Source organism: Lysobacter sp. Soil_N_51 (assembly GCF_057655755.1).
Map to the genome: position 1 here is coordinate 1 of NZ_JBDGLR010000014.1, position 115343 is coordinate 115343.

Sequence of the window (115343 nt, forward strand, 5' to 3'; positions counted from 1 at the left end):
GCTTCCGCCACTAAAGCGGCGGGTCACTTTCTTTTGTCTAAAGCAACAAAAGAAAGGTAACCAAAGAAAAATGCTTTTTTGTGAATCAAGTGCCCGCACGATCGGTGCTGACGCAGGCATGCGCCACACGGGACATCCTGTCCCGGTGGCGCACGGCGCACATCCATGTGCGCCGCCCTACGGGTGTGCTGTTGTTCTCGCGAGTTAGCGGCTTCGCAGCGCTGGATGGACTGCGCGGCTTCGAACTCGAGCAAAAGCCACATGGCCTACCTGTAGGAGCGGCGCGAGCCGCGACCGCGGACCACACGCGGCGACGAACCTTCGATGACAACGCGCGAATCAAGCGCACATCGCGAACGACATCCCCAAAAACACAAACGCCGGCTAAGCGCCGACGTTTGCGATCAACTGTTCGCGGCTCATCGCGCGATCGACCGTGCGACCGCCGGCCGAAGTCGAAACCTCAACCCCCGTCAACCCGCTTGACCTTGGCCTTCGGAATCTGCCCGTCCACCTCGAGATACCACGCCCCCATCATGCCGGGCTTGATGGTGACCTTCGGCGACGTCACCGGCTTGCCGATGAACAGCGAGCCGTCGATCACCCGCCAGCGCTGGCCATTGTCGAGCACGATCACGCTGCCGCCGGAGAAACCGCGGAACTCGCCCTGGATGGTGGAATGGATCGGATCGGCGGCGACCTTGGAGAACGGGTCGTTGCGCTCGGCCTGGATCTTGCGCTCGGCTTCGGCGACCGCCTTGGTCTGATCCTGGCTCAACAGTTCGTTCAACAACGTCAGCTGCGCGGGCGACAGCGTCGACAGGCCGGTGGCCTGCATCTGCTCGGCGCTGAAGCGCTGCTCGACGGGCACGTAATGACGTTCGGCCGCGCTCGCGCCGGCGGAAACGGCGAACAGCACGGCAAGGCTCAGTGGGGCGAACGCACGCATGAGAACACTCCGAAAATAAGACGCAAAAAGGGATCGCTCGTCGTCGCGCAGCTTACTTGGTCCGGGTGACCTTCGCGCGGGTGTTGTAGCCCTGCACCGCCATGTACCAGACGTTGCCGATCACGCTGGGGGTGATGCGCACCTGCGGCGCGTCCAGATGCACGCCGGGCAGATCGGCGTTGTCGTCCTGACGCCATTCCTGGCCGTTGTCGAGGATGTAGGTCTGGCCGCGCGCGAAGCCGTTGAACGGGCCGGTCATGCGCGCCACCACCGCTTCGCGCGAACCCGAGCCGAGAAAGCCGCGGTTTTCGTGTTTGACCTGGGCGCGGGTTTCTTCCTTGGCCTTGACCACGGCCTTGCTGGTTTCGCTGTCGAGGGTGCGGTTGAGCCAGGCGTTCAGGTTGCTCAGCTGTTCCGGGCTCAGTTGATCCAGGCCGGCGGCCTTGAACTGCTCGGCGCTCATCTGTTGTTCGATCTTCGACTGCGCCAGCGCGGCCGGCGCGACCAGGGTCAGGGCGATCGCGGCGGCGATCAGCAGACGCGACGGCGCGCGGCGCGGCGTGGAAAGGAGAATCGCGGACATCGTGCTGTTCCTCGGGGCGGATGCTCGCTAGTGTAGACGCTCGCTCTTCCCGCTTCGATCCGTCCCCACGCAGTGAACGTTCCCGCCGCTCCGTCCCGCCCCGATCTGACCCACGTCCTGGCCCAGCCCGCGGCGGCGGCCCTGGCCGCACCGCTGCGCAAGGCCCTGACCGAGGCGGCGCAGGCGCCGCAGGCTGGGGCGAATGCGCTGGACGCGCCGGCGGTGGTCGCCGCGACCCTGGACGCGCTGGCCCTGCTCGACGCCGACAGCGACACCGTCGCCGCGGCGATCCTGCACGCTTACCCGGGTTGGGCGAACGCGATGGGCGCTGGCTTCGAGCGCGATTATCCGGTGGTCGCGGCCCTGCTCGACGGCCAGCGCGCCGCCGGCCAGGTGTGGGCGCTGCACGCCGAGCAGGGCCGGCGTTCGGGCACCGAAGGGCTGCGCCGGCTGCTGCTGGCGATCGTGCGCGACCTGCGGGTGGTGCCGATCCTGCTAGCGCGCCAGCTCGCGCGCATGCGCCACGCCGATCATCTGCCGGCGGAGACGCGCCGCGAACTCGCCGCGCTGACCCGAGACATCCACGCGCCGCTGGCCAACCGGCTCGGCATCTGGCAGCTCAAGTGGGAGTTGGAGGACCTCGCGTTCCGTTATCTGGAACCGCAGACCTATCAGAAGATCGCCCGCCTGCTCGACGAAAAGCGCGGCGATCGCGAGCGCTACATCGAACAGGTCAAGCGCACCTTGCGCGAGGCGATGAGCGCGCAAGGGATCAAGGCCGAGGTCGCCGGCCGGCCCAAGCACATCTACAGCATCTGGAAGAAGATGCAGCGCAAGGACGCGCCGATCAGCGAGCTGTACGACCTGCGCGCGGTGCGGGTGATGGTCGACGACCTGGGCGCGTGCTACGCCGCGCTCGGCGTGGTGCATGCGACCTGGACGCCGGTCCCGAGCGAGTTCGACGATTACATCGCCAGGCCCAAGCGCAACGATTACCGCTCGCTGCACACCGCGGTGATCGGGCCGGAAGGCAAGACGCTTGAGGTGCAGATCCGCACCCACGAAATGCACCGCCAGGCCGAGCTCGGCGTGGCCGCGCACTGGAAATACAAAGAGGCCGGCAGCCACAGCGCCGACGCCGCGTTCGATCGCAAGATCGCCTGGATGCGCCGGCTGCTCGACGCCAAGGGCGACGGCGGCCAGGGCGGCGACGAGGCGCTGGCGAGCGAACTCGATACCGAACTGGTCGAGGACCGGGTCTATGTGCTCACGCCCAAGGGCGAGGTGATCGATCTGCCGACCGGCGCGACGCCGCTGGATTTCGCTTATCACGTGCATACGGAGGTCGGACATCGCTGTCGCGGCGCCAAGGTCGACGGACGCATCGTGCCGCTCGACCACAAGCTGCGCAGCGGCGACCGGGTCGAGATACTGACCGCGAAAACCGGCGAACCGCGGCGCGACTGGCTGGTGCTGGCGAACGGGTTTCTGGCCAGCAATCGTTCGCGCGAGAAAGTCCGCAACTGGTTCCACAAGCTCGACCGCTCGCGCAACGAAACCGCGGGCCGCGAATTGCTCGACAAGGAACTGCGCCGGCTCGGTCTGCTCGGCGCCGATCTGGCGCCGGCGCGTGAGCGCTTCACCCTGGCCAGCGACGGCGACCTGTACGTGCAGGTCGCGCTCGGCGACATCGGTCCGCATCAGATCGGCCGCGCCTTGCTCGAACACGAACGCGCGCAGGCCGCGCCGCCGCCGGCCGCGACTCATGCGAGCGGCACCACCGTGGTCACGCCGCCGGCGCCGCGCAAAGTGCCGGGCAAGTCGACCGATTTCACCGTCGAAGGCGTCGGCAATCTGCTGGTGCAGTTGGCGCGTTGCTGCCAGCCGCTGCCGGGCGAACCCATCGTCGGTTATCTGACCCGCGGCCGTGGCGTCAGCGTGCATCGCCCCGGTTGCGTCGCGTTCGAACGTTTGGCCGCGGCCACGCCGCAGCGGGTGCTGCCGGTGGAGTGGGGGCGCAAGGGCAGCGGTTACGAAGTGGATATTGAAGTGCTGGCGCTGGACCGCAAGTGGCTGCTCAAGGAAGTCACCAACGTCATCGCCCAGGCCAACGCGCACGTACTGAGCATCCGCAGCGATGTAGAGCGCAACGGCGCGCAGGTGCGGTTGCGCCTGCGCTTGCGGGTGGCCGATTACGGCCAGTTGTCGACCTTGCTCGGCAAGTTGTCGTCGCTGCCGGCGGTGGAGTATGCGCAGCGGCAGTGAGGTTTCGGGTTCGCGGTGGATGGGGTGGGTAGCGACACGGCCACAGCAACAGCGACAGCAACAGCAACAGCAAATCCCCCCTGCCCCCCTTTTTCAAAGGGGGAACAGCAAAGGCAGTGTTGATCGAGTTGTTGGCCGCGATGGTGGCGGCTGCAGCTTTGCTGTTGCTGTCGCCGCGGCCACTGCCGTCACCGTTACCACTGCCACCGCCACCGCTGGTGCTGTTGTTGTTGCCTTTGCTGTTGCTGTTCCCCCCTTTGAAAAAGTGGGGCAGGGGAGATTTGCTGTTGCTCCTGCTGGTCGCCGCGCCCCATTCGCCGCGCCAAAACCCCACCCGTCCCACCAATCAATACCCGCCCATAAAAAACCAGACTCGTAACAAGCAAAAAAAACGGATCAGCTAATTAGCGAAATTCCGCGAGCAATTTTCAGTTCTGCTCGACGCATCGCAAAACCGCATATTCCCAGGCAAAAACACCTAAACCCGCGCGCCTTCGGCGTGGATGCAGTCTTCGACAGACCCGACCAATCCGGGTCGTAACCACGCTCGAGGACAGGACGATGGCGGCAGTGATTTCGGGTGGCGGTCTTGGCTTGTTCAACAGTTCTTTCAGCCAGATCGGCAAGGGCCTGGGCGCGAGCGCGCGTTACGGCCAGGGGCAGGACAGCCAGTACGTCAACATCGCCACCGGCAATCTGCTGCTGCAAAGTTTCGACGATCAGGTCGTGATGCGCGGCATGACCGTTGGCTTCAGCCGCACCTACAACAGCCGCGGCAGTTTCGCCGGCGCCGGCCGCGACGCGTGGTTGACCGGGTTCGAACGCCGGATCGAATTGATCGGCACGCTAAATCAGACCGGCAGCGTGATGCGCCGACACAGCGGCGACGGTTCGTATCAGGATTTCGCTTACGCCGGCAACGGCTTGTACCGATCGACCGTCGGCGACGGCGCGCACGACAGCCTGCGCCGCGACGGCAAGACCCAGCAGTGGCTGTACGAGGAAGGCGATACCCGGTTGGAGGAAACCTATGCCGACCCCGGCACCGGCGGCCGCCTGACCCGCATCCGCGATCTCAAGAGCGATCCGCTGCAGCCGACCACCTGGAACCTGAGCTACGACCCGCAAGGACGGGTGAGCGAAGTCGCCGCCAACGACGGCAACGGCAACCTCAGCCGGATGGTGTTTAGCTACAGCGGCGCCAACCTCGCCAGCGTCACCAGCCATGCCGGCAGTCAGGCGGTCGGCCGGGTCTGGTACGGCTACGACGCGGCCGGGCGCTTGAGCACGGTGACCCACGACCTGACTCCGCAAACGTCCAACGACGACGACTGGATGGCGGCCGCCGGCGTCAACGACGGCCGTTTGTTCCGCACGACGTACAACTATGTCGACGCGAGCAGCCTGCAGATCGCATCGGTGCAGCACAGCGATGGCGTCGTGGTCAGTTACACCTACGATGCGCTCGGCCGGGTGCGCACGCTCACGCGCGGCGATCTCAACGACAACGACGCCGACGGCCAGGGCCAGACCCTGAGCTTCGCCTACGACAGCGAGACACGTTCCACCCGGGTCAGCGATTCGACCGGACGCACTTGGGTCTACTACTACGACGAAGCCCATCAACTGATCGCCGCGGAACAGCCATCCGCCGGGGGTTGGCAGGAAACCTACACCTACGAGTACGACGCCGACGGCAATCTGATCGCCGCGATGACCGACGGCGTGGCCGGCACGGTCTATCGCTACGACGACAACGGCAATGCGATCGAGCAGCGCGAATTCATTTCCTCCGGGCTGCGGGTGATCGCCCGCGTCACCGAACGGAGCTTCAACGCCGCCAATCAAGTCACCAGCGAAACCGTCTACGAAGTCGACGAGGGCGACATCCTCGGCTTTGCCGGTGGCGACGACGTCGGCAAGAATTCGGCGTCGACGCCACCGTCGAACGCGCTGATCACTCGCTATATCTACGACGCGGCCAATCGACTGCGCTTCGTGGTCAACGCCGCCGGCGAGGTCAGCGAAAGCGAATACGCCAGCACCGGTTTCGGTATCGGCCGGTTGCTGAAATCACGCCAGTACCTGGACGCGACCTACAGCGGGGATTACACCCTGGCCGCACTCGAAGCCTGGGCCGGCGCCGCGTCACGCAAGGCCAACAGCGGCCTGACCCAGTACAGCTACGATGCCTTCGGTAGTGTGGCCTGGCGTCGCTATGCCGCGGTCGACGCCGCCGGCAACGGCATCGCCAATGATGCGGATCTGATCGAAGGCTATCGCTACGACGAACGCGGCCGCGTGCTTGAGCGCAACGCGTCCAACGGCGCGGACTTGCGCCGCACTGTCTACGTTTACGACGGCATGGGCCGCCTGCTCGCGGAGAAAGTGTTCGACCGCAACGCCGTGGCGCTGCAGTCGCGCAGTTGGGCCTATACCGACTCGCAGCGGCTGGCGATCGCGATCGTCGAGGGCGGCGCGGTCGGCGATGGCGACCTGAGCAACGACCGGGTCCGGATCGAACAGCGCGACGCCGCCGGGCAGGTGGTGCTGGTCAGCGAACGCGCGCTCGGCGGCCCGGCCGCGACGCGCGAGACCCGCAACCTGTACGACCGCGCCGGGCTGTTGCGCGCGGTGCAGGACGCCAACGGCGGCCGCAGTTATCTGTTCTACGACATCGAGCGGCAACTGGTGGGCGAGGTCGACGCGACCGGTGCCTTGATCGAATACGTCCGCGACACCTTCGGCCGCATCGTCCAGACCCTGCGTTACGCGACCTTGCTGGACACCCGCGCGTGGATGCCGGCGCCGCCGGCCGAGCCGGGCCTGACCCAGGTGCCGATCAACATCGACCTGGTGCGGCCGACCGCCACGCCGCAGGATCGCACCGTCACCACGTTCTACGATCTGCTCGGCCGCAAGAACGTCGAAACCGATGGCGAAGGCCGGGTGACTTATTTCAGCTACGACCTCAACGACCGGCTGATCCGCACCCGGCAATTGCCGCGCGTGAACGCGCCGCAGAACGAAGAACGGATCACGCGTTATTTTTTTGATGCGATGGGACGCGAACTCGGTCGACTCGACGCCGAGGGCTATCTGGTCGAACACAACTACGACCTCGCCGGTAATCGCACCCGCAGCGTCGCCTACGCCACCGCCGTCGCGGCGAATCTGCGCGAAGCCACGCTGGGCCAGATGCGTCCGGCCGCCAGCGCGCAGGATCAGGTCACGCTGTGGTTCTACGATGGCCGCGGCAACACCTTGGCGATGCTCGACGCCGAGGGCTATCTGACCCAGTACCTGCGCAACGAACGTCTGGCCCAGGACACCACCCGCGCATTCGAAATCCAGTTGACCGGCCTGACCGGGAACGAAACCCTGGCGACCTTGCTCAGCCGCGCGCAGGCCGGGCGCGTGCGCGAAACCCGGCGCGGCTACGACGCGCTGGGCCGCCTGAGCGTGCAGACCGATCCGCAGGGCACGGTCACCCGCAATGCCTACGACGCGCAAGGCCGTCTGACCCGGGTCGAGATCGCCGCCGACACCAGCGAAGTGCGCGACGGCCGGCTGCGTTACAACGTGTTCGGCGAATTGACCGGCGAACTTGGGGGCGAGGGCACGACCCGTCTTCGCCCGGACATGACACAGGCGCAGATCGACGCGGTGTTCGCCCAGTACGGTACCCGCCACAGCTACGACGGCCTGGGACGGCGCATCGAAAGCATCGATGCCGGCGGTCACAAGACCTGGTACTTCCACGATGCCGACGGTCGCCCGACTTACACCGTGCGCGGACTGCCGGGCACGAGCGGCGTGCTCAACGCGCGCGGCGAAGTCAGCCAGACCCGCTACAACGCGTTCGGCGAAGCGATCGAGACCACCGCCTACACCGGCTATCTGCAGATCGCCGTCGCCGGCAGTCGCGACAGCGTGGCCGCCGCGCTGACGACCCTGGCTTACACCGCCGCGACCGACACGCGCCGCGGCTACGGCTACAACCGCCGCGGCCAGCTCGCCGAAGTGCGCGACGCCGAGAACGCGGTGCTGCGCTACGGCTACAACGGCCACGGCGATCGCACCGTCGAGCAGCGCGCATTCGGCACCGCGCTCGAACTGCGCATCGACAGCAGCTACGACAATCGCGGCCTGATCAAGACCCGCATCGAAGCGCCGAACACCGCCGTGCAGCGGCAGTTGTCGTGGAGCTACGACGCCTTCGGCCGGGTCGTCGCCGCCAGCGACGCGCGCGGCGCGCCGACCACGTTCGGCTACGACCGACTAGGGCGTCAGATCAGCCGCAGCCAGACCGTGCAGGGCCGCGCCGAAACCTGGATCAGCAGCTACGACGCCTATGCGCGTGTGCTGAGCCAGACCGATCCGAACGGACGCGTCACCCGCTATTTCTACGACACCGCCGCGCGCAGCATGCGCGTGACCACGCCCGAGGGTATCGAGGTCACCACGCTCTACACCCGGCACGGCCAGCAGTTGTCGGTGTCGCAGGCGATCCCCGGCGGCGCGGTCGCCACCACCCGCTACAGCTACGACCGCGACGGCCGCCTGTTGTCGGTGACCGATCCGCTCAACAAGCAAGCCAGCAACGAGTACGACAACCGCGGCCTGCTCAGCGCGAGCGTCGACGCCAGCGGACGCCGGGTCGAACTGCATTACGACGCGGTCGGCCGGGTGCTGCAGCGCATCGAGGACCCGCAGCAACTCGCATTGACCACGAGCTACGTCTACGACGGCCAGGGTCGCCGCCAGCGCGTGACCGACGCGAGCGGGCGGGTCGTCCAGCACGGTTACGACCGCGAAGGACGGCTGCTGGAAACCGCGCTCGATCCCGACGATCTGAACCTGCGCACCAAGTACTCCTACGATGCCCACGGCCGCCAACTCACCGTCACCGAGGGCGCCGAAACCGCGCGGGCGCGCACGGTTCGTTACGACTACGACCTGTTGGGCCGCCGCGTCGGCGAAGTGGTCGATCCCGCCGGTCTGCAGCTGACCACCGGCTATGTCTACGACGCCAACGACAATCTGCTGCGACGCTATGTCCTCGACGGCGGCAACGAGCGCCACACCCAGCGCAGCTATTACGACGAGGCCAACCGGCTGGTCTACAGCGTCGATCCGACCGGCGCGATTGTCCGCCACTGGTACGATCCGGCTGGCCGCGAGGTCGCCACGCGCGCCTACCGGCAGGCGACCGCGCCGGCCGGACTCAGCGATACCACCACGCTCGCGCAGTTGCATGGGCTCAGCATCGAGCAGGCCGGCGATCAAGGCACTTACGTCGTCTACGACGGCGACGGCCGGGTGCGTTACCGCATCGATCTGCAGGGCCGCATCAGCGAAAACCGCTATGACGTGGCCGGGCGCCTGGCCTCGGAATTGAGTTACTCCAACACCATCGCGATCAACGACGCATTGCGGCAGCGTCTGCGCGCGGGCACCGTCCCGCCGCAGGACATCGCCGCGTTGATCGTCTCCAACGACGCGCGCATGGTCAGGCATGTCTACGACGCCGCCGGCCGCGAGCGTTACACCCTGGTGCAGGACAGCGCGAGCACGGCGACGGTCAGCGAACGGCGCTTCGACGACAGCGGCCGCGTCATAGCCGAAAACCTGTACGGCGTGCGTATCCCGATCAGCACCGCGCTCACCGAAGCCGCGGTGACCACCGCGCTTGGCATCGCCGGCGGCACCGGCAATCTGCGCCAGACCCGTTATGTCTACGACCAGGCCGGCCGCGCGCGTTACACCGTCGACGATGCCGGCGCGGTGGTCGCGCGCGAGTACGACGAAGCCGGGCGGGTGACCGTGGTGCGGCAGTACGAGGGCCTGATCGCGGCGGCCACGCCGATGACCGAGGCCGCGCTCGCCGCGGCGGTCGCCGGCATGCGCCAGCGCATGACCGTCACCCGTTACGACAACGCCGGCCGGGTCGAGCGGGTGACCGACGCCGTCGATCAGGTCGAGCGCTACACCTACGACGCCTCCGGTCTGCTGATCGAACTGCTCGACAAGAATGGGCGGGTGTGGATCTACGGTTACGACGGCGCCGGCCGCCGCGTCACCGAGACCAGTCCGCGGGTGGACGTGTCGACGATCGACGCCGACGGCGTGGTGACCACGCACAACCGTTCGACCGTGACCCGCACGAATTACAACGCGCTGGGGCAGGTGATCTCGCGCAGCGAGGACGACGGCACCGCGCAGGCGCGGGTGACGCATTACGAGTACGACGCGGCCGGTCGGCAGAATCGCACGGTGTTTCCCCTGGCCGGCCGCATCGATCCGGTCACCGGCGCGCTGGATATCAGTGGCGCCCGGCCCAGCACCGAGGTCGGCTACGACAGCCTCGGGCGCGCGGTGGTCAACAAGGACGTGTCCGGCCGCTACAGCTACAAGGTCTACGACGATTTCGGCCAGTTGTATCTGGACATCGACGCGGCCGGTTACCTCACCCGCTACGAATACAACGTCTTCGGCGAACGCACCGGCCTGTACCGCCACGCGGCCGCGTTCGATTTCGGCGCGCTGTCGGGCTGGTCCGCGGGTCAGGCCATCGGCTACGCGCAGGCGCTCAACGGCGTCATCCACGACCCGGCCAAGGACCGCGGCATCGCCACCTTCTACGACACGCGCGGCCAGGTATCGCGGGTCGAACAGAACGCGCTGGAGTATTACCGCGACGACGGCACCATCGCGACCGGCCGGCCCACGACCGCGTACGAGTACGATGCCTACGGCCGCAAGGTCAAGGAATCGGTGCTGCTGCAGGGCACCCGCGGGCAAAGCGACGCGCGCTGGGCCGACAGCTATTTCTACTACGACGACCTCGGCCGGCTGGTGTTGAGCGTCGACGCCGAGGGCTATGTCACCGCCAACGAGTACTACCCCACCGGCGAACTCAAGCGCAGCATCGAATACGCGCGCGCGATCGCGACCTCGAACCTGAGCACCGCGACACCTCCGTCGCCGCCGGCCAGCGGCGACGAGATCGTCGGGTTCGACCGCATCATGCGTTGGGAGTACGACGCGCTGGGGCGCAAGCAGCGCGAGTACACGCAGCATCACTTCGCCGACCGCCAGGGCGGCTCCGGCGTGCGCGAGGTGATGAGCCAGTTCGAGTATGACGGCCGCGATCGCCTGATCCGGCTGAGCGACGGCAACGGCGTCACCAGCACCGAGTACGACGCGCTGGGCCGCGCGATCAACCTGACCGAACCCGCGCGCAACGTGCTCGCCGCCGATGCCGACGCCCAATTGCGCAACGGCGCCGACCTGGGCGTGGGCACGCTGTACGCGTGGGCCTCGCCCTACACCCAGATGCGCTACGACGCGTTCGGCAACGTCATCGAGACCCGCCGTTACGCCAACGGCCTGCGCGCGGGCGGCGCGGTCGCCGACGACCAGCGCGATCAGGTCGAACGCGTGCGCTACGACGGCCAGGGCAGGGCGGTCGCGGTGTTCGTCAAGCGCGAAACCGACACCGGCGCCGGCATCGCGAGCGGCAACCGGACCTATCTGATCTACGACGCCGCCGACCGCATCGTCGAGCGCTGGTCGGTGCTCGACACCGACCTGGCGGGCGGCGCGGTGCGCGTGCACGATCGTTTTCGTTACGACCCGGCCGGTCGCCAGCTGGAATCGCAACGCACCCGCGAATCCGCGGCCGGCGCGGTGCTGGCCACCGATCTGCTCGAGACCGTGGGCTACAACGCCTTCGGCGAAATCGTCAGCAAGCAGTACGGCGACGTGGCCGGCGTGCTGGATTACCACTACGACCTGGCCGGACGTCTGCTTAGCGACAACGAAACCGGCGCGCTGCGTTCCTATGGCTACAACCTGGCCGGCCATCGCGTGCGCGAGGCGCATTTCGTGCTCGGCGCGGCCGGGGTCGAATCGGCGGTCACCCGTTTCGGCCTGGACCGCCTGGGCCGGACCGTCGCCAGCGAATTGCCCGCCTACCAGGACGGCGCCGCGCCGAAGCCGACCACGGCCCGGCAACTGGACCGTTGGGGCAATGCGCTCAGCATCGTCGACACGCGCGGCTATCGCACCGATTACCGCTACAACGAACGCAACCAGGTCACCCGCGACGAACGCCCGCTGGTGGAAGTGGTGTCCGAGAGCGGGGTGCGCCAGTGGCTGCGTCCGGTCAACCACTGGTTCTACGACGCGCTGGGCCGGCTGGTCGCGACCCGCGACGCCAACGGCAACACCCGCAGCAACGAGTACGACGCGAGCGGGCGCATGATCGCGTCGGCCGACGCCTTGAATGAGAGAACCCTGTTCGCCTTCGACGCCCTGGGCAATCAGCGCCTGACCCAGAACGCGATGGGCTATCTGACCTACAAGGATTACGACAGCCACGGCCGCATCGTCGGCATCGGCGACTATCTGCCCAGCGGCGCCGGCATCGCCCGCGAGCGCAACAGCCTGCAGCGTTACGTGCTCAATCAGAACGGCGACCGCAACGGCCTGTACGACGCGCTCGACAACCTGGTCCGCTATCGCTACGACAGCGCCGGACGGGTGGTACGCAGCCAGAGCGCGTCGGGCGCGGTCAGCACCTACGGTTACGACGACCAGGGCCGCAAGATCGACGAGTTCAACGGCATCGACACGATGACCTGGAGCTACGACGTGCACGGCCGCCTGATCGCCCATCGCAACCTGGGCGGGCGCCAGCTGAGCAACGAGTACGACCCGGTTACCGGTCAGCTGGTGAACGAGCGCCAGACCGGCGGCGCCGGCCTGGATGTCGGCGACGGCGCGCGGCGCACGACCTACTACCCCGACGGCCGGGTCAAGGCCATCTACGAACAAGGCAGCGCGACGCCGAGCTATCGCTACGAATACGACGCGGCCGGCAATCGCGTGGTCGAGGAGGTCGACACCCGCGACGCGTCGGGCCGGCTGGTGCGCACCCGCACGCGCAGCCTGTACGACAGCAACAACCGCATCCAGCGCGTCTACACCGACGAACTGGGCAGCGGCGGCGCGCCGGTCAAGCGCATCTTCGATCTGAGCTACAGCTACGACGCCGCCGGCAATCGCCGCAGCGTCCGCGCCAGTTCCGGCTACGGCCCCAACGCCACCGGCGTGGGCGCCGAAAACACCCGGCCGCAGGTCGTGCAAACGCCGCCGGCGCGCTGGTTGCGCAGCGGCCAGAGCGCGGAATTCTCGATCGTGTTCGGCGATATCTTCCGCGACGCCGAGCAGGACGCATTGACCCTCGGCATCGGCCGCGCCGACGGCTTGCCGTGGCCGTCGTGGCTGCAACTGAGCGGGCCGGACGCCAACGGCCAGGTGCGTTTCATCGCCAACCCGCCCGCGGGCACGGTCCAGCAGATCGAAATACGCTTGAGCGCGACCGAGAACCGTCCCGGCGGACTCAGCGAAGCGACCTCGTTCGTGTTGTCGGTCAATGCGAATCGCGCGCCGACGGCGATCGACGCGGTCGAACCGGTGCTGCGCGCCAAGGTCGGCCAGCCATGGGGCCGCGACCTGCTCGCCAGCGACTACTTCGTCGACCCCGACCTGGGCGACGTGCTGCGGCTGGAACTGGAAAGCGCGGTGCCGTCGATTTCGAGCTGGCTCAGCGCGTCGCCGGACGGCGGTCTGCTGCGCCTGCGCAGCACCCTGCCGCCCGCCACACCCGGCGACTACAGCTTGCGCCTGCGCGCAACCGACCAGGGCGGTCGCAGCGCGATCAAGACCGTGGTGATCCGCGTCGTCGCCAGCACCGCGCCCACCGGCCCGAACACATTGCCGCCGCGCGCGGCGACCATGGGCCGTCAATTCGACTGGAGCATGCCGCTGTCGTCGGTGTTCACCGACGCCGACGGCGACCGCCTGAGCATCGCCACGATAGGTCTGCCGAACTGGCTGTCGTTCCAGCAGACCACCGAACAAGGCCAGCCGCAGTTGCGCCTGAGCGGCCGCGCGCCCGACGATGTCGCCGCCGGTCACGTCTACACGTTCCAGTTCAAGGCCAGCGACGAAAGCGGCAACAGCAAGCTCGCCAGCCTGTCGATCACCTTGCGCGCGTTCAACACCGACCCGTATCTGGGCGGCACGATCAACGACGCGGACATGGTGCTGATCCGCGACGGCAGCTATTACCCGCCGCCGTTGCCGGCCTTCCTCGACAGCGACGGCGACGTCGTGAGCGTGCGCCTGACCGGTTTGCCGCCCGGGCTGACCTTCGATCCGCTCACGCGCCAGATCGGCGGCAACGCGGCGTTGGGGACCTACTGGCTGACCTACAGCGCCGATGACGGCCGTGGCGGCAGCATCAGTCAATCGCTACGGGTGATCGTCCGCGACAACGCGCCGCCGACCGTGCCGGCGTTCACTCCGCCCAATCCGCGCCAGGGCGCCGCGTATCGCTATGTGATCCCGGAGTCGTTCGACCCGGACGCGCCGGTGAAATACTGGGTCAATGCGCAGCAGTTGCCGTTGGGGTTGAGCTTCAACGACCTCACCCGCGAAATCACCGGCGTGCCGACCGAGCAGGGCAGCTTCAACGTGACCATGTCGGTGTGGGACCGTTTCGGCGCGACCACGGTGACGAGTTTCGCGATGACGGTGACCGCGCCGGCGGCCAATCAGCCGCCGGTGGCGACGGTGCCGTCGGCGTTGCTGATCTTCGAGATGGCGTCCAGCAACTCCGAGCCACCGGAACTCACCCTGGATCCCGGATTGTTCGTCGATCCCGACGGTAACCCGATGGTCTACACGATCTCCGGACAACCCAATTGGCTGTCGTACCGGTTAGACGGTGACGTCCACACGTTCAGCGCCGACCGCAGCGCCTGGTTCTCCGATCCGTCGACCTTCACCCTGACCGCGCACGACAGCGAGGGCGGGTATGCCGCGCTGAACATCCGCGTTCGCGTCCAGCGGGGCGCGCCGCCCGAACAGCCCGGCATGGACCCGTCGCTGGATTCGTTCGAATTCGACATGGGCACCGGCGCGCCGCCGCACGAGCACAAGGCCGATTCGGGCATCGAGCCGGGCGCGATAGAACCTGGCGCAATAGAAGCCGCCGTCCCGGTCGAGACCAAGGAGTACTGGTACACCTACGACGCCGAGAACCGGCTCAAGATCAACAACGGCGTCCTGCAGGCCGGCCAGATCGTGCTCAGCCACCTCGAGCGCGAATCCTACGAACTCAAGTACGACGCCGCCGGCAACATCGTCGCGCGCTTCAGCCTGCGCACCGCGTCGGGCGCGACCGTGCCGACCTTGCGCGTGGAGCGCTCGGTGTACGACCTGCGCGGCAATCGCCGGATCGAGCTGCATGAGCAGGTCGTCGGCGGCGGCATGGACGCCTACCAGGGCGTGCGCAAGCGTTTCGAGTACGACGACAACAACCGCGTGACCGAGGTGCGCGAGTACTACGCCAACTCGATGAATTTCGATATCGGCGTGGATGGCGCGGAGTGGATCAGCCTGGGCGGCTGGCTGTCGGCGGCGGAGATTTACGTCTACGACATCGACGGCCGCCTGATGAGCCTGGACACCAAGGGCCGCGCCGCGCTCAACGTCAGCTGGATACGTCCGGCCCACAACAACCACCTCGCCGCGCAGTACAACGACCTGGGCGTGCTACAGGCCAAGACCTACGCCGACTACCGCATCAACACCGGGCGTCAGCCCAACGGCCCGCTCGCCGACAATCGCGCCACCGGTTACGACGCGGCCGGCCGGCTGATCCGCTACGACTACAGCCCCGACGCCAGCTACGCCAGCACCCAGCGTTACAGCTACGCCTACTACGGTTGGGACAGCTACCAGGAGAAGACCGTCACCGGCACGCGGCCGGCCCAGCCCGCCCAGCCGGCCACCACCAACACCCTGACCTACGACAGCTTCGGCCGTCTGCGCTCGCAACTCGAGCACACTCGCTTGAACAGCGGTTCGATCGAAGACCGCATGCGCTATTACAGCCACGACGGCGACGGCCGGGTGCAGACCCGGCGCGAAGGCGTGATGCGCAGCGGCGTGTTCACCCAGGACGGCGCGGGCGGGCCGGGCAATTACTTCCTCGTCCACGCCGGCGGGCAGCAACAGGCCGAACTGCGCGAGGGCGTGCAACCGAGCAGTGGCTTGCCCAGCCGTCAGATCCAGAGCCTGGGCGGACGCGGCTATTACCAGGCCGGTGGCGACACCGTCGTCGCCCAACCCGGCGACACCCTGCGTTCGCTGGCCCGGCGCGTGTATGGCGCCGAGCAGCTGTGGTATCTGCTCGCCGATGCCAACGGCCTGGGCGATCCCGATCAGGAACTGGCCGCCGGCACCCGGTTGACCGCGCCGGATACCACGGTCGCGCACAACGACGCATCCACCTTCAAGCCCTACGACCCGGCCGCGGCGATCGGTCCGACCGCGCCGGGTTTGCCGATGATCGCGCCGCCGCCGAAGAACCACTGCAACGCGGTGGCGATGGTGTTGATGGTGGTGGTCGCGGTGGTGGTGTCGGTGGTCACCTACGGCGCCCTGGCCGCGCCCGCCGCGGCGTGGGTGGGCAGCGCCACCGGCGGGGCGATCCTCGCAGGCGCCGCGGCCGGCGCGGCCGGCAGCGTGGCCAGCCAGGCGGTCGGCAGTGCGACCGGGGTCAGCAGTTTCAGCTGGCGCAACGTCGCCGCCAGCGCGGTCGCGGGCGGCATCACCGCCGGCATCGGCGCGACTTCGTTCGGCGAAGCGATGAAGACGACCGCGCAGGGCCGGGCCGCGCTGGCCGCGATCGGTTCGGCGGCGAACTACGTCGGCCAGAAAGTCGCCGGCCTGGACACCGCTTTCAGTTGGCGCAACGTCGCCGCCGCGGCGGTGAGCGCCGCGGTGTCCAGCAAGATCAACGGCGCGCTGGGCCTGCAGGGCGAAGGCTTCGCGGTCGGCTTCGGCGCGAATCTGACCGAAGGCGTGGTGAGCCAACATGTGCGCCAGGCGTTCGGCCTGGCCAGCGCGGCCGACGCGTCCGATTACGGACGGATCGCGCTGGATGCGTTCGGCAATGCCCTGGGCAACTGGCTTGCGAGCAACACCGGCGGCAGTGCGAAGACGCTCGAAGCGAATCTATCGAAATCGATGGCGGCGACACAGCAACGCCTGGATGCCGAGATCGAGCGCGATGCCGCGCTGGACGTCGGCGCCGATCTGGACCGTCGGTTCGCCGGTCTGGCCGCGTCCGCGGATATGCGCTTGTCGGCCGCGATCGATATGCAGGCCGATGCGCGCGTGAACATGTGGCAATGGTCGATGCAGAACTTCGCTTCGACCCAGGCCGACCTGTACGCCGCGGTGGCCGGCCGCGGGCGGCTGGCGGCGGCCTCGTTCGCGAGCATGGCCGTGTCGGCGTCCGGCAGCGGGGTGGTGGCGGTCGGCGATATCGATCTGAGGGTGGAATCGCTGCCGGCCGATCAGAACCCCGGCTTCTACAAGGACGACCGCATCGTCCGTCGCAATCTGGCTGAACAACTCGAGCACGCGCGCAACGCCGGGGTGCTGGAACGCGCGAGTTGGTATCTGAGCGAGCATCGCGGTCGCGTGGGCGAGCCGGTGGGCTTGACCGAGGCAAGGCGCGACCTGGAAGCGTTCGAGCAGGCGCCGGAGTTCATCCCGTTGGCCGCGGTCGAGGACTACTACATCCGGTTGATGGAGCACGACAGCGGTCAGGCGCTATTGCCGGCGCAGGAGGCCGCGCGACTGCGACGCACGCTCGACCAGTTCAATCGCTATTACCTTGGCGACCTGCCCTTGCCGTTGAACGCTCCCAGCGCCGCGGAAGTGGAGGCGCAACAGCGCTTCAAGAACGATATCGGCATGGGCTTTCTCGGCGTGTTCGCGGCTCCCGCCGGCCTGACCCGGCTGGCCGGCGGTTCCGAGAACGCCGTCGAGGGTATGTTGCGGGTCGGTTCGATCGCGTTGGATATGGCCTCGCTCAAGGTCGACGGCGCGTTCGCTCCGCGCGCCATGCCGATGCTGCGCGGTACCGCCACGCGGTTGTACCCGCAGCGCGACGGGCTGTTCTCGGTGGACCGCGACACGATCGCGCACGATCTCGCCGGACGTGCGTTGACACTCAGCGGGTACAGGAACAATCCCACCGCTCGTAAGCTCGAAGAGCTCATCACCCCGTCGGGTCGTATCGAGAGCAAGCAGAAGAGCGGCACCTACATGTACGTCATCGACCGCGATGGCACCATCCTGATCGGTACCCGCGACGGCAAACGCATGCCGCATCCCAGCTTGATCGGCGGTGAGAACCCCAGAGTGCTCGGCGCCGGAATCATCGATATCCGTGGCGGGAGAATCCATTCGATCGACAATGTCTCCGGTCACTTCAAGCCGGGTCAGGGCTCCATCGAGGCGGCGCAACGCGCCTTCGGCCAACTGCCGCGTTCTGTGTTCAGCAAGGATTTCCAGGGCTATCGTTCGTTCGATCCGGGGCCGCATTGAGAGCAGCGCACAAGCGGTCGTTCGCGGTTGGAATGCCGCAACGAGCGGAATTGAATGCGGTCGCAGGGTGATCGGGAATCGCTTCCCGGTCACTTGCGGGGCGTTATGCTTGCGCGGTGAAATCCCCGCCATCTTCCCCGACCGATTCCAAGCCAGCGCCTGTTTCGGGAAACGTCCGTATCGAGCCGACGGCGGGCGAGGGCTGGGGGCGACTGAACTTCGAGCGCAGGCCCGTACCTGCGGGCGAACGGGCCAAATCGCGATCGAGGCTGTGGTGGAAGTTGGGAGTGCCGATGGTGGCATTGGCTTTGATCGTGTCGGTCCCCCTGCGCCAGCCCCTGTCCGACCGGCTTTGGCCCGAGTCCCGGCTGCAGGCCCTGCATCAGCAAGCCGCGCAGGCCCTGTCCGAAGGCAAGCTGACCTCCCCAGACGGCCACGGCGCGCGCGAGCTGTATGAGGCGGCGCTGGCGCTGGACCCTGATCGCGGCGACGCGCGCCAGGGGCTGACGCGGGTCGGTGCGATGGCGCTGGTGCAGGCGCGCCAGGCGATCGACGGCGGCCATTTCGATTTCGCCCGCGAACGGCTGGAGCTGGCGCGCGAACTGGCGACGCCGCGCGACCGGGTCGAGGCGCTGGCGCGGCGGCTGCGCGAACGCGAGGCCGCGCATGCGGGACTGGACCGGCTGGTCGCGCAGGCGGCGAACGCGCGCGCGCAGGGCCGGCTCGACGGCGCGCCCGACGCGGCCTTGCCGCTGTACCTGCGGGTGCTGGAACTGCAGCCGCAACGCAACGACGCGCTGGAAGGCCGCGACGATACTCTGGCCGACCTGCTGCTACAGGCGCGGCAGGCGCTGGAGCACGGCGAACTCGCGCGCGGCGCGCAGGGCATCGCGCGGGTGCAGGCGGCCGATCCCGGCCACGCCGATCTGCCCGATGCCTTGAGCGTGCTCGAGCGCCATGTCGAACAACGCCGCCGCGACGCCGATCAGGCGCTGCGCCGGCAACGCCTGGACCGGGCGGCGGAGGCCTACCGCGACCTGCTCGCGATCCAGCCCGGCGACGAAGCCGCGCGGCGCGGCCTGGTTTCGGTCGCCAACGCGCATGCCGCGCTCAGCGAGCGCTACGCCGCCGACTTCCGTTTCGCCGATGCGCAAGCCGAACTGGAGCGTGCGCGCGAACTCGCGGTGGATGCGCCCGCGGTGACCCTGGCGCACCAGCACCTCGATCGCGCGCGCGAATCGCGCAAGCGTTTCGACCAGGAACCGCCGCTGGCGCGACGCCAGTCGCTGCGGCGCCTGCTCAACGAAGCCGCGGCGGCCGAGCAGCGCGGCGACCTGCTGACCCCGCCGGGCGACAGCGCCTACGACAAATTGCGCGCGGCGCAGGCGATTGCGCCGCAGGACCCGGCGGTGCGCGCCGCCGCGGCGCGCCTGCTGCCGGCGGCCAGGCGCTGTTTCGAAACCGAGCTCAGCGGCAATCGATTGGTGCGCGCGAGCGGCTGCCTGGATGCGCGGCGCGCGCTGGAAGGCGCGAGCGCGCCGGTGCGCGAAGCGGCGACGCGACTGGCGCAACGCTGGATCGCGGTCGGCGACGAGCGCCTGGGCGCCGGCGAACTGCACGCGGCGCGCAGCGCGCTGGACTCGGCGCGGCGGCTCGATCCGGGCGCGCCGGGGCTCAGCGAACTGGCCGCGCGCGTGCAGGCCGCGGCCGCGGCGAATTGAGCGCGCGCAGCCGCTAACGCGCTGCGCTTGCGCGTTGGCAGGGCAGGGGCGAGCGGCGACGCGGCGCTCGCCGGTTCGCGCGAAAACCGCTCTCAGCCCAACGCTCTTCGGCGTTGCGGGACAGCAGCGATCTGACGACAGCCGAGCCTGTTTCGCCGTGCATGAGGCGACGACCGGCCACGCGCGCGGTCCGGCCGCTCAATTCGATCCCGCGCGAATTTTTCGTCCGCACCGTTCTGTCGGCGCCTGCTCCGCACTGCCATATCCGCGCGCAGTGATCCCTTCCTCGCGTGTTTCGCGAGTCATGAATGCCCGCCGCCCGATGCCGCCGCTGACGCCGCAACCGGACGGTGGACCGGCGCGTCGGTCGCATCGGATCGGCGGATGTTTCGCGCGTGCGCCAATGGCCGCGCGCCGCCGCAGCGATTCCCGCACGCATTGTCGGCTCCCTTTCGTCATCAAAGGACTTTTCATGAAACGCACCGCATTAGTGTTGTCCCTGCTGCTGGCCGCCGCCGCGCCGCCGGCCGCGCGGGCCGAGGTCAAGTACTTCGGCTACTGGGCCAATAACGGCTATCAGCACGAGAACAAGGACCACACCAACATCACCCACGTCTGGACCGGCCGCGACAACGCCGCCGCGCGCGCGGCCATTCTCGGCGAGTTGCAGCAAGCCAGGGACAACGGCGTCAAGGCGGTGATTTCGGTCGACTCGTTCCTGTTCACCATTACCGGATCCGATTCCGATCCGATTTACAACCCGCGTCCCGACGCGGCCAGCGCGTTCGGCGCGCTGCTCGGCGACTTGGTCACCGCCGGTTACCTGGTGCCCGGCGATCCCGCGCGCAGCACGGTGGCCGCGTTCTATCCGATCGACGAACCGGAACTGCACCACTTGTCCGACCTCGGCGGCGTGGCCCATCCCGCGCTCGCCAACGCGATCGGCGTGATCCGCGCCGACAGCCGCACCGCCGGTATTCCGATCGCGATGATCCTGAGCAAGAAATTCCGCGACGCCGCGCAGGGCCTGCGCCTGGTCGACTGGGTCGGTGTCAACAACTACGGCGCCAACGACAGCGGCTACATCGACACGGTCGGCGACTTGCAGGACTACATGCGCCCGCAACAGCGCGAGATCATGGTCCCGCAAGCCGGCGTGGGCGGAATCCTCGACCACTCGCCGCACACGCCCGAGACCATGTACGCCGTCGGCAAGGCCGACCCGCGCGTGATCATGCTGCTGCCGTTCCTGTGGGGGCACGCGAATACCAGCGGCGTGCGCACCCATGCTTCGCTGAAGGCCTCGTACACCGCGATCGGCACCCAGGTGAAGTACGGCCTGATTGGCCAGTTCGTCGGCCAGAGCGTCAATCCGACCATGATCGGCGGCGTGCCGACCGCGGTGTCGGTGACGATGAAGAACCTCAGCAGCCAGACCTGGCCGCAAGGCGGCACCATCTCGCTGGGCTCGCAGAACCCGGGCGACAATTTCACCTGGGGCATGCACCGCGTCGCGCTGCCGCACTCGGTCGCGCCGCAGCAGAACGTCACCTTCAGCTTCAACGTGATTCCGCCGTCGACGCCTGGCAACTACAACTTCCAATGGCGGATGGTCGACGATGGCCGCGCCTGGTTCGGCGATCCCAGCGCCAATGTGGTGGTCAACGTCAAGCCGCGTCCCAGCGGCTCGATCAGCGCCAGCCCCAATCCCTGCGTGATCCCGATCGGCGGCTCGATCTGCACCGCGACCATCACCTGGAACAGCAACCAGCCCAACGCGCAGATCATCATCACCGATGCGCAGGGCAACAATCCGCAGCTGTTCGGCGGCGGCCAGAGCGGCAGCCAGAGCGCGCCGTGGATCGGCTTCGGCACGATCCGTTTCAACCTGGGCATTCCGGGTTACACCATCACCAGCGTCGACGTGCGCGGCGTGTCGGCCGGTGCGAAGGAGTCCGCGCGGACGGCCGCGCCGTAGTCGCGCACGGCTGAGCGCGCGGGGCCGGCTGCCACGGCTTTGCGCTGCGATCGCGCCGCGGCGGCGATCGGCGCGGCCCGATCAGTGCAGCGTCGGCCCCCGATCCATCGATCGGGGCGATTTGTGCCGGGGTTTGTGTTGCGGCCCCGGCCGTGGCCGCGCGACGGGTGGCCGGCCCGGGCGGCCCGGAGCGCGCGAACGCGATCGCCGTCGCAGCGCGGCGCCCGCGGATCGCCCGCGGGCGACCGTTCAGCGCCGCCGCTCCCGGCGGCGCGGCGCTGGGCGATAATGCCGGCCGTTTCCGCCGTCAGACCGCCCCGTTGCCTTTCGATCCGACCCTCGCCCTGTCCGCCGTCCGCGTCGCGCCGCGCCCGTTCGCCGCGCCGCCGGAGCGCTCATGGCGTTGAACCCTCGCCCGGCGCCGGACACGGTGGCGGTGGTGCTGTGCACCTACAACGGCGCGCGCTACCTGCCGCAGCAACTCGACAGCCTGCTCGCGCAGACCCTGGCGCCGCAGCGCATCGTGATCGCCGACGACGCCTCCAGCGACGGCACCTGGGCGATGCTGGAAGCCTTCGCCGAACGCGCGCGGGCGCGCGGCATCGCCGTGGACCTGCAACGCAATCCGCGCAACCTGGGCTATCTGCGCAATTTCGAGGCCGCGCTGCGCCGCGCCGGGGAAGCGATCGTGTTCCTGTGCGACCAGGACGATGTCTGGTACCCGAACAAACTCGCCGATTATCTCGAACAGTTTCGCGCCCGGCCGCGCTTGAACCTGCTGCACAGCGATTCGCGACTGATCGACGGCGAGGGCCGCGAACTGGGCCGGCGCATGTTCCAGACCCTTGAAGTGAGCGCCACCGAACTGGCCGCGATCCACGCCGGCCGCGGGTTCGAGGTCCTGGTCCGGCGCAATATCGTGACCGGCGCGACCATCGCGCTGCGGCGCGAGGTGTTGGCGCAGGCGCTGCCGATTCCCGATGTCGAACATCCCGAACTCGAACGCAGCGCCTGGGTCCACGACGAATGGCTGGCGCTGATCGCGGCCGCGATCGGCGAGATCGATTGCTTGCAAGCGCCGACGATGGGGTATCGCCAGCACGGCGGCAACCAGATCGGCGCGCGCCGGCGCAGCCTGATCGAGCGGCTCGGCGGCGGCAAGCAACGGCGCGAGTACATGCAGGCGATGGCCGCCAAGCTCGAGTCGTTGCGCGAGCATCTGCAGCGCGCGAATCTGGACGTGGGCGCGGCCAAGCGCGCCGCGCTCGACGCGCGCATCGCCCATCTGCGCCTGCGCCTGGACCTGCCTGCGAGCTTCGCCAAGCGCTGGCCGCTGGTGCGCGAAGAATGGCGCCAGGGCCGTTATCTCGATTACTCCTCCGGACTGCATTCGATGGTCTGCGACCTGCTGGGGCTGCGCTGACATGCAAGCCTCAGCGCCGGCCCAGGCCGCGGACGTTTGCGCCGCGATCGTCACCTACCACCCGCAGATCGACCTGCTCGACGAAGTCGTCGCCGCGATCAAGCCGCAGGTCGGGCGGGTGCTGATCTTCGACAACGCCAGTCCCGGCGAAGCGCTCGACGGGTATTTCGAACGGTTGCGCGGGCAGGGCGTGGACGTGGTCCGCGGCGAGCGCAACGTCGGCCTCGGCAGCGCGATCAACCACGCCGCGCGGGCCGCGCGCGCGGCCGGTTTCGCGCAATTGCTGCTGATGGACCAGGACAGCATCGTCGACCCGGACATGGTCGCGGTGTTGCAGCGCCATCTGCACCGCTTGCAGGCGCAGCACCCGGTCGCCGCGGTCGGGCCGCGGTTCCGCGACCAGCGCACCGGAGCGATCGCGCCGTTCGTGCGGATCGGATTTCCGCTCAACCACAAGTTTTACGGCGGCCCGGGCCAGGTCATCGACTGCGATTTCCTGATCACCTCGGGCACGTTGCTGCCGCTGGAGGTGTTGGACACGGTCGGCGGCATGGACGAAGGCTTGTTCATCGACAATGTCGACGTCGAATGGAGTTCGCGCGCCAAGTACCGCGGCTATCGCCTGTACGGCATCTGCGACGCCGGCATGCAGCACCGGATCGGCGAACTGGAGCCGGTATCGCGGCTGATTCCCTACCGCACCGTGGTCCACAGCCCGACCCGGCTGTACTACATGATGCGCAACCGCATCGCCCTGTACCGCCGCGTCGAAGTGCCGCGGCGCTGGGCCGCGCAGGATCTGCCGCGGCTGCTGTTGAAATTCGTCGGCACCGTGGTGTTGCTGAAGCCGCGTGGGGCTTATTTGAAGGCGATGCTGCGCGGCCTACGCGATGGCCTGCGGGGGCGGGACGGGCCGATGCCGCCCGCGCAGGACTAGCGCCGCCGCCCGACCTGGATTTGCTACGCGAAACCCCGAGCGCCTGGTTCGATTGCGATCGCACCGCTATGCGAGCCGACGCTCGTGGCCCCGGATCGCCGCGCAAACCCGCTGCAGGGCAAGCCGCGCTGGCAACCACATACCTTGTAGCCGTTAGCGCGAACGCCGAGCCGGCAACGCCGCGATTTACAAGCAAACCAGCCCAAATCCCTGAACCAGCGCTTATTCACGGGGTCTGAATGCGTCAGGCCCCTGCCATCCGACCCGGGCGCGGGCCATGGACGCCTGCGCTAGACTTGCCCGCGACTCCCTGTGTTGCATATCCGTGGCCCGAATCGATTACGACGAAGACGAACGCGACGACGACCGCGATGACAGCGCTCCGGCGCCGACCTGGCGCCGCCGTCTGGTGACCTGGGCCCTGGCCGCGATCGGCCTGGGGCTGGGGTTCCTGATTCCCTACACGCTCTACCTCAATCATGAAGTCGGCGAACGCTTCGGCCAGTTGCAATGGCAGCTGCCGACCCGGGTCTACGGGCGCCCGCTGGAACTCGCGCCGGGCCTGGCGCTGGACCCGGCGACGCTGAAGACCGAGCTGGACGCGGCCTCCTATCGCGAAGACGGCGGCGAACGCCCGGGCACCTACGCCCGCGACGGCGGCCGTTTCACCGTCGCCAGCCGCGGCTTCAACGATGTCGACGGCACCGTGCAGCCGCGCCGGATCGAAGTGGTGGTGTCCGGCGGCCGCGTCGCCGGCCTGCGCGACCTGACCTCGAAGAAGGCGCTCAAGGTCGCGCGCCTGGACCCGGCGCGCATCGCGACCTTGTACGGGCAGAAGCAGGAAGAGCGGCGGTTGGTTCGTATCGAAGAGGTGCCGGAACTCTTGGTCACCGGCCTGCAGGCGGTCGAGGATCGCGACTTCAACAGCCACATCGGCATCGACATCACCGGCATGATCCGCGCCGCGTTCAAGAACGTCGCCGCCGGCCGCGCCAAGCAGGGCGCCAGCACCCTGACCCAGCAGCTCGCGCGCAGCGGCCTGCTCGGCATCGGCCAGGAACAGACCCTGACCCGCAAGGGCAAGGAAATCATCTACGCCCTGCTGATCGAGGCGCGCTACGACAAGCGCACCATCCTCGAGGCCTATTTCAATCAGGTGTATCTGGGCCAGCGCGGCTCGCAGGCGATCCACGGCGTGTCGGCCGCCTCCGAGTTCTGGTTCGGCCGCGACCTGCGCGATCTCAACACCGAGCAGATCGCGTTGCTGATCGGCATCGTGCGCGGCCCGTCCTACTACGACCCGCGGCGCAATCCCGAGCGCGCGCTGGGCCGGCGCAACTTCGTGCTCGGCGAGATGCTCGAGACCGGCCTGATCAAGCAGGACGAACACGACCGCGCGGTCAAGGCGCCGCTGGAGATCACCGCCAACCCCGGCAACATCGCCGCCAACCGCTTTCCGGCCTATGTCGACCTGATCCGCCGCCAGCTCGCTCGCGACTACCCGGCCGATGCGCTGGCCGGCGCCGGCCTGAGCGTGATGAGCGGGATGTCGCCGTCGGCGCAGGCGCAGGCCGAGGGCGCGGTCGCGCGCACGCTCAAGACCCTGGACAACAAGCGCCGGCCGCCGTTGCAGGCCGGCCTGGTGGTCACCGACGTGCACAACGGCGAAGTGCTCGCCGTGGTCGGCAGCCGCGAGTTCACCCAGCACGGCTTCAACCGCGCGGTCGAAGCGCAGCGGCCGGTGGGTTCGCTGCTCAAGCCGTTCGTGTACCTGCTCGCGTTGGCGCAGCCGGGCGAGTTCAACCTCAGCTCCTGGATCGACGACTCGCCGGTCACGGTCAAGCTCGGTCGCGGCCGCAACTGGAACCCGGGCAACTCCGACGGCCGCAGCCACGGCATGGTGCGGATGATCGATGCGCTGGCGATGTCCTACAACCAGGCCACGGTGCGCATCGGCATGCAGGTCGCGCCCGAGCGTATTTCGGCGCTGATCAAGACCCTGGCCGGGATCGAGGCGCCCGACAACAATCCTTCGCTGATCCTCGGCGCGGTCGATCAAAGCCCGTACGCGATGGCGCAGCTGTATCAGTTCCTCGCCTCGGGCGGCGAAATCCAGCCGCTGCACGCAGTGCGCGGCGTGCTCGACGCCAACGGCAAGGCGGTCAAGCGTTACGACAAGGAACCCGCGCCGGCGCAGGAGGGCGACGCGATCGCCGCGCGCCTGATCACCATCGCCCTGCAGCACGCGATCACCAACGGCACCGGCCGCCAGCTGATCGGCGACGGCCTGGGCCGCTTGTCGCCGGCCGGCAAGACCGGCACCAGCAACGACGGCCGCGACAGCTGGTTCGCCGGCTGGACCGGCGATCATCTGGCGGTGATCTGGGTCGGCAACGATCAGAACCAGGCCACCGGCCTGTACGGCGGTACCGGCGCGATGCGGGTGTGGTCGGCGATCTTCTCGCGCCTGCCCAGCGCGTCGTTGAAAGTCACCGACAAGGGCCTGGACTGGCAGTCGGTGGTCGGCACCAACACCACCGACGCCAGCTGCGCCGGCGCGCGCCGCTTCCCGTTCGTGGCCGGTTTCGCGCCGCAGTACGCGCCGTGCCCGGCGCCGCAGCCTGAAGCCGAGGAATCCGGTGGCGGCGGTTGGCGCGAATGGTTCGGCATCGGCCAGGACAAGGACGAACCCGCGCGCGAGCCGGCGCCCAATCCCCCGTCCCCGGAGCAGTAATCCATGAAGCGCAGTTCTTTCGCAGGCGCCATCCCCCGATGCGCCGCCCCGATGTTGACGACCGCGCTGCTGACGACCGTATTGGTTGCCTGCACGGTCGCGCCGCCGCAGCCCACCGCGCTGGCCGAAGCCTCGTTCAACGGCGAAGCCGCGGTGGCCAAGGTGGTCGCGGCCGGCGGATTGGAATCGCGCGAACTCGACGTGCAGCCGATCCGCGATCCGCAGGTCGAGGATCTGCGCCAACAGGCGACGCAATTGGAAAAGGCGCGCAAGTACCCCGAAGCCGCCGCCGCGCTCGATCACGCCCTGCAGCTCAACGCCAACGACCCGGCGCTGCTGCAGGAACGCGCCGAAGCCGCGCTGCTGCTGCATCGCCTCGACGATGCCGAGCGGTTCGCCCAGCAGGCCTTCGATTCGAGTTCCAAGGTCGGGCCGCTGTGCCGGCGCAACTGGACCACGATCGCCGAAGTGCGCAGCGCCAAGCTGTCCGGCGTCAACGCGGCGATGAAACTGGCCGAGCGTCAGGATCATTACGACGCGCTGGTTCCGCAGCGCACCCAGCTGACCGCATCGGCCCGGCAGGCCCAGGCCCAGATCGCCACCTGCACGGTCGCCGCGCCGGCGCGTTACTGAGGACGGCATGCCACAACCCAGCCGCCTCGGCGTCGCCACTCGTGCCGCGCTGAGCGAAGGCGGCGATCTCGCGCGCAACATCGCCGCGTTCGCGCCGCGACCCGCGCAACAGGACCTGTCGGTGGCGATCGCCGACGCGTTCGAAGCGCGTTCGACCCTGCTCGCCGAAGCCGGCACCGGCACCGGCAAGACCTTCGCCTATCTGGTGCCGGCGCTGTTGTCGGGATTGAAGACCATCGTCTCCACCGGCACCCGCGCGCTGCAGGATCAGCTGTATCACCGCGATTTGCCGCGGGTGCGCGACGCGCTCGGCGTGGGCCTGAAGACCGCCTTGTTGAAGGGCCGCGCGAACTATCTGTGCAAGTACCGCACCGAGCAAGCCAAGGGCGAGCCGCGTTTCACCAGCCGCGATTACGCCGCGCAGTTCCAGCGCATCGTCAGCTGGTCCGGGCGCACGCGCATGGGCGACCTGGCCGAACTCGACGGTCTGCCGGAAGACTCGCCGCTGCTGCCGATGGTCACCTCGACCGCGGAAAACTGCCTGGGCAGCGAATGCCCGATGTTCGGCGACTGCTTCGTGGTGCAGGCGCGCCAGCGCGCGCAGGCCGCCGACCTGGTGGTGGTCAATCATCATCTGCTGTTGGCCGATCTGGCGCTGAAGCAGGAAGGCTTCGGCGAAATCCTGCCGGGCGCGCAGGCGTTCGTGGTCGACGAAGCGCATCAGTTGCCGGATCTGGCCTCGCAGTTCTTCGGCGAAGCGATCAGTGCGCGGCCGCTGGTCGAACTGGCGCGCGACGCGCTGGCCGAATGCAAGAGCGTGACCGGTTCGCTGGCCAGCGTGCAGACGCCGTCGCGCGATCTCGAACAGGCGGTGCGCGGCCTGCGCGCGGCGATGGACGAACTGCCGGTGCGCGCGACCCGTCGCCGCGCCGCCGAAGTGCCGGCGGTCGAGGCCGCGTTCGACACGCTCGATGCTGCGTTGGGCACGATGCACAAGACGCTCGAACCACTGCGCGGCGCCGCGCCGGGCTTCGACAGCTGCCACGCGCGCGCGAAGGATTTCCAGACCAAGCTGCGGCGCTGGCGCGGCGGTCCGCCGCCGGTCGCGGCCGTGGTCGAGCCGATCGAAGAGGACGACGATTTCGCGCCGCCGCGTCGGATCGTCGCGGTCGAGCCCATCGCCGAATCTGAAGTCGAGTCCGTTGCCGACGAGCCGGCCGAAGACGACACCGAACAACCCCCCGCCGCGCCCGACACCAGCGTGCTGTGGTACGAACTCACCGCGCGCGGCTTCCGCCTGGCGCGCACGCCGCTGGATGTCGCCGCGCCCCTGGCCGAGCATCGCGAACGTTCGCGCGCGGCGTGGATCTTCACCTCGGCCACGCTCGCGGTCGGCGGCCGTTTCGAGCATTACGCGACCAAGCTCGGCCTGGTCGAACCCACGACCTTGCTCGCGCCCAGCCCGTTCGACTGGGCCGAACAAGCGTTGCTGTACCTGCCGCGCGGCCTGCCCGATCCGGCCGTGCGTCACTACAACGAGAGCATGGTCGATCGCCTGCGCCCGGTGCTCGAAGCCTCCGGCGGCCGCGCCTTCGTCCTGTTCGCCTCGCACCGTGCCCTGCGCGAAGCGGCCGAATTGCTGCGCGACGGCCCGTGGCCGCTATTCGTGCAGGGCGAAGCGCCGCGGCACGTGCTGCTCGAACGCTTCCGCGCCTCCGGCAACGGCGTGCTGCTTGGCGCGGCGAGTTTCCGCGAAGGCGTGGACGTGGCCGGCGAAGCGCTGAGCGTGGTGGTGATCGACAAACTGCCGTTCGCCGCGCCCGACGACCCGGTATTCGAAGCGCGCCTGGACGCGATCCGTCGCGGCGGCGGCAACCCGTTCCGCGACGAACAACTGCCGCAGGCGGTGATCGCGCTCAAACAGGGTGCCGGCCGCCTGATCCGCAGCGAGACCGACCGCGGCGTGCTGGTCCTGTGCGACCCGCGCCTGCTGTCGAAGAGCTACGGCAAGACCTTCCTCGACTCGCTGCCGCCGCTGCCGCGCACCCGCCAGGTCGAGGACGTGGGCCGGTTCTTCGCCGGCGAGCCGCTGGTACTAGAATCGGCCACATCGGCCTCGTCCGACGACGACTACTACTACCAATGACCGCGAGGGCAGGAGCATGACCGAGCAAGAGCCGGGCGAGGCCGCATCGTCGCCGCCGCCAGCCGAGCAGCGCAAGCCGCGCGTGCATGGTCTGGGCGGCGTGTTCTTCAAGGCCCGCGACCCGGCCGCGCTGTCGGCCTGGTACGGCCGTCATCTCGACGTCGGCGGTCAGGACTGGGGTGGCGCGATGTTCGGGTGGAAGCGCGAGGACACCGGCGAGGCGGCCTACACCGTATGGTCGCCGTTCGCCGAAACCACCGAGTACTTCAAGCCCAGCGACAAGCCCTACATGATCAACTTCCGCGTCGACGACCTGGCGGCGACCTTGCAGTCCTTGCGCGAAGAAGGCTGTCAGGTGCTCGATCGCTACGAGGAAAGCGAGCAGGGCAAGTTCGGGTATTTGGTCGATCCGGAGGGCGGGTTGATCGAGTTGTGGGAGCCGGGTGCGGAGTGATGTGGTGATGGTGGAATGATCGAGGCGGATTCGATCGTTGTTCCGCTCAAGGTGGGCTCTGCGTTACTTCGCCGAAGCCGAACATTCAGAGACTTCAGCGTTCCTTCCAATCCGTCATTCCCGCGAAGGCGGGCTCTGCTTTACTTCGGCGCAGCCGAATATCCAGAGACTTCAGCGCCCTCTTTCCAGAACGTCATTCCCACGGACGCGGGAATCCCACGCCACCTTTCTAGATCGCCATCCCCATTACGGTAGGCTCTGTTTTTACTTGGGCGAAGCCAAACAGCCAAAGACTTCAGTGCCATCCCTCCAGAACGTCATTCCCGCGAAAGCGGGAATCTAGCGACTTTCGTGCGAGAACGCTTAAAGTCACTGGATTCCCGCTTTCGCGGGAATGACGAGCAATAGCAACGGCAAAAGAACGAAGCCGTAACCAATCCTCATCTTTCCCCGTATCACCCGAGCCCATGAACCTCCTAGCCTTCGAAACCGCCACCGAAGCCTGCTCCGTCGCCGTATGGCTCGACGGCGAAGTGCATGAGCGCTTCGAACTCGCGCCACGCCGCCACGCCGAACTCTCGTTGCCCTGGGCCGAGCAACTGCTGGCCCAGGCCGGAATCAAGCGCAGCCAACTCGACGCCATCGCGATCAGCCGCGGCCCCGGCGCGTTCACCGGCGTGCGTCTGGCGATCGCGATCGCCCAGGGCATCGCGCTGGCGCTGGACAAACCGATCGTGCCGGTATCGACCCTGGCCGTGCTCGCCCTGCGCGCGCATCACCTCGAGCCGCAAAACCGAAGCACCGAACCGCAACGCGTATTCGCCGCGATCGACGCGCGCATGGGCGAGGTCTATACCGCCGCCTACGAACTGCGCGACGGCGACGCGTTCGCGCTGGACGAAGAAATCGTGATCGCGCCCACCGCCGCGGTCGTGCCGGGCGAATACAACGGCTGGCTCGGCGTAGGCACCGGTTTCGCCGCCGCCGAAGGCGCGTTGCGCGAGCGCCTGGGCGAGCGCTTCGCCGCGATCGACGCGCAGGCATTGCCGCATGCCGCCGACCTCGCCCGTCTCGCCGCGCAGGCCTATGCGTGCGGCGAAGCCATCGCGCCGGAACGGATCGAACCGGCGTATCTGCGCAACAACGTCGCCTTGACCATCGCCGAGCAAGCCGCGTTGCGCGCTAAAGCGAAATAGCGCCTCAATAGCCGATGCCGTGCGCCGCCGACCAAGTCGCGAGGTCCACCCTCAAGTCGAGCCTTGCCTCGGCATGATCGCCGACCCAGACCATTGCGCATCGCGATCTGGATGAAGCAGCCGCTGCTGCTTCCCGCGAAATTCGAAGTTACGCTGCATCACTGAGTAAAGTGATTTTTCGAAACACACGATGTGTCTGTGTGGCACGTATAGTCAACCTATGTGTAAAAAATACGCTCCGCTTATGTCTTGAATTTGGTCTGCCCATGGTGCGACAACACAAGTCCGCATCGTTCGGTCAAATCCAGGTCAATGAACAAGATCGGTTTTGTTTTTTTCGCGACGCTGGCATGCGCGTCGTTGAGCGTGGGCTGCGACAACAAGGTCGCCGGCCCCAGCGCCGCGGCCACGACGACGAGCGCGGCTGAACCAGCCAAGGCATCGGAGTTGACCCTGTTCGCGCTCGACGTCGGCGTCGCGTCCAATCCCGACGGCACGGTGGTGCCGCTGACCCAGTTCCTGCCCGGCGAAAAGATCATCGCCTCGCTGCGCACGCAAGGCGCGGCGAAGGGGGTACCGGTGTCGGTCAAGCTGATCGAGATGAGCAACGGCCAAGTAGTGGGCGAGCAGCGCACCGACCTGACCTTGAGCGGCGCGGCGACGACCAACCTGGAATTCGTCAAGCAGGGCGCAGGCCAGTAGGTACCGGGGCGCTATGTCATGGAAGTGGCGATCGCCGGCAAGCCGGCGGGGCGACAAGAAATCGAAGTGACCCAGACACTGCCGGAAGGCGCGCGGCCCAAGCCGCCGGCCGGCGCGTAAGATCACCGATCCGCTGAATCGTAATGTCCAGATCGTGTGTAACCTCGCTGGTCAGCCACTGACGACAATCGATGCGAAGGGTCACACAACAACCTACCGCTACGAAGGCGGCGCGCTGACGTCCGTAGTCGACCCGTTGGGCCGCGCCACGGGCATGGCCTATGACACGTTGGGTCGGTGGGTAGTGGTGCGTGATGTGGAAGGCCGCATCGGAAGGCGCAGCTACGACAACAATGATCGGGTACGCAGCTTGACCGATCCGATGCAGCGGACCACTGAGATCAGTTACGACAATAACGGCAACGTCTCGGCCATCCTTTTGCCGCATGGCAACGGCATCACCTACGTCTATGACGAGCGCGACCGGTTAAAGGAGCGGCGCGACAGCCTGGATCAGGTCGATACCTGGACCTATTTCGACGGCGATCGAATCAAAACCCATAAGAATCGTCGTGATCAAACCTCGATTTTCAGCTACGACACATTGGGGCGACCTGAAAAGGCAACGCTGCCGGACGGCAGCATTCAGACCTTCGTGTACGACGCCGCCGACCGCCGTCGCCAGCTGATAGATACGGCCGCTGGAACACTGAGTTGGGAGTACGATGAGTTCGACCGCGTGCGCAGTGAAACCGGTGCTGCCGGTACGGTGACCTACGATTACGACGAAGTAGGGCGCCGGGTCGGCATGACCGCCGGTAGCCAGGCGAAGGTCGAATACCGCTATGACGATGGCGACCAGTTACGTCGGATATTGCAAGGCTCAGAAGAAGTCGCGTTCGAGTATGACGACATCGGGCGCCGCGAGATCATGACATTGCCGAACGGAGTGGTCGCCGCATATGACTTCAATGAGGCCAGCGAATTGACTGGGCTGGCATATGCCAGCAGCGCCGGATCGATATTGGGTTCGGTGGGCTATGGGTACGACCGAGTGGGCCGGCGCGTCGCACAAACTGGCTCGTGGGCCAACAGCCTGTTGCCAGCTGCGAGCGACGGTAATGCGTTCGACGACAATCATCGGCAGATCCAGTACCAAGGCCAAGCGTTGAGCTACGACTCCAATGGCAACTTGATCGGCGACGGCACCCGCACCTACGTGTGGAACAGTCGTGATCAGTTGGTGGCCATCCAGCAGGACGGCCAGACGATCGCCAACTATGCATACGATCCGCTGGGCCGTCGAATCGGAAAGACCGAGAACGGCCAGACGACACAATATTTGTACGATGGCTTGGACGCGGTGCAAGAAACCCGTGGAGCAACGGTCAGTGGCATATTGACCGGTCTTGGTATCGACGAGCGTTTTGCGCGGACTGACACGTCAGGCCGGACCTACTTTCTGACCGACGCATTGGGAAGCACGAAGGCGTTGTCGAATGCGAGCGGCGCGGTGGTGCAACGTTACGACTACACACCCTATGGGCAGACGCAGGCGGCGCAAGGCGGATTCAATAATCCGTACCAGTATACGGGTCGCGAGTTGGACGGGAGCGGGCTGTATTACTATCGAGCACGCTACTACCATCCGGGGATGGCGCGATTTATCAGCGAGGACCCGATCGGGTTGGCAGGTGGACCTAATTTTTATGCTTATGCTGGTGGAAATCCCGTTCGCTTCAGTGATCCCTTGGGGTTGGATTTCTTGGGGAAATGTCTGGCCCAACATTATTTGGAAAAATATGGCGCAGATGCCTGGTGGAAGATTATAGGTCTAAGGGGAGGTAGTGATGGCGAAGTGCTGCCTGGTACTTCCGCTGAAGCCCTGCGTAATGCGGAGCACTATTTGTACAGTTATATGGAAGTCAGTAGCGACAGCTATTCCTGGGGTGTCATGCATGGGTTAACTGTTGGCTATCAAGCGTGGAAATTCTGGAGCAATGTTGGCGATTATCACGGTCTGCTTGATTCACCCTACATAAAATCCTGGCCCACGCACGATGAGTTGAAATCCGGAGTTGAGGGCGCTAACGATGCACTCTTCGGGAATAGTGAGAGGTCGAGCTGTGGGTGCGCGTGAGAGGAGCCGTGAATGCGAACTGTTGATCATTTTTGGTTTGTCTCTAAGGCGGTTGCTTGTTTCTATTTAATCTTTGGATTTAGTATGTCGTTACCATTAGTGCGGGAGTCGCACTGGGGAAGTGCTTTGGTTATTGCCGTGGCAGCGATATTCATGGCTTCCGGACATTGGCTTAGATTTTACTGGGCATTTCTTACGACGGCGTCGATCGGGCTGATAGTCAACTTTGCATCTGTCTTTCATTATTTTCCGGTGCCCTCTGGTTCAGGAGAGCGTGGCTTAAAATTTTTTTGCCTTACTTTCTTTGTTTTTGCTTTTATTTTATATATTTATTTCAATCAGCATAAAATGGTCGGCAAGAAATACTGAATGATTTGTTGCGACGTTGAAATGGCATCAGTTTTTGCTCGATCCGCTTGTAGGGCGGTGCGTATCTTTTTTAGGAAGTCGCTCTAGGATCCACGATAAAGCCAAGCTACTCCAGCCAAAAAATAAAGCGAAATAGACGCGCGAAAGTTGGCGTCGCGATACATCTTTGGTGTGGAGCACTTTAGGTCAAGCGATTATTTTTTTGCCCGATGCCTGAAGCGGCCAAGTGATGCAGTCGCTGCGGATTTAGTTGCCAGGCTAGGCACATCTGACTCACCAAGGCGGACATATGCACTGATGCTAGTGCTGCATAATATTTCGACGGGTCGGCAGAGCGACTACAGCATCGATCGCAGCTTTAGGGCAGAGCAAGAGTGCAATCGCTTTTTTGCGGCACACTCACCCTGTCATCGGCTAGCCACGGATATTGATGCTTTTTTCGAAAAGGCTAAAAAATGACCGCGGCGGCTAACAATTTGATCTAAAGCAGGCGCAGGTGATCGACTGCTACCTCTCGGCTTAGAAGGATGGGCCCGAGGCGCCGGGATATCTGGAACAGCGCAGCATCCGCTTGGTGGATACCATCTATCGCATCTCCCTGAGCTTCGCCAATCACGCTGCGCTTGCCGGCGATGAACCGCAAGGCCTAGGGCCAAGGTGCGCACACGATTTGCACGTGGACTTCAGGGCCGCGACTAGCGGCACTGGTAATGTGATCGGACAGTGGACCGCTAGTTGAGCAAGCCAAGGTCATGTCGGCACTTCAACTATGGGGCGCTTGCGGGCGTTACTCTGGACGCTGGGCTTGGTGGCTTCATCGCGCTTGCAGCGTAGGGACTTCCTTCACCGGATGCTTCTCAGGTAGTGCAAAGGAGTATCGGCTGGCCTTCCAGGGACAGCCGTTTCGGCCACCAGTAGCATTACCGGAACTCATATCGGCAAGGGCAGATGACTGCGAATTCCCGTCAAGCGCTTTGGTATGCCGCATTCGCCGTAGGCGCCCTGGTGTTTGCCGTATTCACGGCAAGCATCTCGTTGGAGCCGAGAGTGAGTGGGCCGTCTACCGGGGTGCGCGTTCTATTTGCATGCATAAGCGCGATGTTCGTATGTGCTGCCGTGGCTCACGGTGTGCTCGCTTTCGCTCTGTTCACGGGCTGGGTGGACTCGGTAGAGCGTTCTGGCACGACGGCGGTGCTTAGGGAAAACGGTGAGCTGGTTGCGCAAGGCGAGGTCCGGCTGGTCATAAAACTCGCCGAAGGGGTCGGCGGCGATCAGCCCGGTGGCGCTTGCGTGCTCTTCTTTTGCGGTCGGCGGCCATACGTGTGCCGTGTACATAGCTTCGTTCAGTTGCCTTGATCGATCAGGTCGATTGCGTCCACGATCATGACCTGGCAATCGGCGAGGGAGGCGGCGAATACAACGGGATCGGCTTTGTTGGCGATCTTGTTGTTAGGTCGTAGCGGCCGCTGCTGAGTACACATATGAGACGTTTATTGAACAGTGTCGCGTCCGCGCTGCCCTGGGGTGATTGCATCAGAGACGATCAGGGGCGGACAACGCCCGCAAGAACGCCAACAACTGCCGCCGCTCCTCCACCGTCATCGACAACGGTCGGCCCTTGCTGATGCCGCGGTAATACACCTCCTGGTCCACCGCCTCCTCCAGCGTCGCCACCGAGCCGTCGTGCATGTACGGCGCGGTGCGGGCGACGTTGCGCAGCGATGGGGTGCGGAAGGCGGCGAGGTCGGCGGGCTTGCGGGAGGCGATGAAGTGGCCGAGGCCGGCGATGTCGGCTTCGGTCAACACCGTTGCGCCGAGGTCGCGCTTGCCGTCCAGGCGCTGGATCAGGCCGGCGACCCGGCCGGCGATGGCGCTGTCGTTGACGCCCAGGTGGTGGAAGCGGTCGTCGGTGAAGCGCGCGCGGCCGGGTTGCAGTTGGTGGCAGTCGCCGCAGTTGGCCTTGCCGGTGAACAAGGCCAGACCGGCTTGCTGGTCGGCATCTAGCGCGGTGCGGTCGCCGGCCTGGAAGCGGTCGTAGGCGTTTTCGCCGCTGCGCAGCGTGCGCAGGTGGGCGGTGAGGGCGTGGGCGACGGCGTTGGCGGAGAGACCGCCGAGCTCGGCGAATGCGGCGGCGTGGCGTGGCTCGGCGGCGAGACGGCGTAGCAGTTCCTCGGTAGAAGCCAAGCCCATCTCGACTGGATTGGTCAGCGGCTGCAGCACCACGGTTTCCAGGCGCGATTCGCGGCCGTCCCAAAAGAAATGCTGCAACTCGCCCACGTCGAGCAGGCTCGGCGCGTTGCGGGTGCCGGCCTTGCCGCCGGTGCCGATCGAAACCGCGCGCGCGTCGGAGAACGCATACTCAGCGCGGTGGCAACTGACGCAACTGACCTGACCGTCGGCGCTGAGGCTTGGATCGGCGAACAGACGACCGCCAAGCGCGGCCCAGCGCGCGTCATTGTCGGCGGTCGCGCTTCGGCCCGCGTCGCTGGCCGCGGGCGCGGCGTCGCGGCCGCAGCCGCCGAGCATGATTGCGAGTGCGCCGATCAAGGTAAGGATCGAGCAGCGACGGGAGAAGCGATGGAGGACGCGCATGCGTTTGGATCCATGAAGCGGACGCTACCGGTACCGTGCCGGCGCGATGCTCACGATAACGCGGAGTGACCGCGATTTACTCGTCCACCAACGACCCACCCGGCAAGAAATTCCAGGTCCGCGTCACATGCAGAATGTCCGGGTTCTCCTCGGTCTTCGGCAGCGGCGGATACGGTTCGGCCAGTCTGGCGATCCGCAGCGCCGAGGCGTCCAGCAATGCGATGCCGCTGCTGCGCACGATGTCGGCGCGTTCGACACTTCCGTTGCGTCGTACCGCCACGCTGATGACGACTTGTCCGGCCAGACGGCGGCGGCGCGCTTCGTCGGGATAGTTGAGGTTGCCGACGCGTTCGACCCGGTCGACCCAGGCGCGCAGGTAGCCGGCCCAGGCGTATTCGGTGGTGCTCGCGGACACGAACTTGCGCGTGGGTCGCTTGGCGTAGCGCTCCGAGCGCATGTGGATCTCGGCCGCCAGCCGCGCCATCTCGATGTCGTGTTCGATCTTGCGCTCGCCGACCGGCAACGGCCGTTCGGTCGGGGTCTGGGTGGCGCGGTCGCGCGCCACCACGGTCTCGCCGCGGGTGCTGCTGACCACGCGCGCGACCGGATCGGGCTGGGCGGTCGGCGATTGCGCGCGCAACTGCATCTGGGCCACGCCGGCCTCGGCCCGCGGCGCCGGGCCGGACTGGTTGTCGCGCGGGCGGGTGCTCTTGTCGTGCTCGCCGCCGCCCTGGTTGTTGGCTTGGGCGAGGAAGTCGGCCTGCTTGGGCGTCAGCGCGGTCTGGGTCTGGGTCAGGATCACGTCCAGGGTCGGCACCACCGGCGCGGCCTGCTCCAGGGTGTAGCCGACGCCGAGCAAAAGAATGCCGTGGACGATCACCGACAGCACCAGGGTGGCGCTGAAACGCTGCGGTTCGGCCAGGCCGCCGCCGGGCAGGGTGGGTGCGGCCGCGCTCATGCCGCCTGGGCGGCTGCGACGCGGGCCTCGATCGCGTCGAACAGCAGGCCGGCGATGTTGAGGCCGAACTGTTCGTCGAGCTCGCGGATGCAGGTCGGGCTGGTGACGTTGAGTTCGGTCATGTAATCGCCGATCACGTCCAGGCCGACGAACAACATACCGCGGCGTTTCATCTCCGGACCGACTTCGTGGGCGATCCAGCGATCGCGCTCGCTCAGCGGGCGGCCTTCGCCGCGGCCGCCCGCGGCGAGATTGCCGCGGAACTCGTCGCCTTGCGGAATCCGCGCCAGCGCATAGTCGACCGGCACGCCGTCGACCAACAGGATGCGCTTGTCGCCGTCGCTGATCTGCGGCAGGAACTTCTGCGCCATCACAAGGTGCTGGCCGCCATCGCCGAGGGTTTCCAGGATCACGTTGAGGTTGGCCTCGCCCGCGGCGGCGCGGAAGATCGAGCGCCCGCCCATGCCGTCGAGCGGCTTGAGCACCGCCTGACCGTGCTGCTGGACGAAGGTCTTGAGCTCGGCCGGATCGCGGCTGACCAGGGTGTCGATGCAGCACTGCGGAAACAGCAGCGCGGCCAGCTTCTCGTTGTAGTCGCGCAGGCCCTGCGGGTCGTTGACCACGAACGCGCCGGCGCGCTGGGCGACCGACAGGATCTGGGTGTCGTGCAGGTACTCGGCGTCGACCGGCGGGTCCTTGCGCATCAGCACGACGTGGCCGTGACCGAGTTCAATCTGTGACCAGTCTCCCAGTTCGAACCAGCTCGCCTTGTCGTCGCGTACCCGCAACGCCGCCACCGTGGCCCGCGCCGCGCCGCCGAGCAGGCTCAGCCCGCCGGGCCGCACATACCACAGCCGATGTCCGCGCCGCTGCGCTTCCAGTAGCATGGCGAAGGTTGAGTCCTTGGCGATCTTGATCGATCCGATCGGGTCCATCACGACGACGATGTCCAACGGCATGGGAACGGAATCCTGAAAGATTGACGTGATGGTAGCAGGCAGGTCGCCGGTATCTGTCATGATGGCGGGGTCGGAAACGGTCGCCCTGCGTCCATTTGCGACACGCAACGATCAGTCACATCGCACGATGCGAGGGGCGACATGCACAGGCCGATGGAAGCGGCCGCCGGCATCGGTGATGCGCGGCAAGGTTGTCCTGTGATGCCGATATGCTGCGTATTCAGTTTCCGAGCACGGAAGGCGCGCTTGACAGCCCGCGTGCGGCTTGGAATAAAGACGGCTTCGCGACGCCCGGGGATTCAACGGCGTCGCAATGGGGGATACAAAGAATGCTCGACGAGGTTCGTAGCGGCAGCCTCGATGGTCTGAAGGTCATGGTGATCGACGATTCCAAGACCATCCGTCGAACCGCCGAGACGCTGTTGAAGCGCGAAGGATGCGAGGTGGTCACGGCCATCGACGGATTCGAAGCGTTGGCGAAGATCGCCGATCAGCAGCCACAGATCATTTTCGTGGATATCATGATGCCGCGTCTGGACGGCTATCAGACCTGTGCGCTCATCAAGAACAATCAACTGTTCAAGAGCACGCCGGTCATCATGCTGTCTTCCAAGGACGGCCTGTTCGACAAGGCGCGTGGGCGCATCGTCGGATCGGAGCAGTACCTGACCAAGCCATTCACGCGCGAGGAGCTCCTCGACGCGATCCGCAAGCACGTTCACGCCTGACCGGGGGGTAAGGCACACCATGGCACGCATCCTGCTTATTGAGGACTCGCCGACGGATACCGCGGTGCTGACGCAGCTGCTTCAGCGCAACGGGCACGAAGTGTTCGCCTCCGGCAGTGCCGAAGACGGCATCGAGGCCTGCAAGCGCGAGCGGCCGGACCTGGTGATGATGGACGTGGTGCTGCCGGGCATGAACGGGTTTCAGGCCACGCGCGCGCTCAGCCGCGACGCCGACACCAGCCAGATCCCGGTCCTGATCGTCAGCACCAAGGGCATGGAAACCGACCGCGCCTGGGGCATGCGCCAGGGCGCGCGCGATTACATCGTCAAGCCGCCGAGGGAAGACGAATTGATCGCGCGAATCAACGCACTACTTGCCGGATAACCGAAACGATGACGTTCAAGCCGCCGTTCGATGTGCTGACCGATTACGAGCGCCGCTCCCTGGCGCACGTGCCCGGCCTGCCCGAACAGCTCGATGCGCCCGGCCTGTGGCGCGGCGTCGGCTACCGCATCGGCCGCCGCCGCATGGCCTCGACCTTCACCGAGGTGGTGGAAATCCTGTCGCTGCCGCAGGTCACCCAGGTCCCCGGCGCGCAGCCGTGGATGCTCGGGCTGGCCAACGTGCGCGGCAATCTGCTGCCGATCGTCGACCTCAAGCAGTTCCTCGAAGGCGAGCGCACCGTGCTGCACGAAGGCCACCGCATCCTGCTGGTGCGCCAGCCCGGCGGCGACGTGGCGGTGCTGATCGACGAACTGTTCGGCCAGCGCAGTTTTCATGACCAACAGCAGGTGACCCTCGAGGAAGCGGCCGGACACGGCCTCACCGAGGGCCGCTATGGCTATTTCGTCGATCGCGCCTACCTGATCGACGGCCAGCCCTGGGGCATCTTCAGCCTCGACCGGCTGGCGCGCACTCCCGAATTCCGACAAGCAGCGGCCTGAAGCCGCTCCCTTCAATCCAGCAAGTACACGCAAGTACACCTGAGGTTTCCGAACCATGAGCACTGTGATGGACAACGCCGGCAAGAGCCGCCTTCTGGGCGCCAACACCTGGCTGATCGTGCTGGCCCTATCGGTCTTGGTGTTCGGTCTCAACACAGGCTATGCGACATGGAAGGCCGCGCGCCTGGGCGGCGCGAGTTCGTCGGCCTCGAGCCTGCAGGTCAACTCGCAGAAGCTCGCGGTGCAGGCGCGCGAAGCGGTCGGCGGCAACAAGGACGCGTTCACCGCGTTCAAGAAGACCCGCGGCGACATCGACGCCGACATCCAGAAGCTCAACGACAACTACGGCTCCACCGCCGGCGTGTCCGGCCCGATCAGCGCGGTCAGCAAGAGCTGGGAGCCGCTGGGCAAGAGCGCCGCGCAGGTGACCGCCAGCGAGACCGCGGTGCTGGCCCTGGCCGGCAACGCCGACAGCTTCTCCAGCAAGGTCCCGCAGCTGCAGGCGCGCCTGGACGAACTGGTCCGCGCGATGTCGGCGTCCGGCTCGCCGTCCTCGCAGGTCTACATCGCCCTGCGCCAGGTCGTGCTGTCGGCGACCATGGCCCGCCGCATCACCGAAATCCGCGCCGGCGGCAGCGGCGCCGGCATGGCCGGCGAAGCGCTCGGCCGCGACGCGATCGTGTTCGGCAACATCCTCACCGGCCTGCGCAAGGGCGACGCCTCGTTCGGCGTCAACGCGCTGTCCAACGGCGGCGCGCTGGCCGCGCTGGGTCAGGCCGAAGCGCTGTGGCTGGAGATGAAGAAGGATCTCGACGCGATCTCGGCCAGCTCCAAGGACCTGTTCCAGGCCCAGGCCGCGGCCGAATCGATCACCGGCGGCGCCGACAAGATGCTGACCGACAGCCAGTCGCTGTTCAGCGCCTTCACCGCGTTCGGCTCGCTGCGCGACACCAGCTTCATGGGCAACATCTGGGTCTCGATCATCTCCGGCCTGGCCGCATTGGTCGCGATCGCCGGCTTGCTGTTCTCGTTGAACTACGCCCAGCAGCGCCGCTACCAGACCACCAAGGAACTCAACGACCGCAACCAGGAGGCCATCATGCGCCTGCTGGACGAAATGGGTTCGCTGGCGGAAGGCGACCTCACGGTAAAGGCGACGGTCACCGAGGACATGACCGGCGCGATCGCCGACTCGATCAACTTCGCGGTCGAACAGCTGCGCAGCCTGGTGCAGACGATTACCGACACCTCGGTGCAGGTGGCCTCAAGCGCCCAGGAAACCCAGGCCACCGCCATGCATCTGGCCGAGGCCGCCGAACACCAGGCGCACGAGATCAGCTCGGCCTCCGACCGCATCAGCGAAATCGCCGCCTCGATCGACCAGGTGTCGAAGAACTCGGCCGAGTCGGCCGACGTGGCGCAGCGCTCGGTGCAGATCGCGACCAAGGGCGCGGGCGTGGTGCGGCAGACGATTCAAGGCATGGACTCGATCCGCGACCAGATCCAGGAGACCTCGAAGCGAATCAAGCGCCTGGGCGAAAGCTCGCAGGAAATCGGCTCGATCGTCGAACTCATCAACGACATTTCCGAACAGACCAACATCCTCGCGCTGAACGCCGCGATTCAGGCCGCATCGGCCGGTGAAGCGGGCCGCGGGTTCGCGGTGGTGGCCGACGAAGTGCAACGACTCGCCGAGCGCGCGTCCAACGCGACCAAGCGAATCGAGACGTTGGTCCAGACAATTCAGTCCGACACCAACGAAGCTGTGAGCTCGATGGAACAGACGACTTCGGAAGTGGTCGCGGGCGCACGATTGGCGGAAGACGCCGGTACCGCACTGGGCGAGATCGAAAAGGTGTCGTCGGATCTGTCGAACCTGATTCAAGGCATCTCCAGCGCGGCCCAGCAGCAGTCCAGCGCGGCGTCGAACATCACCCAGACGATGAACACGATTCAGCAGATCACCTCGCAGACCTCGCAGGGCGCCAACCAGACCGCCGCGTCGATTGGAAACCTGGCGCAACTGGCGGCCGACCTGCGCCGTTCGGTCGCCGACTTCAAGCTGCCGGCCTGATCCGCGCAAGCGGTCGGGCAGGGCGGTGATGGATCGGGCGGCGGTGATCAAGCATTACAGAAGGGTTGTACCGAGGATGAAGCTTCCGACACATCGCTGGCAGAGCCACGGACCGCGTCAGCGACGCGACCGCGTTGACGTGCGGAGCACGCCATGACCGCGCTGCGCGAAGCCATCGACACCACCACGCTGGGCTGGATCAAGCCCGAGCTGGACGAAACCCTGCGCCAGGCGCGGCAGGAGATCGAGGCGTTTGCCGAAGATCCCGCCGACACCTCGCGCATGCGCGTGTGCGCCAACCATCTGCATCAGGTGCATGGCACCTTGCGCATGGTCGAGCTGTACGCCCCGGCCATGGTCGCCGAGGAAATGGAACGTCTGGCCCTGGCCTTGCAGCAAGGCAGCGTCGCCGATCGCGACGAAGCCTGCGCGGCGCTGATGCGCGGCGTGGTGCTGCTGCCCGATTACCTCGAACGCCTGCAGGGCGGCCATCGCGATATTCCGATCGTGCTGCTGCCGCTGCTCAACGAATTGCGCGCCACCCGCGGCGAATCCGGTCTCAACGAAAGCGTGCTGTTCGCGCCCAACCTCGACCGTCCGCTGCCGGCGCATCTGCCGCCGCCGTTGCCGGTCGGCAGTGGTGGCGGCCGCAACGCCAGCGCGCCGCATCTGGCCGCGCTGCGTGATGCGCTGACCGCATGGCCCGAAGACGGCGTGCCGTCGAACCCGGCCCAACTCGCTTCGGCGATCGACGGCCTGCTCGCCGATGTCGTGCTCGAACCGGTGCGGCGCATGCTCTGGGTCGCCTCCTCGGTGTCGCACGCGGTGCGCGACGGCGCCTTGCCGGCGACGCGTTCGCTGCGTCAGGCCTTCGGCGGGGTCGAGCGCGAAGCGCGCCAGATCCTGTCCGACGACGGCTTCAGCGCGCCGCGCGGCGAACCCGCGGCCGAACCGACCCGGCAGCTGCTGTATCACGTCGCCCACAGCGACGGCCGCCATCCGGCGCTGGACGATCTGCGCCAGACCTTCGAACTCGCCGCGCACCTGCCGAGCGAATCCGAACTCGAACACGCCCGCGGCAGCCTGAGCGGACGCAATCGCGCCCTGCTCGACACCGTTGCCGCGGCAATCAAGGAAGACCTGCTGCGGGTCAAGGACGCCCTCGACCTGCACCTGCGCACCAACCAGACCGACGCCGGCGAACTGCGCCCGCAGGTCGAGGCGTTGGCGCGGGTCAGCGACACCCTCGGCATGATGGGCCTGGGCATGGCCCGCACCGTCGTGCTGCAGCAGCGCGATGCGATGAACGACATCGTCGACGGCCGCCGCGCCGCCGACGAAGGCACCCTGCTCGATGTCGCCGGCGCGTTGCTGTATGTGGATGCCTCGCTGGACGACCAGGTGTCGCGCCTGGGCCTGCCCGACGACAAGGCCGAAGAGGACCTGCTCGCTGGCGAAGCGCGCAAGGTGCTCGACGTGGTCGCGCGCGAAGCCATCGCCAACTTTGGCGATGCGCGCCAGTCGTTTGTTGCCTTCGTCGAGACCAAGTGGGACCACGACGAACTGGCCGAAGTGCCGCGCGTGCTCGACGAAGTCGCCGGCGCCCTGCGCATGATCGAGCTGCCGCTGGCGGCCGATTACCTCACCGGGGTCAAGCGTTACACCGAAGTCGAACTGATCGGCCGCCGCCGCGTGCCCAGCGGTCAGCAGCTCGACACCCTGGCCGATGCGTTGGCCAGCCTGGAGTACTACCTCGAAGCGCTGCGCGAGCAGCGCCCGAACCGCGACGACATCCTCGACATCGCGCGCCAGAGCCTGGAAGTGCTGCGCTACTGGCCGCTGCCGGACGTGGTCCGGGTCGAGCCGCAGGCCGAAGACGCCGCGCCGCCCGTTGTCGCCGCCGAAGCCGCCTCGCCCGCCGTCGCCGAAGCCACGCCGCCGAGCGCGAGCGAATCGCACACCCAGATTCCGGTCGCGCCCGACTGGAGCCTGTCGGAAGCGCAGGCGCACGACGCCGGCGCCGCCGCCGAGTCGATCGACAACGCCGCGCTCGATGCCGAACACGGCGCCGCGCAGTACAGCTCGGCGTTCGAACCCGACGCCAGCCATGCCGCGCCCGCCGAACCGGCCGACATCGCCGAACGCGTGTCCGGCGGTCTGGTCAACACGGCGATGCTCGAAGCGCTGCCGTCCTCGCCGCCGTCGTTCCTCGGCGCCTCCTCGCCGGCCCAGGGCGGTTTCGAGACCGTCGACGACATCGACGACGAAGTGCGGGAAATCTTCCTGGAGGAATTCCAGGAGGAAATCGCCAACCTCGAACACTTGCTGCCGGCGTGGCGCGAAGCGCCCGACGATCTGGCGCGGGTGCAGCCGGTGCGGCGCGTGTTCCACACCCTCAAGGGCAGCGGCCGCCTGGTCGGCGCGCGCACCCTGGGCGAATTCAGCTGGAAGGTCGAGAACCTGCTCAACCGCGTGCGCGAGCACGGCCGTCCGGCCAGCCCGGAAGTCATCGACCTGGTCGAGCACGCGCATCGCGCGCTGCCGGGTTTCTACGCCGCGCTGCGCAACGAAGCGCCGCTGAGCGTCGACGTCGCCGGCATCGAAGCGCATGCCGACCGCCTCGCCAACGGCGAGGAAGCCTATTACCAAGCGCCGGTCGCCGCTGTCGCGGGCGAGCCTGAAATCGTCGACACCGCTCCGGCGATCGTCAGCGACGGCCCGTACGTGCCGGCCTCGGTCGATCCGGTGCTGCTGGAAATCCTCGACGGCGAAGTCGCCGGGCATCTGGTCACCATCGAAGCCTGGCTGGCCGCGTCGAACACCGCGCCGCAGCCGGTCACCGATGCGGTGCAGCGCTCGATCCACACCTTGAACGGTGCGTTCGCGATGACCGAAGTGCCGGTCATCACCGACGTCACCGCGCCGACCGAAGCCTACGTCAAGCGTCTGCTCGCCAGCGGCGCGCCGGCCAGCGCCGAAGGCATGTCCGCGCTCAGCGCGGTCGCCGACGCGATCCGCCGCACCGTCGAAGCATTGAAGTCGCCGACCCCGCACGTGCCGATGTTCGTCGGCCTGCCCGAACGCATCGCACTGCTGCGCGACAGCTTGCCCGACGCGCGTTCGCCGATGATCGTCGAAGAGTTCGATCACGACCTCGACGGCTTGCCGGAAGGGCAGTCGCTGTCGGAACTCACGGTCGCCGACCTGAGCGCGTTCGACGGCTACGATGCGTCGCGCGACAGCGCCAGCAAGACCGAAACGGCCGACGCCGCCGGTCGCCAGTCGCCGAACTACGACGACGAATTCGAAATCAGCCTCGACGTGCTGCCGATCGAATTCGACCCGAGCACGGTCGGGCCGATGGGCCTGAGCGACGCCTCGATCGAACAGGCCCGCCTCGCCGCCGAGCGCGAAGCCGCGCAGAAGGCGGAAGCTGAGCGCCTTGCGGCCGAGCAGGCGCAAGCCGCGCGGCTCGAGGCCGAACGTCTCGAAGCCGAGCGCGCCGAAGCGGCGCGCATCGAAGCAGAACGCATCGAAGCAGAACGCATCGAGGCGAAGCGGCTCGAAGCAGAACGCATCGAAGCAGAACGTATCGCCGCCGAGCAGGCCGAGGCGGCACGTCTTGCGGCCGAACAAGCCGAGGCCGCGCGCCTTGCGGCCGAACAGGCCGAAGCCGCGCGTCTTGAAGCCGAGCGCCTCGCCGCCGAACAGGCCGAAGCCGAACGTCTCGAAGCCGAACGCCTTGCCGCCGAGCAGGCCGAAGCCGCGCGCCTTGAAGCCGAACGTCTCGCCGCCGAGCAGGCCGAAGCCGCACGACTCGAAGCCGAGCGCATCGCCGCGGAACAAGCCGAAGCCGAGCGTGTGCAGGCCGAACGCCTGGCCGCCGAGCAGGCCGAAGCGGCCCGTCTGGAGGCCGAACGTCTCGAAGCCGAGCGCATCGAAACCGAGCGCGCCGAAGCCGCGCGCCTGGAAGCCGAGCGCCTCGCCGAAGAAGAGCGGCGGGAGTACGAACGTCTCGAAGCCGAATACGCCGAGCAGGCGCGCCGCGCCGAAGCCGAGCGTCTCGCCGCCGAGCATGCCGCGCGTACCGCCGCCGAGCGCGCCGAATTCGAGCGACTGGAAGCCGAACGCATCGCCGCCGAGCAAGCCGAAGCCGAACGACTTGAAGCCGAGCGCATCGCCGCCGAGCAAGCCGAAGCCGAACGCCTTGAAGCCGAACGCATCGCCGCCGAGCAAGCCGAAGCCGAACGACTCGAAGCCGAACGCATCGCCGCCGAGCAAGCCGAAGCCGAACGACTCGAAGCCGAGCGCATCGCCGCCGAGCAAGCCGAAGCCGAACGCCTTGAAGCCGAACGCATCGCCGCCGAACAGGCCGAAGCCGAACGACTCGAAGCCGAACGCATCGCCGCCGAGCAAGCCGAAGCCGAACGCCTTGAAGCCGAGCGCATCGCCGCCGAACAGGCCGAAGTCGAGCGTCTCGAAGCCGAACGCATCGCCGCCGAACAGGCCGAAGTCGAACGCCTGGAATACGCACGCCTGGAAGCCGATTACGCCGCTGAACGCCTGACGCCCGAGCAAGCCGAAACGGTGGACGTCGCGGCCGGCGACGAAGCCACGGCCGACGATCGGGCCGAGCTGCGTTTCGACGACCACAGCGGCATCGGCGCCGGCCACGAAGAAACCCAGGCCGAAACCACGGCCGACTCCGAACCGCAACCCGCGGCCGCCCACGGCGGCGCTCCGGCCAGCGCCGTGGCCGGCATTTCCGCCGCGCTCGCGGCGGCGTTCGCCAAGGCCTACAGCGCCGATCCCGATCCGGACGACGCGCTCGACCTGACCGAGCTCGATCCGGAACTGGTCGACATCTTCGTCGAAGAAGGCGGCGACCTGCTCGATCACTCCGACGGCCTGCTCGCGCAACTGCGCGAAGCGCCGAACGAGCGCGAACCGCTGGTCGGCCTGCAGCGCGATCTGCACACGCTCAAGGGCGGCGCGCGCATGGCCGGCATCATGGCGGTCGGCGAACTCGGCCACGTCATGGAATCGCTGCTCGAAGCGGTGGTCGACCAGCGCACCGAACTCGGCCGCGACGGCATCGTCCTGCTCGAACGCGGTTTCGATCGCCTGCACGGCATGGTCACCCGGGTCGGCACGCGTCGCGCGATCGCCATGCCCGACGCCCTGATCGCGGTGTTCGAAGCGCGTTCGCGCGGTCAGACCGTGCCCGGCCTGATCGAGGACGAACACGCCGGCGCTGCGACGCCCGCGCCGCGCAGCGAGGCGACCGACAGCGGCGAACTCAAGCCCTTGTCGGCGCCGATCGTCGATGCGCCCTTCGCCGACGAAGACGACATCGGCGTGCGCGCTCCGCAGGAACAGGTGCGTATCCGCGCCGACCTGCTCGACCGTCTCGTCAACTACGCCGGCGAAGTGGCGATCTACCGCGCTCGCCTGGAACAGCAGCTCGGCGCGTTCCGCGGCGCGATCGCGGAAATGGCGCAGACCAACCTGCGTATGCGCGATCAGCTGCGCCGTCTGGAAATCGAAACCGAAGCGCAGATCATCGCGCGCTACCAGCGCGAGGGCGAATCGGGCGACCAGTCGTTCGACCCGCTGGAACTCGACCGCTTCTCGACCCTGCAGCAGCTGTCGCGCGCGCTGGGCGAATCGGCGGCCGACCAGAACAGCCTGCAGAACACCCTCGACGACCTGACCCGTCAGTACGAAACCCTGCTGCTGCAGCAGTCGCGGGTGAGCTCGGAACTGCAGGAAGGCCTCATGCGCACGCGCATGGTGCCGTTCGATACGCTGCTGCCGCGTCTGCGCCGCGTGGTCCGTCAGGCCTCCAGCGAACTGGGCAAGCAAGTCGCGCTGAAGCTCGAAGGCACCCAGGGCGAACTCGACCGCAACGTGCTCGAGCGCATGACCGCGCCGTTGGAGCACATGCTCCGCAACGCGGTCGCGCACGGCCTGGAAAAACCCGAACAGCGTCGCGCCGCCGGCAAGCCGGACGAAGGCACGGTGCGCATCGCGGTCCGCCGCGAAGGTTCGGAAGTCGTGCTGGAAGTGGCCGACGACGGCGCCGGTCTCGACCGCGCGGCGATCCGTCGCCGCGGCGAAGAGCGCGGCCTGGTCCGCGCCGATGCGGTGCTGTCCGAAGCCGATCTCGACACGCTGATCCTGGAACCGGGCTTCTCCACCGCCGACGAGGTCAGCCGTCTGGCCGGCCGCGGCGTCGGCATGGACGTGGTCGCCAGCGAAGTGCGCCAGCTCGGCGGCACCCTCGATATCCATTCCAATCCGGGCAAGGGCGTTCACTTCACCCTGCGCCTGCCGCAGACGCTCGCGGTCACCCAGGCGGTGTTCGTGCGCATCGGCGAAACCACCTTCGCCGTGCCGATCGCCTCGGTGCGCGGCGTCGGCCGCCTGTCACGCGACGTGCTCGACGCCGGCGATGTCAGCTACCGCTACGGCGGCGAGGACTACCATGTCCACGACCTGGGCATGCTGGTCGGCCACGCGCCGGCCAAGGCCGAAGGCCAGCTGCAGATGCCGTTGCTGCTGATCCGCTCCGGCGATCTGCGCGCCGCGGTCACCATCGACCAGGTCATCGGCAACCGCGAAATCGTGGTCAAGCCGGTCGGTCCGCAGGTGGCTTCGGTGCCCGGCATCTTCGGCGCGACCATCATGGGCGACGGCCGCGTGGTGGTGATCCTCGACATCGCGCCGCTGGTGCGTCGTCGCGCCGCGCTGCTGCAGGACTTCAGCCAGAACGCGGCGCCGCCGCCGGCGCCGGCGGAAACCCGCCGGGTGCCGCTGGTGATGGTGGTCGACGATTCGGTGACCATGCGCAAGGTGACCGGCCGCGTGCTCGAGCGCCACAACTTCGAAGTCGTGACCGCGAAGGACGGCATCGATGCGCTGGAGCGTCTGGGCGAGCGCGTGCCCGACCTGATGCTGCTGGACATCGAAATGCCGCGCATGGACGGCTACGAACTCGCCACCCAGATGAAGGCCGATCCGCACCTGCGCGACGTGCCGATCGTGATGATCACCTCGCGTACCGGCGAAAAGCATCGCCAGCGCGCGTTCGAGATCGGCGTCGAGCGTTATCTCGGCAAGCCGTACCAGGAGCCCGAGTTGATGCGCAACGTGTTCGAATTGCTGGGAATTACCCGTAGTCATGTCTGAAGCAGAGCGTCGCGTCGTATTGTTGGCGCGGGCCGGTGTGGCCTGCGAACGTCTCCGCGGTGCGCTGGCCGAAGCCGGCGCGAATCTGGTGCTGGAAGGCGACCCGACCGTGCTCGATCCGCAGGCGCTGGACGCGGCCGATCCCGACGTGGTCGTGGTCGTGCTCGATCCGGCCTCCGAGGACGCACTGGACCGGTTCGAGAACCTGTTGCTGGATCCGTCGATCGAAGTGATCTTCGAGGAGGCCGAACTGGCCGCCTCGCGCGAAGGCTGGGACGCGGCGCGCTGGGCGCGCCACCTCGCCGCCAAGCTCAATCGTCACGACGACGTGCTGCCGCCGGGTCGCGAACCCGAGCCGGACGCCGATCCGATGCTGATCGCCCAGGGCTTCGTGCGCCCGGCCACGCTGGAGCAGGACCTGCCCTCGTCGCAGGCGCCGGGATCGATTTTCGGTTTCGCCGATACCGCCGCGCCGCCGGCGCCGGCTGTCGCCGAAGCATCCGTAGCGCGTGAAGCCGCCGCGGACGGTATCGAGGAAATTGAAGCGATCGAAGTGATCGAAGCCGGCGAAGCCTACGTCGCCGAGGACGCATTCGAAGCCGAACCGCCCGCGCCGTCGAACGCCTTCGATGCCGGCTCGGTCGAGCCCGCGTCCGATCCGTCCGCGTTCGCCGCGGCCGAACAGGCCAGCGAACTGGCGCGGGTCGCGCCGCTGGGTTCGTCGGGCGACCGGATTCTGTCCGAACCGCCGCCGCTGCCGGACGAAGCGCGCGAATTCTTCGCCCGTCAGGCGCTGGGCAGCACGCCGCTGGATACGCCGGCCGGTTCCTATTCCAACGATTCCAGTATCGATGCCGACATCGTCGAAATCGAAGCCTATGCGGCCGACGACGACGGCATCGAAGAATTGACGGTTCCGGCGGTCGCCAGTGACGCGCAGAGCGAGCCGAATTTCGATTTCGAAGGCCTGACCCTGGAAGCGGTCGACAGCGTCGCCGCGGTACCGGGCGAAGCCAGGCCTTATACGCCGGGCCTGGACGAATGGGTTGCGTCCGACGCGGTGCAGGCGGACTTGCCGCCGCTGGACGAAACCGGCCTGGGCGACATGGAGGCCTGGCGTCCGCCGGCGCCGAACCAGGTGCATGAACTGATCGATCTGGACGCGGCCTTCGCCAGCGAAGGCGCGCGCATCGATTTCGACGCGACCCATCGCGATCCCACCCCGATCGCGCCGATCGATTTCGACGACGGCCGCGGCCACGGTGGCGGCAATGGCGTAGTGACGTTCGAATCCAGCCTCGACTTCGACCTCAACGACGACAACGCGCCGCTGGCCGCCAGGGCGCCCGCGCCGCCGGCGCCTTCGGTGCCGGACTGGTCGTTCACCGACGAGGCCAGCCTGGTCAGCGCCGCGACCGGCCAGAGCGGCGCGCATGCCGGCTCGGCCTCGGACGCCGCTGCGGCGGGCACGGGCAAGCCCGATTTCAACCGCCACGATCTCGACGAAATCGAACGGCGCATTTCCGGGCTGGAACTGGTCGACGATCGCCTGCCGGTGTCGACCCGCAACGGCGCGGTGCTGGTGCTCGCCGGCATCGGCGGCCCGGACGCGGTGCGACAGCTACTCGGCGCGCTGCCGGAGAATTTCGATCGGCCGGTGCTGGTCCAGCAGCGCCTCGACGGCGGCCGCTACGACAAGCTGGTCGCGCAGATGCAGCGCGCGACGCCGGTGCTGGTCAAGCTGGCCGAAGTCGGCGCGCGCACCATCGACGGGGTGATCTACATCCTGCCGGCCGGCGTGGGCATCGAAGCGGGCGACAACGGCATCCAGTTCGTCGAAGGCGGCGACGTGTTCGAAGCCTTGCCGGCCGGCGACAGCGCGGTGCTGCTGTTCAGCGGCGCCGACGTCGCCCAGGTCGATGCGGCGATGAAGTTGTCCGCGCATGGCGCGCTGGTCGTCGGCCAGTCGCCCGATGGCTGCTACGACGCCGCTGCGGCCAGCGCCGCGATCGCGCGTGGCGCCGGCAGCGGGCAACCGGCCGAATTGGCGGCCAAGCTGGCCTCGCGCTGGTCGAAGCAGAGTCCGATCTGATTCAAACGTTCGTGCCGGGCAACTCAAGCGCAACGCGCGGCCCCGGTTCGATCCAGTCACCCGGCGCGGAGCGATCCGCGCCGGATCCCGTCAGACCCGGCCGCGGCGCCAACGCGGACCGCGATGCAGTACGTACCGGCTTCGCGGGTCGAAGCCTTCGCTTGAAAGCCGCGCGATCCGCGGCGAGGATGCCGCGATGTCGAACCAAACTTCCGCCAGCGATACCCCCGACACCGCTTCGCCCGCGGATGCTCGCGCCGACATCCGCGGCGTGCTGATCCAGGCCGGAGGCACCCGCCTGCTGCTGCCCAACGCGACCATCGCCGAGGTGTTGTCGTATGCGCCGCCGGCGCCGATCGAAGGCGCGCCGCGCTGGCTGCTCGGCCATACCCGCTGGCGCGGTTGGACCCTGCCACTGATCGCGTTCGGCGAACTGTCCGGCCTGGCCCGCGAACAGGGCGGCCTCGGCAGCAAGGTGGTGGTGCTCAAGGCGCTCAGCGCGGCCTCGCGACTGCCGTATTTCGCCCTGCTGACCCAGGGCTTCCCGCGCCTGGTCACGGTCTCGGCCGACAGCCTGCTGGTCGACGGCCGCGAGGACGAAGTGCTGCCGCACGGCGTGCAGGCACGGGTGCTGCTCAACGACGATGCCGCGTTGTTGCCGGACCTGGAAGCCATCGAGGCCATGATCGGCGAAGCGCTCGCGCAAGCCGCGTGAGTCCGGGGTCCGCCGAATCCGGCGCCACGGCGCCGAACGCGCCGGTCCCGCTATCGCTTCAATCCCCCGCGCCCAAGCGCTACGCCTCGGTCGACGCGCTGCGCGGCCTGACCGTCGCGGCGATGCTGCTGGTCAACGACCCCGGCGATTGGGGTCACGTCTACGCGCCCCTGCTGCACTCGGAATGGAACGGCTACACGCCGACCGACCAGGTGTTTCCGATGTTCCTGTTCATCGTCGGCGTGTCGATCGCGCTGGCGCTGATGCCGCGGCGCGAAAGCGGCATCGCCGCGGCAAGCCTGCTGCGGCCGGCGCTGTGGCGCGGGTTGCGCATCCTTTGCCTGGGATTGTTCCTGCATCTGATCGCGATGTGGGTGACCGATCGCGAGTACCTGCGTCTGCCCGGCGTGCTGCAGCGCATCGGCCTGTGCTTCGCCGCGGCCGCGCTGATGGCCTTGTACCTGTCGGCGCGCGCGCAGTGGATCGCGTTCGCGGCGCTGCTGCTGGGCTATGCCGGCTTGCTCGCGGCGGGCGGCAGCTACGCGCCGTTCGAGAACATCGCCAGCCGTTTCGACAGCGCGCTGTTCGGCGTGCACGTCTACCAGATCGATGCGAGCGGACGCGGCCACGATCCCGAAGGCCTGGTGTCCACGCTCGGCGCGCTCGCGACCACCTTGCTCGGTCTGCGCGCGGGCGACTGGTTGCGGCGCGGGCACGTGCGCGCGCTGCTGATCGCCGGTGCCGCGTGCGCGCTCGCCGGCGTACTGGTGTCGTACGTACAACCGATCAACAAGAACCTGTGGACCCCGGCCTATGTGTTGTGCAGTGGCGGAGTGTCGTGCTGGGTGCTTGCGTTGTTCCATCAACTGATCGACCGCCGCGGTTGGCCGGCCTGGGGCCGCGCGTTCGGCGTCAATGCGATCGCCGCGTACGGCGGCTCGGCGCTGCTGCTGTATCTGCTGATGGGCATGGGCTGGCTGGAACCGATCTATCGGCACGGTTTTGCCGACTGGATGACGCCGCGGTTCGGTCCGTATCTGCCGTCGCTGGCGTTCGCGCTGGCCTTCGTCGCGCTGTGGTGGGGCGTGGTGCGCTGGCTCGACGCGCGCCGGATCTATTTCAAGATCTGACTATTTCAAGATCTGATCAGCGCGACTCAAGCTTCGGGTCGGGCCGAATCCCCGGCATATCGCTGAAGCATTTCGCATGCCGGGCGGCACAGGCGGCTCGCGCGCCTGAATGAATAAATTTGATGTTCATCACAATTTCATAATGATGAACAACACATTTTTTCGGATTTTCTGCGCCGATTGTGCCTGACGCACAACTCGGCGCGGAACCTGTGCCATGCATTGCAGCGTTCGTCGCGCCGTGTCACACGCCACCCGCCTGGGCACTGCATTGGAGCAATGCGGCGGCGTACTGCTTTGTTGGGTTTCGATATGACCCGACCCCGATCGTCGCCCGCGCGCACGGCCAATCGGCGCATTTTTGCCGGTGGGTATGAGAAACACGCAACGCATGTGCGCCCGTGGTTGTGCCGGGCATACGCAATGCAGTTCGCCTGACCGTATCCACTTTTCCCCTATGGACAAGCCCGGACGCCTCGATTATCGAAGGCGCGCAACAACCGTCTGGACGAGCGCGGGATATGGCGATTCGTCGGCGGTGACCGCGATGTAAAGGGGGCGGCATGACGCATCACGCAGAGCCGACGCAGCGTCGATTTCGCATCGCGAATCGGGCGCGCGTACGCGATGCGCGGCGACGCGTCGGTGCCGCAAGAGCGCAGTCCATGGCGCGGCAACAGGTGCGCTGGCTACCGGTATGGGGATGCACGGTGGCGGCGCACGCATGGACATGGCACCGGCGCCGCATTCGATCGCGCTACGACGCAAGCGCGTCGGGATCGAATGCGGACGCCCGGCCCCATCCATTCGAATCACGCGGATCGGCGCGAAGCGCGATCCGCGCCGGGTAAGGGAATGCGGCGTCGCACGCACGCCGCGCCGGCATCGTAATCGCCGCATTGGGCGGCTTGGCTGTGAACAGGGGGCAGTGGTATGTGGATCAAGAGCGCGCTCGCGAGCGCGATGTCGTTGGCGTTTTCGTCGGCCGTCGCGGCCGAGGCACCGAGCTACAGCCTGCTGGGCGACTGGCCGGTCAAGACCACGACCGAATCGGGCGTGGAGATCGGTCTGAAGGGAAATCTCAGCTACGACTACAACGAGTTCGGCGACGACCGGATGGCCGGCGGCGGCGCGCGCTTCGCCGACGACCATGCCTGGCGCCGCCAGGAGCTCAACGCCTATGTGCGAAAGCCGGGCGTGTTCGAAGTCGCGATGGGCTACGACTTCGAGAACAAGGTCTGGCTCGACAACTTCATCCGCCTGTCCAACGAGCGCGGCGGCGATCTGCGCATCGGCCAGTTCAAGACGGCGGTGGGCTACGAGGAAGGCGCGGTCGGCACCACGTCGACCACCTTTCTCGAACGCGCGCTGCCGGCGTCCACCGTCTACGCGGGCCGTCGCCTGGGCGTCGACTGGACCTACGAGAAGATCAAGGACTGGTACATCAACGCCGCGGTCATGAGCGGCGGCGATCTGCAGGGCGACAACGACGGCCGCATGCTGGCCGCGCGGGTGGTGTTCAATCCGGTCAAGACCGACGCCGACATCGTCCATGTCGGCTTGTCGGCTTCGAACGAAAAACGCGACGACGACAGCGCGCGCATCCGGGTTCGGCCCGAAGCCTTCCTGACCCCGGTGCGTCTGGTCGATTCGGGCGCGATCGGTTCGGTCGAGGCGATCAACCGCGCCGGACTGGAGGCGATCTGGCAGCACGGCCCGCTGTTGCTGCAAAGCGAATACCTGCGCATGGCCGTGCAACGCGAGGGCCAGCCCGACTACGAGGCGGACGGTTACTACGTATCCGGCGCCTGGGTGCTGACCGGCGAGAAGCGCAGCTACAAGAGCGCCGCGTTCGGCAACGTCAAGCCCAAGCACGACTACGGCGCGTTCGAAGTCGCGCTGCGCTATTCCACGGTCAATATCGATCACGGCTTGCTGCGCGGCGGCAAGCAGAAGGACTGGACGCTGGGCCTGAACTGGTACATCGGCCAGCACTTCAAGTTGCAGGCCAACTACGTGCTGGTCGACAGCGAACGCCGTGGCGTCGAACTCGATCCGAATATCACCGAACTGCGCATGCAGGTGTACTTCTGAGATCGCGCCGGGTTCGAAATCGCGCGTCCGGATGAACGACGCGCCGCGCCGCTGCAAGCCATCGCAGCGGCCGCATAGGTGTCATGGGGCCATGCGGACGGCGGACTGATGCAAAAGCGCCGGACGCATTCCGGCATCGCTCACAGGGGGAGCCACCATGCAACAGACAAAAGGCAACACGTTCTGGAAACGGTATTTCATTCTGGTTGTGGCAGTGAGTTTGTTCCTGATCATCTCCGTGGCCCTGATCGGCGCGAGCTTGCTGCTGTCGGGGCGCATCGGGCAAGGCACTCACGCTCGCGATCTGTCCGGCAGCGAGCGAAGCGCATCGCAGATCGTCCTTCGCTCGATGCTGGAAATGCAGCAGGACATCACGGCCGGTCGGTCGGCCACGACTGAAAATCGCGATACCCTGCGCCAGCGTTCCGACCAGATCAGCAATACGATCAAGCTGTTCAACGAGGGCGGCACGATGCCCGGGGACGAAAATCCCGAGGCTCTGGACCGGGGTATCGTGTCGGCGGAGATGGACGGGCTGAACCGCGATATCGCGGCGATCTGGGGACCGTACAAAGGCCACATCGACGCCGTGCTCGCCGGCGAGACGGTCGACCCGGTCGCGCTGGCACGCGCGGTCGACTACGGCCGCGCCAACAACACCGGGTTGCTCAAGCTGCTCAATCAGCAGGTCGACGCATCGCAGGCGATTTCGGAGAAGGCCAATCGCCAACTGAGCCTGGCTCAGACCATCGGCGCGGCCTTGATCGTGCTGAACTTCCTGTTCACCGCCTTGGTCGCGTTCCGTCGCCTGGTCGCGGGCGACCGCGCCGTCGTCCAGTCGCGAAAGCAGACAGACGACATCCTGGCGACGGTGAAGGAAGGCCTGTTCCTGGTGACCAGCGACTTCGTGATCGGCAGCCAGATGTCGAACTCGCTGCCGCAGATCATGCAGCGCAAGGTCGAGCCGGGCATGAACCTGATCGAGGTGATGCGCACGATGGTGACGCCGCAGACGCTGGAGGCGACCCGCGATTACCTGGGCCTGCTGTTCGGCAAGCGGGTGAAGGAAAACCTGGTCGCCAGCCTCAATCCCCTGTCGGAAGTTCCGGTCGCCGGCGGCAGCGACGGTCGCGGCCAGTTGCAGGCGCGCTATCTGAATTTCCAGTTCAACCGCGTGCAGGAAAGCGAGGACACGGTGTATCTGCTGGTGACGGTGTCCGACGCCTCCGAGCGCGTGCGCCTGACCAACGAGATCTCCGCGGCCAAGACCCGCACCCGCGAGGAAATGGAAGCCCTGCTGCGCGTGCTCAGCCGCGAATCCAGCGAAGTGCGCCTGTTCCTGCACCGGGTCGGCGTGGTGCTCGAGCGCGTCAACGACGATCTGCGCCAGGCCGCCGCGCGTCGCACCGGCACCGACTACAGCGAACTGGTCAACGCGATCTTCCGCGACGTGCATTCGCTCAAGAGCGAGGCCGCCGCGCTGAGCCTGGACATGATCGAGGCGCTGGCCCACAACTTCGAAGTCGATCTGATCAACCTGCGCGACCGCGGCTCGGTGGAGGGCAGCGACATGGTCAAGATGACCGTGCATCTGGACGACATGTTCGAATGCGTGGCGACGATCCGCGACTTCCTCGACCGCATGGCCGGCAACCGCGACGTGTCGGTGCCGCAGGCCGCGGTCACGCCGTCGCAGCGCGCGGTCGAAGGCTGGAACACCTTGGCCGAGCGCATCGCCCGCGAGCAGGGCAAGCAGGTGCAGCTGGACCTGCAATTGCAGGCGTTCGACCGCCTGCCGGGCGAAACCTTGAACGCACTGCGCACCATCGGCCTGCAACTGCTGCGCAACGCGGTGGTGCATGGCATCGAACCGGCGGCCGAGCGGCAGGCGCGGGCCAAACCGTCGGTCGGCACGGTCAGTTTCCGCAGCGAGGACGTCGGCAGCCGCCAGGTCGAACTGGTGGTGCGCGACGACGGCCGCGGCCTGGACGTCGCGCGGATTCGCGCGGCCTTGAGCGCGTCGGGCCGCTACGGCATCGAACAACTCGAAACGCTCAGCGACCGCGACGTGATCATGAAGATCTTCGAGCCCGGCGTGTCCACCGCCGAGCATAGCGACCGCGATGCCGGTCACGGCATCGGCATGGATCTGGTGATGAAGCAGGTGCGTTCGCTGTCGGGAACGATCGCGCTGTCGACCAAGGTCGGCGCCTACACCGAGTTCCGCATCCGTTTGCCGGTCGCCGAAAGCAAGCCGGCCGACGCCGCCAACGGCGCGCATGCGCCCGCGCTGCCGGCCGGTCCGGCCGACTTTCAATTGACCTTCTGATCAGGATCCACGATGAAGCTGATGATCGTTGACGATTCCAACGTGATCCGCCAGCGCATCGCGCGCCTGGCGGGAGATGCGCGCCTGCCCGGTCTGGAGATCGTGGGCCAGGCCCGCAACGGCGCCGAGGCGTTGAGCATGTTCGTGCGTTATCACCCCGACGTGGTGACGATGGACTTGACCATGCCGGAACTGGGCGGGGTGGAGTGCACCGAGCAGATCGCCGCGATCGACGAGAAGGTGAATATTCTCGTCGTCTCCGCGCTCAGCGACAAAACCACCGCCATCAGCGCGCTCAAGAAGGGCGCGCGTGGCTTCCTCTACAAGCCGTTCACCGACGACCAACTGGTCGAAGCCTTACTGGAGATGCTGCCTTGAGCGACCTCAACGAGACCGAGATCAAGGTCTTCATCGATGCGGTGACCAACTACTTCAACCAGCTCACCCAGGAAGCGGCGCAGGTGCGCGGCGCGTTCCTCGACGACAACAGCGGCACGGTGCCGGTCTACGACTACAGCGGCCAGATCGCGATCAGCGGCCAGTTCCGCGGCACCATCACCGTGTCGGCGCCGCGCGCGATGATCCGGCATCTGCTGCTGGCCTTGAACGAGAGCGACCAGTCCGACGCCAACCTGCGCGACACCGTCGGCGAACTGGCCAACACCCTGGCCGGCAACGCGCGCAAGCACTTCGGCGGCGACATGGAGATCTCGGTGCCCAAGACCGCGGCCGGCGCGATCAGCAACAGCGGCTCGCGCAAGCGGCCGTACGTGATCATGGTCAGCTGGAAGACCTACAGCGCGTCGCTGGTGGTCGATATCGAGCGCCTGGACTGAGCGAGGCTCGAACGGTTTGCGAAGGCGGCTTCGGTCGTGACGGCGGCGTCCGTGGCGCAGTTCCCCCCTGAACAGTGCGTCACAGCGGGCGTCGGTGCGGTATGCCGTCAGGCCGGAGCCGTCTTCGCGATCTAGACCTCGAGCTTGCGACGTTGTTTTGTTGCCGCGGTCGAGGCTTGCGCCGCTCCTACAGGGGCGGCGGGCGAGGACGCGGCTGGGCGTAGCGACTGTAGGAGCGGCGTGAGCCGCGACCGCGCCACTTCATATGTCAGCGCCACCGATCTGGTGTTGGCGGTCAATCGGCGATATCGACCTAAAGGTTGCGCCGTTGTTTTGTTGTCGCGGTCGCGACTTGCGCTGCTCCTACAGGGGGCCGCGGGTGGGGACGCGATTGGGCGTAGCGACTGTAGGAGCGGCGTGAGCCGCGACCGCGCCACGTCATGCGCCGGCGTTTCTCAGGCGGTAATCGCGTAGCGGCCCACTGCTGCTGGCACGAGGCTCGCCGATGCGTCGCCGGTTCGGCGATCGCCGCTCACGCCAGGTCGCCGAAGCGCGCCTGCAGGGCCGCGATCGCCGCCAGGCCGGCGGTTTCGGTGCGCAGAATCCGCGGCCCCAGCCGCAGTCCCTGAAAACCGGCATCGCGCAGCTGCTGGCGGTCCAGCGGCGACCAGCCGCCTTCCGGGCCGATCGCCAGCAGCACTGGCGTGTCGGCGTCGACCTGCAGGGTCGAGAACGACAGCTCGCCCTCGGGATCGAGGATCAGGCGCAACCCGCCCGGGTCCAGCGAGGCCAGCGTCGCCTGCAGCGAACGCGGGGCCGACACAGGCGGCACCCGCGCGCGCCCGCTTTGCTCGCAGGCCGAGCCGACCACGCTGCGCCAATGCGCCAGACGCTTCTCCGCGCGCGCCTCATCGAGCTTGACCTCGCTGCGCTGCGACCACAGCGGGTGCAGCGCGCTGACGCCGAGTTCGGTCGCCTTCTGCAGGATCAGGTCCATCTTCTCGCCGCGCGCGATGCCCTGCAGCAGGATCAAGGCCAGCGACGATTCGCGCGCGACGTCTTCGACCGACACGATCTCCACCCGCACCTCGCGCTTGCCCAGCGCGGAGATGCGACCGTGATAATCGCGGCCGTCGCCGTTGAACAGCACGCAGGCATCGCCGACCTCGTGCCGCAGCACGCGCGCCAGATGGGTCGCCGGGCCTTCCGGCAATACGACTTCGCGGCCTGCGGCGAGATCGGCGTCTACGTGAACTCGGGTCAGGCGCATGCGTCGGCCTCCTGCACAGCGTGATCGATCGCCGCGCGCGTGGTCGCGGCGAGCAGCTTCAAGGCATCGTCGTCGATGCAGTACGGCGGCATCCAGTACAGCGTGTCGCCGAGCGGGCGCAGCAGCACGCCGCGTTCCAGCGCGGCGCGGTAGGCGCGCAGGCCGATGCGCGCGGCCGGATCGAACGGTGTGCGCTTGTCGCCGCCGCGGGTCAGTTCGAACGCGACGATCATGCCGGCCTGGCGCACGTCGGCGACCTGCGGGTGATCGACGAACTCCGCGGCCAGCGCGGCCATGCGTTGCGAAGTCGCGCGATTGCGTTCGATGACCTTATCGTCGTCGAAGATCGACAGGCTCGCCAGCGCCGCCGCGCACGCCAGCGGATTGCCGGTGTAGCTATGCGAATGCAGAAACGCACGTTCGCGCGAATCGTCGAGGAAGCCATCGTAGATCGACTGGGTGGTCAGCACCGCCGCCAGCGGCAGCGCGCCGCCGGTCAGGCCCTTGGACAGGCACAGCAGGTCGGGCATCACCCCGGCCTGTTCGCTGGCGAACATCGTGCCGGTGCGGCCGAAGCCGACCGCGATCTCGTCGGCGATCAGGAACACGCCGTGCTGGTCGCACAGTTCGCGGGCGAGCTTGAGGTACAGCGGATCGTGCATGCGCATGCCGCCGGCGCATTGCACGCGCGGCTCCAGGATCAGCGCGCAGACTTCATCGGCATGGCGTTCGAGCAGATCGCGCAAAGCCTGCGCGGCGTGGCGCGCGCGCTCGGCCGGAGTTTCGCCGGCCTCGCAGGCGTAGGCGTCGGGCGAGGGCGCGAAGATCGATTCGGCCAACAGCGGCGCGTAAATCCGCCGATACAGCGGAATATCGCCGACCGCGAGCGCGCCCAGGGTTTCGCCGTGATAGCCGTTTTCCAGGGCAATGAACTTGGTCCGGCCCTCGACGCCGCGATTGCGGAACCAGTGGAACGCCATCTTCAGCGCGACCTCTACCCCGGCCGAACCGTTGTCGGCATAGAACACCTTGCTCAGCGGCGCGCGGTCGGGCTGGCGCGGCGCGATCGCGAGCAGGCGCTCGGCCAGTTCGACCGCGGGCGGGTGCGAGCAGCCGGCCAGGATCACGTGCTCCAGGGTCAGCGCCTGGGCCGCGATGGCCTGGGCGATGCGCGGTTCGGCGTGACCGAACAGGTTGGTCCACCAACTGGAAATCGCGTCCAGGTAGCGGCGTCCGTCCTGGCCGATCAGCCATTCGCCGCGGCCGCTGGCGACCGGCAGCAAGGGCAGGGTGTGGGGATGCTCGCGCATCTGGGTGCAGGGGTGCCACAGCACTTTCAGGTCGCGTTCGCGCCATGAGTCCGCCGCGTCGGCACCCGGCTCTGTTAGCATCATCGGGTCGTGAGTGATCTCTCGCATCCCCCTATTATCGTGCCTTTCTGCCCTGTGCTCATGCCCGGATCATTCTTGCCCCGAGCGGCGTCATGACCCGGCGCCTGCCGATCATCCACAGCGTCACCGAGCACGACGCCGGTCCGTACCGGATGGAATCGCTCGACCTGGAGTTCTCCAACGGCGAACGCCGCCGCTACGAGCGCCTGCACGGCCGCAATCGCGGCGCCGGCCCGGGCGCGGTGGTGGTGGTGCCGATGCTCGATGCGGACACCGTGCTGCTGGTTCGCGAATACGCGGCCGGTGTGCATCGCTACGAACTCGGCCTGGTCAAGGGCCGCATCGACGCCGGCGAGAACGCGATCGAGGCCGCCGACCGCGAACTCAAGGAAGAAGCCGGCTACGGCGCGCGCTCGCTGACCGTGCTGCGCACGCTGACCCTGGCGCCGACCTACATGAGCCATCAGGCCCATCTGGTGCTGGCGCGCGATCTGTATCCGCAGCGCCTGGTCGGCGACGAACCCGAAGAACTCGAAGTGGTGCCGTGGAAGCTCGACGCCTTGCACGAGTTGATCCTGCGCGAGGATTTCTCCGAAGGCCGCAGCATCGCCGCGTTGTTCATCGCCCGCGAATGGCTGCGCAACGGCGAGCCCGCGCCGCATCCGCAGGTCACCGCCGATGCCGCGGTCGCCAGCGAAGCGGTCGCGCCCGTCGGGCCGACGCCATGAGTCCGATGTTATGAGTTTGCTTCCCGGCATCGCCGATCGCGACTTGATCGAAGGTGCGATCGCGATCGCGCGCGCCGCGTCGGACGCGATCGTGAAGGTTTACCACGGCGAATTCGCGGTCGAGCGCAAGGCCGACGCCTCGCCGGTCACCGCCGCCGACATGGCCGCGCATCACATCATCCTCGACGGCCTGGCCCGGCTGACCCCGGACGTGCCGGTGCTGTCGGAAGAGTCCGCCGACGAAATCGATTTCGAACGCCGCCGCCCGTGGCAGCGGCTGTGGCTGGTCGATCCGCTCGACGGCACCCGTGAATTCGTCAAGCGCAACGGCGAGTTCTCGGTGAATCTGGCGCTGATCGAAAACGGCGTGTCGGTGTTCGGCCTGGTGCTGGCGCCGGTCGGCGGCGGGCTGTGGTACGGCGGCCGCGAGATTGGCGCGTTCCGCCGCGACGGCGAGCGCGAAACCGCGCTGCGGGTGCAGGTGCCGGCGGCGCAGCCGCTGCGGGTCGCGGCAAGCCGCTCGCATCACAACTCGCGCATCGAAGACTTCATGGTCAACGCGCATCGCGAAGCGCGCGGCGGCATCGCCATGCTGAGCCTGGGCTCGTCGCTGAAATTCTGCCGCATCGCCGAAGCGCAGTTGGATCTGTATCCGCGCTTCGGCCCGACCAGCGAATGGGACACCGCGGCCGGCCAGGCCGTGCTCGAAGCCGCCGGCGGCGCGGTGTTCGATCCGCAGGGCCGGCCGTTCCGTTACAACCAGCGCCGCAGCATCCTCAACGGCGATTTCATCGCTCTGGGCGATGCCGGCCTGCCATGGCGGGAGTGGCTCGATGGCTGAAGTATTGAACCTGCCGCAAGGCATCGCCGGCTTGCTTGCGATCATGGCCAAGCTGCGCGATCGCGATGTCGGATGCCCCTGGGACCTGGAACAGGATTTCGCCTCGATCGCGCCGTACACGATCGAGGAAGCCTACGAAGTCGCCGACGCGATCGACCGCAACGACCTGGGCGCGCTCAAGGACGAACTCGGCGATCTGCTGTTGCAAGTGGTGTTCCATGCGCAGATGGCGAAGGAGCAGGGCGCGTTCGCCTTCGACGACGTGGTCGCGGCGATCAGCGACAAGATGGTGCGCCGGCATCCGCACGTGTTCGGCGAGGCCAGCGTCGAGGACGCGCAGGCGCAGACCGTGGTCTGGGAAGAACTCAAGCGGCGCGAACGCGAAGCCGCCGGCGAAACCGACAGTTCGGCGCTGGCCGGGATCTCGCGCGGCCTGCCCGAATGGCAGCGCGCGGTGAAACTGCAAAAGCGCGCCGCCGCCGTCGGCTTCGACTGGCCGGCGGTGGATCCGGTGATCGCCAAGTTGCACGAGGAGATCGACGAGGTGCGGGTCGAGTTCGAAGCGGTCGCGGCCGCGCCCGACGACGCGGCCGCGCAGGCGCGGCTGGAAGAGGAAATCGGCGACGTGCTGTTCGTCTGCGCCAATCTGGCGCGGCACGGCAAGGTCGACGTCGGCGCCGCCTTGCGCCGCGCCAATCTGAAATTCGAACGCCGTTTCCGCGCGATGGAACTGCTGGCCGCGCAGGACGGACTGTCCCTGGCCGAGCTGCCGCTGGAAGGCCAGGACGCGTACTGGGAACAGTCCAAGCGTGACGAGCGCGGCGAAAGCTGAGCCGCGGGCGGCCGCGCTGATGCTCAAGACGCTGCTGCTGTTCGTGATCACCGCGCTGGCCGAAATCGTCGGCTGCTATCTGCCGTATCTGTGGCTGCGTAAAGGCGGCAGCGTCTGGCTGCTGTTGCCGGCGGCATTGAGCCTGGCCGCGTTCGCGTGGTTGCTGACCCTGCATCCGACCGCGTCGGGCCGGGTGTATGCGGCCTATGGCGGGGTCTACATCACCGTGGCGATCTTCTGGCTGTGGTGGGTCGATTCGATCAAGCCCAGCCGCTGGGACCTGCTCGGCGCCGCGCTTTGCCTGGCGGGGATGGCGGTGATCATGTTTTCGCCGCGGGCGGGGTGAGCTTGCGGCGTCGCTTTGATTGACCGAGCATCGTGGTCTCGAGTCGATCAGTGAGAACGCGATGAAACGCAGGATGCGCGGGTGGGTGGCGGTGGGACTGATGCTGGGCGGAGCGCAGGTTCACGCCGGGCAATCCAATCCGGAGCCCGAGGAAAATCTGATCGCTTTCGTTGGCGAAAAGCTCTCGGTCGAGGAATTGCCGCCGAATACCAATCCGAATGTCTTGATCATGGACAGCGGCTTCAAGGTCCGGTACCGGATCAAGCAGATCGTCTACGGGCATTACGACGGCGACACGATCGAGTTCGAGGCCTACGATCACTATGGCCGGCCGCCGTTCGAAGCGTTTCCCCATTCGTTGTTGTTCGTTTCGCGCGAGAACGGCAAGCTGTATCACCAGAAGTATCAGTTCGAGGCGGTGTTCCGTAATACAGCCGGCGAATGGGTGGGTTGCGGCCCGGTCGGGGAGCATCAAGCGCAGCAACGCAAGGGTATCGTCGAGGCCAAACCGATGGCATTCGGTCCCGATGCCTATCATCCGATCCGACCGAGTTGGAGCGCGCGCGACGTGGCTACGTTGTTCGCGCGCAAGCATTTCCGCGTCGAGGGCGACAAGGCCTATTGCCTGACCGGCACTCCGGTGCGGGACCTGTTCGAGGTCAAGAAGCGCACCGTGCTCAAGGCGCGTGGCATGTTCGGCGGCAAGGCCGAGGACTGACCGCCGCGCCGGTGGCTTGCGGCACGCCAGCGCGCGGTTCACGATCCAGCCATCCCCGCAATACCGACCGCCCGCCCCGATGCACTGCTACCGCTCGCTCCCGGCGATGCCCTCGGCATCTGCCGCTCCCGCGGCGACGCGCCGATCGCCAACAGCGAGGCCAGTTTCCGCCAGGTCCGGCGCGCAAGTGTCGTGGTGATATTTCCGTTGCTGCTGGGCGCGGTACTGTTCTACTTCGGCCTCAGCGAGCGCGGCTGGTTCAAGGCACTGACCGCGATGGGTGCGATCCTGGCCGTGTTCGGCGCGGTGATCTGGTTGCGCAACCGACGCCTGGCCCGGCAATTGAAATGACCGCGGCGGCGCGTGCGCGGCCCGACAACAAGCACATCAGCAAGCACGACAGCGAGCAGGAGGAATCGATGGCCAGCCGTTTCGCAAGCTTCAGCGAGTTCTATCCGTTCTACTTGAGCGAGCACAGCAACCGCACCAGCCGGCGCCTGCATTTCATCGGCAGTTGCGGGGTGTTGATCCTGCTTGCGCTGGCGATCGCCGGCGGCCGGCCGTGGTTGTTGCTGGGCGCGTTGGTGTGCGGTTACGGCTTCGCCTGGGTCGGGCATTTCTTCTTCGAGAAGAACCGGCCGGCGACCTTCAAGCATCCGCTGTATTCCTTCGTCGGCGATTGGGTGATGTTCAAGGACATCCTCACCGGCAAGATAAAGTTCTGAAGGCTGTCGCCACGCGGCTGCTTTCGTCTGATCCGATCCGCGCGACGATCAGCGCCACGCTCCACCCACACGCAACGCAAGGACGCAACGCCATGGCATCGATCCGCCCCGTCACACTCGTGCTGCTCGCGGCGCTGTGCCTCGCGCCGCTGACCGCGTCCGCCAGCGTTGGGCAGATCGCCGGTCCCGATCTGCCGATGCACCGCTCGGCCTGGCTCGATCAGGCCATGGACAGCAAGACCTGTCCCATCGTCCGCGTGCGCCCGGCCGCGCCCGTGCGGGGCGAAGGCGAGCGCGAACGCGATGCGGTACTGGCGACGGTCTGGCGCGCGAACGACGACGACAACGCCAGTCTGGACGCATGGCCGGCCTTGTTCCTTTCGCTGCGCGGCCAGCCGCTGGCACTGCGGCGCAGCGACGGCGAGTTCGCCGTCGAAGCCAGGACCGTGCAAGGCCAGCGCGGCACGGATCTGGAGTGGGAGGCACCGGCCGAACGGGTGTCGGTGCATCTGCGCCTGCAACCGCCGCGGCAATTCGTCGACGACGGCGACGGCGGTTGGACGCCGTTGTCGCCGGGGCAGACGCCCGGCGATGAGGATGTCAGCACTCGCACCGTGTGGCGCGGCGCGATGACGATGCAGATCGGCTACGACATGTGGGCGCGCGATGTCGAAGTCGAATCGATCTGCGGTCCGTGACGCGGTCGCGTTGTCGGCTTGTGCAGTTGGGCTGCGAAACCGCTGCGTGCAAGGTCACCGCGATCGCAGCGAAAGGCGTCGGGGCTGAAGTCCCGCCCACAAAATACTGGGTGGCTTCGCTGACTCTTTGCGGGTTCCTCGCTGACTCGATCAGTCGCCGCCGAAGCAGGGCTCGATTCCGGCCAGCGCCGCCAGCACCTGCGCATCGCCATCGGCCATGGCGCGCATCCGCGCCACGTCGCCGAACTCGCTCATCAGCCGCCTGACCCATTGCGCGGCGCTGTACTGCCATTGGGGTTTTTCGCCGGCCGCGCTGCCGGTCTCGATCGTGGTGACGTAGTAGCGCCGGCCCTGGCGATGAAAGTGGAACGCGGTGGTCTCGCCGACCAGCAGCGCGCCTTGTTCGGCGTCGACCAGATGCAGCAGAACCCGCGTCCGCGCCGGGTGGCGCGCGCGCAGCCAGCGCAGCAGCGAGGACAGGCGCAGCCGCCGCCACGGCAGGGCCAAACCGGTGCTGATGTAGCGGTCGCCGTGATAGAACGGCTTCAGCGTGGCCTGAAACCAAGCGCGCCGATGCCGGATCGACACGTCCTTTTCCAGCATGTTGAATTCGGCCGGTTCGCCGACCGGTTCGAAGCCGTCGGCGAACATGCGCGGCTTGTCGTCGGGGAACAGACCCAGTGGCGCAAGCGACACCAGATCGCCATGGGCCAGATACTCGTCGAGCAGGTCGTACAGGCCGATGTCCACGCTCGGCGGGGCGCTGGAAGGCGTCATGCCGCGGCTCACTCCAGGAAGATCAGCCACGCCGCCACCACGATCAGGCCGAACCCGGCCCAGTGGTTCCACTTCATCGGCTCGCCCAGGTACCAGACCGAGAAGCCGGCGAACACCAGCAGGGTGATCACCTCCTGCATGCCCTTGAGTTGCGGCGCCGAGTACACCGCGCTGCCCATGCGGTTGGCCGGCACCTGCAGGCAGTACTCGAACAGGGCGATGCCCCAGCTGACCGCGATCGCCAGCACCAGCGGCGAGGACTTGTACTTCAGGTGTCCGTACCAGGCAAAGGTCATGAAGATGTTGGACCCCAGCAACAGCAGGATCGGGTAGAGGCGGTCGGCGAGCATCGAAAGTCCGGAAGTCTGAGATGGAGGGCACAGGGACGGTGAGATTAAAGGCCAGCGTAGCCACCACCTTCACGGGCCGTCCACCTTGTGGAGGGCAACCTTCACAAAACTGAAGGAATGGAGAGGCTGCATGCAGGGTACGAGAGACGGGGGTCTGGTACTGATCGTCGAAGACAACCGCAATATCTCCGAGATGGTCGGTGAGTACCTCGAAAGCCGCGGCTTCGAGGTCGATTACGCCGCCGACGGCCTCGACGGCTACCGTCTGGCCACCGAGAACAGCTACGACGTGATCGTGCTGGACCTGATGCTGCCGCGCATGGACGGCATCGAGGTCTGCAAGAAGCTGCGCGAGGAAGCGCGCAAGTCCACCCCGGTGCTGATGCTGACCGCGCGCGACACGCTCGACGAAAAACTCACCGGCCTGAGCGCCGGCGCCGACGATTACCTGACCAAGCCGTTCGCGATCCAGGAACTGGAAGCGCGCCTGCGCGCACTGATCCGTCGCGAACGCCGCCAGGTCGGCGGCGAAGTGCTCAAGGTCGCCGATCTGGTGCTCGACCCGGCCAGCCTGCGGGTCACCCGCGGCGGCAGCGAACTGCAATTGTCGCCGATCGGCCTGCGCCTGCTGACCATCTTGATGCGCGAATCGCCGCGCGTGGTCAGCCGCCAGGAAATCGAACGCGAGATATGGGGCAACGGCCTGCCCGATTCGGACACCCTGCGCAGCCATCTGTACAACCTGCGCAAGACCATCGACAAGCCGTTCGGCAAACAACTGCTGCATACCGTGCAAAGCGCCGGCTATCGCGTGGCGGACATTTCCCAGCCGCCGGACTGACGCGGTTTTCGCCGTCATGCCGCAAGGGCTCCCGCGCAAGATCAAGCTTGCGTTCATTCTGCAAGCCGTGATCGGCAGCATCGCGATCACGCTGGGTATCCTCCTGGCGGGACTCGCGGTGCGCCACGTCGTGCTGGAACAGCGCATGCAGCGCGAGGCCGACGATTACTGGGCCGGGCGCACCCGCGATATCGACTACCCGTTGCCGCGCACCTCGACCACGCGTGGCCATTTCGTCCCGGCCGGCGCCAGCGATTCGCTGCTGCCGGCGGCGATCCGCGGCGCCGACTCGGGCCTGCACAACCTGCCCGGCGGCAGCCGGGTGGTGCTGGTCGACCGGCGCGAGCCCGGCACCTTCTACATGGTCTACGCGACCGAGCTGATCGACGAGGCCATCCTCTACACCGGCCTGTTCTCGCTGCTGCTGTCGCTGCTGACCACCTACCTGATTTCCTGGCATACCTACCGCACCTCCAAGCGGCTGGTGTCGCCGGTGAGCTGGCTGGCCAACGTGGTCTCGCAATGGGACCCGCGCGATCCCGACACCAGCCTGATCGAGCCGATCAAGTTCCCCTACGACCCGGGCAGCGAAGTGCGGCGCCTGTCGAGCGCGCTCAGCGGCCTGGCCGAGCGGGTCAGCGATTTCGTCCAGCGCGAGCGCGATTTCACCCGCGACGCCAGCCACGAACTGCGCACCCCGCTGACCGTGATCCGGGTCGCCACCGACCTGATGCTGGCCGATCCGGACACACCGCTGCGCGCGCAGCGCTCGCTGCTGCGGGTGCAGCGCGCCGGCCGCGACATGGAGGCGGTGATCGACGCCTTCCTGATCCTGGCCCGCGAATCCGACGTCGAGCCGCAGTCGGAGGAATTCGCGGTGCGCGACATCGTCGACAACGAGATGGAACGCATCCTGCCGCTGCTCAACGGCAAGCCGGTCGAGCTGCACCTGTACGACGAAGGCGGCCCGCGCCTGACCGCGCCGCCGCATGCGCTGGGGGTGATGATCGGCAACCTGCTCAGCAACGCGGTGCGTTTCACCGACGCCGGCCGCATCGATGTGTACCTGAGCCGCGACTGCATCGAGATCCGCGACACCGGCATCGGCATGTCGGTGGAAACGCTGACCAAGGCGTTCACGCCGTTCTACCGCGCCGACTTCTCCGCCAGCGACGGCAAGGGCATGGGCCTGTCGATCGTGCGCCGCCTGGGCGAACGGTTCGGTTGGCCGGTCACCCTGACCAGCGCGCCCGATGAGGGCACCACCGCGGTGATCCGCTTCAAGCCGAGCGCGACCATGCTGTCGAACAGCGCGAGCCTGCCGACGCCGCGGGTACCCGAGGCCTGAGCGGCGGCCATCGACGAGCGACAGCTGTGCGCTCGATGTGCCTGTTGGCATGCTGAGCCCTTGCCTCACGCAAATGGCCTGAGCGCGGCGGTCCGCATCCAACGCGGCGGCGAATCGCATGCGGCGCCGGGTATATTCGGCCGATCACGCCGCCGCCATCAGCAACGCCATGAATCCAGACATCCGAGCCCTGCTCGAACGCATCTATCTCGGCGGCACGACCTACTTCGATGCCGACGGACGTTATCTGCACAAGGTGCCGAACTCGATCTCGGCGCAGGACCTGCAGGCGCTCGATGCGGCCGGACTGCCGCCTAACGCGCTGAGCGCGACGACCCACGACGAAGCGGTGACGCGATTGCGCGAGTTGGCCGCGCGGGTCGATCTGACCAAGGCCGCCGAGGCGTTCGTCACCTCGTTGAGCAGTGCCGACCTGAGCTGGCAATCGGTCCTGCCCGCTGTCTGCCTGGGCCTGGCGATGCCGGCGCACGAGTTCCTTCCGATGAGCGAAACCAACCCGATCTGCCGGGTCTGTTTCCACGACGCGCGCGGCCCGCTCGATCTGACCGAGCGCGCGTTGTTCCGCTCGATCCAGGGCACCGGCTGGGGCAGTGACGGGCCGGTCGAAGCGGTGGCCGCGCTGGAATTCGCGCTCGCCCAACCGAACTGGCCGCAGCCGGGCGAACACGACGCCTGGACCTTCCACAGCCTGCTCGAACTGCTGGCCGGATTGCCCGCGGGCAGCCGCTACAGCGTCGCGCGCAAGGAGCTCAAGGCCGCCAAGCTGCTCAGCGCCAACACGGTGTATCGCTGCGAGTCCACGCTCGAGGCCTTGTCCTTCATCAGCGTGATCGAAAGCGCCGCGCACCCCGGCCTGTTCACTGCCTGGACCAGCGCGGTCGAACGCGATCAGCGGCCCAACACCCGGGTCGAAGTGCCGGCGCCGCTGGCGTGGTGGAGCGCGGACGACGGTATCAACACGGCGGTGGTCGAGCGCCTGTTCGGCGGCATCCGCAAACCCGCGGCGCGGCCGTCGGCGCCGGTCGCGGCCAAGCCCAAGCGCGCGACCGCGCCGCGCGTGGCCGGACGCTCGCTGCCCGGGCCGGTCGCGGCCGGCGACGTGTACGCGGTGCGTCTGAGCGAAGACTTGTGGACCGCGGTGTATTGCCACGCGGTGGCCGACGACGACGGCCCCGAGCGCGGCCTGGTCGAATACCTCGATCTGCTCACCCCGCTGCCGGCCGTGCCCGAACAGCTCGAAGGCGTGGGCTATCGCGATCGTCGCAACGGCAAGCGCTGGCAGGCCTGGTGCACGGGTCTTGCGAAGACCACCGGGGTGCGGCGCGTGGCGCAGGGCATCGTCGCCCCGCCGCATGCGCACAAGCACGAAGCCACCTTGCTGCGCACGGGCGCGAAAGATCTTCGTTACACCGCCGATCTGCATTTCGATCTGTCGGGTTGATCGCGGCGGCCGTGCTGGCGCGAGTCGCACCGCGCCGCGACAACCGCGGCGAAGCCGTTGCGCGACGCTTCGCCGTCAAGCCGCATCCGTGTATCCATGAGCTTGCGCGGACAGCGCGCCACGCCGCGACGACCCGCGACCGCCGCGCTTGCCGTATCGAGGCCTCACGACGAAACTGAACCGATCGCGCCAAAATCGATCAACTTCAGCGCGAGTGTCAACCCTGTTCAGCCGTGCGCGTTCGCGCCTGCATAGCCTTCGAACCGAATTCCATGAGCGCAGCCAAGCCGACCTCCCCGACCAGCCCGAACAAAAGCCTGCGCCCGCGCCGTTCGCCCTGGCCCAAGCGCATCGTGATCGCCGCGGTGGTGTTGGCGGTGGCCGGCGGCGGTTGGTACTTCTATCGCCAGCGCAATGCCGAGCAGGCCGCGAGCGCCTACCGCACCGCCAAGGTCGAACGCGGCGACATCCGCGTGGCGATCTCGGCCACCGGCGCGCTGTCGGCGATCTCGACCGTCGATGTCGGCAGCCAGATTTCCGGCCAGGTCACCGACGTGCTGGCCGACTTCAACGATCGGGTCACCAAGGGCCAGGTGATCGCGCGCATCGATCCGAGCACCTATGAAGCGCAGATCGCCCAGGGCACCGCGCAGGTGGAGAACGCCAGAGCCTCGCTCGCCACCGCGCAGGCCACCTTGCACAACGCCGAACTCGACTACCAGCGCAAGACCGAACTGGCCAAGAACCAGCTCGTCGCGCGCAGCGACGCCGACTTGGCCCGCGCCGCGCGCGATCAGGCGCGCGCGCAGCTCGCCGGTGCACAGGCGCAGATCAATCAGCAGATCGCCTCGACCCAGACCTCGCGTCTGAACCTGCAGCGCACGGTGATCCGCGCGCCGGTCGACGGCGTGGTCCTGACCCGCACCATCGAACCCGGCCAGACCGTCGCCGCCAGCCTGCAGTCGCCGGTGCTGTTCCAGATCGCCGAGGATCTGTCGAAGATGGAGATCGTGCTGGCGATCGACGAAGCCGACATCGGCCAAGTCAAGCCGGGCCAGAGCGTCGACTTCAGCGTCGATTCGTTCCCGGACCGCAAGTTCCGCGGCAAGGTCCAGCAGGTGCGGCTGTCGGCGACCAACACCAGCAACGTCATCACCTACCCGGTGGTGGTCGCGGTCGACAACCCCGACGGCGTGCTGCTGCCGGGCATGACCGCCAACGCCGAGATCGAAGTCAGCCATCGCGACGACGTGCTGCGGGTCGGCAACGCCGCGCTGCGCTACAAGCCGGCCGACGACGACCCGGCCGCGGCCGCCGCGGCCGGTGGCCCCGGCGGCGCGCGCGGCGGACTCGGCAACGATCTGCCGGCGGTCGCGGCCAAGCTCAAGCTCGATGCGAACCAGCAGACCGCGTTCAACACCGCGCTGGAACAGATGAAGCAGCGCATGGCCGCGCGCACCGCGGCGCCGGCCGGCGCCAGCGGCGGTCCGCCGGGCGGCGGCGCGCCGATCATCATGGGCGGCGGACGCGGCCCGGGCGGTGGCGGCAACAACAACCGCAACGCCAACCGCGGCGGCGGCGCGATCTCCGGCGCCGCGCGCCAGCGCCTGCTCGAACGTTTCAACCAGCAGTTCGGCGCGTTCCGGCAATCGCTGAGCGACACGCAGCGCAGCCAATGGGACAGTGAGGTTGCAGCTCTGGTCAGCGCGCGCCGCGTGCCGCTGTACAAACTGGTCAAGGGCGAACCGCAAGCGGTGACGGTGCGGGTCGGCGCCAGCGACGGCAGCTGGACCGAAGTCTCCGGCGACATCGCCGAAGGCGACGAGGTCGTGGTCGGCACGGGGCGCGGCACGAAATGAGTCGCGCCGCTGAGGCCACCGCGGTCATCGAGACCCGCGATCTGGGCAAGGTCTATTCGCCGGGCAGCGAGGCCGAGGTGATCGCGCTGCACGGGGTCGAGCTGTCGATCGCGCGCGGCGAATTCGTCGCGATCATGGGGCCGTCGGGCTCGGGCAAATCGACCCTGATGAACCTGATCGGTTGCCTCGACACGCCGACCAGCGGCGTGTATCTGTGCGACGGCATCGACGTGGCCACGCTCGATAAAGAAGAACGCGCGATCCTGCGCCGCGACAAGATCGGCTTCGTGTTCCAGGGCTTCAACCTGCTGCCGCGGATGAGCGCGCTGGAGAACGTGGCGATGCCGATGGGCTACGCCAACATCAAGCGCGAGGAGCGTCTGCGGCGCGCGCACGAAGCGCTGGAATCGGTCGGCCTGGGCGCGCGCGCCGGGCATCGTCCCAGCGAATTGTCCGGCGGCCAGCAGCAGCGCGTGGCGATCGCGCGCGCGCTGATCAACCGCCCGCCGATCCTGCTCGCCGACGAGCCCACCGGCGCGCTCGACACCCGCACCGGCGAGGAAATCCTGGCCCTGTTCAAGCGATTGCAGGCCGACGATCACACCGTGGTGTTGATCACACACGACCCGGACGTGGCCGCGCACGCGGATCGGACCTTCGTGATGCGCGACGGCGAGCTGCATGTGCAGGAGGCCGGCGCATGAATTTCTTCGAAGTGCTCAGCACCGCGATCTTCGCGCTGCGCGGTAACTGGTTGCGCAGCGCGCTGACCTCGCTCGGCGTGATCATCGGCATCGCGGCGGTGATCGTGATGGTCTCGGTCGGGCAGGGCACCCAGTCGGAAATCGACAAGCTGGTCTCGGGTCTGGGCTCCAATCGCCTCGACATCAGTTCCGGCGGCGGTGGCCGCGGCACCGGCGGCGTGCGTCTGAGTTCGTCGAGTTTCTTCACCCTGACCGAGGACGACGGCGAAGCGATCCGCAACGAAGTGCCCGAGGTGCAGTACGTGGCCGCGTCCTTGCGCGGCGGCACCCAGGCGGTGTTCGCCGAGAACAACTGGTCGACCCAGTGGCAGGGCGTGCAGGCGGATTTCTTCGATATCAACGGCTGGGTGATCGCGGCTGGATCGAGCTTCGAACAGCGCGATTACGGCAGCGGCACCAAGTCGGTGATCCTCGGCGAGAGCGTGCGCCGCGAGTTGTTCGGCGACGAAGACGCGATCGGCCAGACCATCCGCCTGGGCCGGGTGCCGTTCACCGTGATCGGCACGCTCAAGCCCAAGGGCCAGGGCGGTTTCGGCCAGGACCAGGACGACGTGGTGCTGGTGCCGCTGGAAACCGGCCGCCGTCGCCTGCTCGGCGCGATGGGCCTGCCCAACGGCGCGGTGATGCAGATCGCGGTCGGCGTTGGCCGCGCCGAGGACGTGTCGTACGCGCAGGAGCAGATCGAAGCGCTGCTGCGCCAGCGCCACAAGATCCAGCCCGGCGGCGACGACGATTTCACCGTGCGCAACATCGCCGAAGTGGTGGCCACGCGCACGCAGACGACGCGGCTGATGTCGTTGTTGCTCGGCGCGGTGGCGACGATTTCCCTGATCGTCGGCGGCATCGGCATCATGAACATCATGCTGGTGTCGGTGACCGAGCGCATCCGCGAGATCGGCCTGCGCATGGCGGTCGGCGCGGGCCCGCGCGACATCCAGTCGCAGTTCCTGGCCGAGGCGATGCTGATCTCGCTGATCGGCGGCGCGCTGGGCATCGCGATCGGCGTGGTCGGCACGATCCTGGTCGGCAAGTTCGGCGCGTTGCCGATCGCCTTGAACGGGCAGGTGATCGGTCTGGCGGCGGGGTTTTCGATCGCGACGGGGTTGTTCTTCGGCTATTACCCGGCGCGCAAGGCGTCGCAGCTCGATCCGATCGAGGCGTTGCGGCAGCAGTGAGTTGAACGAGGATGCGTCGGCGCGGGTTGGGTGTTGGCGCGGTTTCGCGGTCAGGCCGGCATCCGCGTTTGGATGGTGATCAAGTCTAATTGTTCGTCGAAGTTGCTATTGCCGAGGCAATTTGGCGACGCCATCGCCATGGCTTTTTTCTCAGGACGCACCATTCGCATAGCTCCATCGCAGCCCCTGTAGGAGCGGCGTAAGCCGCGACCGCGAGATGGCGCGTGCGTCGCAACCTGCGGCGCAGCCGTAATGGCGCGGTCGCGGCTTACGCCGCTCCTACAGGGGCTGGGATGCGGCTACCCGTGATCCGAAATCGCCCATCGCGCGACTACCTCAACCCCACGCGCACCACCCACCACAAACCTGATCCGCAACCAAACCTCGAATCCCCCAACCTCGCCCGACAGGTACAACGCCCCGCCCGACCGCAGGACCTCAGGCCCGGACAACGCCGACGCAGCGCACCCGCCGCCCCGGGCACCGGCCGAGCCCGCACCCCACCGCAAGGGCAGCCCCGCCGGGCTTGTGGCAAAATCTCCGCCCTGTAGCGGCCCCGGCCGCGCCCGGCCGGCCCCGGCCCGCACGATCGAGACCCGCACGCCATGCCGACCTTCGAGCCGTCTCCGCCCGATCGCCCCGATCGCACCACCCCCGCGGCCGCCATGGAGCGTGCCCGTGGCTGACGAATACGGGCACAAGCCGCGCGGTCCCGGTCGCATCCTCAAGGCCGCGACCTGGTCGTTCCAGGGCCTGCGCGCGGCCTGGCTGCACGAGTCCTCGTTCCGGCTCGAGGTGTACATGTTCGTGGTACTGGCGCCGATCGGCTGGTATTTCGGGCAAACCGGGGTCGAGCGCTCGCTGCTGATCGGCTCGATCCTGCTGGTGCTGAGCGTGGAACTGCTCAACTCCGCGGTCGAGGCGGTGATCGAACGCTACGGCCCGGAGTTCCACGAACTGGCCGGACGCGCCAAGGACATGGGCTCGGCGGCGGTGTTCGTGCTGCTGATGAACGTGCTGCTGACCTGGGCCGCGATCCTCGGCCCGCGGTTGTGGCACCACCTGATGGGCTGAGCGCGCCCGCACGGATTGCATCGCGTATCCCGGAACGGCGCAGGCCGTTCCAACCGGGCCGTCCCTCGCGGCGCGCCCGTCCGCGGACCCAGCCGCGGGATTCCCACTACACCTTGAGGTATGCCGCACGTGATTGAACTGCTGACCGATCCGCAAGTCTGGATCACCCTGATCACCCTGAGCGCGATCGAAATCGTGCTGGGTATCGACAACCTCGTCTTCATCTCGATCGCGGTCAGCAAGCTGCCGTACGAGAGCCGCGAGAAGGCGCGCAAGTTCGGCATCGCGGTGGCCTGCATCACCCGTATCGCGCTGCTGCTGACCCTGGCCTGGCTGGCCGGCCTGACCAGCGACCTGTTCACCGTGTTCGGCCAGGGCATCTCGGTGCGCGACCTGGTGCTGATCCTCGGCGGCGCGTTCTTGCTGGTAAAGGGCTCGATGGAGGTCAAGGATTTGATCGTCGGCGAGGACGAATCCGAAGACATCCACACCAAGCCGGCGGCGTCGTTCATGGCGGTGATCGCGCAGATCGCGGTGATCGACATCGTGTTCTCGCTCGACTCGGTGATCGCCGCGGTCGGCATGGCCAACCACACCCCGGTGATGGTCGCCGCGATCCTGCTGGCGGTCGCCGTGATGCTGCTGGCGTCCAAGCCGCTGGGCCATTTCATCGACAACAACCCGACCGTCAAGATGCTGGCGCTGGCCTTCATCGTCCTGGTCGGCATGTACCTGATCGCCGACGGCCTGGAAGTGCATATTCCGAAGGGCTACATCTACGGCGCGATGGGCTTCTCGGCGCTGGTCGAGTGCCTGAACCTGTGGGCCAAGAAGCGCACATCGCGGCGGTTGGTCGCGGAGTAAGCGCGGCGCGACGCGACGACGAAAGGCCGGCGAGCGATCGCCGGCCTTTCTTTTGGCCGGAATGACCGGTTGCGGTCGTTGCCGCGAGGTTTTTTGTGGGAGGGGCTTCAGCCCCGACGCCTTTCGATCCGGGCTCCGGTGGTTTTCGGGCGATTTGAGCGAAAAGCATCGGGGCTGAAGCCCCGCCCACAAAAGACCTCGAAGCGCGACCGCGCGTGAGGCACCACCCGCCCGCATCATCACACCGCGACCATTGCGCCGATCCGCGCCCGGTGCTGCAATGCGGCCGTCATCCAGCGGGAGAGTCGCGCCATGTTCCGAGCCTTGATCGTGCTTGCCTTGACCGTCGTGCTCAGCGGCTGCGGCTACAACACCATCCAGCAGAAGGACGAAGCGGTGAACGCCGCCTGGTCGCAGGTGCTCAACGTCTACAAGCGCCGCGCCGACCTGGTGCCGAACCTGGTCGCGACGGTGAAGGGCTACGCCAGCCACGAGCAGCAGGTGCTGGTGCAGGTCACCGAAGCGCGTTCGAAGGTCGGCAGCATCAACGTCGACGCCAACGATCCGGCCTCGCTGCAGCAGTTCGAACAGGCCCAGGGCGAGTTGCGCGGCGCGATCGGCCGGCTGCTGGTGGTCAGCGAAAACTACCCGCAACTCAAGGCCGATCAGGGCTTCCTGAGCCTGCAGACCCAGTTGGAAGGCACCGAAAACCGCATCACCGTGGAGCGCCAGCGCTACATCGCCGCGGTCCAGGACTACAACACCTACCTGCGCCAGTTCCCGACCAATCTCACCGCGAAGATGTTCGGTTACTCGACCAAGCCGAATTTCACCGTGCAGAACGCGGCCGAAATCCAGGAAGCGCCGAAGGTCGATTTCGGTCAGCCGGCCGCCGCTCCGGCGCCTGCTCCGGCACCCGCGCCGCCGGCCGGCGGCTGAGCCGGCCGTGCCGCGCGTTCGCGCGCATGGCCGGCCGGCCGCGCTTGTCTTGAGCGGGGTCGGCGACAACCAAGATAGCGGCGCCGCGGGGCGCCGCTGATGGGCATGGATCGCTTCGAGGGTGGGGTCATGAATTCGTTCCACGGTTCGCGCCGGCCTGCACGCGGTGCGTGGGCGCGGCTCGCGCTGTTGTTGCTGTTGGCGCTGGCCGGCTTGAATCTCGCCGCGCAGCCGCTGCGCGCGATTCCCAAACTGACCTCGCCGGTGACCGACACCACCGGCACCCTCGATACCGCGACCCAGGCCACGCTGCGCGAGCGCTCGCTCGACCTGCAACGCCGCAAGGGCGCGCAATTGATGCTGTTGATGATCGACAGCACCGGCGCCGAATCGATCGAGGCTTATTCCCAGCGCGTGTTCGAACAATGGAAGCCCGGACGCGCGGACATCGACGACGGCGTATTGATCGTGGTGGCGAAGGCCGACCGGCGCATGCGCATCCACGTCGGCTACGGCCTGGAGCAGACGGTCACCGACGAAGCGGCGACCCAGGTGATCGACGAGTACCTGAGCCCGGCGTTCCGCAAAGGCGAGTACGGCGAGGGATTGCTGCGCGGCAGCGACGCGCTGATCGGCCTGATCGACGGCACCCCGCTGCCCGAACCCGACGACAGCATGCCGATGCCGTTGCTGATCTTCGTATCGATCTTCGGCACGCTGTTCGCCTTGCCGTTCATCGTGGTGCCGCTGCTGGGCATGCGCGCGGCGTGGCGGCGCGGTCCGTTGGCGTTCTTCGGCCGCTGGGCGATCGTCGCGGTCGCGGCGGGCTGGGCGCTGGCGGCGTCGTATTCGGCCATCGTCAGCGAAACCAGTTGGGAGCGTTTCATGCCGCTGGTGTTGATCACGTATCTCACGACCACCTTCACCTTTTTCACCGCGTTCGGCGACGGCGGCTGGCGTAGCGGTTCGCGCGACGATGACGACGACGATCGTCGCCGCCGGCGCAGTCGCTCCAGCAGCAGCTCCAGCAGCAGTTCGAGTTATTCCGGCGGCGGCGGACGCAGCGGCGGCAGCGGCTCGAGCGGGTCGTGGTGAATACCCGGCGCGCCGCGGGCATGGGCATCGGCCGCGCGCCGTGGCTGGCGCGGATGCTGCTCGCGCTGTGCGTGTGCTTGCCGATGGCCAGCGCGTCGGCGCAGGCCTTGGCGCCGATCCCGGCGATGGAATCGCCGGTGGTCGACACCACCGGCACGCTCGACGAAGCGACGCGTTCGCAGCTCACGGCGCAGGCGCGCGCGTTGCAGCAGCGCAAGGGCAGCCAGCTGCAGGTCCTGATGATCGACAGCACCGGGCCCGAGGACATCGATTCGTACGCGGTGCGCGCGTTCGACCAGTTCGAACTCGGCCGCAAGGACGTATCCGACGGCGTGCTGGTGGTGGTCGCCAAGCGCGACAAGCGCGTGCGCATCGAAGTCGGCTACGGCCTGGAGGGCGCGATCACCGACGCGCAGGCCGCGACGATCATCAGCGACTACATCGGCCCGCGTTTCGGCGAAGGCGACTACGCCGGCGGCCTGCGCGAGGCCACCGCCGCCTTGACCGCGGCGATCGACGGCGAAGCCTTGCCGCCGCCGCCCGCATCGCTGGTGGTCGGGGTGGGTTGGCGGCCGCTCGACACCTCATGGTCGCTCGCGTTCGTGTTCGCGCTCGGCGTGGCGGCGTGCGCGCGCACGCGCGGTTGGCCGCGCGCGATGGCGTGGCCGCTTGCGTTGTTGCCGCCGCTGGTATTCGGCTGGATGTGGAGCGGCATCGGTTCGCTCTGGGGCGCGGCCGGGTTCGCCGCGGCCGGCATTGCGATCGGCCACTGCCTGCCGCGCCAGCGCTGGTTGCGGATCGCGATGACGGTGTTCGCAATCGCGGTGGTGATCGCGATCGCCATCGTCTTCGCCTGGCACGGGCGCGAGCCGAACCTGCTCGGCATCATGTTCGGCCTGGTGCTGGAATTGTTCGCGGCGCCGCTGTTGGCCGGGGCGCTGGCGCCGCCGATCATCGCCTGGGACGCCAGCCGGGTCGGGTTCGTGATCCGGGCGCTGTTGGTTTCGCCGCTGGCGTGGCTCGGCTGGCTGGGCATGCTTGCGATCCAGCGATGGCTCGGCATGGCGCCCGGATTCGATGCGGCTTCGGCCATTCTCTTCGGCGTATTCGGCCTGCTGGCGTGGGTGGTCTTGTTCGTGTTTGAACCCGGTTCCGGCGGTTCGCGGCGGTCGCGCGCAGAGGCTTCTTCATCGCGCGGTCAACATCGCGTCGGTTCCGCTGACGCAAGCTCGGGCCGGTCGAGCACAGGCAGTTCCAGCGCAAGCAGTTCCAGCTCAAGTTCCGGCAGCTCCGACAGCTGGTCCGGCGGCGGTGGACGCAGCGGCGGTGGAGGCGCGAGCGGATCATGGTGAGTCGTCACGACAGTTCGATCGGCCACTCGATGCGGGCAGCGTTCGCGTTGCGCCTGCTGCTCGCGCTGTGCCTGCTGTTGCCGATGGGCGGCGCGTTCGCGCAGGCGTTGGCGGCGATTCCGGCGATGCAGTCGCCGGTGGTCGATACCACCGGCACGCTCGACGACGGCGCGCGCGCGCGACTCGATGCGCAGGCGCGCGCGCTGCAGCAACGCAAGGGCAGCCAGTTGCAGATCCTGGTGGTCGCGAGTACCCAGCCCGAGGACATCGATTCGTACGCGGTGCGCGCGTTCGACCAGTTCCAACTGGGCCGCAAGGGCGTGTCCGACGGCGTGCTGCTGGTGGTCGCCAAGGACGATCGGCGGGTGCGCATCGAAGTCGGCTACGGCCTGGAAGGCGCGATCACCGATGCTCAGGCCGGACGCATCATCCAGGAATACATCACCCCGAAATTCCGCGAAGGCGATTACGCCGGCGGCCTTGCCGACGCCACCGCGATGCTGACCAAGCTGATCGACGGCGAGCCCTTGCCGGCGCCGTTGACCACGCCGTCCGGCGACAACGGTTCGGGCGAACCCGACTGGGTTCTGGCGATCTTCATCGCGATCTTCGCCACCGGCTTCCTGCGCGGCCTGATCGGCCGCCTGCCGGCGCTGGCGCGCGGCGTGATTTCCGGCGTGGTCGTGGCCGGCATCGCCTTGCTGATGTCGCTGGCGTGGTGGCTGGTCGGACTGGCCGGGTTGATCGGCCTGGTGTTCGGCATGCTCGGCGGCGGTGGCGGCATGTTCGTCAGCGGCGGCGGCTCGGGCGGCTACAGCGGCGGCGGTTGGGGCGGTGGTGGTGGCGGCGGTGGCGGCTGGTCGGGCGGCGGTGGGTCCAGCGGAGGCGGCGGCGCCTCGGGGAGTTGGTGATGCGTTGGTTGCGCCATCTTGTCGCGCCTTCGTCGCGACGCGTGTTTCCGGCCGACAGCCTGGAGCGGATCGGCGAGGCGATCGCGGCCGGCGAACGTCGTCACCATGGCCAGTTGTGCTTCGCGGTCGAGTCGCGATTGAGCCTGGGCGAACTGCTCGACGGCCGCGATGCGCGCGACGCCGCGCACGTCGCGTTCGCGCAGTTGCGGGTGTGGGACACCGCGGCCAACAACGGCGTGCTGCTGTATCTGCTGTTGGCCGATCACCGCATCGAGATCGTCGCCGATCGCGGCTATGCCACGCGGGTCGGCGACGAGCGTTGGCAGGCGGTGTGCGAGCGCATCCAGCAGGCCTTGGCCGCGGGCGAGGCCGAGGCGGCGGTGCTGGGCGGGATCGCGGCCTTGTCGGAAATCATCGCCGAGCAGTTCCCGCGCGATGAAGTCTCGCGCGAGTCGTCGCCCGGCGAGCGCGGCGGCGCGGCCGGCGAGGGCAACGAGTTGCCGGATCGGCCGGTGCGGCTTTGACCGTGCGGCGTTGACCGATGGGGCGCCGGGCCTGATCGATCTTCGCGAGCGCTGAACCGCCCGAAGCGGTTCGTCGACGCGGCTTCGTCCCCGCGGCGGTTCGCAGGGTCCGCGCGAACCTGCGCTTTATCGGATCGCAACGCCTCGGCGCCGAATTCGCGCGCCGTTGCGGCCCGACCAAAGCCCGACCCAGCCCAGCCCCAACCCACGCTGAAACCCGATCCGCGCCCACCTCCAGCGGCCGCAACCGGCACCCCGGCTGCGGGCGGCCTGGGGCACAATAAGCCGGTCATCCGCCCCCGAGCCGCCCCGCCGCATGACCATCCTGCACCAGATCGACCCGATCGCACTCCATCTCGGCCCGCTGCAAGTCCATTGGTACGGGATCATGTATCTGCTCGGGTTCGTCAGCGCCTGGTGGCTCGGCCGCCAGCGCGTGCGCGCCGGCCGGCTGCCCGGCGTCAACGAACAGGCCTACGGCGATCTGCTGTTCTACGCCATGCTCGGCGTGGTCCTCGGCGGCCGCATCGGCTACGTGTTTTTCTACAACTTCGCCGAACTGATCAAAGATCCGCTGATGCTGGTGCGCATCTGGGAAGGCGGCATGAGCTTCCACGGCGGCCTGATCGGGGTGATGGTCGCGGCCTGGTGGTGGGCGCGCGGCCATCGCACCCATTTCTTCGACGTGATGGATTTCGTCGCGCCGCTGGTGCCGCCGGGGCTCGGCTTCGGCCGCCTGGGCAACTACATCGGCGGCGAGTTGTGGGGCAAGTTCACCGACGGCGGCTGGGGCGTGATCTTTCCGCGCGCGCCGGAATTCGCCAACTGGACCACCCAGCAACTGCAGACCCAGTACGCCGCCGGCGCGCTGGACCGCTATGCGCGGCATCCTTCGCAGTTGTATCAGGCCGCGCTGGAAGGTCTGGCGATGTTCGCGATCCTGTGGTGGTTCTCGCGCAAGCCGCGTCCGCGTTACGCGGTGTCGGGCATGTTCGCGCTGCTGTACGGCTGCTTCCGCTTCATCGTCGAATTCGTGCGCGTGCCCGATGCGCAGATCGGCGATCACGGCTACCTCGCGTTCGGCTGGCTGACCATGGGCCAGGTGCTGAGCACGCCGCTGATCCTGCTGGGCCTGTTCTGGCTGTGGCGGTCGACGCGTTCGCCGACCCTGCAGCCGCAATTGCCGGCCGCCGAACCGGCCGACGCCGCCGCGACCGCGAACAAGGGCTGAGCCATGCACAATTACCTCGACCTGCTGCGTCACGTGCTCGATCACGGCACCGAGAAATCCGACCGCACCGGCACCGGCACGCGCAGCGTGTTCGGCTGGCAGCTGCGCTACGACTTGAACGCCGGTTTCCCGCTGGTGACCACCAAGAAACTGCATCTGCGCTCGATCGTGCATGAGCTGCTGTGGTTCCTCAAAGGCGAGACCAACACCGCGTATCTGAAAGACCACAAGGTCAGCATCTGGGACGAATGGGCCGACGCCGACGGCGAACTCGGCCCGGTCTACGGCAAGCAGTGGCGGCGCTGGTCCGGCGCCGACGGCGTGGAGATCGACCAGATCCGCTGGGTGATCGACGAGATCAAGCGCAATCCCGATTCGCGCCGCTTGATCGTCAGCGCCTGGAACGTCGCCGACCTGCCGAAGATGGCGCTGATGCCGTGTCACGCGCTGTTCCAGTTCTACGTCGCCGACGGCAAGCTCAGCTGCCAGCTGTATCAGCGCAGCGGTGACATCTTTCTCGGTGTGCCGTTCAATATCGCGAGCTATGCGCTGCTGACCCATATGGTCGCGCAGGTCTGCGGCCTGGGCGTCGGCGATTTCGTGCACACCCTCGGCGACGCGCATCTGTATAGCAACCACTTCGAACAGGCGCGCGAGCAGCTGTCGCGCACGCCGCGCGCGCTGCCGACGCTCAAGCTCAATCCCGAGGTGCGCGATATCTTCGATTTCACGTTCGACGATATCGCCATCGAAGGCTATGACCCGTTGCCGGCGATCAAGGCTCCGGTGGCGGTCTGAGCGCGAGGCGATGAGGCGGTTGCGGCAACGTTTCAACGTCGGGTTTGCGTCGGTGCTGGTGCTGAGTTCGACCGCATGCCTGAGCCCGACCGACGATTCGGCGATCGCGCCGCGGGACATCGCGCCCATCCAGGCGACCGAGCGGACGCCGCCCACACCGCCGCCGCTGCCCGCGCCCGCCGTTGAACCGGGCGTGCGCGCCGAAGCGATCGCCGAGCCGCTGCCGGTCGGCGACAGCGCCGCCGACGCGGTGCAGGCGTTCTATCGGATGCATCTGCAGCTCAACGCGAGCGGCCTGCCGGTCGGCGAAGACCTCGCGCGTTACCAACCGATGCTGTCGCGGCGGCTGCTCGCGCTGATGGGGCCGGCTGCGCGCGAGCGCGATCGGTCAATCGCGCAGGCGCCGGGCGCGAAGCCGCCGTACGTCGACGATGATCTGTTCACCAGCATGTACGACGGCGCGACCACCTTCAAACTTGGCAAGCGCAGCGTAATCGCGGCGGACCGGGAAAGTTTCGAAATCGACTTCAGCTACACCGAAGCCAGCGGAACCACGCGCTGGACCGACCGCGTGCAGATGCTGCGCGAGGACGGGCGCTGGAAGCTCGACGATGTCGAGTACGGCGGTGTGCACGATGACGAGCACGACAGCGACCGCGATCGCGAGCGGAATTTCGCGGCGCGTGGACGCTTGTCCGATACGCTCAAGCAGACCGAATGATCCGACGTGCGCCCGCCGCGGGCGCCACAGCGCAGGAGTTGGGCATGACCGCCTTGGTACTGATCGCCGCACTCGACCGCAAGCACGCCATCGGCCGCGACAACGCGCTGCCGTGGCGCTTGTCCGACGACCTCAAGCGCTTCAAGGCGCTGACGCTCGGCAAACCCTTGCTGATGGGGCGCAAGACCGCGCAATCGCTCGGCCGCGCCTTGCCGGGCCGGCGCAACCTGGTGCTGACCCGCTCGGGGGAGGTGCCGTTCGCCGGCATGCAGGCGGTGGGTTCGACCGAGCAGGCGCTGGAACTGGCGCAGGCCGACGGCGCCGCCGAACTGTGCGTGATCGGCGGCGGCGAGATCTATGCGTTGTGCCTGCCGTCGGCGACGCGCATGCACCTGACCCGGGTCGATACCGAAGTCGAAGGCGCCGATGCGTTCTTCCCGCGCTTCGATCGCGAGCAATGGCGCGAGGTCTCGCGCGAGTCGCATCGCGCCGACGAGCGCAACGAATTCGATTTCGAGTACGTGGATTACGTCCGCCTGGGCATGGACTGAGGCGGTCGCCGCCGGCCGCGGTCAGGGCTTGGCGGCGGGACGTTTGGGCGCGCTCGCTTCATCGATGTCCTGGCTCACCGAGAAGATGAAACGATGCGGGCCGTCCTCGCGCTCGCGTTCGGACGAGTAATCGATGAGGCTGTGGATCGGCAACGGCGGCGCGCTCACGATCGCGGCGAACAAGGCGTCGTAGGCGCGTGCGTCGCCGCGCAGCGAGCCGACGCAAAGGCTGCGTCCGCATTCTAAGGTTTCGATCTCCAGCGTGAGCTTGGCGCTGGCGATCGCGCGGGTCAGCATCGAGCGATAGGCCGCGGTCTGGCGCCGGGCCTCGGGGTTCGCGGCGTTTTCCTGCTTGAGATCGGCGAGCGTGCTGTCGAATACGCGCGCCAGGATGGCTCGGCTGGCGTTCGGCGACAGGTCGCGTGTCACGGCGGTGTTCGCGGACGCGGCGGGTTCGGCGCGTCGCGCGGCAGGCGGCTCGAGAATGTCGAGGTGAGTTTGGACGATTCCCACCAGCACCATCACGACGATGGCGGTGCCGATCATAAGCAGCATGAGATCGGGTCGTTTCGCCCTCGCGGCCTGCCAGTCGAGTTCGTCCTGCTTGCTGAGCTTCGGCGGTTTCTCGGCGTTGCGCTTATCTGCTGCGGGCGTGCCGGGGCGCTCGGGCGCGCTCATCGCGACGCCACCGCAACGGCGGGCAACACGGGCCGGTAATGCCCGGTGATCGGGTAATCGAACAGCACGTCGTCTTCCTGGGTGCCGCGCGCGATGTTGTGCAGGATCAACGGCCGCTGCCGGTCCCAGGATTTGCGGTCGGACACGATGCCGATATGCGGCAGGCCGCCGTTGAGTTCCCAGGTGACCAGATCGCCCGCGCGGTAGTCGGCGGCGCGTTCGCTGACCGGCAGCGACCAGTGCTGGCGTTCGAACCAGCGGCGCAGGTTGGGCACGCGGCGATGGTCGATGCTGCGATCGGTGGATTTCGCCCGCCAGATCGTCGGATACGCGGCGAAGTTCGCGCGCATGTCTTCATGCACGCGTTGCTGCAGATCCAAACCCTGCACGCGCAGCGCGCGGATCACCACGTCGGTGCAGACGCCGCGATCGGCGGCGACATCGCCGCCGGGGTAGGCCAGTTGCACGTAGGCGGGGTCGTACAGTCGCACCACGCCGATCTGCGCGCGCGCGGCGGCGACCAAGGGCGGCGACGCTGCCGCGGGTTCGGCGGACGGCGCCGGCCAGACCTTCGTGATCGTGCGTTCGGTCGGCGGCGAAGCGGGTTGCGAGCAGGCGGCGGCGAGCGCTGCGATCAACAGCATGGTGGCCGTTCGCGCGAAGGTCACTGCCGTCAGCGAAACCGGCGGCATTCGCCGCGGTGTGTCGGATGCTTGCCGCACCCTCGACGCAGACCCGATGGATGGCTGCGATGGCGACCTTCCCTGGCGCATGCGCATTGGTCGCTCAGTTCGGCTGACGCGGCGGCCGCTGACGCGGCGGATGCGCGGGCACGTCGCGACCGGGCACCTGCACCAGGCGCAGTTCGTCGGTGTCGAGCTGCAGCGCGGTGAGCTTGCCGCCCCACACCGCGCCGGTATCGATCGCATGCACGCCATGGCCGATGAACAAGCCCAGGGTCGACCAATGCCCGCACACGATCTTGAGATCGCGCTCGGCGCGGCCCGGCACTTCGTACCACGGGTACAGACCGACCGGCTGGGTGCCCGGGCTGCCCTTGTCCTCGAACGCGATGCGGCCGCGCGGCGTGCAATAGCGCAGGCGGGTGAAGATGTTGATGATCGCGCGGTGGCGGTCGATGCCGGCGAGTTTCGGATTCCACGCCGGGCGATCGCCGTACATGTTCTTGAGCAGGCGCTTGTACTGATCGCCGTGCAGGCGTTCCTCGACTTCGCGCGCGTGGCGTTCGGCCATCGCGGTGGTCCACTTCGGCGCGAGGCCGGCATGCACCATCATCCAGCCGAGCTTGCGGTCGACGTGCACCAGTTTCTGCAGGCGCAGCCAGTCGAGCAGGGCCGGGCCGTCCTCGGCCAGGACGATGCGCTGCAGATCGGGATTGACCTTGCGCTTCTCTTCCTCGGTGCGCTCGCCGATCGCCAGCAGCGAAAGATCGTGGTTGCCGAGCACGGTGGTGCTGTACTCGCGCAGCGAATGTACCAGCCGCAGCGTTTCCAGCGATTGCCCGCCGCGGTTGACCAGATCGCCGCAGAACCACAGCCGATCCTGCGCGGGATCGAACTTGATGCGTTCCAGCAGGCGCTGAGTCGCGTCGTAGCAGCCTTGCAGGTCGCCTATTGCCCAAACAGTCATGTGTCGTCCGCGCTCAGTGCAGGGTGCGCGGAATGGTGAGGGTGAACGTCGGCACCGGCGCTTCGAACTGGGTGCCGTCGTCGGCCACCATCGCGTAGCTGCCCTCCATCGTCCCCAGGCTGGTTTCGAGCACCGCGCCCGAGGTGTATTCGTAATCGTCGCCCGGGCGCAGCCAGGGCTGTTCGCCGACCACGCCGTCGCCGCGCACTTCCTGCACCTTGCCGTTGGCGTCGGTGATCACCCAGTGGCGCGAGATCAGGCGCGCGGGAATCTTGCCGGCGTTGCGGATGTGGATGGTGTAGGCAAAGACATAGCGATCCTGCTCCGGCTCGGACTGGTCGTCCAGGTAGCGGGTCGCGACATCGATGTCGAAGGCGTAGTCGTGGCGTTGCGGTTCCATGGCGGCAGTTTAAGCAAAGCGGGGATGAAGCGGGAATGAGTCTTCGGGATAACGGCTTGAGCGGTCGAATCCAGGACAACGGATGTACGTGTCGGAGGACCGCGGTCCTCCGGCGTGCGAGGCGGTATGGTGCGAACGCTCACGCAAATCCGCGTGCGCCGGGCGGTATCGGCGCGCCGTGTTTTTCGCCGGCGGAAAACTTCGCCGTGTCGTTCAGTGGCGTGCTGGCGCCGATGCGGCGCTGGCTGGCGAGGGTGGTGTGGATCGGGTGGATCGGTTACAGCGGAATCGCTCAATCCGCGTTGTCGGCCGCATCCTCGCCGGTATCGGCCTCGACCTGCGCATTGGCCTTGAGCCAGTTGGCCAGGGCCACGAAATCGGCGACTTCGATCTGCTCGGCGCGCGCATCCGGGCGCAGGCCGGCGGCTTCGATCGCGGCGCCTTCGCAGATCCGCGACAGGGCGTTGCGCAGGGTCTTGCGGCGTTGGCCGAAGGCGTCGCGGACCACGCGCGCGAACAGCGCGCGGTCGTCGATGCCGATCTTCCCGGGCGGGTGCGGGATCATCCGCACCACCGCCGAATCGACCTTCGGCGGCGGACGGAATGCGCCGGGTGGCACATCGAACAGCGCGATCACCTGGCAGTACGCCTGCAACATCACGCTCAGGCGGCCGTAGACCTTGCTGCCGGGACCGGCGGCCATGCGGTCGACCACTTCCTTCTGCAGCATGAAGTGCATGTCGACGATCGAGCCGGCGTGGTCGAGGGCATGGAACAGGATCGGCGAGGACAGGTTGTAGGGCAGGTTGCCGACCAGGCGGATCGGGCTCTCGTTGGCGAGGGCGCTGAAATCCACGGTCAGCACGTCGCGGTGGATCACTTCCAGGGTGCCGTGGGCGCGCGCGCCTTCGCTGAGCGGGAAGATCAGGTCGCGGTCGAACTCGATCACGGTCAACTCGCCGTGGCGGTCCAGCAGCGGGAAGGTGATCGCGCCCTGGCCGGGGCCGATTTCGACCAGGCGGTCGCCGGGCTTGGGGTCCACGGCGTGCACGATCATCGAGATGATTCCCTGGTCGTGCAGGAAGTGCTGGCCCAGGTGTTTCTTGGCTTCGGGCTTGAAGCCCTTGGCGTGGCTCTTGGCGGTGCCGGTCATGGCGTGCCTCCGGGCAGGTTGCGGCGGGTGCGCGCGATGCGCGCGCAGGTGTCGGCGGCGGCGATCAGGCTGGACGGGTCGGCCAGGCCGCGCCCGGCCAGGTCCAGCGCGGTGCCGTGATCGACCGCGACGCGCGGGTAGGGCAGGCCCAGGGTCAGGTTCACCGCGCGCTCGAAGCCGCTGTATTTGAGCACCGGCAGGCCCTGGTCGTGGTACATCGCCAGGACCGCGTCGAAGCCTTGCAGCTTGGCCGGCAGGAACGCGGTGTCGGCCGGCAGCGGGCCGATCAGGTCCAGGCCTTCGGCGCGCAACGCGGCCATGACCGGTTCGATCACGTCGATCTCTTCCATGCCCAGGTGCCCGGCTTCGCCGGCATGCGGGTTCAGGCCGAGCACGGCGATGCGTGGCCGGGCGATGCCGAAGTCGTGGCGCAGGGCGGCGTCGACGGTGCGCAGGGTGCGGCTCAGCGCGCCGGGCTCGATCGCATCGGCGACCGCGCGCAGCGGCAGGTGGGTAGTGGCCAGCGCAACTCGGACGATGTCGTTGGCCAGCATCATCACCACCTCGCGGCCGGCTTGTTGCGCCAGCAGTTCGGTGGTGCCGGTGTAGGCGATGCCGCCGGCGTTGATCACGGCCTTGTGCACGGGACCGGTAACCACACCGTCGAAACGGCCGTCGAGGCAGCCCTGGGCGCTGTCGAGCAGGGCCTGGATCACCGCCGCGGCATTGGCCGGCTCGGGCGCGCCGAAGGCCGGGTGGACCGGGTTGGGAATCTCGACCAGGGCCAGTTCGCCGGGCGCCCGCGAGGGGCGATCGGGCGGCAGCAGGGTCAGGGGCAGGCCAAGCGCGTCGGCGGCGGCGCGCAGGCTGCGCGGATCGGCGAAGCCGACCAGATCGTAATCGCGCGGCCGTTGCAGCAGCCGCACGCACAGCTCCGGCCCGACGCCGGCCGGCTCGCCCGGCACCAGCGCGAGCCGGGGCGGGGTCACGTCAGCTGCCGGCGGGCTTGGCGGTCGGCAGGGTGGTCTCGGTGCCGGGCTGGTTGCCCTCCGAGCCCTTGCCGACGCGGAAGTCCACGTAGGCTTCGCCGCGCTTCTCGCGCAGGAAGCGGTTCCACTCCTCTTCCAGCTTGCGCCGGCCGATGGTCTCCTGGACCTGGGCGCGCTTGCTCTGGTCGGCGACGTCGCTTTCACGCGTGCCCAGACGCTGGACGATGTGGTAGCCGGCGCTGGTGCGGATCGGCTGCGAGATGTCGTTGTCGGCCAGGCTGGTGACCGCGCCGCCGAACTCCGGACCGAATTCGTCCTTCATGAACCAGCCCAGGTCGCCGCCCTTGCTCTGGGTGCCGAGGTCTTCGGAGCTTTCCTTGACCACGTCCTCGAACTTGGCGCCGCCGGCCAGGCGCGCGCGCAGGGTCTCGGCCTTGGCCTTGGCCTGCGCCTCGCTGACCTGGTCGCTGACCCGGACCAGGATGTGGCGGGCGTGGTACTGGGTGACCATCTGCGGCGCCGACTGCGAGGCGTCGCGCACTTCGACCAGCTTGAGCAGCTGGAAGCCGCTCGGGCCGCGCAGCGGGGCGGTGATCTGGCCCGGCTTCATCTGCTTCATCAGGTCGCTGAACGCGGCCGGGATTTCGTCGGCGTTGCGCCAGCCCAGGTCGCCGCCTTCCAGCGCGTTGGGGCTGTCGGAATAGCGCACGGCGGCGGCGTTGAAGTCCATCTCGCCCTTGTCGATCAGCGCCTTGACGCCGTCGACCTTCTTCTGCGCGGTCGCGATCTGCTCGGCGGTCGCGCCCTCGGGCAGGGCCACGAGGATGTGGGCGAGGTGGTACTGGGTGCCGGTGTTGGCCTGCGCGGCCAGGGCGGCGTCGACTTCGGCGTCGCTGACCGAGACCCGGGTCTGGGCGAAGCGCTGACGCAGACGCTGGACCAGCAGTTCGTCGCGGATCGAGGCGCGGAAATCGGTGTAGCTGCTGCCGTCGCGGGCCAGTTGCTGGCGCAGCTGTTCGACGCTGATCTTGTTGGACTGGGCGATGCCGCCGATGGCCTGATCGATTTCCTGATCGGTCACGCGCACGCCGGTGCCCTGGGCCTGGGCGACCTGGATCTTGAGCAGGATCAGGCGCTCGAGCACCTGCTTTTCAAGCACGTCGCGCGGCGGCAATTGCTCGCTGCGGCCGGCGTACTGGGCCAGGATGTTGGCGACCGCGCGATCGAGTTCGGTCTTGAGGATGACGTCTTCATCGACGACGGCGGCGATACGATCGATCGGCTGCACGTCCTGGGCCTGGACGGCCCCACCGAACAGCAGGCCACCGGCGATCAGGCCGGCGAGCAACGGACTCGCGAAAAGTTTGTTCATAGGGTCGGGTCGAGGGTCGAGTCGTCGGCGTCGTTGCCGCGGTTTTCGCGGCTGACCGTGGGAGACGGCGGCGCCAGATACAGGTCGTCGCGGTTATAGCCGAGAATAGCACGGCGCAAAACGCGCTCCGTGTTCTGGCCGGCGGAGCCTAGACCCTTGAGTTCGAACTCCACCTGAAAGGAGCTGTTGAGGTCTTCGGAGCGGTTGCGCTGGTAGCGGCGGGCGATGGCGCGCACCGCCAGGCAGCAGCTTTCCCACTGCACGCCGGCGATCTGCTCGAGCGGACGCTTGTCCTTGATCGAGTAGTAGTAGCGGCCGACCACGCTCCAATTGTTGTTGATCGGGTACAGGAACGAGAAGTCGGCCTGCTCGAACTGATCGCGCTGCTCGCGCGGCGCGGTCGGCAGCACCGACAGGTTGCGGCGATAGCGGTAGGCGAAGTTGACCACGCCGGCGTCGCCGAACAGATAGCGCGCGCGCAGGGTGGCCAGGTCCTCGCTGCGCAGGCGCGGGTCCCACTGGTAGGTGGCGTTGATCGTCCAGCGGTCGCTCGGCGACACGCTGACGTCGGCGACCCAGGCCGACTTGCCCTGCTTGATCGGGGTTTCGGCGCCGGCGACCACGCGGATGTCGTCGAAGTACTGGATCTGGCCGATGCTCGCGGCCAGGCGCTCGCGGCCGTCCTCGGAGTTGATCAGGCGGGTGGTCAGCGCGGTGGTCAGCTGGTTGGCGTCGGTCTGGCGGTCGGCGCCGGAATAGCGGTTGTCGCGGAACAGCGCGCCCCAGCTGAACGACATCGGGTTGGTGTCGAACAGCGGGATGCCGCCCTGGTCGCGGTACGGCGCGCGCAGGTAGAACACCCGCGGTTCCAGGGTGTGCAGGTAGTTCTCGCCGCGGATTTCGGTCTCGCGGTCGAAGTACATGCCGGCGTCGATCGAGGTGATCGGCAGGCTGCGGGTCGGCGACTTGTCGTAGAAGCTGCGCACCAGCTCGGGCGTGTTGGGCACGTTGTTGTCGCGGGCGAAGACCGCCGCCTGGCTGGCCGCGAGCTGCTGGGCGAGGTCGCCCTCGAGTTCGTACGCGGTGTAGCGCCAGGCCAGCTTGGGCCGGATGAACCAGGCCGAGCCTTCCAGCGGGAAGCTGATGTAGGGCTTGATGTCGAAGCGGCTGCCGCCGGGGATCTCGCGGCGCAGGCCGATCGGCGCGGCCGGGTCGCCCGGGGTGAACTTCATGTCCTCGTGCTGGAAGCGCACCGCCTCGGTGTCGACGCCGGTCTCGACCCACTTGCCCCAGGGCTGGGCCCAGTGGAAGGTCGCGCGCGGCAGGCGGTCGTAGGCCAGCGAGTTTTCCTGCAGGGTGAAATCGGCCAGCTGGTTGTGGTCGGCGATGATGCTCGCGTCCCAGTAACGGCCGCGGCCGTACAGGCCGATTTCGCTGCGTAGCGAAATCGCCGACTGGCCGTACAGGCTGTTGTTGAAGTCCTGCAGGTAGTACTTGTCGCTGACCCAGGCCAGGTTGGCGCCGGCGTACCAGGTGCCGTCGAGGCGGTGCTGGGCCTTGAGCGCGAACTCGCCGCGGTTCTTCTCCGGCATGCGATCCCTAGGAATCTCGAACAGGCCGTTGGGGTCGTTGCGGCGGTAATCGGTGTAGCGGCCGGGATCGTTGCGGGGCAGGTCGTCGCTCGGCATCCAGTTGCCCGAGACCTCGCCCGAGCCGCGCTCGTACAACCAGCGGAACTCGCCGCCCATCGCCACGCCGCGCTTGCTCATGTAGCGCGGGAACAAGGTGGCGTCGTAGTTCGGCGCGAGGTTGAGGTAGATCGGCTGGCGCCAGTCGAAACCGTTCTTGCCCGACACGCCGATGTTCGGAAACAGCAGGCCGGTGCGGCGCTGGTCGTCGATCGGGAACATGAACCACGGCACGTACAGCACCGGGATCTTGCCGATGCGCAAGGTCGCGTTGCGCGCCACGCCCATGCCCTTGTCGGTGTCCAGATCGATGCGGTGAGCGCGCAGTTCCCACACCCGCTGGTTCGGCGCGCAGGTCGAGTAGGTCGAGCTGTGCAGCGCGCCCTTGGCCCCGTTCAAGTCGATGCGTTCGGCGCCGCCGTTGCCGCGGCGCGAGGTCAGCTGGTATTCGACGTCGTCGATGCGGTGCTGATCGGCGTTCTGGTCGCCCTCGGCGTGCTCGGCGACCATGCGCATGCTCGAGTCCTGGTAGCGCACGTGGCCTTCGGCCGTGTACTTGCCCGACTCCTGGTTGTAGCTGAGCTTGTCGGTGCCCAGGAACTGATCGCCGCGGCTGAGCCGGACGTTGTCCTGCACCACGATGTTCTGCTCGTTGCTGCCGCGCTGCAGGGTGCCGCCGTCGATGTCGGTCGGCTGGGCGGTGCGCTGGTCGGCGGTGCCGGTCGGGGCGGGGGCGTCGTCGAAGGACGGCACCGCGTCGATCAGCGGGCACAGCCCCCAATTCTCGTTGTCGTCCGCCGCGTAAGCGGGCAGGGCGATGGCGATGCACAACGATAACGGGAGCAGGCGGAAGGGTTTGCGCACGCGAGCATCCGGCAGACGGAAAAACGGCCGTTAGCTTGCCGTATCCCTTGCAAGCGGGCAACGCGAGCGCCATCTATCGGGCTTCGGCGTTCATCTTCCGCGAACGCCGCATCGATCCGCTTGCCTACCCAGGAGGACGTCATGAGCCAGCACCCCCACCCGAACCCGGACCCGGCCGCCCCCGCCGCGACGCAGCCGTCGGCCGAATCGCAGGCGACCACGGCACCGGCGGTCGCGAAGAGTGAAGCTGAATGGCGCGAGCAGTTGTCGCCGGAGCAGTACGCGGTCTGCCGTTGTTCGGCCACCGAGCGGGCCTTCACCGGCAAGTTCTGGAATCACAAGGAGGCCGGCACCTACACCTGCGTCGCCTGCGGCGAGCCGTTGTTCTCCTCGGACGCCAAGTACGACTCAGGCAGCGGATGGCCGAGCTATTGGCAGCCGTTGGCACCCGAAGCGGTCAGCGAGCATGCCGACGAGAGTCACGGTATGCGCCGGATCGAGGTCAAATGTGCGCGTTGCGACTCGCACCTGGGCCACCTGTTTCCGGATGGCCCGCGGCCGACCGGGCTGCGGTATTGCATCAACTCGGCGTCGTTGGGGTTTGAGGGGACGGGTGAGGGCAAGGCGTCGGGTGGTTGATAGGCGGTCGGGATTCGCGATTGCTGAGTCCCGTGAGCAGCTCGGTTGCCGATCGTTTCGCGCACGAGCTGATTTGCGCCGGTGACCGCTCGGTGCCGGTTGCGGCCTACGCTGTTCTTGCAGGTAGCGCTTGCAAGACCGGCGCATCGGTATCGAACCGATCGCACATGAGCGGATCGCGACCCGCATGGCCCCCTGTAGGAGCGGCGTGAGCCGCGACCGCGCCATGACGACAACCTCGCAACTTGCGCCATAGTTGAATTGCCGCGGTCGCGACTTGCGTCGCTCCTACAGGGAGGCCATGCAGCTTTTGCTTGGGCCTGAAGTCGCGCAGTTCATCCAGTGCTGCGAGGCTTGGAACTCGCGTTAGCACCAGCACACCCGAAGGGCGGCGTGCAGGATGCACGCCGTGCGCCACCGGGACATGGATGTCCCGTGTGGCGCATGCCTGCGTCTGCTCCGCACTTGCGGGCACTTGATCCAAAAAAAGCGTTTTTCTTTGGTTAGCTTTTGACCGAAGGGAATCCAGACGGACTTTTGTCGCTTTTGACAAAAGAAAGTAACTCGGCCGCTTGCGGACGAAAGCTGTTGATCTTGCCGTTGGCTTCAAAGGCTCTAGAGCTTCAAAGCTCTGAAGCCTTTGAAGCTGCAAGCAGGATCAAAAGCTTCCGCCACTAAAGCGGCGGCTAACTTTCTTTTGTCCAAAGCCACAAAAGTCCGTCTGGATTCCCTTCGGTCAAAAGTAACCAAAGAAAAAGGCGTTCCTGTTTCGAATCAAGAGCCCGCAAGTGCGGTGCAGACGCGGGGGTGGTCCACACAGGACATCCATGTCCTGGGTGGCCCACGACGCGCATCCATGCGCGTCGCCCTTCGGGCCTGCTATTGCATCGCGAGTTACAAGCCGCGCCGGGCTAAAAGCTCAAGATCACAGGCAAAAACAAGCCACAGGCAAAGCAAATAGGCTTCGCTCGCAAGCGCAAGCGCAAGCGCAAGCGCAAGCGCAAGCGCGCAATAGCGCAACCGATAGCTGCGACCACGAAAACTTTGAAGGTCCGCCCACGCAAATCGCGGACACGCCAGAGCGCCGAACGCGCTCAGACCATCAACGCACCCACATGCGCCACCGCGCTCTCGCGCAACGCCGCCAGGTCGTAACCGCCTTCGAGCATCGACACCACCCGACCCAGCGCATGCCGATCGGCGATCGCCACCAGCTCGCGAGTGATCCAGGCGAAGTCCTCGCCCTCGAGCTCCACCTGCGCCAGCGGATCGCGCTTGTGCGCATCGAAACCGGCCGAGATCAAAACCAACTGCGGGCGGAACGAATCGATCGTCGGCAACAGACGTTCGCGCCACACGCGGCGGAAGCCCTCGCTGCCGGTTCCCGGCGCGAGCGGAGCGTTGACGATGTTGCCCACGCCGCGCTCGTGCACCGAACCGGTGTCCGGGTACAGCGGCATCTGGTGCGAGCTGACGTACATCACCCGCGGATCGCTGTCGAAGATCGCCTGAGTGCCGTTGCCGTGATGCACGTCGAAATCGATCACCGCCACCCGCGACAGACCGTGTTTTTCGCAGGCATGCGCGGCGGCGACGGCGATGTTGTTGAACAGGCAAAAGCCCATCGCCACCTCATAGGTGGCGTGATGGCCCGGCGGGCGCACCGCGCAGAACACGCGCTGGGTTTCGCCCTTGAGCACCGCGTCGACCGCGGCCACGCCGGCGCCGGCCGCGCGCAACGCGGCTTCGGCCGAACCGGGCGCGAGCACGGTGTCTGGGTCCAGGTGCATCGGACCGTCGAGCGCGGTGTCGAGCACCAGCGCCAGCAATTCGTCGGTGTGCGCGCGCAGCAACTGGCCGCGGCTGGCGGCGGGCGCTTCGCGCCAATCCAGATCAGGGAACGCTTCGCGCAAGGCTTCGGTGACCGCGACCAGACGCAACGGCCGCTCGGCATGACCCGGACCGGGGTCGTGGCGTGTGCAGGCCGGATGCGTGTAGATGCGCACGGTCAGCCCTTGCGGCGTTCGTGGTTCCAGGTGACCTCGCCGTGACCGCTGGCGCGCGCGAGCACGCGCGCGAGCACGAACAACAGGTCGGACAGGCGATTGAGATAGCGCACTGCTTCGGGCCGGATGCTTTCCTGCCGCGACAGCGCGACGGTCTCGCGTTCGGCGCGGCGCACCACGGTGCGCGCGATGTGGCAGCGCGCCGCCGCGATGCCGCCGGCCGGCAGGATGAACTCCTTCAGCGGCGGCAGGCCTTCGTTATGGCCGTCGAGCCACTGCTCCAGCCGATCGATGTCGGCATCGAAGATCGCCGCGTGGCCGGGAATGCACAGCTCGGCGCCGAGGTCGAACATCTGGTGCTGGATCGCGACCAGTTGATCGCGCACCAGCTCCGGCAATTCGCTCGCCAGCACCAGGCCGATGGTCGAATTGGCCTCGTCGACCGTGCCGTAGGCATCGACCCGCGCCGAATCCTTACCGGTACGGCTGCCGTCGCCCAGACCGGTGCTGCCGTCGTCGCCGGTGCGGGTATAGATTTTCGAAAGACGGTTACCCATCGATCCGCGCCGCCCGATCAGCGCTTGCGCGCGTCGTCGGAACGGCCCGGCAGCGCGTCGGTCTTGCTCGCGCCGGCGGCGATCGCCTGGACCAGCGTGGCGATGCCGACGTAGGTCGCGGTGGTGCGCAGGTACGGCAGCAGCCATTCGAAGTAGTTCGCGGCCCAGCCGGTGACCGACTTGTCGGCGACCGAGTCCGACAGCCAGTAGAAGCTGCCCTGGCTCAACAACTGGCAGACCGCGACCGATGCGAGCAACGCCATCGCGGTCAGGCCGAGCGTGCGCCAGCTGCGCGAATAGTTGCGCGCGACCCACAGGCCGCCGGCCCACATCGCGAAGTACGCCGGCACCAGGAACCAATAGGCCGCCGACACGCAGTAGTGCTGCCAGAAACTCATGCCCTGGCCGGTGATCACCGCGTAGTCGATCGCCACCGCGAGCGCCATCAGCAGCGGGAACGCCCAGCGGGTCCAGTTGCGCAGGTAGAAGCCGCCGATGAAGAACACCGCCCACGACGCATCCGGAATCGGCGTCCAGTGATTGACGCGGGTGCCGATCATCAGCACGGCGAGTAGGGCGAGGATGAGGGTGCGTTGGGTGTTCGGCTTCATGGCCAGGGCTCCTGACGCCGGACTGGCGCGTCGATCCGCACATTCTAAGGAACCTGCGGCGAAAGTGCCGGTCTGGCTGGCGCGCGAGGGCGCGGAAGGTGGGTGAAGGGTGGCTAAGTGTCTGATTCGGAAGGTTTGATCCAAAAGATTCGGGGCTGAAAGCCGCTTCTCGAAAGCCCGGGTGGTCGCGGGTACGCGTTGCGGACGCGCCGGTGGCGTCGATTCGCGCAAACACGCCGCGGCAGCGGGGCCGGGATCGCGCGTTCGAAACCGCCCGATCCTTTTATAGGCGGGCGTTACGGGCCCCACGCAGTGCGTTCCGCCGCCGCGCCGCGACGATCCGCGCACCGCTTCCACCGCGATCCGAACAGACGCTGCACGGACGCGGTCGTATCATGAACGCATGACTTCAGATGCAAAGCCGCAGATGCCTTCCACCCCCGCGCTGCACGCCAGTCACGACGTCCTGATCGTCGGCGGCGGCCTGGTCGGGGCCAGTCTCGCGATCGCCCTGGACCGGCTCGGCCTGGACGTGGGCCTGATCGAAGCCGCGCCGCCCGGCGCATTGCCGGCGGTGTTCGACGAACGCAACCTCAGCTTCGCCGAAGCCACCCTCAATGCCTTGAATGCGCTAGGCGTGATGGCCAAGCTGCGCGCGCCGACCGGTTCGATCCAGCGCATCCATATCAGCCGGCGCGGCGATTTCGGCCGCAGCGTGCTCGACGCGCAACGTTACGGCCGCGAGGAATTCGGCCGAATAGTCGTAGCGCGCGATTTCGGCGAAGCGCTGGAAGCGCGATTGGCCGAACTGCCGCGGCTGCATCGCTATCGGCCGGTGCGTTTCGTCGGCTTGGCCGACGAAACCTGCATGCGCGATGCCGGCTCGATCGATCAAACCCAAGCACGCGACAGCGATGACGCCTCTCGACGCGGTGTCGGCGCTGGTGCTGACGCGGGCTCCGAGTGGCGCGCGATCCGGGTCGCCGATGGCGCGGGCGAGCGGATCCTGCGTGCTCGTCTCGTGGTCGCCGCCGACGGCACCCGCAGCGGCGTGCGTGACGCGCTGGGCATCGCCGCGGACGAATACGACTACGGCCAGACTTTGTTCGTCACCCGTCTGCGCAGCGAGCGCGCGCCCGACGGCACCGCCTACGAACGCCTCGGCGACGACGGCCCGACCGCGTTGTTGCCGCGCGGCGATCGCCACTACGGCTTCATCCACGGCGTCGCCAACGCGCAGGCCGGCGCGGTCGCCGCGCTCGACGAAGCCGGCTTTCTCGCCCGCGCGCAGGACGCCTTCGGCTGGCGCGCGGGACGCTTCGTGGCCTGCGGCGCGCGCAGCCTGTACCCGGCGATCCGCGTGCTCGCCGCCCGCACCATCGCGCCGCGCGCGGTGCTGGTCGGCAATGCCGCGCAGACCATCCATCCGATCGGCGCGCAGGGCTTCAACCTCGGGCTGCGCGATGCGATGACGTTGGCCGAATTGATCGAACACGATCTTGCAGCGCGCGGGGACAAGGCCGACTGCGGCAGCGCCGATCTGCTTGAGCGTTACGCGCAGCGGCGTAAGCCCGATCGCGACCGTACCGTCGAATTCTCCGATGGCATCGCACGCTTGGCTTCGAACGAAACCGCGTTGATGCGGCCGTTACGCAGTCTTGGGTTGTTCGCCTTGGATCGAATGCCGACAGCGCAGTCGCTTTTGGTCGGCGGCGCGATGGGTTATCGCGGCGACGTGCCGGCGCTGTGTCGCGGCGATGACCCGATGTCGCGCGGAGGCCGCGCATGAGCCGGCGCGAGGTGTTGGACATCGTCGTGGTCGGCGCGGGCGTCGTCGGCGCGGCGGCGGCGCTGGCGTTCGCCCGGGACGGTTTCGAAGTGGCCTTGGTCGAAGCGCGCGAACCCGCGCCGTGGTCGCCCGAGCATCCGGACCTGCGCGTGTACGCGTTCGCCCCCGACAACGCCGCGTTTCTCGACGATCTGGGTGTGTGGGGCGCGGTGCGGGCCGCGCGGCTGCAACCGTATCGCGCGATGCGGGTGTGGGACGCGGCCGGCGGCGGCGAGCTGCATTTCGATGCCGACGCATTCGGCCGGCGCGAACTGGGCTGGATCGTCGAGCACGGGGTGTTGGTCGATCGGCTGTGGTCGGCCTTGCCCGCGGCCGGCGTGCGTCTGCATTGCCCGGACGCGGTCGAAGCCCTGGAGCACGACGCCGCCGACGGCGTGGGCGTGGTGCTCGCCAGTGGACGCCGCCTGCGCGCGCGGCTGGTGGTCGCCGCCGACGGCGCGCAATCGCGGTTGCGCGAGTTGGCGGGGATCGAAGCGCCCGGCCACGATTACGGACAGCGCGGACTGGTCGCCTACGTCGACAGCGAACTGAGCCACGAAGCGACCTGCTGGCAGCGTTTTTTGCCGGGCGGGCCGTTGGCGTTCCTGCCCGCGATCGGCGAGCCCGGCGCGCGCGACCGCCGCAGTTCGATCGTCTGGACGTTGCCTGACGCCGAAGCCGAACGGCTGTTGGCGCTGGACGACGCGGCGTTCCTGGACGAACTCGAACGCGCGTTCGCCGGACGTCTGGGCGCCTTGACCGGCGTATCCAAGCGCGCCGCGTTTCCGTTGCGGCGGCAGTTGGCCGAGCGTTATGTCTCCGGCCGCGTGGTCATCGCCGGCGACGCGGCGCATGTGGTGCATCCGCTGGCCGGGCAGGGCGTCAATCTAGGGCTGCGCGATATCTCCGGTCTGCGCGGCGCGCTGGCGCAGGCGCGCAAGCGCGGCCTCGACATCGGCTCGCCCGCGCGCCTGCAGCGCTGGGCGCGCGAACGCCGCAGCGAGAACGCGCTGGCGGCGTACGGGTTCGATGGCTTGAACAAGTTGTTCTCGAACGACGACTTCGCCGCGACGATGCTGCGCGGGCCCTTGCTCGGACTGGCCGGCAAGCTGCCGCCGTTGACGCATTATTTCTGGCGGCGCGCGGCGGGGGTTTGAGCCACGCCAGACCAGCCCGAGCAGCTTCGAAGTCTTTTGTGGGTGGGCTGAAGCCCCTCCCACAAACAGCGGCGCTGACAGCTCTGGAGTACATGCACATGGATGAAGCGATGCCGGATTCGAATCGAACAATACGATTGGCCTGCACGCGCGGGTTCGCTCGCCTGAGCGTAGCGGCCTTGACCGCATGGCCGATGCTTGCCATGGCCACCACTCAATGCCCGCCCGGCTCCTCCGACAAGAACGGATTGTTCTGGACCGTCGGTTTCGCGGTGCTGGGTCTGTTTGTGTTGCTGGGCCTGCTCGCACCGTTTGCGGCGATCCGCTTCACTCGTGCGCGCAAAACGCTCGCGCGGGTGCTGTGGACCCTGGCCGCCTGCGTGCCGATGCTGGCCGTGTGGCTGCTGGGCCTGTTCGTGTTCGGCCGCGTCTTCATCATGAGCTGCTGAGATGCGGCGGCTGAGTCAGCGCGTGAGCATCGCGGCCGTGGCGGCATGGCCGCTGCTGGCCGCGGCCACGATGCCGTGCCCGCCCGAATACGGCGACAAGAGCGCGGGATTCTGGGCGCTGGGGTTCTGCGTGCTCGGCGTGTTCGTGCTGCTGGGTCTTGCGATCCCGATCGCGGCGATCCGCATGACCCGCGGCCGCCGCGTTGTACGTCGCGTGGCCTGGACCTTGGCTGCGTGCGTGCCGATGCTCGGCCTGTGGCTCGCGGGTCTGCTGGTGTTCGTCGAGTTCTTCACTTTGCGCTGTTGATGCACGCGCGGCCGTCGATCAATCCTCGTGAAACCGCCGCCGGGTATTGAGCAGATACACCGCCACCGCCATGCCGACCACCGCCACGCCCATCACGTAATAGGCCGGCGCCATGCCGCCCAGGTGCGGCGCCAGGTAACCGCCGATCAATGGTGGCGTGGCGGCGCCGAACACCGCATAGGCGACGTTGTAGGAAAACGACAACCCCGAGAACCGCACCGGCGCCGGGAACGCGGCCACCATCACCGCCGGGATCACCCCGACCACGCCAACGAACACGCCGGCCAGCGCATACAGCGCGAGAAAATGTTCGGCGCCGTGGTTGAGGTCGTAGTACAGCGCGAAGCTGCTGGCCAGCACGCCAATCGAACCGATCAGCAACGCGCGTCCGCGTCCGAGCCAGTCGACCAGCAGGCCGCCGCCGATCGCGCTCAAGGTCAGGCAGAACGCCGCCAGGCTATTGCCGAAGAACGCGCGCGCCGGGGCGATGCCGAACTGCTGTTGGACGATGGTCGGAGTCATCAGGATGATCACCACGATCGCCGCGGTCAGCAGCCAGGTCACCAGCATCGACAGCACTACGCCGCCCAGGTGATCGCGCAGTACTTGTTTGAGCGGCAGTTCCTGCACCAGTTGCCGGCTCTCGCGCATCGCCGCGAACACCGGGGTTTCGCTGAGCCAGCGGCGCAAATACACCGCGAAGAAACCGAACACGCCGCCGAGCACGAACGGCACGCGCCACACGCCGCCCAGCACTTGCTCGGGGGTGAACCAGGTGTTGATCGCGGTCGAGATCAGCGAACCGATCAGGATGCCGGCGGTGAGCCCGGCCGACAGGCTGGCGCAGGCGAAACCGACCCGGCCGCGCGGCACGTGCTCGGCGACGAAGGTCCACGCGCCCGGCACTTCGCCGCCGATCGCGATGCCCTGCACGACGCGCAGCGCCAACAGCAGCAGCGGCGCGGCGATGCCGATCTGCGCGTACACCGGCAGCAGGCCGATGCACAGGGTCGGCAGCGCCATCAGGAACACGCTCAGGGTGAACATGCGCTTGCGCCCGGAGCGGTCGCCGAAATGGGCCATGACGATGCCGCCGATCGGGCGCACCAGGTAACCGGCGGCGAAGATGCCGTAGATCTGCAGCGTGCTGAGCCAACCGGGCATGTCCGGCGGGAAGAACAGATGGCGCAGGGTCTCGGTCAGGAAGACGAAGATGACGAAATCGTAGAACTCCAGCGCGCCGCCGAGCGCGGCCAGCATCAGCGTGCGCGCGTCCTTGCGATCGAGGCGGCGGGCGGGCGCGCGTTCGAGGGAAGCCGATTCGATCGAAGCGGAGCCGGGCGGAACGGAGCTTGCGGGCATGGGCGGCGAGGGCGGCGGGGCGGGCAAGGCACTATGCCGCAATGGGGGCGGGGTGCAAGCGGGGGGCGGTTTCGCCGATAAGGATGTGGGCCGGTAACGATTCGGCTTGGCTCACGCGCCTTGTGTGCGGCGTACGGGTTATGTGGTTGGCGCGGGCGTCTGTGGATTCGCGGTCGCGGCTTACGCCGCTCCTACAGGTAGGTCATGTAGGAGCGGCGTAAGCCGCGATTCGTAGTTTCCGCCGCTGCGAAGCACGACTGGATTCCGAATCGCGGAAACAAGGACGCCTTCGTTGCCGAAGGCGCCCTCGCCCCTGTCGACTTGATCCGGCGCGCGCGTCGATGCGTCGCGCGGGATCCGCGTTACTTACTTATCGCGGCGCCCACACGGCCAGTTCGCGCTGGCTCAATCGTCCGTCGGCATCGCGATCGGCGATCGCGAAGTCGGCGGTCAACGCCGGACTCAGACTCGCTTCGACCCGGCTGACGCTGCCGTCGCGGTTGGCGTCGAGCGCAGTGAAGTCGATGCGCGGTTCCATCGTCGAATCCATCGCGCGCGGCATCGTCTGCACGCTGGTGGTGGCGCCGGTCTGTTGCACCGCGTCCGCGGTCGCCGATGCGGCGGCCTGGGCGGTGGTGGTGGCGTCGGTCGCGATCGAACTGGCGGTCATGGCGTCGTTCATGGCTGCCCGCGCTTCGATCGCCGCGCCGGTCGGGTTGTTGCCCGACACCGCCGAGGCTTGCGCCGAACGCGCGGCTTCAGCGGCGCGACGAGCCTTGATGGCCGCGTCCTGCGCATCCAGCGCCGATTGCTTGGCGTCGTAAGCGGTGGCTTCGGCGGTCAGCGCGCCGCGCGCGGTCAACGCGCCTTCGTCGCGGGTCGCCGCGGCGGCCTGCGCCGCGGCTTGCGCGGTCTGCGCATCCTGACGCGCCGCGCGCGCTTCGGCCGCGGCCATTTCGGCCTTCTCGATCGCGTCGTGTTTAGCCTGGACCTTGGACGGAACCTGCGCCTGCACACTGCTGGCGAATGCGGTAAGCATCGCCAGGGCGAGCAGAGTGTGCTTGGAAAGAATGTGTTTCGATCGGTTCGCGTGCTGCTGCATGGCGGAGCCTCGCGTGGTGTGGGTATGCCCCGACGCTAGACCGCGCAAGATCAATGCCGCGTAAATCTTCGCAACCCGCGCTGAACACGCACGCGGCATCGACGTGCATTGCGACGTCGATCGCTCAATGCGTCGCGACCATCGCTGCGAATGTAGGCATGCGGTCAATCGAACGTGAAGTTTTCGTAGCGCGCCATTGCTTACTTCGGCGTGGCGAACACCGTGATCTCTTCGCGATCGTGATACAACTGGCGCGCGCGTACGATCAGCGGGCGATGCGCCTGATGTTCGAACGCTTCCAGGCAGATGCGCGTCTCTTCCCAGCGCTTCTTCATCGGCAGCTTGAGATTGAAGATCGCCTGCCGGCACCAGTTCTCGCGGAACCACGTGGCCATGCGCTCGGCCACGCGCGCCGGCGACTCGACCATGTCGCAGACCATCCAGTCCAGGGTGCGCCTGGGCTGCCAGGTGAAACCGTCGGCGCGCAGGTGATCGACCCGGCCGCTGTCGATCAACTCCTGTTTCAACGGACCGTTGTCGACCGAGGTCACCATCATGCCGTTGCGCATCAACACCCAGGTCCAGCCGCCGGGCGCGGCGCCCAGGTCGGCGGCCTGCATGTTGTCGCGCACGCGGCGCTGGCGCTCGTCGGCGTCGAGAAAGGTCAGCAGCGCTTCTTCGAGTTTGAGCGCGGAACGGCTCGGCGCATCGGGATGCATGCGCAGGCGCGGAATGCCGAGCGGCCACGGCGAGCTGTCGAGCGGATCGGACAGCGCGAGCATGGCGTGATCGCCGGCAAGGAAGGCGACATGCAGGCGTGGACGGCGCGCATCGTCGGTCTTGCTGAGCCAGCCGGCCTTGCGCAGCGCCGGACGCAGCGCGTTGCCGAAGCTGCGCGCCAGGCCCGACAACTGCTTGCCTTCGTCGGAATCGGGATGCTCGACCAGCAACTCGCCGAACATCGATACGTTCAGGCCGGAGCCGCCCAATGCATCGAGCGCGGCCAGCATCGGAGTGATGCGATCGCTGGGATTGAGATCGCTCAGGTCGGCGATGCGCACCAGTTTTTGCCGGGCGAAGATCAGCTGCGACCACGGCAGCGCGCGCGACAGCGCGGCGGCGTCTTCGACGATGAATTCGACGTAGCCGCTGTTGCGCTGGGTGCGCGCATAACCGGGGTGGCCGGCGATCGCGGCGCGTTCGTTCAACTCGGCGGCGAGTTCGGGCTCGAAGCCGGCGCGGCACCAACACAGCAGGGCGGACTCGGTCATCGTCGGGACTCACATGATTGCGGAAGCGCGGGGTATCTGAAATGTAGGAGCGGCGTGAGCCGCGACCGCGACCTCGCAGTGGCGACGTAAGCGAGAGGTCGCGGTCGCGGCTCACGCCGCTCCTACATGAAGCGGTGGATCAGTAGGAAACGCCGCTCTCGCCATAACGGCGCAGCACGTCGCAGGCCGCGTCGCGATGCAGGTCGCGCCGCACCGCGATGCCGCGGCGTTCGAGTTCGCCGACCCAATCCGCCGGCAGCGGGCCTTCGTCGAATTCGGTCAGCCGCATCACGTCTTCCGAGCGCGCGCCGATCAGCAGGTTGTTGATGCCGGCCCAGAAACTCGCGCCGTAACACATGCAGCACGGCTGCGCCGAGGTGGCCAGGGTCATCGGCCCGATCTCGTTGAGCCGGAACGCGCTCACCGCGGCCTGCGCGCACATGAAGGCCATCATCTCGGCGTGGGCGACCGAGCAGTTCTGCGGCACCACGCGGTTGACGCCGACGCCGACCACCAGGCCGTTGCCGTCGAACACCGCCGCGCCGAACGGGCCGCCGGTGGCCAGTTCGATGTTGTGCCGCGACAGTTCGATCGCCAGCGCGACCTTGTCCTCATCGCTGAGATAAGCGCGCTTGCGGTCGACCACTTCGTCGATCCAGCTCGGCAGCGCCAGGGTGACCGAGGCGGTCAGCAGGTTGGGAATCTTCGGGCTCATGCGCGCGCGCTCACTCTTTCGACGCCCAGGTGTCGCGCAGAGTGACGCTGCGGTTGAACACCGGCCGGCCCGGGCTGTGGTCGTAGCGATCGGCGACGAAATAGCCCACGCGCTCGAACTGCAGAGCCTGCTCCGGCGCCACCTCGGCGGCGGACGGCTCGACGTAACCGGTCACGGCGCGGCGCGAGTTCGGATTGAGATGATCCTGATAGGTCTTGCCATCACTGTCGTCGTCGGGCGCGGACACATCGAACAATCGGTCGTACAGCCGCACTTCGGCCTCGACCGCGTGACGCGCGCTGACCCAATGGATGGTGCCCTTGATCTTGCGGTCGGCACCGGCCATGCCGGGACGCGACTCCGGGTCGAGGGTGCCGCGCAGTTCGACGATCTCGCCGGCCTCGTTCTTGATCACTTCATCGCAGCGCAGGATGCCGGCGCCGCGCAGGCGCACTTCGCCGCCCGGAATCAGGCGCTTGAAGCCCTTCGGCGGCACTTCCTCGAAATCCTCGCGCTCGATCCACAGCTGGTTCGAGAACGGCACCTGGCGCGAGCCGAAGCTCTCGTCCTTGGGATGATTGGAGAAGTGCAGCGACTCTTCGTGCGAATCGTCCAGATTGGTGATGACCAGCTTGAGCGGATCGATCACCGCCATGCGCCGCGCCGCGGCCGCGTCGAGGTCTTCGCGCAGGCAGCCTTCGAGCACCGAATAATCGATGGTCGAGTTCTGCTTGCTGACGCCCAGGCGATCGGCGAACAAACGCAGCGACGCGGGCGTGTAGCCGCGCCGGCGGATGCCCTGCAGGGTCGGCATGCGCGGGTCGTCCCAGCCGTCGACCAGACCTTCCTGCACCAGCACCATGAGCTTGCGCTTGCTCATCACGGTGTAGTTGAGGTTGGCGCGCGAGAACTCGATCTGACGCGGGATCGCCGCTTCGTTCGGATAACCCTTCGCCAGCAGCGGCGCGAGCAGTTCCGGCGAATTCGGCAGGTCGACCTTGGCCACGCACCAGTCGTAGAGCGGGCGGTGGTCTTCGAATTCCAGCGTGCACAGCGAGTGGGTGATGCCTTCGCACGAATCGCTGAGCGAATGGGCGAAGTCGTACATCGGGTAGATCGGCCAGGCGTCGCCGGTGTTCTGGTGAGCGACCTTCTTGATCCGGTACAGCGCCGGGTCGCGCAGGTTGATGTTGCCCGAGGCCATGTCGATCTTCGCGCGCAGGGTGCGCGCGCCGTCGGCGAACTCGCCGGCGCGCATGCGCCGGAACAGGTCGAGATTTTCCTCGACGCTGCGGTCGCGGTACGGCGAATTGCGGCCGGGCTCGTTGAGCGAGCCGCGGTAGGCGCGCACTTGCTCGGCGCTGAGGTCGCAGACGAAGGCGTCGCCCTGGCGGATCAGCTTCTCGCCGGCCAGGTAGAACACTTCGAAATAATCCGAGGCGTGGCGCAGTTCGGCCCAGTCGAAGCCGAGCCAGCGCACGTCTTCCTGGATCGCGGCGACGTACTCGGGGTCTTCCTTGGCCGGGTTGGTGTCGTCGAAGCGCAGGTTGCAGCGGCCGCCGAACTCGCCGGCGATGCCGAAATCCAGCGCGATCGCCTTGGCGTGGCCGATGTGCAGGTAGCCGTTGGGCTCGGGCGGAAAGCGCGTGCGGATCGCTTGGTGCTTGCCGCTGGCCAGGTCGTCGCGAACGATCTGACGGACGAAATCCTGCTTGACCGCGCCGGTGGCGGCGGTGTCGGTCGGAATTTCGGGGGCCATGCGGGAGGGATCGGCAGACATGCTTTGCGGACACAGGAAAGGGAGAACCGGGAGTTTAGCCGTTGCCGGCATTCCGTGCTTCCGGCCCTGAACGGTCGCGGCCACGCTCTGGCCTTGCCGGGTCCGGCCGATCGCCGCGCGGGACACAGCGTTCATGGGCCGGGCGCGCGCGGCCGGCGTATGCTGGGTGCAGACCCCGCCAGGCCCCGCGCCGAAGGAAGGACGATGAAAGTCGTCTACGAAGCCGCTCATCTGATCGATGCCCATCTGGTCCGGCATGCGTTGGAGGACGCCGGGATTCCGGTGTTCCTGCGCGGCGAAGCGCTGTTGGGCGGGATCGGCGAGCTGCCGGCGTTCGGCGCGGTGCAGGTGTGCGTGCCGCAGGCTGCGTGGCCGCAGGCGCGCGAGGTGGTCGAGGCCTTGTCGCTGGGCGATCCGCCGCCGGAGGTCGCCGACGAGCCGGACCCGGTAGGCGGTCTGCCGCCCAACGGCTGGCTGCCGGCCTGACCTCGCGGGCGCGGACTTCGGTCGCGCGCCCGAGTCGGGCCACGGCGCCTTCGCGGCGCCAGCGGTTCGCGTCCACGAATCGAACCGCATCCCACCCTTTCTTATTCGATGCGCCGTCCGCGGCGCGACCGGCCGGCCGCCGGTCGCCGCGACGGCGCCACCCGTTCACGGCGATGGCCGCGGGCGGGGACGACCGGAGTTTTCGCATGCGATCCGTTATTGATCTGTCCCGATTGCGGAGGCGCGCATGAACGCTGCCGCTTCCACGGCTTCCTCGCGTACGCCGCTGTTGCAGATGCTGCTGGGCGCCAGCGTCATCAGCAGTTCGGCGGTATTCGTCAAATGGGTCGAGATCGGCCCGGCCGCGTCGGCGTTCTGGCGCATGGCGCTGGCGGCGGCGATCCTGCTGGTGCTGCTCGGCCAGCCGTGGCGGCGCGGTCGCATGCGTCATTGGCGCCCGGACGGACGGGTGCTCGGTCTGGTCATGCTCGGCGCGGCGTTCCTGGCGCTGGACCTGTGGCTGTGGCATCGCAGCATCCTGTACGTCGGCGTGGGTCTGTCGACCCTGCTGGCGAATTTCCAGGTGTTCGTGTTGGCCGGCGTCGGCGCCGTGTTTCTTGGCGAGCGCGCGGGTTGGCGGTTGTGGGTCGGCTTGGTCATGGGCCTGATTGGCCTGGCCCTGCTGCTCGCGCCGGGCTGGGAAAGCATGGACGCGCGCTTCCGCCTGGGCGTGGCCTTCGGCCTGGCCGCAGCGCTGGCTTATGGCGGTTTCCTGCTCGCATTTCGGGCTGCGCAGGCGCGGCGTGGGCCGACGCCTAACGAGGCCTTGCAGTGGTGGTTGTGTCTGGGTTGCGCGGCGATGCTCGGGGTCAGCGTGCCCTTCGGCGGCGAGACCTTGCTGCCGGCGAGCGCGCACGATTGGCTGATCCTGACGGCGTATGCGGCGATTGCGCAGGTGCTGGGTTGGCTGGTGATCGGGCGGGCGATGCCGAAGTTGCCGGCGGGCGTGGTCGGTCTGTGTCTGTTGTTGCAGCCGTTGTTGGCTTACGTCTGGGATGTGTTGCTGTTCCACAAGTCGCTCGGCGCGATCGAGCTGGTCGGCATCGGGTTGTCGTTGGCGGGTATTTTTCTGGGGTTGGCGCGCGGCGATCAGCCGTTGTTTTCTGCGCGGGATGGCGCTTGAGTTGATTGAGCATGTCGCGCATAGCTGATCGCCTTCGCCTTCGCCTTCGCCTTCGCCTTCGCCTTCGCCTTCGCCTTTGACGTTGGCATTGCTTGGCTTGAGCTTGATGTCGCGCAGTTCATCCAGCGCTGCGAGGCAAGTAACTCGCGTTAGCAAAAGCACACCCGAAGGGCGGCGCACATGGATGTGCGCCGTGCGCCACCGAGACAGGATGTCTCGTGTGGAGCATGCCTGCGTCAGCACCGCACGCGCGGGCCCTTGATTCAAAGAAAAAGGCGTTCCTGTTTCGAATCAAGAGCCCGCAAGTGCGGTGCTTACGCGGGGGTAGGCCACACAGGACATCCATGTCCTGGGTGGCCTACGACGCGCATCCATGCGCGTCGCCCTTCGGGCCTGCTATTGCATCGCGAGTTATAAGCCGCGCCGGGCCAAAGCAGAGGCGAAGCTGAGCAAAGGCAGAGCAAAGGCCGAGATCCAGTCGCGCCTAAGCCAGGAGCTTTTTTGTGGGAGGGGCTTCAGCCCCGACTCGTCACCTCTAGTCAGGTTGAAAAACACCGACCCGCGAAAAATCAATCAGCGAGACCCACCACAGCGATACCGATCCAGTTGAATGAACCCATTCTCCTGCGCGATCTCGTGGTCATAGCACCCCTGCGTCCTCACACTGCGATGCCGCTGCGTCGAATGCCCCGTCGCATGCCGCTCCGGCCGTGGAACCCCGTAATTCCAGCCCGCCTCACCCTCGAAGCTATTGCGCGTTGCCTGCGCAATCAACGGCTGCCCCAACCCCGGCGTCTGCAAGGTGTTGGCCTCGTCGAAAATCTTCATCGTGGTCACGATGCGCTGATAGTTGCCCGACGGCACCACGCTGATCGAGCCGTCCAGACCGAAACGCTGCGACTGCACCGCCACCGTCGGCAGGCCGCGACCGATGCGGGTGACGGTCTGGGTGTCGTTCCATTCGCCCTTCACCCCGTCGGGGTTTTCCTCGGCGCCCCAGGTGTGCAGATTCTCGTTGCCGACGATGCGGTCGATGCTGGTGAATTCGCGGCCCTTGGAGGTGTCCACATAGCCGCTCGCGCGCAAGCGATGGCCGCCGCGGGTGTCGAGTTTGAAGCTGCCGTCCGGCAAGGCGGTGTAGACGGATTTGGCCGCGAGCGGGGTGAGTTCATAACTCAGCAGACGGCCGCCGGTGGCGCCGCGGCGGGCGTCGGTCCAGGCCTGCAGGTTCGGTTGCAAGGTCCAGCCCGAGGCGCCGTCGGGCAGGTTGGCGACGCGGAAGCGCACTTCGTGCGCGCGGCCGTCGTTGACCAGGCCGATGAAGGGCGTGAGGTCGTAGCGGATCGGTTCGATGTTGAACGCGCGCGGCGCCGGGATCACGTACCACAGGAACGGGTTCGACCAACCGCCGGTATAGATATGCGGATATGGCATGGCGATGCCGGCGACGCGACCGTCGATCAACACTTGCACTTCGCGGTACGGGCCGTGCTGGGCCGGGCAGGAGTAGTTCGCTTCCGGCGGTGCGGTGAAGTACCAGAATTCCTCGCAGCCGCCGCCCGAACCGGTGGCGTAGACCTCGCCGAGCCAGCGCGTGGCGTTGGCCGGCAGGGTGTAGTCGCCGATCAGGTCGGCGCCGTCGCGGCGTTCGTTGGCCAGCGGCGCGACCACGTCGGCGCTGTCGAGCGCGGGATGGCGACGGTCGGCGTTGTAGAAGACGACCCGCGCTTGTATGTAGATCACGCCGGTGTAGGTCTCGTTGACCACGTTGCCGAGGTACATGCGCACCGCCTGCGGCGATTTCAGCAACGAGGCGTAGGCGCTGATGTCTTTCTCGACATGCCAGCCGATGCCGTCGCGCGAAGGTTCGGGCGTGCTGGTCGACAGCACGGTCATGCCGGCGATCTGCAGATAGCCCAGGCGATCGTATTGGACGCCCTTCACTTGGCCGTCCATTTCCAGCACAACCTTGCTCCACGGCCCGGGGCAGGCCGCGGGTGGCGCGATCGCGCCGGGGTGCCAGTCGAAATCGGCGAACGCGGTGTCGAGGATCTCGACCGTGCAACTGCGGGTGTCGGGTCGCGCGACGGCCGGGTCGGCGGTGCGCGGATCGTCCCAGTCACTGCCGAATTCGTCGGCGGCATGGGCGGGCGCGGCGAAGGCCAACGCGGCCGACAACAGGCCGGTGGCAATCAGGCCAGCGCGAAGCAGGGGAGGGTTCATGAGCCGAGTCCTTGAAGGGGGCGAGGGACGTCCAGGCGGGTGCGGCACCGTCGCGGTGCGCACGTGCGGACGGGCGGGGCCCTTCGAGCTTCCCGGGTTTGGCTGCGACCGACAAGCCATGCGCGCGTGATCGGCGCTTGAATCCTGCGACACATGCCGCATTTCATCGGCAGGGCTTTGCCCGATAGCGATCCCCGCGACAATCGACGATACGGAGGCGAGACGATGGCCGGTTCATTCATTCCTGGCATAGGCGCGTTCAAGCAGCGGCTGCCGCAGCGCGAAGACGCGTTGCCCGGGCGCGCGCAGGAACTGCCGCTGCACAACCGTCATTTCGTCAACGGCCAACCCTTGCGCGACGCCTTCGCCGGACTGGCGCGGGTGCAGTTCGGCATGGGCTGTTTCTGGGGCGCCGAACGCAAGTTCTGGACCGTGCCGGGCGTGATCACCACCGCGGTCGGCTACTCGGGCGGTTACACGCCCAATGCGACGTATCGCGAAGTCTGCAGCGGCCAGACCGGGCATACCGAGGCGGTGCTGGTCGTGTACGACCCGAAGCAGGTCGCGTTCGAGGATCTGCTGAAAGTGTTCTGGGAAAGCCACGACCCGACCCAGGGCATGCGCCAGGGCAACGATGCCGGCACTCAGTACCGCTCGGCGATCTATTGCGAAGACGAAACCCAGTACCGGGCCGCGCTGTCCAGCCGCGACGCGTTCCAGGTCAAGTTACGCGAAGCCGGGTTCGGCGACATCACCACCGAAATTCCCGAGCCGCCGGCGCCGGTGTTCTATTACGCCGAGGACGAGCACCAGCAGTATCTGGCTAAGAACCCGATGGGGTATTGCGGCCTGGGCGGGACTGGCGTGAGTTGTCCGATCGGGGTGGTGTGAGCTGGGTGATTTGAAGCGGTGATGTGAATTAGCAACGTGAATCGTCGATGTGAATTGGCCAGTTGCTCGAGGAATCCGCAGCGACTCGCAACTCGCAATCGACGCAGGCCGCGAGGTCTTTTCCTGCAAAAGACCTCGCGGTTTTTCGTTGGCTGGTTTTGCGCGCTCGCATGCCAGTTCTGCGAGCGAACAGTGCAGTGATGAATCAACCGAAATCGCGCGCAAACATCGCGCGCATCTGCGCGATCCCTTCCGCCTGTTCCGGCACCACGATCCGCAGGCAGGCCTCGGCGAAGGAAATCGGCGAACTGCCCGGCGCGGTCACGATCGTGCCATCGCTGACGCAGGCCGCGTCGCGGTAATGCGTCTTGCCGCGGTAACCGACGACTTCATCGAGATAACCCGGCTCGTTACTGGTGTGCGCGCGTTCGTCGAGCAGGCCGGCGGTGGCGAGCGCGCGCGTGCCGCCGCAGATGCCGGCGATCGCGCGACCGGCCGCGGCACGCGTCCGCAGCGCCGCGACGATCGCCTCCGGCGCGGGCGCTTCGTCCCACAGCGCGCTGCCGGGCACGACCCACAGGTCGGCGGCGAGCGGGTCGAGTTCGGCCAGGCGGGTATGCGGTTGCAGGGTCATGCCGCCCATCGTCGTCAGTGGCGTGCCGTCGATGCTCGCGGTGACGACATCGACCCCGAACCAGGCATGCGCGGCGCCGGCGAGCGGGCCGTATTCCCAGTCGGCGGGGCGGTCGATCATGACGAAGGCGATGGTCTTGCTCATGCGGGCATGTCCTTGTGGTTCGAGGGTGGACATGATCGGCGCACGATTGCGATGCGGCCAGTGACGGGCGTCAGGTGTGCGGTGATGCGGGCAGCGCCGTTTCGTCGAAGCGTGCGGGTTCTCAGTCGCGGCTCACGCCGCTCCTACAGCGATCCCACGTTTCCCACTGTAGGAGCTGCGTAAGCTGCGACCGCGACATCTGATTTACGGCGAAACTCCGACGCGCGGTTCAAATCACACGCCTGGATCACGGCTTCTCACTGCGGCCCACGCACACTCCTGCGCTTCTCCCCCACCGGCCGCGGCGCCTGCAACAACGACGCCGGCAACTTGCGCAACTCCAGCGCCAGCTGCATCAGGAACTCCGACATCGCCGAACTGCGTCGCCACAGCATGCCGATCTGCCGGTGCGGCGACTCGCCGTTGAAACGCAGCAGGTGGATGTCGGGCGAGGGCGGGACCGGCGGTTGCACCGACAGCATCGGCAGCAAGGTGATGCCGACCCCGGACGCGACCATCTGCCGCAGCGTTTCCAGGCTGGTGGCGCGAAAACCGTCGCGTTCGTCGGCGCCGGCCAGGCGGCACACGTCCAGCGCCTGTTCGCGCAGGCAGTGGCCTTCCTCGAGCAGCAACAGGTGCTGATCATCGAGATCTTGCAGATCCAGCGAATCGCGCCCGGCCATCGGATGCTGCTGCGGCACCGCCAGCAGGAACGGTTCATCGAACAGCGGTTCGACATGCAACTGATCGTCATGGATCGGCAACGCGAGCAGGCCGGCGTCGAGGCGGCCGTCGCGCAGGCGCGCGAGGATCTGGTCGGTCTTCTCTTCGACCAGCAGCAATTCCAGGCGCGGGAAACGCTTGCGCAGTCCCGGCACCACATGCGGCAACAGGTACGGCCCCAGGGTCGGGAACAGGCCCAGCCGCACCGAGCCGGCCTCCGGGTCCTGGCTGCGGCGGGCGATCTCGCTCATCTGCTCGACGTCGGCGATGACCTTGCGCGCGCGCTCGGCGATATCGCGACCGACCGGCGTCAACATGACCCGCCGCGGCGCGCGCTCGACCAGCGACACACCCAACTCCTCTTCGAGCTTCTTGATCTGGGTCGACAACGTGGGCTGGCTCACGAAACTGGCCGCGGCCGCCCGGCCGAAGTGCTTGTGATCCGACAGAGCGACCAGATATTTGAGATCACGAAGGTTCATGCGCGGCCTGTCAATTGAGTGTGACTATCGGCATAATAGGAACAATTCATTTTATTTATCAATTGCTGTGCTGCAACATGCAGCACATAAGTTGCGCCCTTCGGCACCAACCACCCCTCCCAACCCCTCCCATCCCGTCAAGGAGTCATCCGCATGCTTTCGATCGGCGAAAAGTTCCCGAAATTCAAGGTCAAGGCCACCGTTGGTATCGACAGTCTCGATAGCGCGTTCGCCGACATCGACAACGACACCTACAAGGGCAAGTGGCTGCTGGTGTTCTTCTACCCGAAGGACTTCACCTTCGTCTGCCCGACCGAGATCAAGGGCTTCGGCGACCTGAACCAGCAGTTCCTCGACCGCGATTGCCAGGTGCTGGCCGCGTCGACTGACAGCGAGTTCGTCCACCTGGCGTGGCGCAAGGACCACAAGGACCTGCGCGACCTGCCGTTCCCCATGCTGGCCG

General features: G+C 67.3%; 88 protein-coding genes and 3 pseudogenes (1 of these 91 running past the window's edge). 61 read left to right on the plus strand and 30 right to left on the minus strand.

Annotated elements, in window-relative coordinates; all coding sequences use genetic code 11:
- Positions 1-463 precede the first annotated feature (463 nt).
- Positions 464-949 (minus strand): hypothetical protein, encoded by a 486-nt coding sequence (locus tag AC3A4T_RS23130; protein WP_487677527.1) that lies wholly within the window; start codon positions 947-949, stop codon positions 464-466.
- A gap of 52 nt (positions 950-1001) precedes the next feature.
- Positions 1002-1532, minus strand: coding sequence for a hypothetical protein (locus AC3A4T_RS23135; RefSeq protein WP_056107745.1), 531 nt, complete (start codon positions 1530-1532; stop codon positions 1002-1004).
- Positions 1533-1604: 72 nt separating this feature from the next.
- Between AC3A4T_RS23135 and AC3A4T_RS23140 the strand changes: the two genes are divergently transcribed.
- The 15 genes from AC3A4T_RS23140 (at position 1605) to AC3A4T_RS23210 (ending at position 34708) form a co-directional block, all read left to right on the plus strand.
- Positions 1605-3797 (plus strand): RelA/SpoT family protein, encoded by a 2193-nt coding sequence (locus AC3A4T_RS23140; RefSeq protein WP_487677528.1) that lies wholly within the window; start codon positions 1605-1607, stop codon positions 3795-3797.
- A 119-nt stretch (positions 3798-3916) separates the two neighbouring features.
- The gene (locus AC3A4T_RS23145; RefSeq protein WP_487677529.1) at positions 3917-4201 is read left to right on the plus strand and encodes a hypothetical protein; all 285 of its coding nucleotides are present in this window, start codon (positions 3917-3919) and stop codon (positions 4199-4201) included.
- A 157-nt stretch (positions 4202-4358) separates the two neighbouring features.
- Complete coding sequence (locus AC3A4T_RS23150) at positions 4359-18275, plus strand: putative Ig domain-containing protein (RefSeq protein ID WP_487677530.1); 13917 nt, start codon at positions 4359-4361, stop codon at positions 18273-18275.
- A 314-nt stretch (positions 18276-18589) separates the two neighbouring features.
- A complete protein-coding gene (locus tag AC3A4T_RS23155) occupies positions 18590-19996 on the plus strand; it encodes a hypothetical protein (RefSeq protein ID WP_487677531.1) in 1407 nt (468 codons plus the stop codon).
- Positions 19997-20468: 472 nt separating this feature from the next.
- On the plus strand, positions 20469-21974 hold the full coding sequence (locus tag AC3A4T_RS23160) for an NBR1-Ig-like domain-containing protein (protein ID WP_487677532.1): 1506 nt from the start codon (positions 20469-20471) through the stop codon (positions 21972-21974).
- Between the two features lie 397 nt (positions 21975-22371).
- A complete protein-coding gene (locus AC3A4T_RS23165; protein ID WP_487677533.1) occupies positions 22372-23397 on the plus strand; it encodes a glycosyltransferase family 2 protein in 1026 nt (341 codons plus the stop codon).
- Position 23398: 1 nt separating this feature from the next.
- A complete protein-coding gene (locus tag AC3A4T_RS23170) occupies positions 23399-24334 on the plus strand; it encodes a glycosyltransferase family 2 protein (RefSeq protein ID WP_487677534.1) in 936 nt (311 codons plus the stop codon).
- A gap of 325 nt (positions 24335-24659) precedes the next feature.
- Positions 24660-27068: a penicillin-binding protein 1B gene (gene mrcB, locus AC3A4T_RS23175; RefSeq protein ID WP_487677535.1), complete on the plus strand. Its 2409-nt coding sequence runs from the start codon at positions 24660-24662 to the stop codon at positions 27066-27068.
- A 51-nt stretch (positions 27069-27119) separates the two neighbouring features.
- Positions 27120-27701, plus strand: coding sequence for a hypothetical protein (locus AC3A4T_RS23180; RefSeq protein WP_487677536.1), 582 nt, complete (start codon positions 27120-27122; stop codon positions 27699-27701).
- Between the two features lie 7 nt (positions 27702-27708).
- Positions 27709-29847: a DNA repair helicase YoaA gene (gene yoaA, locus AC3A4T_RS23185; RefSeq protein ID WP_487677537.1), complete on the plus strand. Its 2139-nt coding sequence runs from the start codon at positions 27709-27711 to the stop codon at positions 29845-29847.
- Positions 29848-29863: 16 nt separating this feature from the next.
- Positions 29864-30301, plus strand: a complete 438-nt coding sequence (locus tag AC3A4T_RS23190) for a VOC family protein (RefSeq protein ID WP_487677538.1) — start codon at positions 29864-29866, stop codon at positions 30299-30301.
- 467 nt (positions 30302-30768) lie between these two features.
- Positions 30769-31497: a tRNA (adenosine(37)-N6)-threonylcarbamoyltransferase complex dimerization subunit type 1 TsaB gene (gene tsaB / locus AC3A4T_RS23195; RefSeq protein ID WP_487677539.1), complete on the plus strand. Its 729-nt coding sequence runs from the start codon at positions 30769-30771 to the stop codon at positions 31495-31497.
- A gap of 312 nt (positions 31498-31809) precedes the next feature.
- Entirely contained in the window at positions 31810-32199 is a 390-nt protein-coding gene (locus tag AC3A4T_RS23200; protein ID WP_487677540.1) for a hypothetical protein, read from the plus strand.
- A 274-nt stretch (positions 32200-32473) separates the two neighbouring features.
- On the plus strand, positions 32474-34339 hold the full coding sequence (locus AC3A4T_RS23205; protein ID WP_487677541.1) for an RHS repeat-associated core domain-containing protein: 1866 nt from the start codon (positions 32474-32476) through the stop codon (positions 34337-34339).
- A 12-nt stretch (positions 34340-34351) separates the two neighbouring features.
- Entirely contained in the window at positions 34352-34708 is a 357-nt protein-coding gene (locus AC3A4T_RS23210; RefSeq protein ID WP_487677542.1) for a hypothetical protein, read from the plus strand.
- 1077 nt (positions 34709-35785) lie between these two features.
- On the opposite strand, the gene AC3A4T_RS23215 is transcribed toward AC3A4T_RS23210, so the two are convergent.
- The 4 genes from AC3A4T_RS23215 to gshB form a co-directional block, all read right to left on the minus strand.
- On the minus strand, positions 35786-36043 hold the full coding sequence (locus tag AC3A4T_RS23215) for a hypothetical protein (RefSeq protein WP_487677543.1): 258 nt from the start codon (positions 36041-36043) through the stop codon (positions 35786-35788).
- Between the two features lie 198 nt (positions 36044-36241).
- On the minus strand, positions 36242-37300 hold the full coding sequence (locus AC3A4T_RS23220) for a cytochrome-c peroxidase (protein ID WP_487677544.1): 1059 nt from the start codon (positions 37298-37300) through the stop codon (positions 36242-36244).
- A gap of 76 nt (positions 37301-37376) precedes the next feature.
- On the minus strand, positions 37377-38258 hold the full coding sequence (locus AC3A4T_RS23225) for an energy transducer TonB (RefSeq protein ID WP_487677545.1): 882 nt from the start codon (positions 38256-38258) through the stop codon (positions 37377-37379).
- Positions 38255-39217: a glutathione synthase gene (gshB, locus tag AC3A4T_RS23230; RefSeq protein WP_487677546.1), complete on the minus strand. Its 963-nt coding sequence runs from the start codon at positions 39215-39217 to the stop codon at positions 38255-38257. Before gshB ends, AC3A4T_RS23225 begins: the two co-directional genes overlap by 4 nt.
- Before the next feature lie 329 nt (positions 39218-39546).
- On the opposite strand from gshB, the gene pilG reads away from it, so the two are divergent.
- The 12 genes from pilG to AC3A4T_RS23290 all read left to right on the plus strand — a co-directional run bounded on the left by pilG (position 39547) and on the right by AC3A4T_RS23290 (position 59351).
- Complete coding sequence (gene pilG, locus AC3A4T_RS23235; RefSeq protein ID WP_036112825.1) at positions 39547-39945, plus strand: twitching motility response regulator PilG; 399 nt, start codon at positions 39547-39549, stop codon at positions 39943-39945.
- Between the two features lie 19 nt (positions 39946-39964).
- Positions 39965-40330, plus strand: a complete 366-nt coding sequence (locus AC3A4T_RS23240) for a response regulator transcription factor (RefSeq protein WP_036112827.1) — start codon at positions 39965-39967, stop codon at positions 40328-40330.
- An 8-nt stretch (positions 40331-40338) separates the two neighbouring features.
- Positions 40339-40890, plus strand: a complete 552-nt coding sequence (locus AC3A4T_RS23245) for a chemotaxis protein CheW (protein ID WP_487677547.1) — start codon at positions 40339-40341, stop codon at positions 40888-40890.
- A gap of 55 nt (positions 40891-40945) precedes the next feature.
- Complete coding sequence (locus AC3A4T_RS23250; RefSeq protein WP_487677548.1) at positions 40946-42964, plus strand: methyl-accepting chemotaxis protein; 2019 nt, start codon at positions 40946-40948, stop codon at positions 42962-42964.
- Between the two features lie 153 nt (positions 42965-43117).
- Entirely contained in the window at positions 43118-50155 is a 7038-nt protein-coding gene (locus AC3A4T_RS23255; protein WP_487677549.1) for an Hpt domain-containing protein, read from the plus strand.
- Positions 50148-52247 (plus strand): chemotaxis protein CheB, encoded by a 2100-nt coding sequence (locus tag AC3A4T_RS23260; protein ID WP_487677550.1) that lies wholly within the window; start codon positions 50148-50150, stop codon positions 52245-52247. Before AC3A4T_RS23255 ends, AC3A4T_RS23260 begins: the two co-directional genes overlap by 8 nt.
- A 196-nt stretch (positions 52248-52443) precedes the next feature.
- Positions 52444-52962, plus strand: a complete 519-nt coding sequence (locus AC3A4T_RS23265; RefSeq protein WP_487677551.1) for a chemotaxis protein CheW — start codon at positions 52444-52446, stop codon at positions 52960-52962.
- Positions 52959-54092 (plus strand): acyltransferase family protein, encoded by a 1134-nt coding sequence (locus AC3A4T_RS23270; protein ID WP_487677552.1) that lies wholly within the window; start codon positions 52959-52961, stop codon positions 54090-54092. Before AC3A4T_RS23265 ends, AC3A4T_RS23270 begins: the two co-directional genes overlap by 4 nt.
- A 933-nt stretch (positions 54093-55025) precedes the next feature.
- Positions 55026-56186, plus strand: coding sequence for an OprO/OprP family phosphate-selective porin (locus AC3A4T_RS23275; protein ID WP_487677553.1), 1161 nt, complete (start codon positions 55026-55028; stop codon positions 56184-56186).
- 157 nt (positions 56187-56343) lie between these two features.
- Entirely contained in the window at positions 56344-58515 is a 2172-nt protein-coding gene (locus tag AC3A4T_RS23280; protein ID WP_487677554.1) for an ATP-binding protein, read from the plus strand.
- Between the two features lie 12 nt (positions 58516-58527).
- Complete coding sequence (locus AC3A4T_RS23285; protein WP_036112846.1) at positions 58528-58893, plus strand: response regulator; 366 nt, start codon at positions 58528-58530, stop codon at positions 58891-58893.
- Positions 58890-59351: a chemotaxis protein CheX gene (locus tag AC3A4T_RS23290; RefSeq protein ID WP_487677555.1), complete on the plus strand. Its 462-nt coding sequence runs from the start codon at positions 58890-58892 to the stop codon at positions 59349-59351. The genes AC3A4T_RS23285 and AC3A4T_RS23290 overlap by 4 nt, the downstream gene beginning before the upstream one ends.
- Before the next feature lie 532 nt (positions 59352-59883).
- Here the strand turns inward: AC3A4T_RS23290 and AC3A4T_RS23295 are convergent.
- Positions 59884-60621 (minus strand): 16S rRNA (uracil(1498)-N(3))-methyltransferase, encoded by a 738-nt coding sequence (locus AC3A4T_RS23295; RefSeq protein ID WP_487677556.1) that lies wholly within the window; start codon positions 60619-60621, stop codon positions 59884-59886.
- Positions 60612-62012 carry an adenosylmethionine--8-amino-7-oxononanoate transaminase gene (gene bioA, locus AC3A4T_RS23300; RefSeq protein WP_487677600.1) on the minus strand — a complete coding sequence of 467 codons (1401 nt, stop codon included), beginning with the start codon at positions 62010-62012 and terminating at the stop codon, positions 60612-60614. The genes AC3A4T_RS23295 and bioA overlap by 10 nt, the downstream gene beginning before the upstream one ends.
- Positions 62013-62104: 92 nt before the next feature.
- Here bioA and nudE point away from each other — a divergent pair.
- The 8 genes and pseudogenes from nudE to AC3A4T_RS23340 all read left to right on the plus strand — a co-directional run.
- Positions 62105-62650, plus strand: a pseudogene (gene nudE, locus AC3A4T_RS23305) (ADP compounds hydrolase NudE); the annotation flags it as partial.
- Positions 62651-62750: 100 nt separating this feature from the next.
- Positions 62751-63581, plus strand: a complete 831-nt coding sequence (gene cysQ, locus AC3A4T_RS23310; protein WP_487677557.1) for a 3'(2'),5'-bisphosphate nucleotidase CysQ — start codon at positions 62751-62753, stop codon at positions 63579-63581.
- A complete protein-coding gene (gene mazG / locus AC3A4T_RS23315; protein ID WP_487677558.1) occupies positions 63574-64413 on the plus strand; it encodes a nucleoside triphosphate pyrophosphohydrolase in 840 nt (279 codons plus the stop codon). The genes cysQ and mazG overlap by 8 nt, the downstream gene beginning before the upstream one ends.
- A 19-nt stretch (positions 64414-64432) precedes the next feature.
- On the plus strand, positions 64433-64759 hold the full coding sequence (locus tag AC3A4T_RS23320) for a YnfA family protein (RefSeq protein ID WP_487677559.1): 327 nt from the start codon (positions 64433-64435) through the stop codon (positions 64757-64759).
- A gap of 61 nt (positions 64760-64820) precedes the next feature.
- Entirely contained in the window at positions 64821-65477 is a 657-nt protein-coding gene (locus AC3A4T_RS23325) for a hypothetical protein (protein ID WP_487677560.1), read from the plus strand.
- 192 nt (positions 65478-65669) lie between these two features.
- Entirely contained in the window at positions 65670-65828 is a 159-nt protein-coding gene (locus AC3A4T_RS23330; protein WP_487677561.1) for a hypothetical protein, read from the plus strand.
- A 68-nt stretch (positions 65829-65896) separates the two neighbouring features.
- The gene (locus tag AC3A4T_RS23335; RefSeq protein ID WP_056112916.1) at positions 65897-66202 is read left to right on the plus strand and encodes an Mpo1-like protein; all 306 of its coding nucleotides are present in this window, start codon (positions 65897-65899) and stop codon (positions 66200-66202) included.
- Positions 66203-66294: 92 nt separating this feature from the next.
- Positions 66295-66900 (plus strand): hypothetical protein, encoded by a 606-nt coding sequence (locus tag AC3A4T_RS23340; RefSeq protein WP_487677562.1) that lies wholly within the window; start codon positions 66295-66297, stop codon positions 66898-66900.
- Between the two features lie 150 nt (positions 66901-67050).
- On the opposite strand, the gene AC3A4T_RS23345 is transcribed toward AC3A4T_RS23340, so the two are convergent.
- Together AC3A4T_RS23345 and AC3A4T_RS23350 are read right to left on the minus strand one after the other, a co-directional pair.
- Complete coding sequence (locus AC3A4T_RS23345) at positions 67051-67677, minus strand: hypothetical protein (protein WP_487677563.1); 627 nt, start codon at positions 67675-67677, stop codon at positions 67051-67053.
- Positions 67678-67685: 8 nt separating this feature from the next.
- Complete coding sequence (locus tag AC3A4T_RS23350; protein ID WP_036112871.1) at positions 67686-68027, minus strand: DMT family protein; 342 nt, start codon at positions 68025-68027, stop codon at positions 67686-67688.
- Between the two features lie 130 nt (positions 68028-68157).
- On the opposite strand from AC3A4T_RS23350, the gene AC3A4T_RS23355 reads away from it, so the two are divergent.
- From AC3A4T_RS23355 to AC3A4T_RS23390, 8 genes are all read left to right on the plus strand, one after another.
- On the plus strand, positions 68158-68868 hold the full coding sequence (locus AC3A4T_RS23355) for a response regulator transcription factor (protein ID WP_036112873.1): 711 nt from the start codon (positions 68158-68160) through the stop codon (positions 68866-68868).
- A gap of 16 nt (positions 68869-68884) precedes the next feature.
- Entirely contained in the window at positions 68885-70216 is a 1332-nt protein-coding gene (locus AC3A4T_RS23360; RefSeq protein WP_487677564.1) for a sensor histidine kinase, read from the plus strand.
- 169 nt (positions 70217-70385) lie between these two features.
- The gene (locus AC3A4T_RS23365) at positions 70386-71678 is read left to right on the plus strand and encodes a hypothetical protein (protein ID WP_487677565.1); all 1293 of its coding nucleotides are present in this window, start codon (positions 70386-70388) and stop codon (positions 71676-71678) included.
- Positions 71679-71950: 272 nt separating this feature from the next.
- Entirely contained in the window at positions 71951-73537 is a 1587-nt protein-coding gene (locus AC3A4T_RS23370; RefSeq protein ID WP_487677566.1) for an efflux RND transporter periplasmic adaptor subunit, read from the plus strand.
- Entirely contained in the window at positions 73534-74241 is a 708-nt protein-coding gene (locus AC3A4T_RS23375; RefSeq protein ID WP_487677567.1) for an ABC transporter ATP-binding protein, read from the plus strand. The genes AC3A4T_RS23370 and AC3A4T_RS23375 overlap by 4 nt, the downstream gene beginning before the upstream one ends.
- The gene (locus AC3A4T_RS23380; RefSeq protein WP_487677568.1) at positions 74238-75476 is read left to right on the plus strand and encodes an ABC transporter permease; all 1239 of its coding nucleotides are present in this window, start codon (positions 74238-74240) and stop codon (positions 75474-75476) included. Before AC3A4T_RS23375 ends, AC3A4T_RS23380 begins: the two co-directional genes overlap by 4 nt.
- Before the next feature lie 678 nt (positions 75477-76154).
- Entirely contained in the window at positions 76155-76550 is a 396-nt protein-coding gene (locus AC3A4T_RS23385; RefSeq protein WP_215495467.1) for a diacylglycerol kinase, read from the plus strand.
- A gap of 120 nt (positions 76551-76670) precedes the next feature.
- Complete coding sequence (locus tag AC3A4T_RS23390) at positions 76671-77414, plus strand: TerC family protein (protein WP_487677569.1); 744 nt, start codon at positions 76671-76673, stop codon at positions 77412-77414.
- A gap of 103 nt (positions 77415-77517) precedes the next feature.
- Here the strand turns inward: AC3A4T_RS23390 and AC3A4T_RS23395 are convergent.
- Positions 77518-77604, minus strand: a pseudogene (locus AC3A4T_RS23395) (DUF6053 domain-containing protein); the annotation flags it as partial.
- 122 nt (positions 77605-77726) lie between these two features.
- Here AC3A4T_RS23395 and AC3A4T_RS23400 point away from each other — a divergent pair.
- The 9 genes from AC3A4T_RS23400 (at position 77727) to AC3A4T_RS23440 (ending at position 85536) form a co-directional block, all read left to right on the plus strand.
- The gene (locus tag AC3A4T_RS23400; protein WP_036115366.1) at positions 77727-78353 is read left to right on the plus strand and encodes a LemA family protein; all 627 of its coding nucleotides are present in this window, start codon (positions 77727-77729) and stop codon (positions 78351-78353) included.
- A 129-nt stretch (positions 78354-78482) separates the two neighbouring features.
- Positions 78483-79448, plus strand: a complete 966-nt coding sequence (locus tag AC3A4T_RS23405) for a TPM domain-containing protein (RefSeq protein ID WP_487677570.1) — start codon at positions 78483-78485, stop codon at positions 79446-79448.
- Entirely contained in the window at positions 79445-80800 is a 1356-nt protein-coding gene (locus AC3A4T_RS23410) for a TPM domain-containing protein (RefSeq protein WP_487677571.1), read from the plus strand. The genes AC3A4T_RS23405 and AC3A4T_RS23410 overlap by 4 nt, the downstream gene beginning before the upstream one ends.
- 29 nt (positions 80801-80829) lie before the next feature.
- Positions 80830-81711 (plus strand): TPM domain-containing protein, encoded by an 882-nt coding sequence (locus AC3A4T_RS23415; RefSeq protein WP_487677601.1) that lies wholly within the window; start codon positions 80830-80832, stop codon positions 81709-81711.
- Positions 81711-82235 (plus strand): TPM domain-containing protein, encoded by a 525-nt coding sequence (locus AC3A4T_RS23420; protein WP_487677572.1) that lies wholly within the window; start codon positions 81711-81713, stop codon positions 82233-82235. Before AC3A4T_RS23415 ends, AC3A4T_RS23420 begins: the two co-directional genes overlap by 1 nt.
- Before the next feature lie 316 nt (positions 82236-82551).
- Positions 82552-83466: a prolipoprotein diacylglyceryl transferase gene (gene lgt, locus AC3A4T_RS23425; protein WP_487677573.1), complete on the plus strand. Its 915-nt coding sequence runs from the start codon at positions 82552-82554 to the stop codon at positions 83464-83466.
- A gap of 3 nt (positions 83467-83469) precedes the next feature.
- Complete coding sequence (locus AC3A4T_RS23430; protein ID WP_487677574.1) at positions 83470-84264, plus strand: thymidylate synthase; 795 nt, start codon at positions 83470-83472, stop codon at positions 84262-84264.
- A gap of 10 nt (positions 84265-84274) precedes the next feature.
- Positions 84275-84985, plus strand: coding sequence for a DUF3828 domain-containing protein (locus AC3A4T_RS23435; RefSeq protein ID WP_487677575.1), 711 nt, complete (start codon positions 84275-84277; stop codon positions 84983-84985).
- A 44-nt stretch (positions 84986-85029) separates the two neighbouring features.
- Positions 85030-85536, plus strand: coding sequence for a dihydrofolate reductase (locus tag AC3A4T_RS23440; protein ID WP_487677576.1), 507 nt, complete (start codon positions 85030-85032; stop codon positions 85534-85536).
- Between the two features lie 21 nt (positions 85537-85557).
- Here the strand turns inward: AC3A4T_RS23440 and AC3A4T_RS23445 are convergent, their stop codons facing one another.
- The 8 genes and pseudogenes from AC3A4T_RS23445 to lptD form a co-directional block, all read right to left on the minus strand.
- The gene (locus AC3A4T_RS23445; RefSeq protein ID WP_487677577.1) at positions 85558-86214 is read right to left on the minus strand and encodes a hypothetical protein; all 657 of its coding nucleotides are present in this window, start codon (positions 86212-86214) and stop codon (positions 85558-85560) included.
- Entirely contained in the window at positions 86211-86858 is a 648-nt protein-coding gene (locus AC3A4T_RS23450; RefSeq protein ID WP_487677578.1) for a DUF1287 domain-containing protein, read from the minus strand. The genes AC3A4T_RS23445 and AC3A4T_RS23450 overlap by 4 nt, the downstream gene beginning before the upstream one ends.
- A 148-nt stretch (positions 86859-87006) precedes the next feature.
- Positions 87007-87864 (minus strand): annotated as a pseudogene (locus AC3A4T_RS23455) (symmetrical bis(5'-nucleosyl)-tetraphosphatase); the annotation flags it as partial.
- A 13-nt stretch (positions 87865-87877) separates the two neighbouring features.
- Positions 87878-88264, minus strand: a complete 387-nt coding sequence (gene apaG, locus AC3A4T_RS23460; protein WP_056112969.1) for a Co2+/Mg2+ efflux protein ApaG — start codon at positions 88262-88264, stop codon at positions 87878-87880.
- 292 nt (positions 88265-88556) lie between these two features.
- Positions 88557-89417, minus strand: a complete 861-nt coding sequence (rsmA, locus tag AC3A4T_RS23465) for a 16S rRNA (adenine(1518)-N(6)/adenine(1519)-N(6))-dimethyltransferase RsmA (protein WP_487677579.1) — start codon at positions 89415-89417, stop codon at positions 88557-88559.
- Positions 89414-90406, minus strand: coding sequence for a 4-hydroxythreonine-4-phosphate dehydrogenase PdxA (pdxA, locus tag AC3A4T_RS23470; RefSeq protein WP_487677580.1), 993 nt, complete (start codon positions 90404-90406; stop codon positions 89414-89416). The genes rsmA and pdxA overlap by 4 nt, the downstream gene beginning before the upstream one ends.
- A gap of 1 nt (position 90407) precedes the next feature.
- Complete coding sequence (locus AC3A4T_RS23475; protein ID WP_487677581.1) at positions 90408-91778, minus strand: peptidylprolyl isomerase; 1371 nt, start codon at positions 91776-91778, stop codon at positions 90408-90410.
- Positions 91775-94330, minus strand: coding sequence for an LPS assembly protein LptD (gene lptD / locus AC3A4T_RS23480; protein WP_487677582.1), 2556 nt, complete (start codon positions 94328-94330; stop codon positions 91775-91777). Before lptD ends, AC3A4T_RS23475 begins: the two co-directional genes overlap by 4 nt.
- Before the next feature lie 141 nt (positions 94331-94471).
- On the opposite strand from lptD, the gene msrB reads away from it, so the two are divergent.
- Positions 94472-94969 carry a peptide-methionine (R)-S-oxide reductase MsrB gene (gene msrB / locus AC3A4T_RS23485; RefSeq protein WP_082578430.1) on the plus strand — a complete coding sequence of 166 codons (498 nt, stop codon included), beginning with the start codon at positions 94472-94474 and terminating at the stop codon, positions 94967-94969.
- Positions 94970-96063: 1094 nt separating this feature from the next.
- Here msrB and AC3A4T_RS23490 read toward each other — a convergent pair.
- From AC3A4T_RS23490 to AC3A4T_RS23500, 3 genes are read right to left on the minus strand one after another with little or no spacing between them, the layout of a single operon-like run.
- A complete protein-coding gene (locus tag AC3A4T_RS23490; protein ID WP_056112988.1) occupies positions 96064-96975 on the minus strand; it encodes a histone deacetylase family protein in 912 nt (303 codons plus the stop codon).
- Positions 96976-96977: 2 nt separating this feature from the next.
- Positions 96978-97532 (minus strand): cob(I)yrinic acid a,c-diamide adenosyltransferase, encoded by a 555-nt coding sequence (locus tag AC3A4T_RS23495; RefSeq protein ID WP_487677583.1) that lies wholly within the window; start codon positions 97530-97532, stop codon positions 96978-96980.
- 17 nt (positions 97533-97549) lie between these two features.
- Positions 97550-98143, minus strand: coding sequence for a hypothetical protein (locus tag AC3A4T_RS23500; protein WP_487677584.1), 594 nt, complete (start codon positions 98141-98143; stop codon positions 97550-97552).
- A gap of 427 nt (positions 98144-98570) precedes the next feature.
- On the opposite strand from AC3A4T_RS23500, the gene AC3A4T_RS23505 reads away from it, so the two are divergent.
- The 4 genes from AC3A4T_RS23505 (at position 98571) to AC3A4T_RS23520 (ending at position 101884) form a co-directional block, all read left to right on the plus strand.
- Positions 98571-99932, plus strand: coding sequence for an FAD-dependent monooxygenase (locus AC3A4T_RS23505; RefSeq protein ID WP_487677585.1), 1362 nt, complete (start codon positions 98571-98573; stop codon positions 99930-99932).
- Positions 99929-101128, plus strand: coding sequence for an FAD-dependent oxidoreductase (locus tag AC3A4T_RS23510; protein ID WP_487677586.1), 1200 nt, complete (start codon positions 99929-99931; stop codon positions 101126-101128). Before AC3A4T_RS23505 ends, AC3A4T_RS23510 begins: the two co-directional genes overlap by 4 nt.
- A gap of 203 nt (positions 101129-101331) precedes the next feature.
- Complete coding sequence (locus tag AC3A4T_RS23515; RefSeq protein WP_487677587.1) at positions 101332-101577, plus strand: hypothetical protein; 246 nt, start codon at positions 101332-101334, stop codon at positions 101575-101577.
- 22 nt (positions 101578-101599) lie between these two features.
- Positions 101600-101884, plus strand: a complete 285-nt coding sequence (locus AC3A4T_RS23520) for a hypothetical protein (RefSeq protein WP_487677588.1) — start codon at positions 101600-101602, stop codon at positions 101882-101884.
- Between the two features lie 18 nt (positions 101885-101902).
- Here the strand turns inward: AC3A4T_RS23520 and AC3A4T_RS23525 are convergent, their stop codons facing one another.
- The 5 genes from AC3A4T_RS23525 to AC3A4T_RS23545 all read right to left on the minus strand — a co-directional run bounded on the left by AC3A4T_RS23525 (position 101903) and on the right by AC3A4T_RS23545 (position 108093).
- Positions 101903-103246 carry an MFS transporter gene (locus AC3A4T_RS23525; protein WP_487677589.1) on the minus strand — a complete coding sequence of 448 codons (1344 nt, stop codon included), beginning with the start codon at positions 103244-103246 and terminating at the stop codon, positions 101903-101905.
- 370 nt (positions 103247-103616) lie between these two features.
- Entirely contained in the window at positions 103617-104348 is a 732-nt protein-coding gene (locus tag AC3A4T_RS23530) for an EF-hand domain-containing protein (protein ID WP_487677590.1), read from the minus strand.
- A 200-nt stretch (positions 104349-104548) separates the two neighbouring features.
- Positions 104549-105619, minus strand: a complete 1071-nt coding sequence (gene rlmM, locus AC3A4T_RS23535; RefSeq protein WP_487677591.1) for a 23S rRNA (cytidine(2498)-2'-O)-methyltransferase RlmM — start codon at positions 105617-105619, stop codon at positions 104549-104551.
- Positions 105620-105758: 139 nt separating this feature from the next.
- The gene (locus AC3A4T_RS23540; protein WP_056113261.1) at positions 105759-106313 is read right to left on the minus strand and encodes a nucleoside deaminase; all 555 of its coding nucleotides are present in this window, start codon (positions 106311-106313) and stop codon (positions 105759-105761) included.
- Between the two features lie 31 nt (positions 106314-106344).
- A complete protein-coding gene (locus tag AC3A4T_RS23545; protein ID WP_487677592.1) occupies positions 106345-108093 on the minus strand; it encodes a glutamine--tRNA ligase/YqeY domain fusion protein in 1749 nt (582 codons plus the stop codon).
- A gap of 225 nt (positions 108094-108318) precedes the next feature.
- Between AC3A4T_RS23545 and AC3A4T_RS23550 the strand changes: the two genes are divergently transcribed.
- Entirely contained in the window at positions 108319-108600 is a 282-nt protein-coding gene (locus tag AC3A4T_RS23550; protein ID WP_487677593.1) for a putative signal transducing protein, read from the plus strand.
- Between the two features lie 247 nt (positions 108601-108847).
- A complete protein-coding gene (locus AC3A4T_RS23555; protein WP_487677594.1) occupies positions 108848-109783 on the plus strand; it encodes a DMT family transporter in 936 nt (311 codons plus the stop codon).
- Between the two features lie 573 nt (positions 109784-110356).
- Here AC3A4T_RS23555 and AC3A4T_RS23560 read toward each other — a convergent pair.
- Positions 110357-112006 carry a peptide-N4-asparagine amidase gene (locus AC3A4T_RS23560; protein ID WP_487677595.1) on the minus strand — a complete coding sequence of 550 codons (1650 nt, stop codon included), beginning with the start codon at positions 112004-112006 and terminating at the stop codon, positions 110357-110359.
- Between the two features lie 240 nt (positions 112007-112246).
- On the opposite strand from AC3A4T_RS23560, the gene msrA reads away from it, so the two are divergent.
- On the plus strand, positions 112247-112897 hold the full coding sequence (gene msrA / locus AC3A4T_RS23565) for a peptide-methionine (S)-S-oxide reductase MsrA (protein ID WP_487677602.1): 651 nt from the start codon (positions 112247-112249) through the stop codon (positions 112895-112897).
- A 205-nt stretch (positions 112898-113102) separates the two neighbouring features.
- Here msrA and AC3A4T_RS23570 read toward each other — a convergent pair whose 3' ends face one another.
- Complete coding sequence (locus AC3A4T_RS23570; RefSeq protein ID WP_487677596.1) at positions 113103-113675, minus strand: DJ-1/PfpI family protein; 573 nt, start codon at positions 113673-113675, stop codon at positions 113103-113105.
- A 257-nt stretch (positions 113676-113932) separates the two neighbouring features.
- Positions 113933-114880 (minus strand): LysR substrate-binding domain-containing protein, encoded by a 948-nt coding sequence (locus tag AC3A4T_RS23575; RefSeq protein WP_487677597.1) that lies wholly within the window; start codon positions 114878-114880, stop codon positions 113933-113935.
- A gap of 153 nt (positions 114881-115033) precedes the next feature.
- Here AC3A4T_RS23575 and AC3A4T_RS23580 point away from each other — a divergent pair, with 153 nt between their 5' ends.
- Positions 115034-115343, plus strand: the 5' portion of a protein-coding gene (locus AC3A4T_RS23580) for a peroxiredoxin (protein WP_036115812.1). Its footprint extends 230 nt past the window's final position; only the first 310 of its 540 coding nucleotides appear in the window; the start codon lies at positions 115034-115036; its stop codon lies off the right edge, out of view.

What these genes read in the sequence shown, in the direction of transcription:
- gshB (WP_487677546.1), bottom strand. Translation starts at nt 39,217, where the DNA reads ATGCCGTTGGACATCGTCGTCGTGATGGACCCGATCGGATCGATCAAG.
- AC3A4T_RS23350 (WP_036112871.1), bottom strand. Translation starts at nt 68,027, where the DNA reads ATGCTCGCCGACCGCCTCTACCCGATCCTGCTGTTGCTGGGGTCCAAC.
- AC3A4T_RS23415 (WP_487677601.1), top strand. Translation starts at nt 80,830, where the DNA reads ATGCGGGCAGCGTTCGCGTTGCGCCTGCTGCTCGCGCTGTGCCTGCTG.
- AC3A4T_RS23525 (WP_487677589.1), bottom strand. Translation starts at nt 103,246, where the DNA reads ATGCCCGCAAGCTCCGTTCCGCCCGGCTCCGCTTCGATCGAATCGGCT.
- AC3A4T_RS23210 (WP_487677542.1), top strand. Translation starts at nt 34,352, where the DNA reads ATGCGAACTGTTGATCATTTTTGGTTTGTCTCTAAGGCGGTTGCTTGT.
- rlmM (WP_487677591.1), bottom strand. Translation starts at nt 105,619, where the DNA reads ATGACCGAGTCCGCCCTGCTGTGTTGGTGCCGCGCCGGCTTCGAGCCC.
- AC3A4T_RS23190 (WP_487677538.1), top strand. Translation starts at nt 29,864, where the DNA reads ATGACCGAGCAAGAGCCGGGCGAGGCCGCATCGTCGCCGCCGCCAGCC.
- AC3A4T_RS23200 (WP_487677540.1), top strand. Translation starts at nt 31,810, where the DNA reads ATGAACAAGATCGGTTTTGTTTTTTTCGCGACGCTGGCATGCGCGTCG.
- AC3A4T_RS23515 (WP_487677587.1), top strand. Translation starts at nt 101,332, where the DNA reads ATGGCCACCACTCAATGCCCGCCCGGCTCCTCCGACAAGAACGGATTG.
- AC3A4T_RS23505 (WP_487677585.1), top strand. Translation starts at nt 98,571, where the DNA reads ATGCCTTCCACCCCCGCGCTGCACGCCAGTCACGACGTCCTGATCGTC.
- rsmA (WP_487677579.1), bottom strand. Translation starts at nt 89,417, where the DNA reads ATGACCGGCACCGCCAAGAGCCACGCCAAGGGCTTCAAGCCCGAAGCC.
- AC3A4T_RS23545 (WP_487677592.1), bottom strand. Translation starts at nt 108,093, where the DNA reads ATGGCCCCCGAAATTCCGACCGACACCGCCGCCACCGGCGCGGTCAAG.
- AC3A4T_RS23135 (WP_056107745.1), bottom strand. Translation starts at nt 1,532, where the DNA reads ATGTCCGCGATTCTCCTTTCCACGCCGCGCCGCGCGCCGTCGCGTCTG.
- AC3A4T_RS23255 (WP_487677549.1), top strand. Translation starts at nt 43,118, where the DNA reads ATGACCGCGCTGCGCGAAGCCATCGACACCACCACGCTGGGCTGGATC.
- AC3A4T_RS23570 (WP_487677596.1), bottom strand. Translation starts at nt 113,675, where the DNA reads ATGAGCAAGACCATCGCCTTCGTCATGATCGACCGCCCCGCCGACTGG.
- AC3A4T_RS23475 (WP_487677581.1), bottom strand. Translation starts at nt 91,778, where the DNA reads ATGAACAAACTTTTCGCGAGTCCGTTGCTCGCCGGCCTGATCGCCGGT.
- cysQ (WP_487677557.1), top strand. Translation starts at nt 62,751, where the DNA reads ATGAGTTTGCTTCCCGGCATCGCCGATCGCGACTTGATCGAAGGTGCG.
- AC3A4T_RS23205 (WP_487677541.1), top strand. Translation starts at nt 32,474, where the DNA reads ATGGCCTATGACACGTTGGGTCGGTGGGTAGTGGTGCGTGATGTGGAA.
- AC3A4T_RS23390 (WP_487677569.1), top strand. Translation starts at nt 76,671, where the DNA reads ATGCCGCACGTGATTGAACTGCTGACCGATCCGCAAGTCTGGATCACC.
- pilG (WP_036112825.1), top strand. Translation starts at nt 39,547, where the DNA reads ATGCTCGACGAGGTTCGTAGCGGCAGCCTCGATGGTCTGAAGGTCATG.
- AC3A4T_RS23265 (WP_487677551.1), top strand. Translation starts at nt 52,444, where the DNA reads ATGTCGAACCAAACTTCCGCCAGCGATACCCCCGACACCGCTTCGCCC.
- apaG (WP_056112969.1), bottom strand. Translation starts at nt 88,264, where the DNA reads ATGGAACCGCAACGCCACGACTACGCCTTCGACATCGATGTCGCGACC.
- AC3A4T_RS23530 (WP_487677590.1), bottom strand. Translation starts at nt 104,348, where the DNA reads ATGCAGCAGCACGCGAACCGATCGAAACACATTCTTTCCAAGCACACT.
- AC3A4T_RS23220 (WP_487677544.1), bottom strand. Translation starts at nt 37,300, where the DNA reads ATGCGCGTCCTCCATCGCTTCTCCCGTCGCTGCTCGATCCTTACCTTG.
- AC3A4T_RS23550 (WP_487677593.1), top strand. Translation starts at nt 108,319, where the DNA reads ATGAAAGTCGTCTACGAAGCCGCTCATCTGATCGATGCCCATCTGGTC.
- AC3A4T_RS23160 (WP_487677532.1), top strand. Translation starts at nt 20,469, where the DNA reads ATGAAACGCACCGCATTAGTGTTGTCCCTGCTGCTGGCCGCCGCCGCG.
- AC3A4T_RS23365 (WP_487677565.1), top strand. Translation starts at nt 70,386, where the DNA reads ATGAATCCAGACATCCGAGCCCTGCTCGAACGCATCTATCTCGGCGGC.
- msrB (WP_082578430.1), top strand. Translation starts at nt 94,472, where the DNA reads ATGAGCCAGCACCCCCACCCGAACCCGGACCCGGCCGCCCCCGCCGCG.
- AC3A4T_RS23510 (WP_487677586.1), top strand. Translation starts at nt 99,929, where the DNA reads ATGAGCCGGCGCGAGGTGTTGGACATCGTCGTGGTCGGCGCGGGCGTC.
- AC3A4T_RS23560 (WP_487677595.1), bottom strand. Translation starts at nt 112,006, where the DNA reads ATGAACCCTCCCCTGCTTCGCGCTGGCCTGATTGCCACCGGCCTGTTG.
- AC3A4T_RS23380 (WP_487677568.1), top strand. Translation starts at nt 74,238, where the DNA reads ATGAATTTCTTCGAAGTGCTCAGCACCGCGATCTTCGCGCTGCGCGGT.
- AC3A4T_RS23280 (WP_487677554.1), top strand. Translation starts at nt 56,344, where the DNA reads ATGCAACAGACAAAAGGCAACACGTTCTGGAAACGGTATTTCATTCTG.
- AC3A4T_RS23150 (WP_487677530.1), top strand. Translation starts at nt 4,359, where the DNA reads ATGGCGGCAGTGATTTCGGGTGGCGGTCTTGGCTTGTTCAACAGTTCT.
- AC3A4T_RS23215 (WP_487677543.1), bottom strand. Translation starts at nt 36,043, where the DNA reads ATGTACACGGCACACGTATGGCCGCCGACCGCAAAAGAAGAGCACGCA.
- AC3A4T_RS23170 (WP_487677534.1), top strand. Translation starts at nt 23,399, where the DNA reads ATGCAAGCCTCAGCGCCGGCCCAGGCCGCGGACGTTTGCGCCGCGATC.
- AC3A4T_RS23370 (WP_487677566.1), top strand. Translation starts at nt 71,951, where the DNA reads ATGAGCGCAGCCAAGCCGACCTCCCCGACCAGCCCGAACAAAAGCCTG.
- AC3A4T_RS23420 (WP_487677572.1), top strand. Translation starts at nt 81,711, where the DNA reads ATGCGTTGGTTGCGCCATCTTGTCGCGCCTTCGTCGCGACGCGTGTTT.
- tsaB (WP_487677539.1), top strand. Translation starts at nt 30,769, where the DNA reads ATGAACCTCCTAGCCTTCGAAACCGCCACCGAAGCCTGCTCCGTCGCC.
- AC3A4T_RS23240 (WP_036112827.1), top strand. Translation starts at nt 39,965, where the DNA reads ATGGCACGCATCCTGCTTATTGAGGACTCGCCGACGGATACCGCGGTG.
- AC3A4T_RS23405 (WP_487677570.1), top strand. Translation starts at nt 78,483, where the DNA reads ATGAATTCGTTCCACGGTTCGCGCCGGCCTGCACGCGGTGCGTGGGCG.
- AC3A4T_RS23500 (WP_487677584.1), bottom strand. Translation starts at nt 98,143, where the DNA reads ATGAAGCCGAACACCCAACGCACCCTCATCCTCGCCCTACTCGCCGTG.
- AC3A4T_RS23260 (WP_487677550.1), top strand. Translation starts at nt 50,148, where the DNA reads ATGTCTGAAGCAGAGCGTCGCGTCGTATTGTTGGCGCGGGCCGGTGTG.
- AC3A4T_RS23445 (WP_487677577.1), bottom strand. Translation starts at nt 86,214, where the DNA reads ATGAGCGCGCCCGAGCGCCCCGGCACGCCCGCAGCAGATAAGCGCAAC.
- AC3A4T_RS23430 (WP_487677574.1), top strand. Translation starts at nt 83,470, where the DNA reads ATGCACAATTACCTCGACCTGCTGCGTCACGTGCTCGATCACGGCACC.
- AC3A4T_RS23180 (WP_487677536.1), top strand. Translation starts at nt 27,120, where the DNA reads ATGTTGACGACCGCGCTGCTGACGACCGTATTGGTTGCCTGCACGGTC.
- bioA (WP_487677600.1), bottom strand. Translation starts at nt 62,012, where the DNA reads ATGCTAACAGAGCCGGGTGCCGACGCGGCGGACTCATGGCGCGAACGC.
- AC3A4T_RS23400 (WP_036115366.1), top strand. Translation starts at nt 77,727, where the DNA reads ATGTTCCGAGCCTTGATCGTGCTTGCCTTGACCGTCGTGCTCAGCGGC.
- AC3A4T_RS23275 (WP_487677553.1), top strand. Translation starts at nt 55,026, where the DNA reads ATGTGGATCAAGAGCGCGCTCGCGAGCGCGATGTCGTTGGCGTTTTCG.
- AC3A4T_RS23320 (WP_487677559.1), top strand. Translation starts at nt 64,433, where the DNA reads ATGCTCAAGACGCTGCTGCTGTTCGTGATCACCGCGCTGGCCGAAATC.
- AC3A4T_RS23335 (WP_056112916.1), top strand. Translation starts at nt 65,897, where the DNA reads ATGGCCAGCCGTTTCGCAAGCTTCAGCGAGTTCTATCCGTTCTACTTG.
- AC3A4T_RS23345 (WP_487677563.1), bottom strand. Translation starts at nt 67,677, where the DNA reads ATGACGCCTTCCAGCGCCCCGCCGAGCGTGGACATCGGCCTGTACGAC.
- AC3A4T_RS23435 (WP_487677575.1), top strand. Translation starts at nt 84,275, where the DNA reads ATGAGGCGGTTGCGGCAACGTTTCAACGTCGGGTTTGCGTCGGTGCTG.
- AC3A4T_RS23130 (WP_487677527.1), bottom strand. Translation starts at nt 949, where the DNA reads ATGCGTGCGTTCGCCCCACTGAGCCTTGCCGTGCTGTTCGCCGTTTCC.
- yoaA (WP_487677537.1), top strand. Translation starts at nt 27,709, where the DNA reads ATGCCACAACCCAGCCGCCTCGGCGTCGCCACTCGTGCCGCGCTGAGC.
- AC3A4T_RS23250 (WP_487677548.1), top strand. Translation starts at nt 40,946, where the DNA reads ATGAGCACTGTGATGGACAACGCCGGCAAGAGCCGCCTTCTGGGCGCC.
- AC3A4T_RS23285 (WP_036112846.1), top strand. Translation starts at nt 58,528, where the DNA reads ATGAAGCTGATGATCGTTGACGATTCCAACGTGATCCGCCAGCGCATC.
- AC3A4T_RS23575 (WP_487677597.1), bottom strand. Translation starts at nt 114,880, where the DNA reads ATGAACCTTCGTGATCTCAAATATCTGGTCGCTCTGTCGGATCACAAG.
- AC3A4T_RS23495 (WP_487677583.1), bottom strand. Translation starts at nt 97,532, where the DNA reads ATGGGTAACCGTCTTTCGAAAATCTATACCCGCACCGGCGACGACGGC.
- AC3A4T_RS23375 (WP_487677567.1), top strand. Translation starts at nt 73,534, where the DNA reads ATGAGTCGCGCCGCTGAGGCCACCGCGGTCATCGAGACCCGCGATCTG.
- AC3A4T_RS23340 (WP_487677562.1), top strand. Translation starts at nt 66,295, where the DNA reads ATGGCATCGATCCGCCCCGTCACACTCGTGCTGCTCGCGGCGCTGTGC.
- mazG (WP_487677558.1), top strand. Translation starts at nt 63,574, where the DNA reads ATGGCTGAAGTATTGAACCTGCCGCAAGGCATCGCCGGCTTGCTTGCG.
- AC3A4T_RS23325 (WP_487677560.1), top strand. Translation starts at nt 64,821, where the DNA reads ATGAAACGCAGGATGCGCGGGTGGGTGGCGGTGGGACTGATGCTGGGC.
- AC3A4T_RS23165 (WP_487677533.1), top strand. Translation starts at nt 22,372, where the DNA reads ATGGCGTTGAACCCTCGCCCGGCGCCGGACACGGTGGCGGTGGTGCTG.
- AC3A4T_RS23295 (WP_487677556.1), bottom strand. Translation starts at nt 60,621, where the DNA reads ATGCGCCTGACCCGAGTTCACGTAGACGCCGATCTCGCCGCAGGCCGC.
- AC3A4T_RS23355 (WP_036112873.1), top strand. Translation starts at nt 68,158, where the DNA reads ATGCAGGGTACGAGAGACGGGGGTCTGGTACTGATCGTCGAAGACAAC.
- AC3A4T_RS23360 (WP_487677564.1), top strand. Translation starts at nt 68,885, where the DNA reads ATGCCGCAAGGGCTCCCGCGCAAGATCAAGCTTGCGTTCATTCTGCAA.
- AC3A4T_RS23225 (WP_487677545.1), bottom strand. Translation starts at nt 38,258, where the DNA reads ATGAGCGCGGCCGCACCCACCCTGCCCGGCGGCGGCCTGGCCGAACCG.
- lgt (WP_487677573.1), top strand. Translation starts at nt 82,552, where the DNA reads ATGACCATCCTGCACCAGATCGACCCGATCGCACTCCATCTCGGCCCG.
- AC3A4T_RS23245 (WP_487677547.1), top strand. Translation starts at nt 40,339, where the DNA reads ATGACGTTCAAGCCGCCGTTCGATGTGCTGACCGATTACGAGCGCCGC.
- AC3A4T_RS23555 (WP_487677594.1), top strand. Translation starts at nt 108,848, where the DNA reads ATGAACGCTGCCGCTTCCACGGCTTCCTCGCGTACGCCGCTGTTGCAG.
- AC3A4T_RS23450 (WP_487677578.1), bottom strand. Translation starts at nt 86,858, where the DNA reads ATGCTGTTGATCGCAGCGCTCGCCGCCGCCTGCTCGCAACCCGCTTCG.
- AC3A4T_RS23440 (WP_487677576.1), top strand. Translation starts at nt 85,030, where the DNA reads ATGACCGCCTTGGTACTGATCGCCGCACTCGACCGCAAGCACGCCATC.